Source organism: Tritonibacter scottomollicae (assembly GCF_032924845.1).
In the GTDB taxonomy this organism is placed as follows: Bacteria; Pseudomonadota; Alphaproteobacteria; order Rhodobacterales; family Rhodobacteraceae; genus Epibacterium; species Epibacterium scottomollicae.
Genome location: NZ_CP136704.1, coordinates 2900968 through 2982500, shown reverse-complemented (window position 1 = coordinate 2982500; position 81533 = coordinate 2900968). Strand labels below are relative to the sequence as shown.

Below are 81533 nucleotides of genomic sequence, written 5' to 3'. Positions count from 1 at the left end.
TTGCGAAGGTAGTTTGCCCTTATCGGATTGGGCGGGCTGCTAAGTAGTCCCTGGAAATAGCCCTCCATCAGACCGTACCCTAAACCGACACAGGTGGACTGGTAGAGAATACCAAGGCGCTTGAGAGAACGATGTTGAAGGAACTCGGCAAAATACCTCCGTAAGTTCGCGAGAAGGAGGCCCGGGTCCTACGCAAGTGGAATCCGGGGGCACAAACCAGGGGGTGGCGACTGTTTATTAAAAACACAGGGCTCTGCGAAGTCGCAAGACGACGTATAGGGTCTGACGCCTGCCCGGTGCCTGAAGGTTAAAAGGAGGGGTGAGAGCTCCGAATTGAAGCCCAGGTAAACGGCGGCCGTAACTATAACGGTCCTAAGGTAGCGAAATTCCTTGTCGGGTAAGTTCCGACCTGCACGAATGGCGTAACGACTTCCCCGCTGTCTCCAACATCGACTCAGCGAAATTGAATTGCCTGTCAAGATGCAGGCTTCCCGCGGTTAGACGGAAAGACCCCGTGCACCTTTACTACAGCTTCGCACTGGCATCAGGATTGTGATGTGCAGGATAGGTGGTAGGCATTGAAGCAGGAACGCTAGTTCCTGTGGAGCCATCCTTGAGATACCACCCTTCGCACTCTTGATGTCTAACCGCGGTCCATTATCTGGATCCGGGACCCTGCGTGGCGGGTAGTTTGACTGGGGCGGTCGCCTCCTAAAGCGTAACGGAGGCGCGCGAAGGTTGGCTCAGAGCGGTCGGAAATCGCTCGTTGAGTGCAATGGCAAAAGCCAGCCTGACTGCGAGACTGACAAGTCGAGCAGAGACGAAAGTCGGCCATAGTGATCCGGTGGTCCCGAGTGGAAGGGCCATCGCTCAACGGATAAAAGGTACGCCGGGGATAACAGGCTGATACTGCCCAAGAGTCCATATCGACGGCAGTGTTTGGCACCTCGATGTCGGCTCATCTCATCCTGGGGCTGGAGCAGGTCCCAAGGGTACGGCTGTTCGCCGTTTAAAGAGGTACGTGAGCTGGGTTTAGAACGTCGTGAGACAGTTCGGTCCCTATCTGCCGTGGGTGTAGGATACTTGAGAGGAGTTGCCCCTAGTACGAGAGGACCGGGGTGAACGAACCACTGGTGGACCAGTTATCGTGCCAACGGTAGTGCTGGGTAGCTATGTTCGGAAAGGATAACCGCTGAAGGCATCTAAGCGGGAAGCCCCCCTCAAAACAAGGTATCCCTGAGGGCCGTGGAAGACCACCACGTCAATAGGCCGGAGATGTAAGTGCAGCAATGCATTCAGTTGACCGGTACTAATCGCCCGATTGGCTTGATCTGATCCAGTAAAAGACAGCCACACCAAAAACGCATACACAAAACTTGGACAACTCGTTGACCTCCTAAAAACAAGGTCAAAACGTTGATTTGCTAGACAAAAAAAGTCTAGCGGGGTTCTTATTCGGTTTGGTGGCCAAAGCACAAGCGAAACACCCGGTCCCTTCCCGAACCCGGAAGTTAAGCGCTGTTGCGCCGATGGTACTGCATCTTAAGGTGTGGGAGAGTAGGGCACCGCCAAACCTAATAAGAACCCCAATACTCTCAAAACGAAAACAAAAAAAACAAACACCGCGGGATGGAGCAGCCAGGTAGCTCGTCAGGCTCATAACCTGAAGGTCGTAGGTTCAAATCCTACTCCCGCAACCATCGTTCCCGACGAAGCCCTCGCAAAACGCGGGGGCTTCGTTGCATCCAGTCCCCCAAACGCAGAATACTCGCAAGTTCCCCAATAAGTTCAATGGTATGGCCATTGCGTGCTGCCGTGTCCGGCTACCGCCGGATCGGCGTCCTGTAGCAGCGCAAGGGCATGAGCATGAACCACAAGAAGCTCTACCGGATCTACCACCAGGAAGGGCTGTCCGTGAAAAGGCGAGGCGGTCGCAAGTGAGCGCGTGGCACAAGGAACCCGATGGTCAACCAGACACCGCAGTAAGCGCGCCGGATGCTTAAGAAACTTGAGGGCGTCGCGCCCGGCCCGCTTGCGCCGGACGAGAACCCGAATTCCCTAACCCAACCTGCAGACCTTCGTTATGACTGACTGAGCGGCAGGAGGTAGGTCACTGCTAGACATGCCTCCGGCAGATCTTCCCTTTGGGCGCAGGCAGATCATCCTCAACAAACCAGAAAGGGTCCAACGGAAGACCATAGACACCCAGAGCTTGCTTCACCGAAAAACCGCCGCATAATCACACCAACCAGATGAGCCAGGTCCGCTCTTAGCTCAGGCTGCCATCTGTCACATAATTCCCGAAGATGGGCAGTGTCGAATGACAGATTTTGATTGGACAGAACGCTTCGAGGGCACGGCCGCTCTACCTGTTGATGTGCGAAGGCGATTGAATGCAACAGCGCGCATTCTCAAGTTCTCACGCGGCGATCAAGTCTTTGGGCCCATGAGCGTGCCTGACGGTTTGTTCTTTCTGTACGAAGGCCGTATCCGCGTATCACAGAGTTCGGAGAACGGGCGCGAGATCGTATTGTACCGTGTGGATGCCGGCGAGAGCTGCGTTCTGACGACCGCCTGTATGCTGGCTGAAGAGGCTTATAATGCCGAAGGCGTTGCTGAAACTGATGTAACCGCCATCCTGTTGCCCAAGACTGCCTTTGATCGCCTTGCGGCGGAAGAAGACGCGTTTCGCAACTTTGTGTTCGCGGCCTATTCGCGCCGTTTGATCGACCTGCTACGCGTGGTGGATGACGTTGCCTTTGGCCGGATCGACGTGCGTCTGGCTGAGCGACTTTTGACGCTTGGCCAAGGCCGGAAAGAGGTTCATGCGACTCATCAGGATTTGGCGAGCGAGCTAGGAACCGCGCGTGAAGTAATTTCACGTGTGCTGCATGATTTTCAAAAACGTGACCTGATCGCGCAATCTCGCGGCGTGATAAGCTTGTCAGACAAGATGGGTCTCGCCACGATCGCGCAAAGTGCATGACGCGGTTACAGGGTCGTCGACTTGCGTGACAATGTCACTGAAGGGGCGCTGATAAAGTCATATGTGTTTATCAGTTTTTCACCTGAGGAGACGATCATGTCCACCAACGTCGGCACCTTCGACCGCATTCTACGCGCCATACTTGGCGTCGCGCTCCTATATCTCGCCTTTTTTAGCGGTTTGCCCGCCTTCGACGCTGGCCTGTCGAAAATAGCGGCCGCTGGTGTTGGCGGTGTCATGCTGATTGTCGCAGCGCTACGCATGTGTCCGCTTTATAGCATCTTCGGTCTTAGAACCTGCAGGGTGTGCTAATGGAGACGGCATTCGCACCCTTCGCCTCATTTGGCGGTGGCCTCGTGATTGGTCTTGGCGCGGTATTCTTGATGCTTGGGTTGGGGCGGATCCTTGGGGCAACTGGGATCATGTCCGGTCTGGTTCTACCGCAAAACCGCAGCGAGGCTGCGTGGCGGGGCGCTCTGGTCGTCGGCATGATCGCGGCTCCCGGAGTGATCTTCCTTGTGAGCGGCAGCATGCCTCAGGTCGATGTGCCCGTCAGCCCGGCCATGATCGCCATCGGCGGCGTCATTGTCGGACTTGGGGCAAGTCTCGGGTCGGGATGTACGTCTGGCCATGGCGTCTGTGGGCTTTCGCGGCTGTCCATCAGGTCGCTTGTCGCGGTCCCGACCTTTATGGCTACGGCCGCCATCACCGTTTTCATCATTCGCCACGTGTTTGGAGGTTGACCCGTGAAAGTGATATTTGCTGGCCTGACGGGTCTTGTCTTTGGCATCGGAATCGCAGTTTCGGGCATGATGAATCCGGCCAAAGTTCTGAATTTCTTTGATGTCGCCGGGCGATGGGACGCAAGCCTTGCCTTCGTGATGGGCGGCGCTTTGATTGTGACCGCATTGGGCTACCGTCTGGTTTGGCGGCGCTCAAAGCCAGTGTTCGACGACCAATTTCAGGTACCGGGCAGTACTCGGATTGATCGTAAGCTTCTCGGCGGTTCTGCTTTGTTCGGCATCGGATGGGGGATCGCTGGCTTTTGTCCGGGTGCGGCGCTGCCTGCCCTGGGAACGGGGCGCTGGGAAGTGGTGTTGTTTGTCGTTGCAGTGATCGTGGGTCTTGTCCTCAGGCGTGTTTTGGACAACCTGTGGCCTGCTCGTGTCCCGCAATGAGATGTCGTATCTATATCCGAGCGGTCGACAGTGCGATGATGCACCTAGGCCGCAATCAATGACCGCGTTTGCAAGCAAGGAGACCCAATATGACCTATCCTGTGAACATGGAAGTCAAACCTGACGTTCAGGCCTTCTTCGATGCAGCAACAAATACAATCAGCTATATCGTCAAAGATCCGGCATCCAATTCCTGCGCGATTGTCGATAGTGTCATGGACATCGATTATGCTGCGGGCCGGATCACCTTCGATCACGCGGATGAATTGATCCGTCAGATTGAAGCCCGAGGCCTCAAGCTCGAATGGATTATCGAGACGCATGTACACGCGGATCATTTGAGCGCGGCGCCCTACATCCAGGACAAACTGGGAGGGAAGATCGGAGTTGGCGAAAAAATTACTGTCGTGCAGGATGTGTTTGGAAAAGTGTTCAATGAAGACACAGCATTCCAGCGTGATGGTAGTCAATTTGATGCCCTGTTTAAGGATGGCGACACCTACATGATCGGCCACATGCAGGCCTTCGCCATGTACACGCCGGGTCACACACCCGCCTGTATGGTGCATGTCATGGGCAACGCCACCTTCGTGGGAGATACTTTGTTCATGCCCGACGGAGGCTCGGCCCGTTGTGATTTCCCCGGCGGTTCTGCTGAAGAACTCTATGAGAGCATTATGAAAGTGCTCGCTCTGCCGGATGATATGCGCCTGTTCATGTGTCATGACTACGGTCCCAACGGACGCGATATTCAGTGGGAAACCACGGTGGCCGAAGAAAAGGCTCACAATATCCATGTCGGCGGCGACAAGACGAAGGACGACTTCGTGAAGTTCCGCACCGAACGTGACGCGCAGCTGGCGATGCCCAAACTGATCATTCCGTCGCTGCAGGTGAACATGCGCGCGGGCGAGGTGCCGACGGACAAGGACGGGAACCCGATGCTCAAAGTGCCGGTGAATGGTCTGTAAGTGCAGCACAGGTCATGGACGTCAGCACTGCCTCAGCAGGAAGGACCGTCAGTGCGCCTGTCATGCGCGCAGGCATGAACGATATCGGCGCGGTTGGCGCTGACGTGACGGAGGCCGCCCGACGTATTCCGGCTGATAACAAGACACTCACCGACAGACTGTTCCCCGTTTCCCTTGGAAAATCTGATGCGCGATGCGGCTGGCATCTGGGTGGCGGCGGTTTCGTCTCAGCCTTTTCCCGCAAGAATGGATGGATCGGCAAACTGCGCATTTGGTGTAGGTTATGCCCCTTATTGAATTGACTCTCTGATGATCTCTTTTTCACGCTATCTGCCGATCCTCTCCTGGGGGCGGCACTATGACCGCAGTGCGTTGTCCAACGACATGGTCGCCGCAGTGATCGTCACGATCATGCTGATCCCACAATCTTTGGCCTATGCGCTGCTGGCTGGCCTCCCGCCCGAGGCAGGGATCTACGCATCAATTGCGCCGATTATGCTCTATGCCATCTTTGGGACCTCGCGCGCATTGGCCGTGGGGCCGGTCGCGGTGGTGTCCTTGCTGACGGCGTCTGCAATTGGGCAAGTGGCAGAGGCAGGGACAGCTGGCTACGCCATTGCGGCGCTTACACTCGCGGGGGTGTCGGGGGTGTTTCTTCTACTCTTGGGTGTCTTCCGCTTGGGGTTTCTGGCCAATTTTCTGAGCCACCCGGTGATCGCGGGCTTTATCACCGCCTCGGGTATCCTGATCGCGACCAGCCAGCTGAAACACATCCTCGGTGTCAGCGCCCATGGGCATACATTGCCGGAAATGCTTGGATCACTCTTGGCTCATCTCGATCAAATCAACTGGATCACAGTCGTGATCGGGACAAGCGCGACGGGGTTCTTGTTCTGGGTCCGGGGCAATTTGAAACCTTTGCTGAAAGGGCTGGGGGCCGGACCGTTGCTGACGGACCTCGTGGCCAAGTCGGGCCCGGTCGCAGCAGTGGTGGCGACAACGCTTGCAGTCTGGGCATTCGGGCTGGATCAGGCAGGGGTGAGCGTTGTGGGTAGCGTGCCGCAAAGCCTGCCTCCCCTGACGTTGCCCGGCCTGTCCCCGGATCTGATAAGTGCGCTCTTGGTGCCTGCAATCCTGATTTCTGTAATCGGTTTCGTCGAGAGTATTTCCGTTGCACAAACACTGGCCGCCAAGAAGCGTCAGCGGGTCGATCCGGATCAGGAGCTGATCGGGCTGGGCGCGGCTAATCTGGGTGCAGCCTTCACGGGGGGCTTTCCGGTCACGGGAGGTTTTTCACGGTCCATCGTGAATTTTGATGCAGGGGCCGAGACACCAGCCGCGGGTATCTACACCGCCATCGGTCTTGCAATCGCATCCTTCGCGTTGACACCTTTGGTCTTTTATCTGCCGCAAGCGACCCTTGCGGCGACGATCATCGTCGCGGTGCTGTCGCTTGTGGACTTTTCGATCCTGAAAAAGACATGGGGCTATGCGCGGGCTGACTTCACGGCCGTTGTCTCCACCATTTTGCTCACTCTTGGCATGGGGGTGGAAGTGGGCGTCGCCAGCGGCGTGGCGATTTCGATCCTGCTGCATCTCTACAAGACGTCACGACCTCATGTGGCCGAGGTCGGGCTTGTCCCCGGCACCCAGCATTTCCGCAACGTGAAACGGCATGCCGTTGAAACCAGCCCCCATGTATTGAGCTTGCGGGTGGATGAAAGCCTCTACTTCGTGAACGCGCGCTTTTTGGAAACACTCGTGCAGTCTCGCGTCACAACCGGATGCGACATTAAGGATGTTGTTCTGATGTTTTCCGCAGTCAATGAAGTGGACTTTTCCGCGCTGGAGAGCCTCGAAGCCATCAACTTGCGGCTGATCGACATGGGGGTTGGGCTACACTTGTCAGAGGTTAAGGGGCCGGTGATGGACCGCCTGCAAAGAACGCATTTTATTGATGAGTTGAACGGTGATGTGTTTCTCTCACAATTTGATGCATGGACTCATTTGATGAGCGCGAAGCCTACCGCAAGGTAGCTGGTGCTTGAGTCGCCTGACTTCTGGTTCTGACCGAAGCGACGAATTGTAGACCTGCTGAGCATTGGCCCAGCGAAAGTCAGACCACCAGTCCTTGGCGCTTGAGGCTTTCAAGTTCTTCGGAAATCGCGTGGGCGAAGGCTTCACCGACCGCACTTAGGGGGCGGTCGCGCGGTACGAATTGCGCAATGTCCCAAGTGATTTCGGGAATGAGTCGATGCGCAGTGACCTTGTCGGGATCAATCAACCTTATGGCGACAGGATCGACAATGGCGACTCCGACGCCACGCTCAACGAGCCGCACGACGCCGTGCAGTGTGCGCAGTTCGGCAGCAATCGTGCGGCGGACGTCGATGGTGTCCATCATGTTGTCTACGCGTTGCCGCAACGGGCTGTCGGGGGAAAGATCGATAAACCATTCCTTGCGCAGGCGCGGCAGGGGAATTTCGTCTTCCTGTCCCAAGGGGTGGCCCTTCGGCATGATGCAGCGCGCGGTGCACCGGCCCAACGGTCTTGCGTCGCCGCCAAAGGCGTCGGCATTCAGGGTGATGCCGAAGGCAAGATCACAGCGCTGTTCAGAGATCATCCGCAACAGTTCTGCCATGCCGACATCAACGATCTGCACTGTTGCATGTGGATGCGTTGCACGGAATCGCCGCAACGCATCAAGCAGGAATGTATCGCAGAAGACCGGTTGAGCGGCGATCACCAGGTGGCCAACTTGTCCGTTGGCGATGGCAACCGCTTCTTGTTCCAGGTCGCGCAATCCCGCCAGATGGCGCATCACGGATTGGTGGAAACGGAACGCCTCCGGAGTAGGGGTCAACCGGTTCCGTTTACGCAAGAAAAGCGAAAAACCAGTTTTGTCTTCAAGGCCTGAAAGCAGCCGGCTGATCATCGGCTGGCTTGTGTCCATATGCTCAGCCGCGAGCTTCACGCCGCCAAGGCGCATATAGGCGTCGAAGGCCTCCAACTCGCGTGTCTTGTACATGGCAACTCCTCAGTATGCATTTTGTGCAACTTATAACTGCCCATTGTCAATACACGCATACTGTGGATGGTGTCGCTGATCCAACAGTTCCGGGCTTCCCGGACCAGACGTGAGGTTACAATGAAGAAACTAATCGGATCGATCGCCCTAGCCGTGATCGCAGCAACTGGCCCCGCAGCGGCCCAGACCTACCCCGAACAGGCCGTGACGCTGGTGGTGCCTTACGGCCCCGGTGGCGCCTCAGACCTCGCCGGTCGCGCATTGGCAGAGACGGCACCGTCCGCGCTCGGTCAACCCGTGACAGTGATGAACCGGCCCGGCGCAGGGGGCATGAATGGCGCGCGGTCTGTCGCACAGGCTGATGCAGACGGCTACACGCTGTTGCTGGCGCGTGTTGGCATGGCGCTCTCGCCTGCTGTGACACCGCAGTCTGCCGTGGCTTGGGACGCCTACACGTTCCTCGGCATGCTGGAAGCAACACCCATGATCCTCGCCGTGCGTGCGGATGCTCCCTACGAGGATGTTGAGGGGCTGGTCGCAGCAATCAAGGACAGCCAGGGCGGCATGACCTATGCGGCGTCGGGCGCAACAGCGATCGATGGCTTTACCACGCAGGCGCTGCTGGCCGACAATGATCTTGACCCGCTGACGGCGGCGACACTGGTGCCCTACAAAGGGGGCGGCGCGTTGGCGACGGCGCTGCTGGGCGGTCACGTTGATTTCGTCGCGATGGCGGCGGGTTCACTGATGCCACATATCGAAAGCGGCGACCTGAAGGCGCTTATGGTTTTTGCGCCCAAGCGCATGGACAAGCTGCCCGACGTCGCAACCGCACAGGAGCTGGGCTACGAGAACGCGGGCCAGATCACGGGCTGGAGCGCGCTTTATGGTCCCAAGGATTTGCCGGAAGACGTCATTGCAAAATGGGACACGGTTCTCGGTGATGTGGCCACCAACGAACAATGGCTCGAGCTGGCCAAACGTCGTGGCTCCATCTCGACAGTCGGTGATGTCGACATGACCGATTATGCCAAGACGCAATACGAGCTGTTCAACGGGCTCGCGCAGGATTTCGGCTACCTGCCCAACTAAGGGCACGCCCTCTGGGCCGCTCGACAACACGCAGGCGCGGTCCCGATGGGGTCGCGCCGCTTTCCTCGCAAGAGGACTTCTTCTCCAGGAGCATCGCTATGACTAAGCCCGTTCTGCGGGGGCTGATAATTGCAGCTTTCTTCGCGCTTACCGCCTTCGTTCTGGTTCCCGTATTCGTCCCCCGTCCCGCGTTTATTCCGGGCTTTGCGCCACCGCCGGACATGTGGCCGCGTACCGTATCAACGATCGGAATCGGACTTGGCCTGCTGGCGCTGTTCCTTGCCTTCACTCGGCCAACCACAGCCGAGGAGCGGATCGAGACCGATGGCAGCAGTCAATTGCAGATGGTCCTTCGGTTTCTCGGGCTGGTCGTGGTCTTCGGTCTCTTTCTGGGGCTGCTTCCGCACCTCGGCTTTCTCCTCGCAACCATGCTGTTGACGCTGACCGTGGTTCTGCTGACGGGGGAGCGACAACATCGGTTGTGGATCGTACTGCTGTCCTTTGTTGCACCGGTCCTGCTGCTTCTGTTCTTCAACTATTCGCTCGGCACGCAGTTCCCCAAGGGCGTACTGACGAAGCCCTTCGGCTTCTGATCGGAGATCCTCATGCTCAACGATATCCTCTTGGCGCTCTATGCGGTCGCCACCGTCCAGAACCTTCTGATCATGATTGCCGGCATCTGGGGCGGCGTGATTGTCGGCGCGATCCCCGGCATGACCGGCACCATGGCGGTGACATTGGCGTTGCCCTTCACCTTCTACATGGATCCGGTGCCCTCGATCCTGCTGCTCGTCGCTCTCTACAAGGGCTCGACCTATGGCGGCTCGGTCTCCGCGATCCTGATCAAGACACCGGGCACGGCCTCTGCTGCCTGTACCGCGCTGGACGGGTATCCGCTGGCACAACAGGGCAAGGCAGGCAAGGCGCTGAATATGGCGCTTTATTCCTCGGTGACAGGCGATTTCATTTCGAACCTATCATTGATCTTCTTTGCGGCACCGCTGGCGGTCCTCGCCCTGCGCATCGGCCCGCCTGAGTTCTTCATGCTGATGCTGTTTGCCCTGACAACGGTTGCGGGCGTTTCCGGCAATTCACTTCTGCTCGGGCTGGTTTCGGCGGCGCTGGGCCTGTTGTTGGCGACGGTCGGAGAGGACATGTACGGGTCGTTCCGTTTTGCCTTCACCCCGGACATGCAGGCAGGCCTGTCGATCGCGCCGGTTCTGATCGGTCTCTTTGCGCTGCCGGAGCTGATAAAGCTCGTCGTGATGCGGGCGGCCAAAAAAGAAGAGGCGGCAACACTGGGTGCGCAGCATGTGACGCGCGAAGAATTCATGGGCTCGTTGCGCAGTATCCTCAAGGGGTCGGTGATCGGCTCATTCCTGGGCGCTATTCCCGGCATCGGCCCTTCGTCTGCGGCATTCTTTTCCTACGGCGAGGCGCAGCGCAGTTCAAAGAATGGCGCCAACTTCGGCAAGGGAGAGCTTGAGGGTATCGCGGCGTCGGAATCTGCCAATAACGGTGCCTGTGGTGCCACGATGATCCCGCTGCTGGCGCTTGGTGTTCCGGGCGATGTGATCACCGGGGTGATGCTGGGAGCCTTCATGATCCAGGGCCTGACGCCTGGGCCGCTGTTGTTCCAGACCAATATCCACGAAGTTTACATGCTGCTGATCGGTATGCTGGTGTCGTCGGTGTTGCTGTTCTTTGCAGGCAAGGCGACCATGCGCATGTTCGCCAAGGTATCTTATATTCCGCAGACGCTGCTGACACCGCTGGTGCTGCTGCTGTGTATCTTCGGCATCTACTCGATCGCGTCGAGTACCTTCGATGTGGCTGTGCTGCTGGTCATGGGGCTGGTTGGATTTGGAATGTTCCTGTTGAACATTCCGGCCGCGCCCTTCCTGATCGCCTTCATTCTCGGCCCGATGCTGGAAGAGAACCTGCGCCGCGCATTGGCAATCTCTCGCGGGGACCCGGCGGTGCTGCTGTCCTCCCCCATCACCTGGATCTTTGCCGTGCTGATCGTGTTCGCACTCAGCTTCACGCTGCGCCGTGAGATCCGGAAATCAAAGACAGAAAGACAAGTTTCACAATGACACACCAGAGCGAGCGCACCTTCGCCGAGGGCCTGAAGGACCGCGCGGCCCAACATCTCTCCGACCTGATCGCCTTTGACACGGTATCCCGCAACGGCAACCGGCCCTTGATTGATCATATGGCCGCGTATCTCGGCGAGCTGGGTGCCCGCATTACCATTCTTCCAGATGAGACCGGCGCCAAGGCGAACCTCATTGCGGGCTTCGGGCCTGAGGCTGTTGCGGGTGTTGTGTGGTCTGGCCACACGGATGTGGTGCCCGCGGATGAGCCAGAGTGGATCAGCAACCCCTTTGTGGCCGAAGTGCGTGACGGCAAGCTTTATGGCCGTGGGGCCTGCGACATGAAGGGCTTTGCCGCCTGTGCGCTGGCGGTTGCGCCCGATCTGGCGGCGGCAAAACTGAGCCGCCCCGTCTACTTGTGTTTTTCCTACGATGAGGAAGTGGGCTGCCTCGGTGCGCCTGCGATCGCACAGCATCTGGCGGCGCTGCCAGTGCCGCCGGAGTTCGCCATCATCGGCGAACCCTCAATGATGAAGCTGGTGACGGGGCAGAAGGGCAAGATCGCCATGCGGGCGCAGGTGACGGGCACCTCGGGGCATTCGTCCTTTGCGCCAGAGCATGTGAACGCCATCGAATACGCCGCGCAGGCGATTGCAAAGATTTCGGAACGGGGGCAGCGCTACGAGGTCGAGGGGCCGTTTGACGCAGATTTCACCGTGCCGCATGCGACGATGCTGGCGACCATGATCGAAGGCGGCGTGGCGACAAATGTCACCCCTGAGAGCTGCGGTTTCACCTTCGAGCTTCGGTCGATTTCCGAGATGGATCCTGACGCGGATATGGCCGAGCTGCTGGCGGAGATCGAGTCCGACGTCGGCGCTCCGATGGCCGAGAAAGTTGCAGGCACCGGAATCACCTTCGAACGGATCTTCGCCTATCCCGCAATGGGGGAGGCTCGAAACACGGCCGGCTTCACCCGCTACGCGCATCTGCTGCCAGAGTGGGGCGGCAAGGTTTCCTACGGGTCAGAAGGCGGTGTGTTTGAGCAGATTGGGGGTATTCCGTCAGTGATCGTCGGGCCGGGATCCATTGCACAGGCACATAGGCCCAATGAGTATGTCGAGCTGGATCAGCTGGGCCTCTGTGTCGATTTTCTGCGGGACATCATCGGATATCTGGCAGAGCAGCCCGCTGCAGCCAGCGCCTGACCACTAAAGCCGGAACCGCTCGAAGGGGCGGTTCCGGGTCTATATTTTGGCCGTGCTGGATCAGTTTGGCCGACCTGTTGCGGGGCATGCCCGCACCCTGCGACAGGTCAGCGTCGTTCAGAAGATGGCCGACGGCAGCCAGGTGGCGAGACCGGGCAGCATCCAGACCAAGATGACCCCCACCGCCTGCAAGAAGATGAACGGTATGACACCCTGATAAATGTGTCGTGTGGTGACCTCTGCCGGGGCGGCACCGCGCAGATAGAACAGCGAGAAGCCGAATGGCGGCGTCAGAAAGCTGGTCTGCAGGTTGATCGCAATCAATATCCCGAGCCAGATCGGGTCGTGGCCCATGACGATAAGCGAGGGCGTGACCAGCGGCAGGACGATCACCGAGATCTCAACAAAGTCCAGGAAGAACCCAAGCACAAAGATGAACAGCATGCTGAAGATCAATGCGCCAGTTGGTCCGCCAGGCATGTTCTCCAGAATATGTGCCACGCGTTCCTCGCCACCCAGCCCGATGAACACCAGCGAGAACACACCCGCTGCAAGCATCGTGGCAAAGATCATCGCGGTCATCGTCGTGGTCGAGGTGACGGCCTCGTGCAGGATGCGTTTGCGCAGGCCGCTGCGCAGCGCAAAAAGTACCGCCACGGCCCCGCCTACGGTGAGGAGCGCATAGAACGCGCCGGCCGCAAGATCGAAGCCATCCAGATCATTGCGTTGCAAACGGACGGGGTGCAGACCTGACAGAATGCCGAGCAGGATCAGTGCGAAGGCGCCGATGGCAATGATGCGGGCAGGGGCTCCGGCCCGCAGTCCCGCCATGAGAAGCGCGCCGATGGCTCCCACAGACGCAGCCTCTGTCGGGGTTGCGATGCCGCCGAGAATGGCACCCAGCACAGCGACGATCAGCAGCACCGGCGGCACAACCGCGCCGATCACTTCTTGGCGAGTCGGGCGTGTCATGCCGGACAGCGCGGCGGGCATGTCCTGCGGTCGCAGCAGGCCGCGCACCACGATATACACGAGATACAGAACTACCAGAACAAGCCCGGGCACCAGTGCGGCAGCAAAGAACTGGCCGACGGACAACGCCTCGACTGAGAACTTGCCCTGTTCGTATTGGGCTTGCTGGTAGGCGTTTGACATCACGTCCGCCAGAATGATCAGTAGCGTCGATGGTGGAATGATCTGCCCCAAGGTGCCCGCCGTACAGACGATACCGGCCGCAACACGTGGATCATACCCCGAGCGCAACATGGTCGGCAGGGCGATCATGCCCATCGCCACCACAGTTGCTCCGACGATCCCGGTCGAGGCTGCCAGCAGCGCGCCAACCAGAACCACCGAAATCCCCAGACCTCCGTTCAGTCGGCCAAAGAGACGCCCCATGGTGTCGAGGAGTTCCTCGGCGATGCGGCTTTTTTCAAGTATCGCGCCCATCAGGACGAACAGTGGAATGGCAATCAGGACTTCGTTGCTGAGAACCCCAAAGGCGCGTTGACTGAGCGCGCCCATCAGGGAGATGTCCATCACGCCCAGCATCCAACCCAGATAGGCAAAGAGCACGGCCACCCCTGCGATAGAAAAGGCGACCGGGAAGCCCAGCAGGATTGTCGCCATCAAGGCGGCGAACATGATCAGGTCGAGATAGGCGGTCATTGGTGCTGTTCCTCGGCAAACAGGCGGATCAGAAGGGCGATGGATTGCAGCATCACAAGGATGCAGAACGCCGGGATCAGGGATTTCAGAAGGAACACGGCCTCAATTCCGCCGACCGCGATCGGGCCTTCGAGAATGGCCCAGGAATTCCGAACAGACGGCCAGGACCAGAAAAGCAGCGCCGCCATTGACGGCAGCAGCAGGAAGAGATGACCGAAGATGTCGATCCGCCTTTTGACGCGTTCGGTGGCGGCGGCGTAGAACACATCGACGCGGACGTGTTTGTCCACCAGAAGCGTGTAGCCAGCTGCAAGCATGAACAGGGTTGCGTGCATATAGAGCACGCTTTCCTGCGCGGCGATGGAGTTTACGCCAAAAACATACCGCCCGACGACGATGCCAAACTGGACAAGCACCATCACCAACGCCAACCACCGTATCACCGCCGCTATCGCGCGGTTGATACCGTCCAGCGTATCCGCAATCCCTAGCATCCTGCCTCTCCCCCAATAGAATACCGGCGCCCGTATCTCAGGGCGCCGGCTGTCATTTCAAACGATCAATAGCCCATCACGGCGGCGCGTGCGTTCATCTGACCGTTGTCCGCATAGCTCATGTAGCCGCCCACGAGATCGCGATAGGAGACAAAGCTCTCGGTGATCCGGCGCACCAGCTCGTCGTCGTCTTCGCGCAGCTCGGTGATGACCTCGGCGGCGGCGGTGCCCATGGCTGTGATCACGTCCTCGGGGAACATTTTCACCTGCACGCCTTCTTCATCCACCATCTTCTTCAGCGCCATGGCGTGTTTGGTGGTGTATTCGGTCCAGACCGGATTGTAGAGGCTCTCGCACGCCAGCGCGACCACCTGCTGCAGATCTTCGGGCAGGGCGGCATATGCGTCGGCGTTGACGCCGCATTCCTCGGCAGAGGACGGCTCGCCCACGCCGGGCCAGTAGTAGTTCTTGGCCACCTGGTAGTATCCCAGCGCGCTATCGGTCCAGGGACCAATGAATTCGCCCGCGTCCAGAGCACCCGTCTGCAGCCCCTGGAACATCGCCGGGCCACTGGTGGCTTCGGCGGCCATGCCAAGTTTGGAGGCCACTTCGGAGGCAAGACCGGTGGTGCGGAACTTGAGACCCTTCAGGTCTTCGGCAGAGTTGATCTCGTTCTTGAACCAGCCGCCCCACTGCGGACCGGAGTTGCCACACAGGAAGGGTTTGATCCCGAAACGACCATACATCTCATCGTACAGGGCCTGACCGCCGCCATGATAGAGCCAGCCGAACTGCTCGTCTGCACGCAGGCCGAAGGGCTGCGAGCCAAACAGCAGGATGCCCTTGGATTTGGATCCCCAATAGGCCGGTACCGCATGATACAGCTCGGCGGTGCCTTCGGAGACGGCATCAAACACACCGCGACCTGGGACCAGTTCACCTGCGGCGAACAGCTTCACCTCAAGGCGACCACCGGAGAGAGTTGTGATCCGGTCTGCCAGCATCTGCGCCGCAACACCGGGGCCGGGCAGGTTCTTCGGCCAGGCGGTGACCAATTTCCATTGCATCTTGCCCTGTGCGAGTGCCGGGCTTGCCAGCGCCGTGGCCGCGGTGCCGAGGGCACCCGCTTTCAGAAACTTACGTCGTTGCATGTCGTTCATCCTCCGTCTGTCGGTGCAGTTATGTTGGCCATGACCTCGATGGCGTGGCCTCAATTATGTTTTGTAGGCGCTTTACATTAATATGTGTGTACATATGCATGTCAATCACGGTTTGTGCGGATCTGGCCAGACGGGACCTGCATGACCAAACATTCATCGTTGATTGCGACCAGCGCGGCGCGCGCTGGGATCTGTTGCAAAGGTTTTGAAGCAGACTTTGAGAGCTGTAGCGAGGGTTGAGCACGCGCATTCGCATGGGCTGTCGCGCACCATTGGTCAGGAGCGCGCCATAGCGACTGCACGCTGCGCGCGCTATGAAACCGACTGTCAGTATGGTGTCCGCATCAGCATTTCTGCCTTAGCGGGTATTGCTCTGCTTCAAGAACGTATCGAGAGCGGTTGATACCTGCAGGTGGGCGGCATCGCTGCGCGCACCTTCGCGCAGGGCCGCCCGCAGATAAACGCCATCGATCAGGGCGGCGAGAGTATCGGCGATGTCGTCTGCTTGTGGACTCAGTTTGCGCAGGTCGAACAACAAGTTGCTGCGCAACCGGCGCTGGTAGACCTGCATCAGGTGCGCGGCGTCAGGCTTTGATTGCGCCAGCGCATAAAAGCTCAGCCAAGCAGAGGTTTTGCGGGGATCAAAGACATGCGGGGCAAAATTGGCACGAATGACCCCCTCAAGCCGGTCGCGCGGCGTGCTGGCGTCGCGCAGTTCGGCCCGGACCTTGGTCGAGAATTCGGACAGGATGTGACGCATAGCGGCAATAAGCATCTGCTCCTTGCTGCCAAAATAGTGATGCGCAAGACCGCTGCTCATGCCTGCCCGGCGCGCGATCTGCGCCACGGTCACGTCAAGAGATCTTGTTTCGCCGATCTCGTCGATCACGGCAGACACCAGCGCGGCGCGGCGCTTGGGCTCCATCCCCACTTTGGGCATAGCACTCTCCTGTCATGCGTTGTGCAGGCAATGGCAAGCGGAGGGGCAGAGGTCAATATGTTTCGGGTGTCTCGCCTTGCGCACTGGGGCGGTCAGGAGGGGCTGCCCCGCGCGGCTGGAGGCGCAGGGCGCTGAACTCAGGACAGGCGGTTGCCCTGTGCGTCGAAGAAGTAGGATTTCCCGTCGGCGATCCCAAGACGCAGGTGCTGTCCTGCATTGATCGCATGCTGGCCGAACAGGCGCACGGTGATCTGGTGGCCGTGGCAATCCGCGATCACATTGGTATCACCCCCAAGCTGCTCGACATGTTTGGTCGTGACGTCCAGCGGGCCGGCGTCGTCCAGAGCCAGATCTTCGGGACGCACACCAAGCGTGTTGGGGCTGCCATCCTCCAGTAGGTTCGCGGGCAGGAAGTTCATTGCCGGAGAGCCGAGGAACCCTGCGACGAACTGGTTTGTCGGGTTATTGTATAGCTCCATCGGTGAGCCGATCTGCTCAACCCGCCCGTCGCGCAGCACCACGATCTTGTCAGCCAGGGTCATCGCTTCGGTCTGGTCGTGGGTCACATAGACCATGGTGGCACCAAGCTGGTCGTGCAGGTTGGCGATCTCCAGTCGCGTGTTCATGCGCAGGGCGGCGTCAAGGTTGGAAAGAGGTTCGTCAAACAGGAACAGTTTCGGGTGACGAACAATGGCGCGACCGATGGCCACCCGCTGGCGCTGACCGCCGGAGAGTTCGGAGGGGAAACGGTTAAGGTAATCCCCGAGGCTCAGCATGCGGCTGGCCTCTGCGACGCGCTCTTCGATGGTTTCCTTGCTTTCCTTGGCCTGTTTCAGGGCCAACGCCATGTTGTTGCGCACATTGAGATGCGGATAGAGGGCGTAGGACTGGAACACCATCGCGATGCCGCGTTTCGACGGTGGCGTCTGGTTGACCACATCGCCTGCGATGCAGACCTCGCCGGAGGTGACGTCCTCCAGCCCGGCGATGGTGCGCAGGAGCGTGGACTTGCCACAGCCTGAGGGTCCGACAAAAACGACGAATTCGCCTTCTTCGACTTCGATATTGATGTCCTTGAGGACATGCACGTTGCCAAAGGATTTGTTTACATTGGTCAGGGTCAGCGCGGTCATGGCGTTACCTCTTTCAGTTTGACAGGGGTCCCACTGCGGACGCTTTCATCAGCCGCGAGGCAGATTGCCAACGACTGAACGGCGTCCCGCGCATGGCGGGAAAGGTCTAGGTCTTCACGGATGGCGCGCAGGATATGGGCCTGTTCTGCGTCACAGAGCTCCTGATGGCCCGGTTCATCCGGCAGATCGATCAGCTGGTCGCCCTCGGGTCGGTGAACCAATAGGCCACCAACCTTGGTGTGGCCGTCCACATCGGCGGATTTGGATTTATCTGCACCCGTGATGGAGACCGAGCCCTTGGGGGAAATCACGTCTTTGACGAAGAAAGCGGTTTCCGACATCATCGGGCCCCAGCCTGCCTCGTACCAGCCGACAGAGCCGTCGTCGAAGGTGACCTGAAACTGGCCGTAGTTATACATGTCCGGGGCGATTTCCTCCGACAGGCGCAGGCCCATGGCGTTCACCTGAACGGGCTTGGCATCAGTGATCTGGCACCAGACATCCACGTAGTGCACGCCGCAATCCACGATGGGTGATGTGGTCTGCATCAGCGCTTTGTGGGTTTCCCACTCCGCGCCGCTGCTTTGCTGGTTGAGGTTCATGCGGAACACGTATGGGCCACCAAGCGCGCGGGCCTCCTGGATCAGGCGCACCCAGGAGGGGTGGTGGCGCAGGATATAGCCCACGACCAGTTTGCGCCCCGTCGTCTCGGCGGTGGTGACCACACGGCGGGCGTCCTCCACTGTCGTGGCGAGAGGTTTTTCGACAAACACATGCGCGCCTGCCTCCATCGCGGCCACGGCATAGTCGGCGTGGCTGTCGGAGTAGGTGGCGACGACCACGAGGTCCGGCTTGGTTTCCTCCAGTGCCACATGGAAGTCGGTGAAGACCGGGTAACCTTGAAGGTCGGGGTGATCCACCTGACCTGAGCGGTTGACGAGGCCGACGATCTCGGCGCCGTCCTGCTTGTGATGGGCGAGGGCATGGGAGAGCCCCATGTTGCCAAGGCCAGCGATTAGAACGCGGGTCATGATACGGCTCCCGAGCTATGTAGAAGAACCGCCAGGTCCGCTTGCGGATCGGGCAGCCCCTGATCGGGGACTATGCCCCCACCCAAGGCCGGGGACTGCCCTATGTTTTTGTGAACAAAGCCAATCATTTCACCGCCCCCGACGTGATGCCGCGAATGAGCTGGCGCGAGAAGATCACATAGAGCACCAGCACCGGCAGGATTGCCATCGACAGCGCCGACAGAACCGCATTCCAGTCGGTCACGAACTGGCCGATGAAGACCTGGCTGCCCAGTGTCAGGGTCTTGGTTTCCTCAGCGGGCGCGAGGATCAGGGGGAACCAGAGATCGTTCCAGATCGGGATCATGTTGAATACCGCCACGGTGGCCATCGCAGGGCGCACCAGCGGCAGCACCAGCTTGAAGAAGATCGTGTATTCGCTGAGCCCGTCGATGCGACCGGCGCTCTTCAGGTCATCGCTGACCTGCCGCATGAACTCCGACAGAATGAAGACCGCCAGCGGGAGACCTTGCGCAGTATAAACAAGGATCAGCGCCCAGAGCGTGTTCACCAGACCGGTGGACACCATCATGTCCAGGATCGCCACGGTACCGATGCGGATCGGGATCATGATCCCGAGCGCCAGATAGAGCCCCATGATCATATTGCCACGAAAGCGATACTCACTGAGCGCGAAGGCCGCCATTGCGCCAAACAGCAGGATCAGCGTCAGCGAGCCGACGGTGACGATGAAGGAGTTCTGAAAGTAGAGGAAAAAATCCCCCTGCTTCAGCACCGTCTGATAGCCCACCAGTGAGAAGCTTTCCGCATCCGGCAGCGCCAGTGGCTCGCGAAAGATCTTTTTGCGGGTCTTGAAGCTGTTGATCAGGATTACGAAGACCGGAAACAACGCAATCAGCGTATAGAGGATCAGCACGCCATGCATGGCCACTGTGCTGATCGGGTTGGAACGTGCAGAGTTCATCGTCGTCTCCCGTTAGAGCTGGTAGCGGCGCATCCGGCTCTGGATGCCGAAAAGATAAAGACAGACGCCCACGAGGATGATCGCGAACATCGCGCCGGCGATGGCAGACCCCATATGCGGGTCGCCCAATTGCAGCTGGAAGCCAAAGAACGTCCGATACATGAAGGTGCCGAGGATATCGGTAGAGAAATCCGGCCCCGCCAGCGCACCTTGCGCGGCGTAGATCAGGTCGAAGGCGTTGAAGTTGGCTACAAAAGTCAGGATCGAGATGATCCCGATCGAGGGCAGGATCAGCGGCAACTTGATCTTCCAGAAGGCAGCGATGCCGGTGACGCCGTCAATCTCGCCAGCCTCAAGCATTTCCTCGGGGATCGACAGGAGCGCGGCGTAGATCAGCATCATCGGGATGCCGACGAACTGCCAGACGGAGACCATTGCCAATGTGGTAAGCGCATATTCTTCCTTGCCCAGCCACGGCGCAAACAGCGACTTCAGCCCCACCGCATCCAGCATCGACGGCGCGATGCCCCAGATCGGCGACAGGATCAGTTTCCAGGCAAAACCCACGATCACAAAGCTGAGGATCGTCGGAATGAAGATCGCCGAGCGGTAGAGCGCGGCAAAGCGTAGGCGCGGGTGGCTCAGCAGGGCAGCGAGCGCGATCCCGATCGGATTCTGTACCAGCATGTGGATCAGGAAGAACCAGAAGTTGTTCGCCAATGCGTTCCAGAATTGCTCCGACCAGGTCGGATCAAAGAACAGGGTGCGGAAATTCTCCAGCCCGACATACACGCGCTCCTGATCGACCTTTTGGAACAGGGCGAGGCGCAGCGTATTGAACAGGGGGAAGATCATTACCGAGGTGTAGATCAGCACGGCAGGGGCCAGAAAGACGGCGATATGCCAGCGGATGCGGGGCTTTTGCATGGGAAACTCCGGTCCAGTTCCCGGACGCGCGGGACGGCGCGTCCGGGGGTGTTGCAACAGCGGTTATACTGTCGTTTCTAAGGCTTACTGTTGCGGTGCGTACCAGCTCTCGAGACCGGACTGCAGCTCTTCACCCAGTGCTTCAGGTGTCTTGGTGCCTTTGATCGCGGCCGCAGATGCGCCCCAGGTCTCGTTTTCGAGGTTCGGGGTGCCGCGCGACAGGATCTGGTAGGTGGAACGGATCGTGCTGTCGCACTCATCGCGCCAGCTGACGAATTCCTTGGCCAGCGGGTCTTCCAGATCGACTGGTGCGTTGGAAAGCGGGAAGAAGCCCGGCAGAGCGTTGCCGAAGATATCGGCAAATTCCGGTGACGCGACCCATGTCAGGAAGGTTTTGGCGGCTTCGGGGTGCTCGGTGGAGGCGTTCATGCCGATGCCGATGTCGGTGTGATCCGAGATGTAGCAGCTGTCGCCAGCGGCTTTGACCGGAGCCTTGAAGGCGCCCATTTCGAAATCAGCCTGCGCGTTGAAGCCGGAGATTTCCCAGCTGCCTGCCGGATAGATCGCGGCGCGACCGAGGGTGAACAGGTTCTGGCTGTCGGGGTAGGTCTGTGCCTCGAACCCGTCCCCCAGGTAATCCGCCCATTTGGCGAGCGTTTCGAAGGGGGCAACCCACTGCTCGTCGGTCAGTTTCTGCTCGCCCTCGATCAGCGCTTTGCGGCCTTCTTCACCGTTCCAGTAGTTCGGGCCGATGTTGTTATAGCCCATGGTGGCGGCTTCCCACTGGTCGTTTGTGCCCATCGCCATCGGAATATAGGTGCCATCTTCCTTGATCGTCTCAAGAGCGGCAAAGAATTCTTCCTCGGTGGTCGGAACCTCAAGGCCAAGCTCTTCGAAGGCTTCTTTGTTGTAGATGAAGCCGTGGATCACGGAGGCCATCGGCACGCAGAAGCTCGCGGAGCCATCGTCGGTCTGCCATGCGGATTTCGCCACGTCGGAGAAGTTGTCCATGGCGTCCATGTCATCCAGCGCTGCGAGATGGTCGGCCTCATAGAGCGCCAGCGAGGCATCAAACGGGCGGCAGGTGATCAGATCGCCAGCGGAGCCTGCATCCAGTTTGGAGTTCAGAACGGCGTTGTACTCTGTCGGCGCGCTGGGCGTGAAGTTGATCTTGATGCCGGGGTGTGCGGCCTCAAACGCGGGAATGATCTTGTCCTGCCACAGGGTCAGGTCATCATTCCGCCAGCTCTCGACGGTCAGAGTGACGTCTTCGGCCAGTGCGGATGTGGCGACGAGGGCGGTGCCCGCCAATGCGGCCAACATAAACTTACTTTTCATGAGTCTTCCTCCTATTGGAATGATTTTATTGTTTTTCTTATGTGTTGAGCGACAGCAGCGCGGGGCGCAGCTTGCCACCTGTGGTCTCCAGACGCGCAGTGGCGTCCGCGAGGTCAGTTGCGCCCGCCGCGATCAGGATGGCGCATTTGACGTTGCCTCCGGCGGCCTCAATGGCGGCGGTGGCGATATCTTCGGTAACATCTGAGATCTGCATGACGATCTGTCGGGCACGGGCCCGCAGTTTGATGTTGTCGGCCCGCAGGTTGACCATCATGCCATCGTGAACATGGCCAAGTTCGATGGCCATCAGCGTCGAGAGCGTGTTGAGCGCGATCTTCTGTGCTGTCCCGGCCCCCATTCGGGTCGATCCGGACACCACTTCAGCTGGGGTCGGCAAAAGCACAGCGTGATCCGCGAGTTTCAGCAGGTCTGTATCGGGGTTGTTCGCGATCCCGATCACCGTTGCGCCGCAACGTCTGGCCAGTTTCGCTCCTGCAACCGTGTAAGGCGTGGTGCCGCTTGCCGAGACGCCGATGTAGACATCGTTTGAGCTAAGCCCATCCAGGGCGCGCTCCAGCTCGGCTGTTTCATCCTCGGTGCCGCCAGGCATCTCCACTCCGGTCGGCATGCCGCCGGCCATGTGAATGCGCAGCTGTGATGCGGGGATCGAGAAGGTTCCGCCCAGTTCGAGTGCGTCTGCAGCAGCCATAAGGCCGGAAGAGCCAGCGGCAGCATAATGCAAGGTGCCGCCGGTTCGGATGGTCCCGGCCATGGCAAGGGCGCCGCCGCAGAGTGCAGCCGTCGCGTGGCGCGGAGGGCGCGCGGCGTCGTGCTGAGTTTGCGCCAATATTTCGGCGATCTCGCTCAGTGGGCGAGCGTCCAGCCCCCCGGCTTTGTCGTGCAGTTGTTCCGTGGCAGCGGTCGACACGTGATTCCCTCCAAGTTTGAATCAACAATACCCATTTGATACCTTTTGTCTACCATTGTGTGATATGGCTGGTGTTTCTTCGGAAAAATTACCGGTTTTGCCGATATTTGCGGAATTTCTCACGGGGTTGGTCCTGTTTTTGTCTTTCAAAATCTCGGTTGGTATCGTAATGGTATCTTCATGACGGATGCATTGAAAACCTCTGTAATGGCTCTGGATGGCGGCGGCACGCGATGTCGTTTGGCGCTTTCCGGTGTGGCGGGCGTGACCGCTGTTGAGACCGGGTCGGCGAATATCTCGACCGACTTGGATGGGGCGGTGCAGCAAGTGACTGATGGTCTGGCGCGGCTCTCTGAGGTGACCGGCCATGCTGTTGAGGTGTTGGTGACCTGCCCAATTTACATCGGGATTGCGGGGGTTACCGGGCCGGTGATCGCAGATCGGTTCGCGGCGGCTTTGCCGTTTCATCGCGCGCGGGTGACGGATGACCGCCCCACTGCCCTCAATGGGGCGTTGGGCGGTAGCGACGGCCTGATCGCGCATTGTGGCACCGGGTCGTTCTTTGCGGCGCAGCTTGAGGGGCAAAGCCGATTCGCAGGAGGTTGGGGAGCGATCCTCGGAGATCCGGCGTCGGCCCAATGGGTCGGTCGGCGTGCGCTATCCTGTACGTTGGAAGAAGTTGACCTACTGCGCGAGGCCTCCGGTCTTGGGGCGCATTTGCTGAACCGCTTCGGGGGCTCGGCTGAAATCGTGGCCTTTGCGGCCTCTGCGACACCCGCTGACTTTGGCCGGGTCGCACCGGATGTGACCGAATTCGCCGCCACGGGGGATCCGCTTGCGGTGGATATCCTGAATGCAGCGGGCCGTGAGCTTTCCAGTACGTTGCACAAGATGGGCTGGGTCGCCGGGCTTCCGCTTTGTCTGACAGGCGGGATTGCACCGCAGTTCCTGCCCTATCTGCCCCCGGCCATGCAGGAGGCCTGCATCAGCCCGAAGGGCACGCCACTCGATGGGGCGATCATTCTGGCGCATGAGTTCGCACAGGAGGTGCGGGATGACGATCACTGAATTTCTGAAGCCGGACAGTTGGTTCGATCAGGGGGCTGGTCCGCGCTATGTGCAGTTGCGCCGCCGTCTTGAGGAAGCCATCCATTCTGGCGTGTTGCCGCCCAACAGCTCGCTGCCGCCAGAGCGTGAGATTGCCGACATCACAGATCTGTCTCGGGTCACCGTGCGCAAGGCGATGCACGAATTGGTGCAGCAAGGCGCAATCGAGCAGCGACAGGGCTCCGGTTCTTTCGTGCGGGAAAGCACGGCGCGCGTTGAGCAATCGCTTTCGCATTTGACCTCCTTTACCGAGGACATGCAGCAGCGCGGGCTTGAGACCACGTCCAAATGGCTGGAGCGCGGAGTGTTCTTGCCGACCGAGGAGGAGATCTCGGTGTTGAGCCTCGGCGATGATGAGTCCGTGGCGCGCATCTATCGTCTGCGCGAGGCCGGCGGTCAGCCGATGGCGTTGGAGCGTGCGGCACTGCCCCTCAGTATTCTACCGAACCCTCTGGAGGTCACGACCTCGCTCTATGCAACGTTGGATCAGATCGGACATCGTCCGGTGCGCGCGATCCAGAAGATCTCTGCCATCAACCTCGAATCAACCGAGGCGGAGTTGCTCAATGTTGCCGAAGGCACTGCGGGTCTGCGCATCCAGCGTCTGTCGTTTCTCGAAGACGGGCGTGTCGCGGAATTGACCCGATCCCTCTACCGTGGCGACGCCTACGACTTCGTTGCGGAACTGCAGCTTTCCGGCTGAGCTGAGTGCCGAATGGACCAGCTGCCCCTTCTAAATGATCTGCCCAAGTGAAAGGTTTTATACCATGAACGCTCCTCAAACGCAGATGCGACGCGAAATCAATGAAATTCCCGATGCTGTCGAGCGGCTGCTGACCGACGGCGCCCAGGCGGTCACCGCCACGGCTGCCGAAGTGCGGGATTTGGCACCAAGCTACCTGCTGTCAGTGGCCCGCGGCTCCTCTGACCACGCCAGCACCTATCTGAAATACGCCAGTGAGTTGCTGCTGGGCTTGCCAATGGCCTCGGTGGGGCCGTCGGTGAAGTCGATTTACGGCGTGGACCTCAACTGCAAGGGCGCGCTCAGCATTTCTGTGTCGCAATCGGGGAAAAGCCCGGACATCGTGCAGCTGACCTCGGCGTTCCGCGACAAGGGCGCCTATACGGTGGCAATTACCAATGACGGTGCCTCCCCTCTGGCGAAAGCTTCTGCCGCTGTGTTGCCGATCCACGCGGGCCCGGAACTGAGCGTCGCGGCGACCAAGACATTTGTGACCTCGCTGGTCGCCGGTCTTTGGCTGCTGGCAGAGGTCAAGCAGGACGCGGCGTTGCTCGATGCGATCCGCAAGCTGCCGGGGCATCTGGCGAAGGCAAAGGATTGCGACTGGAGTGCCGCGGTCGAGGCCATTGATGGCCAGTCGCTGTATACGCTGGGGCGCGGACCCAGCTGGGCGGTTTCGAACGAGGCAGCGCTGAAGTTCAAGGAAACCTGTCAAATCCATGCCGAGAGCTATTCAGCGGCTGAGGTGCTGCACGGGCCAGTGTCGATCGTGGGCGAGAATTTCCCGGTGGTTGCCTTTGCCGCAGCAGACGCAGCCGAGGACAGTGTTGGCGACATGGTGCAGGCCCTGGTTGAAAAGGGCGCGCGGGTTTTTGCGACCACCGACAAGGCGAAGGGGGCCGAAGTGCTGCCGCATGTGCGGACGGACCACTGGATCACCGATCCGATCTCCTCCATCGTATCGTTCTATGGAATGGTGGAAACCGTGGCCACGCGCCGGGGTGTGAACCCAGATGCGCCGCGCCACCTGAACAAGGTCACGGAAACCGTATGATGCAGCCGCTGATCACCTTTCTGGGCGGACCCATTTTCGACGGCGAAGCTCTTCGAGACGGGTATGCTGCCCAGTTTCGCGACGGCCAGTTGTCCGCTCTGGTTCCGGTTGCAGAGCTGACCGAGCGGGGCGAGGAGGTTGCCCTCGGCGGGGATATCTTGTCGCCGGGATACGTCGATCTGCAGGTGAATGGTGGCGGTGGCGTGATGTTGAACGATGCGCCCAGCGTGGACACGATCAATCGGATTTGCGCTGCACATCGCAGCCTCGGAGCAACCACGATCCTGCCCACGTTGATCACGGATTCGGCTGAGAAAACGCGCAAGACCCTGCAGGCGGGTATCGCCGCGCATGACGCTGGCATACGTGGGTTTGGTGGCTTGCATCTGGAGGGGCCGCATCTTTCCGTCGCCCGAAAGGGCGCTCATGATCCGGGGTTCATCCGGCCCATGGAGGACGCGGATCTTGCCGTGATCTGCGAAGCTGCGGAGCAATTGCCAAAGCTGAAGGTCACGATCGCTGCTGAGAATGTAAAACCGGAGCAGGTCGAGCGTATGGTAGGGGCCGGCGTGCTGGTCTCGCTTGGTCATACAGATGCGGCGTTCGAGACCTGTGTGCGGTATGTGCATGCGGGTGCGCGCTGTGCCACGCATCTGTTCAACGCCATGAGTCAGCTCGGCAATCGCGCGCCGGGGCTCGTGGGGGCCGTGCTCGATACAGCTGAGCTGTCAGCGGGCGTGATTGCGGATGGCATACATGTCCATCCCGCCAGCCTGCGTGCCGCCTGGATTGCCAAGCGCTGCGGATCGGGGCGCATCTTTCTGGTGTCTGATGCAATGGCGGTTGCGGGAACCGACGCGACAGAATTCCACTTGGAAGGGCGCAGGATTACCCGCCGCGATGGGCGGTTGTGTCTGCCGGACGGCACGCTTGCGGGTGCGGACCTTGATCTGACGACGGCGTTGCGCATCCTGACAACACAATGTGGTGTCCCGCTTGCGGAGGCGCTTGCCGCCGCGACGACCATCCCGGCGGCGTTGATCGGACAAGGTGTGGGCACCTCCGCCGAATCCGCGCCCGCTTATTTGCTGAAGGACATGATCCGTATAACCTCAGATCTCGACTCGGCTTCCCCTGTCCTGGCGTAGCTGCTGAGCACGGCAGACTGCCTGACGCAGCGGAGCAATGCGGTGTTTAGGCACAAGGTTAAGGCATGCGTTTTGCTCGTGCCCTGATCTTGATCGGCGGCGTACGGTTTTGACTAAGATCTTGAAGACAATATCGAATTGAAAGGATTCGGCGCCGGGATAGGTGTCACGCATGGCGCCATATGCGCCATAGGCTGACCTAAGGTCATGGTATCTGTCGCCTGTCGGGCGTGTTTCTGCGTCGCGTTTGCGCTAATGTAGAGGCGAACGGCTGCCACGGAGATCCATCATGAAGCTGACCGTGAACGGGACCGAACATGAGGTCGATGTCGAACCCGAGATGCCCCTGTTGTGGGTGCTGCGGGATGAGTTGAACATCAAAGGTCCAAAATATGGCTGCGGCATCGCTCAATGCGGGGCCTGCACGGTGCATGTGGACGGGATGGCGGTGCGCTCCTGTCAGTTGCCGGTTGGAGATCTTGAGGGCGACGTCACCACCATTGAAGGGCTGGGCACGCCCGAGAGCCTGCATGCGGTGCAGGCTGCATGGGTCGCGCATCAGGTGGCGCAGTGCGGTTACTGCCAATCGGGCCAGATCATGCAGGCGGCAGCTTTGCTCGACCTGAACCCCGAGCCTTCGGATGCAGAGATTGATGCGGTGATGTCGGGGAACCTCTGCCGCTGTGGCACCTATCCCCGTATCCGGGCCGCGATCCATGACGCTGCGCAGAAATTGAGCGAGGCCTGAGCCATGAGCCGTGCTGGAAAAATTGCCCGCCGTACATTCCTGATTGGGTCCGCCGCCATTGCCGGGGGCGTGGCCTTTGGCGTTTATATGGCGAAAAAGCCGATCCCCAATCCACTGCTTGATGATCTGAAGGACGGTGAGGCGGCGATCACGCCATTTGTGAAGATCGACGCAGAAGGCATCACCCTGATTACGCCGCGCGCGGACAAGGGGCAGGGGGCCTATTCCATCCAAGCCTATCTGATCGCCGAGGAGTTGGACATCGACCCGGCCACCGCGATGATTACGCCGGGGATGCCGGGGCAGGCCTATTACAACGCCTCTGTACTGAGCGAGGGCGTGCCGTTTCCGGCCTATCAGGATGGGTTTGTGGCCGAGACCCTGCGCGATTTCATGTCGGTCCCGGCCAAGCTGTTCTCCATCCAGATGACCGGCGGGTCGTCCACTGTGCCGGATGGGTTTGACCGGATGCGCCTAGCGGGGGCGACGGCCCGCGAAACCCTGAAAGAGGCGGCGGCCCGTCGGGTTGGCGTGGCGCGTGGGGATCTGCGGACCGAGAATGGCGCGGTGATCCTGCCGGATGGCACTTCCATCGCCTATACGGATTTGGCGGCAGAGGCGGTAGAGATTGACCCGGTCACGGATGTGACCCTGCGCCCTGCCTCTGCGTGGCGCTATCTGGGCAAGCCCGATCTGCCGCGTCTGGATATGCTGCGCAAATGCACCGGCACTGAGGTCTACGGCATCGACATGGAATTTCAGGACATGTTGCATGCCACCGTGCGTGCCAACCCTGCCGTTGGCACCGCGGGCGCGCGTTTTGATGCCTCGGCGGCTGAGGCGATGCGCGGGGTGGAGAAAATCCTGCCGGTAAGCAACGGTGTCGGTGTGATTGCCAACAACACCTGGCGTACGTTTCAGGCGGCAGAGGCGCTACAGATCGAGTGGAGCGCGCCGGACTATCCCGGCACTTCGGACGGGATATTTGCCGCGCTTGAACAGGCACTGGGCGATCCCGACAGCTATGACCACCGCCAGCGCGATGAGGGCGATGTGGACGTCGCGTTGGAGGCGGGCGATGTCATCGAGGCGCGCTATCGCATTCCCTATCTCGCCCATGCGCCGATGGAGCCGATGAACGCGGTGGTTCGGGTGCTGGACGGGCAGGTGGAAATCTGGACCGGAACCCAGATCCCGCTGTTCATCCGCGACCGCGCCGCCACCATTGCGGGCGTCGCGCCGGAGGCCGTGAAAGTCTATGTGCTGCCCATGGGGGGCAGCTTTGGTCATCGGCTGGAGATGACCCATGTGGAGCAGGCGGTGGAGCTGGCACTGGCGGTGCCGGGGCGGCATCTGAAACTCACGTGGAGCCGTGAAGAAGACATGAGCCACGACTACCCGCGCCCGGCCTCGGTTGCCGCAGGGCGCGGTAAGGTCGCAGATGGCAAGGTGGTGGCCTTTGATCTTTCGGTCAGTCAATCGGCCATGGCGCCGGAGTGGTTTGGCCGTCTGAGCGGGATGAGTCTGCCGGGCCCCGATGCGACCATCACCACCGGGTCGTGGGATCAGCCGTTTGATATTCCCGACTACCGTGTCACCGGCTATCGCGCGCCAAGCATGGTGCCGGTGTCGTCCTGGCGTTCGGTCGGCGCGTCAGGCAACGGGTTTTATCACGATTGCTTCCTTGATGAGCTGATCCATGCCGCCGGGGCTGATCCGCTGGCTGAGCGCATCCGCCTGTGTCTGCATGAGCCTGCGCGCAAGGTGCTGGAGGCCGTGGGCGAGATGTCGGGCTGGGATGGTCCCTCAATCGCTGAGGGGCGCGGACGTGGCGTTGGATTCTGCATGTCCTTTGGGGTGCCCTGCGCACAAGTCATCGAGGTCACGCAGACGGAGGCGGGCATTCGCATCGATCAGGTCTATGTAGCGGTGGATGTGGGCGAGGTGCTTGATCCCACAAACCTGGAGGCGCAGGTCTTTGGCGGGGTGATCTTTGGGCTGGGGCACGCGATGAACTGCGCGCTGACCTATGAGGGTCATGCCCCGCTTGAGACCAATTATCACGCCTATGAGGGGATGCGGCTCTATCAGGCCCCTCAGATTGAGGTGCGCGCGCTGAGCAACGGCAGCCGTATCCGGGGGGTGGGCGAGCCGGGTGTGCCGCCTGCGGCCCCGGCGCTGGCCAATGCGATCTTTGCCGCCACCGGGCAACGCATCCGCGAATTGCCGCTGAGCAAACATATCGATTTCGTCTGAGGAGGGCCGAGACATGCAAAAGAGCGTTGTCATCCTTGCCGCGGTTTCTATCGCGGGCGCAGCCCTTGCCGAAGGTGCGCTGACCCTGCCGGAAGAGGGCAGCATCAGTCGCGCAGACGGGAAGGCGGCGTTTGAACGCATCTATGAGGTGGTGACCCATCCCAGATGCGCCAATTGCCACGTGGGCGAGGACAATATCCCGATGTGGTCCGGGCCAAGCTACGGTGAGGCGCGCCCGCATGGGATGCATATCAACGCCGGTGAAAGCCGTATCGGAGCGGAGTTCCTGCCCTGTCAGACCTGCCATGTGACCTCGGATGATTTTGACACCGCACCACACGCCGCGCCGCGCTTTGGTATTGCGTGGCAGCTGGCACCGGTGGAGTTCGAATGGTTCGGCAAATCGCGCGCCGAGATCTGTGCGCAGCTCAAGGACCCTGAGCGCAACGGCGGACGTGACTGGCGCGGCTTGGTGGAGCATCTGGAACATGACGCCAGCCTCAACGGGCCGGTGGCCTGGGGCTGGTCGCCCGGTGGAGACCGAGACCCCGCGCCCCGCACGCTGGAAGAGCATGTCGAGGATATGGCGCTTTGGGGCGCAGCAGGTCAGCCCTGCCCAACAGACTGACGCCACGTGCACCCAGTAGATACCTCTGAAATGTCTGACGCGAATCTCTCCCGGCGGCGCTGCGACAGCGAGCGCTTTCTCCGATCTGCCAAGTCATTTCTGCCTCAGGTGCCACTCAGTGGCGCGCGAATTGCAGGGCATGGGCTGCGTGGCTTTCGCTTGTCAAACTTGCCCTGTCGGTCGGGGATATCGCGGGCGCGGATGACCCGACGACAGGGCGAAGGCGTGCCTTTCCGCCTTGACGGCTCCCAGATCGGCATTGAGAGAATATATTTTATCCAATCCGCCTGCACAGGCTTGTCAAAGCTCAGGTGTTCGCCAAAACTGCGCCGCATGGGTCTGATGGTTTGCGAGCTGTTCAGATCGAAAAGCAAATGAAAAAAAGACTAGGGGAGGTCTTATGAAGACCACAACAGTACTGACACTCACATCGCTTCTCTTGGCGACGGCAGCGCCGCTGAGCGCCGAAACCCTGCGCTGGGCGCGCTCCGGCGATGCGCTGACGCTTGACCCGCACGCCCAGAACGAAGGCCCGACGCACACCATTCGCCACCAGATGTACGAACCGCTGATCATCCGCGACGTGACCGGCGCGTTTGAACCGGCGCTGGCGACCGAATGGGCGCCCAAGGAAGGCGATCCAAACGTTTGGGTGTTCAAGCTGCGCGAAGGCGTCACCTTCCATGACGGCGCTGATTTCACCGCCGAGGATGTGGTGTTCTCCTTCAATCGCGCCAAGCAGGAAAACTCCGACATGAAGGAGCTGATCGGCTCCATCACCGAAGTGCGCGCGGTCGATGATTTGACCGTTGAGATCGTCACCGATGGTCCGAACCCGATCCTGCCGTCCAACCTCACCAACCTGTTCATCATGGACAAGGGCTGGACCGAGGCCAACAACACCGTGAACGTGCAGGACTTTGAGGGCGGCGAGATCACCTATGCCACCACCAACGCCAACGGCACCGGCCCCTATGTGCTGGAAAGCCGCGAGCCGGACGTCAAAACGGTGATGACGCTGAACGAAGACTACTGGGGCATTGGCCAGTTCCCGCTGGAAGTGACCGAGATCGTCTATACTCCGATTCAGAACGCCGCGACCCGCGTTGCCGCAATGCTGTCCGGCGAAGTTGATTTCCTGCAGGACATGCCGGTTCAGGATCTGGACCGCGTCAGCAACGCCGATGGCCTGATGGTGCGTCAAGCGCCGCAGAACCGGGTGATCTTCTTCGGTCTCAACATGGGCGCCGATGACATCGAGGCCGACAATGTCGACGGTAAGAACCCGCTGGCGGACGTGCGCGTGCGCAAGGCGATGTCGATGGCAATCAACCGCGATGCGATCCAGAAGGTCGTGATGCGGGGTCAGTCCCAGCCTGCGGGCATGATTGCACCGCCCTTCGTGAACGGCTGGACCGAAGAGATGGACGCGGAATCCACCACCGACATCGAAGGCGCCAAGGCGCTGATGGCGGAAGCGGGCTACGCTGATGGCTTCTCGATCCGTCTGGACTGCCCCAATGATCGCTATGTCAACGACGAGCCGATCTGCCAGGCCGCCGTGGGCATGCTGGGTCAGATCGGCATCACGGTGAACCTCGATGCCAAGCCCAAGGCGCAGCACTTCCCGCTGATCACCGACGGCAAGACCGACTTCTATATGCTCGGTTGGGGTGTGCCGACCTATGACTCCGAGTATGTCTTCAACTTCCTCGTGCATGGTCGTGAAGGCGACATCGGCACCTGGAATGGCACCGGCTACGACAATGACGAGCTGGACGCGAAGATCAAATCGCTGGCTTCCAACACCGATCTGGACGCGCGCAACCAGGACATCGCCGATATCTGGCGGGTGGTTCAGGATGAGCAGCTCTACATCCCGATCCACCACCAGGTGCTGAACTGGGGTATGTCCGAGAAGGTCGATATCGCGGTCGATCCCGAAGATCAGCCGAAGGTCAAATACTTCAAGATGAACTGATCTTCATCGCAGGGCGCCGGAATGTGGCGCGCTGCTGACTTGCCAAGGTCGCCGGGGCGCAGCACGCACTCCGGCGACACGCGCATTGACGGGAAAGGATCCACGATGTTCCGCTTTTTCACCGCGGCTGCCTGTGCGGCGGCTCTTGTTCCTGCCGCCCTCGTGCCCGCCGCTCAGGCCGAGGAATTCTCTTGGGCGGTGACCACCGACCCACAGACAATGGACCCGCATGCGGTCAATTCCACGCCAGTTCTGGGCTTTCTAAACAATGTCTACGAAGGCCTCGTGCGGCGCGGCAAGGATATGAGTATCGAACCTGCGCTGGCCACCAGCTGGGAGCCGGTCGGCACGGGCGACGGCTGGCGGTTTCACCTGCGCGAAGGTGTGACATTCCAGGATGGCAGCGCATTCACTGCTGAGGATGTGATCTTCTCCTATCAGCGCGCATCAAGCCCCGAGGCGGATACCGCCAGTTGGTTCGCGCCTGTTTCGGAAATGTTGCAGGTGGACGACTACACCGTTGATGTCCTGACCCATTCGCCTAACCCGATCTTTCCCGACAGTATCGCCAACTGGATGATCATGGACAGCGGCTGGGCCGAGACCAATGCCGCCGCCCGCCCCGACAAGGAGAGCGGCAACCACGCCACGCTTCACACCAATGGCACCGGAGCGTTTCGCATGACCACGCGTGAACCCGGCCTGCGCACGGTGCTGGAACCGTTCGAGGGCTGGTGGGGCGAGGCAGAGCATAACATTACCCGCGCCGAGATGACGCCGATCCAGAACCCGGCCACCGCGCTGGCGGCGCTGTTGTCCGGCGATGTGGATATGATCAACCCTGTGCCCATTCAGGACGTTCAGCGCCTGCAGGGCAACCCGGATGTGAAGGTGGTGCAGGGCATCGAGGCGCGGGTGATCATGCTGGGGTTCCCACATGAGGCCGACGCGCTGAAGTTCTCGGCCGAGACCGAAGGCAACCCTTTCGCGGATGTCCGCGTGCGCAAGGCCGTGGCCCATGCCATCAACGTGCCGGCAATCCTGCGCACCATCATGCGTGGCAATGCCGAACCGGTGAACCAACTGGTGAGTGGCGCCATGCGGGGCTATTCCGACGCACTGGAGGATGCGCCCGCATATGATCCTGAGGCCGCCAAGGCTCTGCTGTCCGAGGCAGGATACCCCGATGGCTTTTCTTTCGGTTTCAAATGTCCCAACAACCGTTACCTCAATGACGAGGCCGTCTGTCAGGCCGTTACCGCAATGCTGGCGCAGGTGGGGCTGACCGCGACGCTGGATGCGATGCCGGTGCAGAACTACTGGCCGGAGCTGCGGGCCGATAATTACGACATGTATCTTCTTGGCTGGTCGCCGGGCACCTTTGATGCGGAACATCCGATCCGCTTCCTCGCCGCCACTCCGAATGAGGAGAAGAAGCTGGGGTCGTGGAACTTTGGCGGCTATTCCAACGCGCGCGTCGATGAGCTGCTCCCGCAGATCCAGTCCGAAATTGACGAGCCGACCCGTCAGGGCATGCTCGATGAGGTCGCACAGACCTTGCAGGACGAGGCCGCTTATGTGCCGCTCTATGTACAACCGCTGGTCTGGGGCACCGGCAGCAACGTCACCCTGACCCAAAGGCCGGATAACTTCTTTATCCTGCGCTGGGTCTCCGTTAACTAACGCCGCTCAATCAGGCAGACGGGGGCCGCGGCCCCCATCATCCACCCACAGGAGAGCACAGATATGCTCGCTTACATCATCCGGCGCGTGGCCCAATCCGCGCTGGTCCTTCTTATCGTCGGGCTTGTGGCCTTTGCGATGTTCCGCTTTGTCGGGGATCCGATCGACAACATGCTGGGGCAGGAGCGCACGGCAGATGATATCGAACGGCTGCGCGAGCAGCTGGGCCTCGATCAGCCTTTCGTGGTGCAATACTACCGCTTCCTAGAGAACGCAGTTCAGGGCAATTTTGGCGTCAGCTACCGTCAAGGTCGCCCGGTGATCGACATCCTGATGGAACGCGCGCCAGCAACGCTGGAACTTGCGGCGGTCTCAGGCATTCTCGCGGTATTGTTCGGCATCGCGCTGGGGGTCTTCACCGCGATCCGACGAAAGGGCATCGCGGCAAATATCATCATGTCGGTGTCGCTGATCGGGGTCTCGCTGCCGACCTTCCTGATCGGCATTCTGCTGATCTACCTGTTCTCGGTCGAGTTGGGCTGGCTGCCCAGTTTCGGACGGGGCGAAGTGGTGGATCTCGGCGCATGGACCACCGGGTTCCTGACCGCAAGCGGGCTCAAGGCGCTGATCCTGCCTTCGATCACGCTGGGGCTTTATCAGATGACGCTGATCATGCGGCTGGTGCGCTCCGAGATGCTGGAAGTGCTGCGGCAGGATTACATCCGCTTTGCCCGCGCGCGGGGCCTGCGCAACCGGGCGGTCCATTTTCGTCACGCACTGAAGAACACCATGGTGCCGGTGATCACCGTGATCGGCCTGCAGGTCGGCGCGATCATCGCATTCGCCATCATCACCGAGACGGTGTTCCAGTGGCCCGGTGTTGGCCTGCTGTTCATCAACGCGATCCAGTTCGTCGATATCCCTGTCATGGCGGCCTATCTGATGCTGATCTCCGTCATGTTCGTGGGCATCAACCTGATCGTCGATATCCTCTATTTCTTCATCGATCCGCGACTGCGCGTTGATCGCAAGGGAGGCCACTAATGTCCGAGACAACCATCCCGCCGCAAAAGTCGCGTCTGCGCACCGCGCTCGACAGCGATCTGTTCTATACCTTCACCCATTCTCCCGTGGCGGTGGTCTCCACCGTGGTGGTGCTGGTCATGGTGCTGGCATCGCTTTTCGCGCCGCTGATCGCGCCGACCAACCCGTTTGATCCGGCCTCCTTGAACCTGATGAACGGGTTCACGCCGCCGCTGGCCCCCAATGACTTCACCGGCGAGACCTTCTTGCTGGGCACCGATGATCAGGGACGGGACGTGTTCTCCACCATCCTCTACGGCATGCGGATCTCGCTGTTCGTGGGCGTGGCGGCTGTCCTGTTCGCCATGGTGCTTGGCATCACGCTGGGCCTGCTGTCCGGCTACCTCGGGGGCTGGGTCGAGACGATCATCATGCGGGTCGCGGACGTGCAGCTGACCTTTCCGTCGATCCTGGTGGCAATGCTGATCTTTGGCGTCGCCAAGGGCATCACCCCGGTAGAGTACCGCGATCAGATGGCAATCTGGGTGCTGATCCTTGCGATCGGCCTGTCGGACTGGGTGCAGTTTGCCCGCGTGGTACGCGGCGCGACCCTTGTCGAGAAGAACAAGGAATACGTCGAGGCAGCACGCCTGATCGGACGACGCTCGGGTGCGATCATGCTGCGGCATATCCTGCCCAACGTGCTGTCGCCTGTCTTGGTCATCGCGACGATCTCGCTGGCGCTGGCGATCATTGCCGAGGCGACACTGTCGTTCCTCGGGGTGGGCGCACCACCGACCCAGCCGTCTCTTGGTACGCTCATTCGCATCGGGCAGGGGTTCCTGTTCTCCGGCGAGTGGTGGATCCTTCTTTTCCCCGCGATCACGCTTCTGGCGCTGGCGCTCAGCGTCAACCTGCTGGGCGACTGGCTGCGTGACGCCCTGAATCCGAGGCTTCGCTAATGGCCGAACCAGTTCTGTCCATCCGCAATCTGTCTGTGGAAATCCCAACCCGCCACGGCATCCTGAAACCGGTCGATGGGGTCACCTATGACATCGCCGCAGGCGAGATCCTCGGCATCGTCGGCGAAAGTGGTGCCGGCAAGTCGATGGCGGGCAATGCCGTCATCGGCCTGCTCAGCCCGCCAGCGCATGTGTCGGCCGGTGAAATCTGGCTCAACGGCAAACGCATCGACAACCTGAAGGGCGACGCCATGCGGCGTCTGCGCGGCAAGGAAATCGGCATGGTCTTTCAGGACCCGCTGACCTCGCTCAATCCGCTTTTGCGGATTGGCGACCAGCTGGTGGAGACCATGCTGACCCACCTGCCGATCAACAAGTCCGAGGCCGAGAAGCGCGCCGTGGCCGCCCTCGAAGAAGTCGGCATTCCCGGCGCCGCCAAACGTGTGAACAGCTACCCGCATGAGTTCTCGGGCGGTATGCGTCAACGGGTTGTCATCGCGCTGGCGCTTTGTGCAGAGCCGTCGCTGGTGATCGCCGATGAGCCGACAACCGCGCTTGATGTGTCCGTACAGGCGCAGATCATCGCGCTGCTCAAACGGCTCTGCCGCGAGCGTGGCACCGCTGTGATGCTGATCACCCACGACATGGGCGTGATTGCCGAGGCCGCCGACCGTGTGGCGGTCATGTATGCCGGGCGGCTGGCCGAGCTTGGCCCGGTGCGCGATGTGATCACCGCGCCGGAGCACCCTTATACCCATGGGTTGATGGCCTCGACGCCGCTGGCGTCGCGCGGGAAGTCTCGCCTGCACCAGATCCCCGGCGCCATGCCGCGTCTCGATGCGGTGCCCGATGGCTGTGCTTTCAATCCGCGCTGCCCGCGCGTGGCCGACAAATGCCGCCAGGCCCCCGCCCCCACGGTGGACGGCAATGCCGCCGCCTGCTGGTTCCCGCTCCAACATGAGGAGGCCTCCTGATGGCGCTTGTCTCCGTCAAGAACCTGAGCCGTGTTTTCGACGTCTCCAAACCCTGGCTGAATCGGGTAATCGAACGCGAACCCAAGGCCTTTCTGACCGCTGTGTCAGAGGTGGAATTCGAGGTCGAGCCGCAAACCACCTATGCGCTCGTTGGCGAATCCGGGTCTGGCAAATCCACCATTGGCCGGATGCTGGTCGGGTTGCTCAACCCTTCTGAGGGCAATGTGGAGATCGAAGGCGTTGATCTGGCGAACGAGAAAGACGCCGCCAAGGTCGATGCGATCCGCTCTGACATCCAGATGATCTTTCAGGATCCCTACGCCTCGCTCAACCCGCGCTGGCGGGTGCGTGACATCATCGTCGAACCCGTGGCGGCGCGTGGTGGTAAGACCGATGGGCTGGCCGAACGCCTGCTGGAACAGGTGGGTCTCTCGGTAAAGGACGCGGGCAAGTTCCCGCATGAGTTCTCTGGCGGGCAGCGGCAGCGGATCTGTATTGCCCGCGCGCTGGCCTCCGAGCCGCGGCTGATCGTCTGTGACGAGCCCACCTCGGCGCTGGATGTGTCGGTGCAGTCGCAGGTGCTGAACCTGATGAGCGACCTCAAGGACAACTTTGGCCTGACTTATGTGCTGATCACCCACGACCTGACGGTGGTGCAGCATATGGCGGACCGGATCGGGGTGCTCTACCTCGGTCGACTGGTTGAGGAGGGCGCACCGGATGAGCTGTTTGAACGCCCGAAACATCCCTATACGCAGATGCTGCTGGAGGCGGCGCCGCGTATGGATGGGTTTGGCCGCGAGGTGGCTCCGCCCGAGGGTGAAATCCCCGATCCGATCAACCCACCGCCCGGCTGCGCCTTTCACCCGCGCTGCCCGCTGGCGGGTGACATCTGTCGACAAGAACGCCCCGAGATGCGCAGGATCGGGACAACCCGAGTCGCCTGTCACATGGCGGAGGGCTGACACAGACAACAGGAGCGCAGTGCCATGGCAGACCAGACATTCGGTATCATCGGAGGGACGGGCATGCTGGGCAGTGCGATCCTGCGTGCGGTTGTGCAGGCGCAGACGGTCGCGGAGGAGCGGATCTGGGTGGCGTCGCGGTCCGGGCAGCTTGACGGGTTCTCCGATCATCCGGGGCTGAGCATCACCACGGACACGACAGCCCTGATTGCGGCCTCGGACGTGGTGCTGTTGTGCGTGCCACCTGCGGCGATGGGCACACTGTCGCTGGACCTCAGAGACAAACTGGTGATCTCCGTCATGGCGGGGATCACGATCAACCGGATTTCCGAATTGACCGGGGCGACGCGGGTCATTCGCGCCATGAGCAGCCCGGCGGCGGCAGAGCGGCTTGCCTATTCGCCCTGGGTTGCGACAGAGGCCACGTCGGATGCGGATCGCGCCTTTGCCACGGCACTGTTTGAGGCCTGCGGCAGCACGGACCGGATCACGCAGGAGGCGCATCTGGACGTTTTCACCGCGATGACCGGGCCGGTGCCGGGTTTTGTCGCCTATTTTGCCGAAGTGATGGCGGATTATGCCCTGGCCAAGGGCCTGCCGCCCGAGGTCGCCGACAAGGCGGTGCGGCAGTTGTTCCTCGGTTCCGGGCAGATGATGGCGACAGGCGATGCCCGCCCCACCGATCATGTGCAGGAAATGATCGACTACGCAGGCACCACGGCTGCGGGGCTGGAGGTGCTGCGTGGATCAGACATTGGCGCAGAGCTAGAAAAAGGGCTGGACGCCGCCGTCGCCCGCTGCCGTACCATTGGCTAGCCCGACGTATGGCGCGCCATGAACGCTGCGATTTCCGCCTGTGTCGGGGGCTGGCCTGAAAACATCTCCACGTAATGCGGTACGCGGTTCACGCGCGCGACAGGGTCCTCTTCGACCTCCATCGAGAGATAGCCCACCTGCGTGTAGATGACCGTAAGGCTTCTGACGTCGGCCTGTTCCCTGCTGTAGCCAAAGCGCAGGAACATGTCGTGCACGGCGGCGATGCGGGCATTATCCGCCGCATCAAGCCGCCCCGCCAGTGTGGCGTCGTTGCGCGCCCAGTTGCGGATCGCCAGATCGAGGCGGGCATCAAACAGGGTCGGGTTGAGCCAGCAGTCCATCAGGTTGAACAGGGCTGTGTTGATGGTCTTCGCCGGGGCCTCGCAGCGGGCCTGTATCTGGCCAGTATTGCGGGCTTCCCATGTCTCAACCATGGCGTCATGCAGTGCGCCGAGATCCTTGAAATACCAGTAAAACCCCGTGCGCGTTTGATCCACGGCGCGGGCCAGCGGCATGATTTTCACCGCGTCGATCCCACTTGAGACCAAGAGATCAAGCGCGGCATCGAGCCAGAGGTCGCGCGAGCCACGCGGGCGAGGGGAGGTGGGTTTGGACATGAGCGCACTCTAAAACAATTGACACATGTGTCAATCTGGATGCAGGCTGTCTTTACACTTGTGTCAAGTCACCTGAGTCCACGAGGCAGCGCCATGTCACACGATCCGCTTTTGCAGCCCTTTCAGCTGAAGCATCTGACCCTTCGCAACCGTATCATGACCACCAGTCATGAACCGGCCTACCCGGAGGATGGCATGCCCAAGGCGCGCTATCGCGCCTATCATGCGGAGCGCGCAAAGGCCGGAGTAGCACTGGCGATGACGGCGGGGTCTGCAGCGGTTTCCAAGGACAGCCCGCCGGTGTTCAACAACATCCTCGCCTACAAGGACGAGGTGGTGCCGTGGATCACCGACCTGACGGAAGGCTGCCATGAACACGGCTGCGCAGTGATGATCCAGCTGACGCATCTGGGCCGACGCACGGGGTGGAACAAAGGGGATTGGCTGCCGTCGGTGTCCTCGTCACGGCACCGCGAACCGGCGCACCGGGCCTTTCCCAAGCTTGTCGAGGACTGGGACATCGAGCGCATCATTACGGATTTCGCCGATGCCGCCGAACGCATGAAGGCCGGGGGCATGGATGGGATCGAGTTGCAGGCCTATGGCCATCTGATCGATCAGTTCTGGTCACCGCTGACCAATGATCTGAGCGGCCCTTATGGGGCGGATACTTTGGAGAACCGTTTGCGGTTCCCGATGGATGTGCTCTCGGCCATTCGCAAGCGGGTGGGGGACGCGTTCATTGTGGGTATGCGGTTCACAGCGGATGAGGTGCAAAAGGGCGGCATCACCACAGAGGAAGGGCTGGACATCACCCGTATCCTGAGCGCGACGGGGCAGGTGGATTTCCTCAATGTGATCCGGGGGCGCATCCATACCGATCCGGCGATGACCGATGTGATCCCGGTACAAGGTATGAAATCCGCGCCGCATCTGGATTTTACAGGCCGGGTCAAACAGGAAACGGACCTGCCGGTGTTTCACGCAGCGCGCATCCCGGATGTCGCCACCGCGCGCCACGCGGTGCAGGCGGGGCTGTTGGATATGGTGGGGATGACGCGGGCACACATGGCCGACCCGCATGTGGTGAAAAAAATCCGCGAGGGGCGCGAGGACGACATCCGCCCTTGTGTGGGGGCCACCTATTGTCTGGACCGGATCTATCAGGCGGGCGATGCGCTGTGCATCCACAACGCCGCAACCGGACGCGAGCTGACGATGCCGCACGAGATTACACCTGCCGAGGCATCAAAGAAAGTCGTGATCGTGGGTGCAGGCCCTGCGGGTTTGGAGGCTGCGCGGGTGGCCTCTGAGCGCGGTCATAAGGTCGTGGTCTTTGAGGCGCAGCCCGATCCCGGCGGCCAGATCCGTCTGACCGCGCAATCTCCGCGCCGCCGCGAGATGATCTCCATCATCGACTGGCGCATGGCGCAATGTGCGGCGCGGGACGTCCAATTCCACTTTAATACCTGGGCTGAGGAAGAGGATGTGCTGGCGGAAAAACCGGATGTGATTATCATCGCCACCGGAGGCCTGCCCAATCTGGAACTGTTTGAGACAGGACATGAGGCCGCGCATGTGGTCAGCGCTTGGGATCTGATCGCGGGGGACGTGAAACCGGCGGGCCGCGTGCTGATCTACGACGAAAGCGGCGACCACCCCGGATTGCAGGCCGCAGAAGTGGCGGCTGCGGCGGGGGCTCAGGTCGAAGTCATGACCCCTGATCGGACCTTTGCGCCTGACATCATGGCGATGAATCTGGTGCCTTACATGCGTGCGCTGCAGGACAAGGATGTGACGTTCACTGTCACCCGCCGCCTGCTGGATGTGCAGCGTCAGGGCAACGAGTTGCGGGCCACCATCGGCACGGACTACAGCGATCACAGCACGGAGCAGAGCTACGATCAGGTGGTGGTGAACTACGGCACATTGCCCAATGACGATCTGTATCACGCGTTGCGCCCCCACAGCCGCAATGGCGGCGCGGTGGACCAGGACGCGCTGATCGCCGGGGGGCCACAGCAGCTGGAGCGTCACCCGGATGGCAGCTTCCAGCTGTTCCGCATCGGCGACGCAGTTTCTGCCCGCAACACACATGCGGCGATCTATGACGCCCTCCGTTTGGTGAAAGACCTCTGACGGACGCACGAAGGTTGGGTTCCACACATCTGACAGATATGTCGTGAACGCTTTTTAGGCTGCCGTTTCGCCCGCGCGGAGATTTCGCGCGCGGTGTGCGTCGGGGAACCGGAACTCCCAAAGGTCTCGGTCTGACGATTCTATTTGCGCGGATGAAACGGGAAAACCCCTGCGTCGGTATCGTGTCGCCGCTTCATAAAGATGAGTCGGTCAACCAATTGATGTGCCTATTTCTCTGAAAACTAGGCGAAACATTTGCGCCAATTTGTGCCGAATGACTTCGCGATCAGAAGGGCAAGCCGCATCAGAGCTGTCGGCAGCCTGCATCCAGCGGGGCGCTCTGTGAACTCAATGCCGAAGGCGCTCAACAGGCGCGAGGCGATTCTGGTAATTCTAAGAGTGCTTTGTCAGTTTTAATCAACTTGAGGAGGCGTGGCCCCGGCCTTGAAAGGCGTCATGGCGCACACGGAAACCCGACGATTTGCGGCTGCGAAGGCCTCAATTTGACTCGCATTTTATAAATATACACGGACATTTTAGCTCTTCATTAGCATCCTCACGGCAAAAGTTGGCTTGCATCTTATTGAGTTGGTTGTGGTGGCCGAAGCGCCCCGCACGTTCAGAAAGACGAGAGAGAAACCCCATAACGGGGCAAGGGAATATATCGGGGCCAAAGTGCTCCTTGCTCAAAGGAACTCATGCTATGTCCAGCATTTTGACAAACAATGGTGCTATGGTCGCCCTGCAGACGCTGCAGTCTGTGAACATGAACCTCACCGAAACTCAGAACGGAATTTCCACCGGTAAGGAAATCGGTACCGCAAAAGATAACGCTGCGGTTTGGGCGATTTCCAAGACCATGGAATCGGATATCGCCAGCTTCGAAGCGATCGAGGAAGGTCTGGCGATGGGTGATGCGACGGTTGCCGTTGCCTCTGCCGGTGCGGAACAGATCGTTGAGAAGCTGGTCGAGATCAAAGAGCTGATCGTGTCGGCTCAGGCGGAAAACGTCAGCCACGACAAGATCCAGACAGACATTGACTCCAAAGTTGACCAGATCGAGTCGATTATTTCCGCAGCTCAGTTCAACGGTGCAAACCTGCTGGCTGACACCATTGACGGCACCGCAACCGAAATGGGTATTCTGGCATCGCTAGACCGTGTGGGTGCTGGCGGGACCGTGACATCCGTGGATATCACGATTGCTGCGCAAGGCTTTGAGGCCAGCTTGAACCTCGGCACAAGCCTGACAACCATCACCGATACCGCCACTGCGGCGTCCGCGCTGACCGAAATCGAAGACTACCTGCAAACCGCAATTTCCGGTGCGGCTGAGCTGGGGGCGGCATCCGCGCGAATCGCCGATCAGCAGCTTTTCGTCACTGACCTGGTGGATTCGATGACGCTTGGTGTTTCCACGATGACGGACACCAATATGGAGGAAGCCTCGGCCCGACTTTCGGCGCTACAGACCCAGCAGGAACTGGCAGTTCAGTCGCTCGGCATTGCCAACCAGGCGCCGCAGGCCCTGTTGCAGCTGTTCCAGTAACAGCCTGAACCCTACTGAATATCGCAAAACAGGGGCGCAATTTGCGCCCCTGTTGTTCGTTTTGACCGTCGCACTTGAGATCGTGCTCCGACCGTCTCTGGCATAGGTCAGATCAGCCCAGTGGTTTGTAGGCTGTGACGTCAATTTCGATCTTCGCATCGACCATCAGTTGCGAACGGACAGTCGAGCGGGACGGGGCACCATTCGGAAAATAGCTGGCATAGACGCGGTTGAACGTCCAGAAATCGCGCGGATCATCCAGCCAGACGTTGACCTTGGCCACGTCGTCCAAGGTGCAACCTGCCTTTGCCAATACCGCAATTACATTTTCCATGGTGCGTTTGGTCTGTGCCTCGATGCCGCCGGGTTCGATTTCGCCGCTTTCTTTCATGGCAACCTGGCCGGAAATGAACACGAAATCACCTGCGCGGGTTGCTGGGGAAAACGGCAGGTTCTGTCCGCCTGCGCCGGTGCGCTCTGCGCCGATACGTTCGATGGTCATGGGATATCTCCTGATAGTTGGAAAGGTTAACTTTGCCACGCAGCGTTCAGCGCGCTGCGTGTGTGGGAAACGGTTGGAATGGGAGCTACTGCGCCGTAACCAGTTGTCGAAATCGCCGCCGCCATATTCGCGTGTTCCGCAGCTGCAAACGGGTCTTGCGTGTCCAGCAGGTTTGCCAAGAATGCGCCGTTGAAACAGTCTCCGGCCCCGGTGGCGTCCTTGGCGTCGACGCGATGCCCGGGAAGGGTACGCATGTCGCCGTCGACAGAGATCAGCACCCCGTCTGCGCCCAGTGTCAGCGCCACGATGCGGGGGCCGAGGTCGTGATAAAACCTGACAATCTCCTCCGGGGGCTGCAGCCCGGTCAGTTGTCGCGCATCATCCAGACCGGGAAGTGCGATGTCACAGGCGGCCATCACGCTGTGGGTCACCTCCCGTGCAACCTCTAGCGGCCAAAGCGCAACGCGCAGGTTGGGGTCAAAGGCGAACACGCCACCTGCAGTCCGGGTGGCCTCGGCGGCTGCAACGACCGCAGCCCGCATGCTGTCAGAGACTGCGAGGCTGATACCGGAGGCGTAAAACATCGGGCAGGACTGCAAGGCATCCCGAGGCAAGTCATCAGGTGCAAGGTGGCTCGCGGCTGAACCTGTGCGGCGGTAGGTGAAATGGTGGCCATCCGTGTCATGGGTCACAAAATAGACGCCGGTTTCCTCGCCTTGCGCCTCGGTAACATTGGCGGTTGAGACGCCTTCGTCGGTCCAGAGGCCGCATAGTGCCGCGCCGAAGGGATCAGTGCCGACACGTGTGATCAGCCCTGCATTGGCCCCGTGCCGTGCCGCAGAGATCGCCACGTTGGACACATCACCGCCAAACCCCATGGCGAACTGACCCTCGGGTGTTTGATTGAACTCGACCAGCGGTTCGCCGAGGCAGAGGATCTGCGCCGCGCTCACCAGACCTGCCCTCTTGCAGCAACGGGTTCTGGACCCAAGATCTTGTCTCCGCGCAGCAACGTGACATGCTCGAGCATGTTGGCGACGACGCAGGCATGGTTTGGCACGATCCGCAGCTGGTCGCCGACAGAAAGCCCGGTGGGGGCATCGCTGACGATGCGGCCATGCTCCTCGCTCAGCTGGTCGATTGTCAGATCTGGGTGCCCAAGCACATGACCAAAACCGTCCAGCCCGAGGAGGTCCGAGGTCAGTACCTTTGATCCCGCGTCGATCACCGCGCGGGTTTCAGTCGGCGTCGACACCACCGTGGCCAGCACCGTCAGCGCACAATCGGACCATTGGCATGTGCCACGTGTCACCAAGGAGCGGTCGTTATAGATATAGGTTCCGATCCGGTATTCAGTTGCCATCGGCATTTCATGCGCGCGCCACATATCGGGGGAACCGCCAGAGGAAATCACATCTACGGTCAGGTCCGTGGTCTCGATCAGGTCCTTGGCTTCCGCGAGCCATGTTGTCACGGCAGTTGCGGCGCCCGCAGGCGGGTAGGTCATCAGCCCGGCAAACTGCAGGCCTGGCAAATCCTTGATCGCTTGCGCCAATGCCGCCGCCGCCGCCGGGGTGGCCACACCACACCGATCCGCGCCGGTATTGCATTCCACCAACACTGGCAGGGGCGTTGCCGCATCCGCAAAACCGTCACTCAGTCCCTGCGCCACGGTTATGTTGTCCGCGACGACCGACAGACGAACGCGATCTGACAGGGCGCGCAGTCGCGCGACTTTTTCACGACCAAGGATGTTGTACGTCAGCAGGACATCGTGAATATCGCCATTTGCAACCATGGCTTCTGCTTCGGTGATCTTCTGGCAGGTGATGCCGATCGCACCTTGCTGCACCTGAAACTTTGCCAGACGCGGCAGTTTGTGCGTTTTGATATGGGGGCGAAGTTGCAGTCCGTGGCTGTCGCAATAGCTCTGGAACGCGCGGACATTGGCCTCGGCAATATCCAGATCGACCAGAACGGCGGGGGTGTCCAGGGGCAGGTTCATCAGGCGCGCTCCTCTGCATGTGGGGCATCGACACGCGGCCAGAGCGCACGGGTCAGGTGCGTGTAGTCCGTATGGACCGGATTGTTTGGATAAGGGCCATCAACGGCCGCGTAGAGGATCTCTCCAGCGACCGGCGCAAAGGCCCCGTGAAAGTGGTTGGTGGATTTCACGATCACGATGCGCTTTTTCGCAATGTCGATGCCGAGATTGGTGAAGAGATCCGGCGAAAACGTCTGGCTGCGATTGGTGTTCAGCACGATGTCCAGATCCCCGATACGGATCACGGCGCAGTCACCGAGGGGAACCACCGAGGTGCCGAAGCTTTGTACCGCGTCGCGTTGCAGCCGCGTGACGGTGACCTTGGCATCAATCGGCGCGCCCGCGTGGGCGGAGGTCTTGCCGCCAAACCGCAAGTCCAATTCTGCGCCCTCACCAGCGGCAAAACACAGGCGCACCGCCATCGGATCCCAGATGGTCCCCAACGCCACACCGCCAAGGTTCTGGTTCAGGGCTTCCTGCAGCAGGATCGTGGAGTCGCCAGCGACCCCGCCGCCGGGATTGTCCCAGACATCCGCCACCACCACGGGCATCCTGTCACTCGCATCCGCACGCCGAAGCGCCTCGGCGGGGGGCAGAAAGTCCGGTTTAGTGCGGCCACGAAATCCAAAAAGCTCCATACCCAGATCACGTGCAAGCTGATCGCCGCGTGCTGCGTCATTATCAGTAATGACAACAACTTTTGCGCCCAGGTCAGGACTGTCGCCGGCCATGAAGCCATGGATGACAGAGCCCGACAGGATGTCGCCCCGCTCTTCCAAGCTCATGATCTTGTCCACAAAACCGCGCATCGGCTGGATGCTGGTGGGCAGAACATCCATCATGCGCACGTCGAAAACAGAGATCCGCGGCGCGATCTCACCCCGTACAGCGCGCAGGGTCAGGTCGACGCAGGCCTCGCCCGCCTCTACAAAATCGGTGTGGGGGAATTCTTTGAATACGGTAATGATATCGGCGTTCTCGACGCGTTTCGCGCTCAGGTGGCTGTGCGGATCAAAGCTCACGCCGATCTTGGCATCCGGTCCCGCCAATGCGCGGGCGGACGCGATCAGTTCGCCTTCGCAATCGACGCAGCCGTCCGCGATCATAGCGCCATGCAGGCCCAATACCACCGCATCGACGGGCAGGGCGGCCTTCAACTGGCTCAGGACCTCATCGCGAAGATGCTCCCAGGTTGCCGCGCTCACCATCCCGCCGGGTTCCGCCCATGTGGCGGTGCCCTCGATCAGGGTGAAACCTTCGTCCTTCGCCCGCCGCCGCAAGGCCGGAAATACCGCCGAACACAGTGTCGGGGTGTCTGGGTGTTCTCCCGGCGGCGCGTAAAAGCTCTGCGCAAAATCAGAGAAATCGGTGCGCAGCGGCGAGAAGGTGTTAGTTTCGGTGGCAAGAGAAGCGCAGAAAACGCGCATGGGGCATATCCTTGAAATTTGGGTTCCGGGGCGCGCGTCAATACTCGCGCCCCGGACGGGGACCGTTAGTCGAGGTAAGAGGCGTCGTTGGCCTTCCCGACTTCGGATTTGAAGAGCGTCAGCAACTCGCCCGCCTTGGCGTCGAGGTTCTCCGCCACATGGGCCTCAAACGCGGGCTGAGTGGCACCGGCCATCGCGGCGCGTTGGTCTGCGGACAGGGCGGTCACTTCGATCTTGTCCATCAGACCTGCCAGACCGCGATCCGAGGCCTCGATGATGCGCGACAGACCGCGGCTGGCGGTGACGCAGCTTTCGGCGGCGGCGTGCAGGGTGTTCTGCTCCGCTTCGGTCAGACCCTCGTAGAAGGCCTTGTTGACCATGAAGGTGTAGGGCGAGAACAGGTGATTGGTCAGCGTCATGTGCTTTTGCACCTCGGCGAAATTCGCAAAGGAGATGATCGGCACCGGGTTCATTTGACCGTCGATCACGCCGGTCTGCAGACCGGAATAAACCTCACCCCAGCTGAGCGGATAGGCCTCGGCCCCCAGCGCCTGCACGATTTTCTGATGGCTCGGCAAGGTCATGGTGCGGATGCGGATGCCGTCGAAATCCTCAAGGTTTGCGATCTGACGCTGCGAGTTGGTGACGGCAAAGAAGCCTCCGGTGTCGGGAAAGCCCAGCACCACAACGTCACCCAGCGCATCTTCGATGTCGGCCGCCAATGTTTCGCCGAACTCGCCGTCAAAGACGGAATAGGTGGAGGCGTTGTTGGCGAAGGCAAACGGCAGGTTCAGCACGTCGATGCGCGGGTAATAGCTGGCCAGCGCGCCGGTGGAGGTCAGAGTCGCCTGGATCACGCCATCCCGCACCTGCTGCACATGTTCTGCGGCAGTGCCAAGCTGGTTGGAGCCAAAGACCTCGACCGTGACGCTGCCATTGGTGTCGGCGGTCACGATGTTCTGGAACACGGCCGTACAGGCATGGGCCGGGTTTTCAAACGGATCGGTCTTGTTGTCATGTCCAAAGCGGATGGTGCCACCCGCCATCGCGGAGCTTGCGGTCAGGGCGGCCAGTGCGCCGATGGCAGCCGTTTTCAATGCTGTGTTCATTTGATTTTCCTCACTGTTGGATTGGTTTTTTTTGGTGGTTGGGCCCCCCGATCAGGGGGCAAATCCGAGCGCACGCGGCAGCAGCAAGGCCGCGTCCTCCCAGAATGCGAATAGGAAAAGGATGATCACTTCGGCGATCAGGAACGGGGCGAGCTTCACTGAAATGCGCTCCAGCTTCTCGCCGGTCACCGAGGACAGAACGAAGAGGCAAGCCCCTACGGGTGGCGTCATCAATGAGATGTTGAGTGCCAGTACAAAGATGATGCCCGCGTGGATGGGCTCCAGTCCGATCTGTTCGGTGAGCGGCACGAGGACCGGGCCGAGGATGATCAGGATCGCGGTGATATCCATCACCATGCCGACCACCAGCAGAATGCAGATGATGATGGCGATGATGGCATAGGGGTTGTCCGACAGCCCCAGCACGGTGCTGGCGATGGCCTGCGGGATACGCTCAAAGCTCATCCACCAGCCTAGGATGCCGGCAAAGGCGATGATGACAAAGATCACGCCAGTGATACGCGCAGTGCGCACCAGCATCGCATAGAGTTCGCGGAAGGTCAGTGTGCGATAGACGAAGAAGCCGATGAACAGCGCATAGGCCACGGCGATGGAGGCAGCCTCGGTCGGGGTGACGATGCCGCCAAGGATGCCGCCGAGGATGATGATTGGCATCAAAAGCGCGGTGATCGATGACAGGAAGGTCTGCCAGATTTCGCCCAATGTGGCGCCGCGTTCGGCTTTGGGCAGGTTCTCGCGTTTGCCGCCGATGGCGATTACGCTCATGCAGACGGCGCAAATCACCAGGCCGGGCAGCAGCCCTGCCGCGAACAATCCGCCGATCGAGACCCCCATCAGCGAGCCGTAGACCACCATCAGCCCCGAAGGAGGAATCGTCGGCCCGATGATCGACCCGGCCGCGGTGACCGCGCAGGCGTAGTCGCGTTTGTAGCCCTGCTTCACCATCGCGGGCACCAGCGTGCGGCCAAAGGCGGCGGCATCGGCGGTGGCAGATCCAGTGAGCCCGGCGAAGAACACCGAGGCCAGCATGTTTGTGTGCGCCAGCCCGCCCCTGAAGCGGCCCACCAGCACCTCTGCCAGTTTCACCAACCGTCCGGTGATGCCCGTGCTGTTCATGATCTCGCCCGCCAGAATGAAGAACGGCATGGCGAGGAAGGGAAAAATATTGAGCCCGTTGAAGATCTTGCTGGGACCAATGGCGAGGAACGTGGTGCCGCCGCCCATGGTGAAAATCCCGATGACGCCCGCAAGGCCAATGGCAAAGCCGATCGGCATGCCAACGGCGAGGAGCAGGACAAAACAGAGGCCGACGATCATGCGCCTGCTCCTTCTTCAGAGGGGGTGTCGGGCAGGTCGAGCTGGCGGCCCATATCGCGGACCATCACCAGCACCACTTGCACGCAGGCCAAAGCTGCGGCGGTCGGGATCGCCGCGTAGAAAGGTTGCAGCGTCGCGCCGAGGATCATCGCCTGACGTTTGGCGCCGCTTTCGGCGAAGCCGATGCCGAACCACAGTACGTAGAAGAACAGCGTAAATGTCATCAGGTCGATCCCGATCAGCATGGCGCGGCGCAGTGGGGCAGGCAGGTTCAAGAGCACCGCCGTCAGGCCGATGTGTTCGCGCCGTGCGATGCCCGAGGACACCGCCAGCATCGCGGCCCAGATCATCAGGTAACGGGCCAGCACCTCGGGCCAGGGCAGTTGCCAGTGAAAGAAGTAGCGATCCACGACGCCGATCCAGACGTCGAGCACCAGCGCCACCATCAGCGCAGCAAGGATGACTTCGGTTCCCCGATTGAGCTGTCGGCTGATCCGATCTGCGATATCCCCAAGCATGAGCGCCTCCCTGCATTTTGTAATTAAGGTACATATTCACGGTTCCGTCGTCGTTCGGTCAAGTTATTTCTGTTACCAAAGTACAAATATCGAAGATTTCAGGAAAAAGCCGGCGTATGTTTGACGTCAAAATGTATCTTAGGTACAGAATCACGGAGAGGTCTTCAGGAGTTACAGATGCCGACAGTCGAATCCAGCCCGGCGCAGGGCGCTGTGGACCTGATCTCCAACCTGCGACAGTTGCACGGTCAATTTGCAGCCAGGGAGCAGAAGGTCGCGGATTTCGTCGCGGCGCATCTTGAGGATATTTCGAGCATGACCATCGCGGAGCTGGCGGGGGCCTGCGGTGTCAGCACCCCAACCGTTGTGCGGTTTTGCCGAACGATGGGCTGTGACGGGTTCCGCGACTTCAAATTGCGCTTGGCGCAGAACTTAGCGGTCAGCCTGCAATATCTCGCGCCCAGCCAGAGGGACGCGCAGGAGGGGAGCGTCAACGCCGTCGATCAGGTGCTGGGCGCTCTCTATGCGACCGTGAATGTCATGCGCCAACAGCTCGATCCAGAGCGCCTCGACGCGGCGGTGCAGGCCGTGGCGACCGCCGGGCAGATCGTTGTGGCTGGCGTGGGTGGCGGCTCCACAATGGTGGCGCAGGAAGCGGCCAGCCGGCTGTTTCGGTTGGGCATCCCGGCTGTTGCGGTGTCCGATAGCTATCTGTTGCAGATGCGTGCGGCGACGTTGGGCAAGGGCGATGTGTTGCTGCTTGTGTCCACCAGTGGCGAGGCCGGCGAGATCGTCAGTGCGGCTGGTGTCGCGGGCGGCTATGGCGCCACTGTCATCGCGATCACCCGCCCCGACAGCCGTCTGGCGCAGGAGGCCACCGTCGTGATCGAAGCCGACCTGCCCGAGGATCCGGACATCCTGAAACCGACCGCCTCGCGTTATGCGCATCTGGTGATCGTCGATGCGCTGGCGATGTCGGTGGCGCAGCTCCGAAACGAGGCCACGACGGAAAACCTGCGCCGCATCCGCGCCTCGCTCACCGCGTATCACGGGCGCACCGGACCACAGCCGCTGGGCGACTAAAGGCCCAGCGGGATTCTTCGCTCAGCCCCGCTGGGCAATCAGGGCGCGGAACTCCTCGAGGCGTGTCTCCAGCTCGGCGAAGCGGGTCTTCAGATCCTCGTCTGCCGTCTCACGTGCGTCCAGCGCGAGCACAAAGCTCGCTGTTTTCAACACGTCGCGCCAGCGGGGATTGTCAGGCAGGGTCTCGATCAGCAGATATTTGTCCAGTGTCCGCGTCTGCAGCGAGGTCTTGTCGAGGTTGACGCGCCAGATGCCACTGGTCTCGGCAAAGTCGATCTTGCCCTTGCCGGTTGCCGCACTCCAGATCTCGAGCGAGTCTGACATCAACTCCACGATCATGTCCCGGTAGGTATCACCGGGTGCAGTGGCGGCATCCGCTTGGGTCTCATCGGAAATCAGGGAGGGCAGCGATGTGTCGACCACATCCCGCAGCGAATGCACGAATTGCGCGCGGGGACTGTCCGACTGGCTGAACAGGACGGCCCGCCCGCCACCGGCTTCGGGCAGCATCGCAAACAGGCTGATCTGATGGGGCTGTCCACGCAGGCTGAGTGTCATATGGATCGGCTCATCCTCAACCTCGGTCTGTTCCAGCGGCGCAAGGATCTCCGGTGGCAGTACCTCGTGCAGGCGGCTGCGGTTCACAGTCACGCGCCGGTCTAGGACCTGCTGTGCCGCCTCGTTGGCATAGGTCACAACGCCGCGCGCATTGATGCACATCAGCCCGTCCTCCAGCGTGTCGAGCAGCTGGGTCATACGGCGCTGGGACAGGCGCAGAGCGTCTTCGATCTGGATGCGGCGTTCGATCTCCTCTTTCAGTTCGCGGTTTTCCACGGCACGGCTGCGCGCGTGGCTGGCCTCCAGTAAAGTCCGGATCCGGCTCAGCAGCTCGTCCTTGACGAAAGGCTTCACCACATAGTCGTTCGCCCCCGCCTCGAACCCGGCCAGCATGTCGCTGGTGCGCCCGCGTGCGGTCAGCAGGATGATCGGTAGCTCGTGCAGCCCATGCCGCCGCCGCAGGTTGCGTGCCACATCCAGGCCGCTCAACCCTGCCATCATCACGTCCAGCACGATGAGGTCAGGGCGGGATTGTGCAACGCTCCGCAGGGCATCCGACCCGTTGCTGGCCGTGGTGACGCGATAGCCCTGTGGGTGCAGGACGTTCTGCAAGACCTGCAAATTGATCGGTTCGTCATCCACAGCCAGGATCACCGGTGCGCCCTCATTCGTGACAGGGGCGGCTCTGTCTGGATCGGAACTGAACTCTAGCGGCGGCGCAATCGCCGTTGGCGCCCAATCCTCGGACACCGAGGCGGCGGGTAGATCGGAAATCGGCAGTATTGCCCGAAACACCGCCCCTTCGCCCGGTGTGCTGGCCACCTCGATACTGCCGGACATGAGCGCCGCGAGGTGGCGGGCGATCGTCAGGCCCAGTCCGGTTCCGGTGGCCTGCCCGGACCCATCCGGCGTGAGCTGTTCGAGCGGGTGAAAGATCCGCTCCATACTGTCGGAGGCGATGCCGGGGCCGTGGTCGCGAATTGCAACGGCGAGCTGACCATCGTCGCGCGGTGTCGCGGTAATCTCGACAGTGCTGCCACCCCCATATTTTACGGCGTTGGACAACAGGTTGAACAGGATCTGTTCAAATCGCACCGGGTCGGCGGTGACGGCGGGCAGATCTGAGGGCAGATCCAGATGAAACTTTGCAGGGTCTATCTGGAAGGTGGGTTGCAACAGATGCAGCACATTGCGCAGCGCGTGCGACACGTCCACCGGCTGCATATCGAGCCGCATACGACCCTCGCGGATGCGGTAGATGTCCAACAGATCGTCTACCAGTCGCGACAGCCTGCGCGCGCTGAAGGTGATCAGGCGCAGCTGGCTTGCCTGCGCGGGCAGCATGTCGCCCATGGCCCCGCCTTCGAGCGTTTCCAGTATGCCGATGATGCCGTTCAGCGGTGTCCGCAGCTCATGAGAGGTATTGGCCAGAAACCGGTCCTTCATCCTGTCGGCCTCTTCCAGCTTGGCGTTCTTTTCGCCGATCTGACGCAGGTTTTCCTGCAGTTCTGCGTTCTTGTCGCGGATCATGTCCAACTGATCGCGCAGGGCGCGGCGCATCTGGTTCACGGCACGGGAGAGGCGGGCGTATTCAACCGGGTGATCATATTCCGGCAGCGCTTCGTTCAGGCTGCCGGTGGCCACGGCGCTGGCAGCTTCGGACATGCGCCGCACGGGCCGGGTCAGGGCGTTGGAAAACAACAGCGACAATATCCCCAGCCCAGTAACGGCCACCGTCCCGATCAGCAGCAGTGCATTTCGCAGGCGGCTGCTGGTCTCAAACGCCGCATCCTTGTCCGCTTCGGCGATCAACGTCCAGGTCGGAAATGGCGCTTCCAGCACGCGCCAAGCCGACAGGGAGGGGGTTCCTGACAGGCCGGCGTCCAGCACCGTGACCCCATCGGCCCCCGTCATCGCCTCGGGCACCACGATCGGCGCGCCCGGCGCCGGGGTGCCGCTGGAGGCGATGACGGTTCCGCCGGTAGAGATGACTGTCAGCGCGGTTGTGCTCTTGGTCATCAGACTTTGCAGGCTGTTGGGCGGCATCCGCAGGATCATTGCCCCCTTATGGCGACCATGCAGGCGCACAGGAACGGCCAGATAGGCCGAAAGCTCGCCTGTCATTCCGTCGCGCGCGTAATCCTGAAACACCGGGTCAAAACCGGCCTGGCTCACTGCGCGGCTGTAGGCTTGTCCCAGGCCTGCCATCTCCGGATCGAGGAGGCGTCCCAGATAACGGTCCTTCTCTACGGAATAGACCACCTGGCCATTGCGATCTGCGAGGTAGAGATTGTCGAATTCCGCTTCGTTCAGAAAATCCAGAAACCCTGCATGAAACCGGCGGTGCGTGTTGGAATATTCCAGCGCCTCGCGCAGCAACCGATCCTCGCTTCCGACGCCAGAGGGCGGCGGGGCAGGGCCATCAATTCCGAATATGTTGCGCAGTTGACGCCCGGCATCCTCCGGCGTGTCTGCAAGCTGTCGCAGCGCATGACTGAAGCCATAGAACTCCCCCACCGAGTAGCGCACGTTGGCCGATTGCGCGAGGTTCTCTGCCTGCCTGACCGCATATGTCATGTACTGCGTGATCTCGCTTGCCTTGGCGTCGCGTACAAAGGCCACCTTCTGAAACGTCTCGGTGGCGATCGTCTGGTTCACCAGACGGTAGAACACCAGCCCGCCAAGCGTCAGCGGCAGGACTGAAGCCAGCAGGAACGTCAACAACAGGCGGGCGCGGATTCCCTGAAGAGGCACGATGACTCCGGTTTTTCTGGTTTTGTCTGCGGGCGATCCTGCGATTTGCTTCTGCTCGAAGCAAGGGCACGGAGTGAGTGTGGCGCAGAGTGGCGCAGTTCTTGGTATCCCATAGCATATTGATAGACATGAACTATTTTAGATTGCGTAGAGACCGGCCGCCCTCTTTTGACGAAATTTCCGATTTTTCGGGTACCATTGAGGCGGCCGCGTGGACTTCATTGTGGGACGTCCCAAGCGCTCGGGAGGAGACTGGGCGCTTTGATGTGTTCCGGTCGCCAGAGGGCGGACGTTGACGGGATGACACGAGGCGGGGCAAACCCGCCACCACAGGGAGAAATTGATAATGAAATTTACAGCTACCGCCGGGCTTCTGGCCTCGGTTGCGCTTTGGACAACAGCCGTTCAGGCGGAAGAAACCGTCGTCAGCGCGCTGCCCGAACAGGTCACCGCCTGGGTGAAGAACTTCAACCCGTTCAACCAGACAACTGCCGCGCCGTCCGTCATGCATTTCATGTACGAGCCGCTGATCATTTTCAACGCATTGGATGGCGGCAAGCCGATCTATCGTCTGGCGACCGCCTTTGAGTATTCCGATGACCTCAGCACCATCACCGTGACCCTGCGCGAAGGCGTGGAATGGTCCGATGGCGAGGCTTTCTCCGCAGATGACGTGGTCAACTCGTTTGAATTGGCGCTGAACAATGTTGCGCTCGATAGCGTGGGGATGTCGAATATGCTCTCCAGCGTGGAGAAAATCGACGACCAAACCGTGCAGTTCAACCTGTCCACCCCCTCCAGTCAGGCCATGTATCAGATCGTTCGCGTGCCGATCGTCCCCGAGCATATCTGGAGCGACATCGCGGATCCGGTGACCTTCACCAACCCCGATCCTGTCGGGTCCGGCCCACTGACTGAAATCCGCCGCTTTACGCCGCAGGAATATATCCAGTGCCGCAACGACAACTACTGGGATGCCGAGAGCCTCAAAGTCGACTGCATGCGGTTCCCGCAAATTGCCAACAACGATCAGGCGCTGGCCGCTGCGGCCAATGGCGAGCTGGACTGGATGGGGTCTTTCTTGCCGGATATCGAGAATACCTTTGTCGCCAAGGATCCGGAGCATCATAGATACTGGCTGCCCGGTGGCTCTCTGGTGGCCTTCTACATGAACTTCGAAGCTCCTGATGCCGGTGACAGTGCGGCGTTCAACAACGTCGATTTCCGCCGTGCCGTGTCGATGTCCTTTGATCGCGAGGCCATGGTGGAAATTGCGGGTTACGGCTACCCCACGATCAACCAATACCCGTCTGGTCTTGGCCGGGCCTTCCACTCCTGGAACAATCCCGAGGTCGAAGATAAGTTCGGTGGCTTCACCCAATATGACGTTGAAGGCGCGCGCGCCCTTTTGGCCGAGGCTGGCTTTGAGGACATCGACGGCGACGGGTTCGTCGAAACCCCCGCGGGCGAGCAGATCGACATCGAGGTGATCGTGCCCAATGGCTGGACCGACTGGGTCAACAGCAGCCAGATCGCGGTCGAAGGTCTGAATGCGGCAGGGATCAAGGCAAATGTCTCGACACCCGAGTCTGCGATCTGGACCGAAAAGCTGATCAAGGGCGACTATGACATGGCGATCAATTCCGTCCGTGTCGGTGCGACGCCGTTCAACCAGTATCTCGACTCCCTGCACGAGATTAACCAGGCAAAATCACGCTTCGCGGCCTCGCGCTATTATAATGAGGAGCTGAGCGATTTGTTGGATGCGTTCACCCAGACCAGCGATACCGAAAAGCAGATGGCGATCATGGCGGACGTACAGAAGATCGTCGGTGAAGAGATGCCGCTGGCCTATGTCTTCAACAATCCGCGTTGGTATCAGTACAACACCAAGCGCTTTACCGGTTTCTTCAGTGCCGAAAACCCGGTGGCAAACCCGGTGGCCCACAAGACCAACCCGGCCCGACTGATGCACCTGCTGGCGCTGCGTCCGGTGGAATAATTCCTCCCCGAACTTGGGACCGCTCCCCGAGCGGGCGGTCCCCTTTTTGTGCCGATCTCCCCCTTTCGACAGATGGTTTGACCTGATGCGTTTTCTTTTGAAGCGGCTCGGCTTTTATGCCGTTGCCTTTTTGGTGGCCGCGACCTTCAACTTCATGATCCCCCGGATGTTGCCCGGCAATCCGGCGGACATCATGCTGGCTAACTCCGGCGGCATGATTGCACCCGAGGCCCGTGAAGCGCTGATGGCCACCTTCGGCTTCATCGACGCGCCGCTTCACGAACAGTACTTTTCCTATCTCGGGTCGATCTTCACCTGGGACTTTGGTCTGTCGATCAAGTTCTATCCAATGCCCGTCACCGACGTGCTGATGCAGGCACTGCCCTGGACGCTGCTCCTGACCGGCGCGGCGCTGCTGATTTCCTTCTCCGTCGGGACCTTGCTGGGCATTCTGGCGGCTTGGCGGCGTGGGCAGCTTACGGATGCGATCGCCTCGCCCACGGCGCTGGCGCTGCAATCGGTGCCCTCGGTGGTGGTGGCGCTCTGCGGGCTTTACTTCCTGTCGGTCCGCAACCGCGTGTTTCCGACCTCCTATGCGTTTGACCCCAAACTGGACCCTGCCTTCAGCTGGGAGTTCTTCTCCTCCGTCGCCTATCATGGCTTCCTGCCGGTGGTGACGCTGAGCGTGGTCTTGGTCGGGGGCTACCTGATCACCATGCGCAACAACATGATCGGCCAGCTGGGCGAAGACTACCTCGCCATGGCCGAAGCCAAGGGGCTGAGCGACGCCCGCGTGCGCTATGCCTATGCGGCGCGCAACGCGCTGCTGCCCTCGGTCACCGCGCTGGCGCTGAGCTTTGGCGCGCTGTTCGGCGGTTCGCTGATCACAGAGGTTGTGTTCAACTACCCGGGCGTCGGCAACCTCCTGTACCTCGGCATCGTCGGGCGTGATTTCCCGCTGATCCAGGGCCAACTCCTCATCATGACACTTGCCATGCTGCTCGCGAATCTCGCGGTCGACCTGGCCTATGTCTTCCTTGATCCCAGACTGAAGAGGGCCTGATGCAAGATCTCCTTCGTACCTTTCTGCGCAACCGCAAGGCGGCCATCGGTCTGACCATTGTGCTGGCTTATGTGCTGATCGCACTGGTTGCCCCGCTGATCGCGCCCTTTGATCCCATCGCCCGCGTCGGGCGGCCGCATCAGGCGCCCTCGGCGGAGCATTGGCTGGGCACCACCCGCATGGGCCGCGATGTGTTCAGCCAGTTGATCTGGGGCACGCGCACCTCGCTCATGGTGGGGATTGTCGCGGGTCTGATCGTGACTGCCATCGGCACTTTCATCGGTATCACCGCCGCCTACTTCGGTGGTCTGGTGGATGACGTGCTCAACTTCTTCACCAATGTGGTGCTGGTGCTGCCGCAATTGCCACTTCTGCTGGTGCTTGCCGCCTTCCTCGGGCAGGTCGGGCCCTGGGCGATTGCACTCATCATCGGCCTCACGTCCTGGGCCTGGGGCGCACGGGTCACCCGCGCGCAGGCGATGTCCCTGAAGACCCGCGACTTCATCCAGGCCTCTGCAATGATCGGCGAGCCCACATGGCGGATGATCCTGGTTGAGATGCTGCCAAACCTTCTGTCGATCATCGGCTTCAACTTCATCGGCTCTGTCATTTTCACCATCATCACCGAGGCGACGCTCGAATTCCTCGGCCTTGGCAGCCCCTTGGCACTGTCCTGGGGCACCATGCTCTACAATGCGCAGACCGCTTCGGCGATCATGGTCGGCGGCTGGTGGGAGGTTCTGGCCCCCTGCGGTGCCATCGTTCTGATTGGCATCGGCCTGTCGCTGATGAACTTCGGCGTGGACGAGATCGCAAACCCGCGCATGCGTACCCTTGGCAACGTCGCCAAGGCGCTGCGGATCGAAAAACGCCTGTTGCGCCAGCGGATGCAGGAGGCAAACCAATGAGTGATCTGTTAACAGTCGACGGGCTGCGGGTGGATTACCTGACCGCTGGTGAGCCCTTTACCGCTGTGCGCGATATCTCCTTCGAGATCCGCCAGAACGAAATCCTGGGCCTTGCAGGCGAGTCCGGCTGCGGCAAAAGCACGGTGGCCTACGCGCTGATGCGCCTGCACAAGCCGCCCGCGCTGGTGCGCAAGGGGCATATCCGGTTCGAGGGGCGCGACGTGTTGTCCTTTACCGATACGCAGCTGCGGGCCTGGCGTTGGTCAGAAGTTTCCATGGTGTTTCAAAGCGCGATGAATTCCCTAAGCCCGGTGATGACGATCTTCCGTCAGTTCTATGACATGCTCAGGGCGCATGGGCCGATCACCAAGGCAGATGCGATGGATCGCACCGCTGAAATGCTGGAGATGGTCGGCATCCCCGCTGATCGCATGCATGCCCATCCGCATCAGCTCTCTGGCGGGATGCGGCAGCGGGTGGCCTTGGCGCTGGCGCTGACTTTGCAGCCTAAGCTGATCATCATGGACGAGCCGACAACCGCGCTCGACGTGGTGGTGCAGCGCGAAATCCTGCAGGAGGTACTGCGGCTCAAGGATAAACTCGGCTTTTCCGTCCTGTTCATCACCCACGACATCGCGCTGATGGCGCAGATCTCCAATCGGATCGGCATCATGCGCGCGGGTGACATTGTGGAAATCGGAACCGCTGCGCAAATCGTCACGAACCCCAGTCATGACTATACCCGCAGCCTGTGGGACGCGATGCCGCTCCTCGCAAAGCGCCCGGAAGGAGTCGCCCATGCTGTCTGATACCCCAATTCTGAGCCTCGATGCGCTCAGCAAGACTTTCACCCTGCGCCCGGTCTTTGGTCGTGCAACCGAAGTAAAGGCGCTGCGCAATGTCTCGCTTGACCTAATGCCGGGCCGCGCACTGGCACTGGTGGGGGAAAGCGGGTCGGGCAAGAGCACCGTGGGCCGGACGATCGTGGGCCACCATACACCGACCTCGGGACGTATTCTGTTCGAGGGACAGGATATCGCGGAGCTGACCGCGCGCGCCGATCAGATGCGCTATCGTCAGGCGGTGCAGATGGTGTTTCAGGACCCGTTCTCGGCGCTTAACCCCGCGCATACCATTCGCCATCATCTGCTGCGCGCCCTGTCTCTGCATCAGCCCGAAGCTGATCCCGAAACCGCCCTGCGCATGATCCTCGAGGATGTGGAACTGGACCCGGTCTCGACGCCGTCGAAGTTCCCGCATGAGCTTTCGGGCGGGCAGCGCCAGCGGGTGAATTTCGCCCGCGCATTGGCGGTCAAGGCACGCCTGATCGTGGCGGATGAGCCGACCTCAATGCTCGATGTGTCGATCCGTAAGTCCATCCTCGGGCTGATGCAGCGGCTGAAGGATGATCGAGGGCTTTCGATCCTCTACATCACGCATGATATCGCCACGGCAGAGTATCTGGCCGAGGACACGGCGGTGATGTTTCGCGGTCAGGTGGTCGAGAAAGGTCCAACCGCGCAGGTCGTTGGTGCGCCCCAGCACGACTATACCAAGCTCCTGCGCGCGGCTGTTCCCGATCCGACACTGCGGCTCACGGGCAGTGATGCGGGATTTGCATCCTTGGCGCGGCGGGTGCGCGAAGAAAGCGCCCATCCGGTCCGTGCCTTGCGGGAAATCACTCCCGGCCACGTCATAGCAGAACACGCGGAGGTCGCTCATGCCTGATATGCTGGTGCCGCTTTATCGGTTGCCCCCTGTCCCAGGCCTGCCCGAAGGCATAGCAATTCGCCCCGCGCTGCCGTTTGAATCGCATATCCTGCTGGAGTTCGTGGCGCGTCACTTCAGCCCCAAATGGGTGGATGAATGCACGGTCGCATTGGCGGCGCGCCCCGCGCGGGTCCTGATCGCGACCGAAGGCAAACGCCTCTTGGGTTTTGCCTGCTATGACGTCACCTGCCGCGGTTTCTTTGGCCCCACCGGCGTTGACCCGGAGGCCCGTGGCAAGGGCCTTGGAAAGGCGCTCCTTCTGGCTGCACTGCACCGCCTTCGTGACGACGGATTTGCCTATGGCATCATCGGGCAGGCCGGGCCGGTCGAGTTTTATCAACAGGTCTGCGGCGCGGTGGCGATCCCGGCCTCTGATGAGGGCGTATTCGCGCGCGCCCTTGTCTAAAATCCTCTGACACATACAATCAACAGGATCATCCCAAATGCATTTCCACCTCGACAGCCTGTGGCACGCCGAAGAGGGCGCGATGGAGTTCGCGCTGACCAATTGTGGCGACACTCCGGTTGCAAATCCGCGCCTTGTCTACGCCACCCTGACGCGCTGCCTGCGCCCCTCGCGCTGCACGGGTGCGCGACTGATACGGCGGCAGGCGAACTTTCACGAATACGCCTCTGACGAGGGCTTTGTCCTGCAGCCGGGTGAGACATGGCGGTTCACCGAGTTCAACCTTACCCGCCCGGCGTTGCATTCCAATGAGGGACCGAAATCTGGCGGTGTCCTGCTGGAGGACGGAACCCTTGTCCCGGCTTTCGCGGGTGACCTGCAGGCCTCAGCGGCGGTTGCAGATACAAATGCATCACAGAATGCGGCTCTCACTTGTGGAATTCTGCCTGAACCTCAACAGGTTTCCATCGCTGAGTGGTGCGCCACGGCGCCCGTGCATCTGGTTCTTCAGTCCGATGATATCGCAGTGATGCAGTCGGTGTCACAGGTGGCGGAGCTGACCCGGCGCCTGCATCCACTGGCCCCCGTACCGTTCGTGCTGATCGCCAAGGACGACGTCCCGAAGCTGAGTGTTGAGGCGGACCAGACGCTGGGCGAGGACGCCTACCGGATCGCGTGGCAAGACGGAAAAACTACCCTGCATCATGGCGCAGGGCAGGGGCTGTTTTACGGCCTGATTACGCTGGCGCAGGTGCTGACCAATGCCCATGCGGAGCCTGCGCGTTATGGTGTTCCCCGCAGTGGTAAGATCGAGGATGCCCCCCGCCACGGATGGCGCGGCGCGCATCTGGATGTCTCGCGCCAGTTCTACCCGCTCGATCAGGTGCTGCGCTACGTGGACATTCTGGCGTGGCACAAGATGAACCGCTTCCACTGGCATCTGACCGATGACGAAGGCTGGCGGCTGGAGATCAAGGCCTACCCGCAACTCACCGAGACCGCCGCACATACCGGGATGGACCTGCCGGTGCTGCCGCAGCTTGGCCCCGACATGACCGGGCAGGGTGGGTACTACACACAGGACGAGGCGCGACAGGTGGTGAAACATGCGGCCCGCTTCGGCGTCGAGGTCATGCCGGAAATCGACGTGCCGGGTCACTGCGCCTCTGTACTGGGCGCCTTGCCGGACCTCGTCGATCAAGAAGAACCCGAGAGCTACTGGTCGGTGCAGGGCTTTGGCAACAACGCGCTGAACCCGGCCATTGAGGGATCGTATGTTTTCGCCGAGACCGTGCTGGCCGAGGTTTGCGAAATCTTCCCGTTTGAGGTCGTGCATGTGGGCGGTGACGAGGTGGCTGAGGGCGCATGGATGCAATCGCCCAAGGCACAAGCCATGATGCGCGAAACCGGCTTGAAGGACACTCCTGAACTGCAAGCCTATTTCCTGCGCCACATTCAGAACTTCCTCATCGGTCTTGGTCGCAAGCTTGGCGGGTGGGAAGAGGTCGCCCATGGCGGTGGTCTCGATCCAGAGCACAGTCTGCTGTTTGCCTGGACCACGATCGAGAAAACCGCTGAGCTGGCGAAAGACGGCTATGACGTGGTCAGCACGCCGGGACAGGCCTATTACCTCGATATGGCGCTGTCGGATGCTTGGTATGCGCCGGGGGCCAGCTGGGCCGGGTTCACCCCGCTCGACAAGACCTATTCGTTTGAGGCCGACAATGGGGATGCGGCTCTAAATGGGCGTTTGAAGGGTGTTCAGGCTTGCGTCTGGAGCGAACACCTGACCACGATGGCACGCCGCAACCACATGATCTTCCCACGTCTCAGCGCCATTGCCGAGGCCGGGTGGAGCGCAGCGGAAAACAAGGACTATGACAGGTTCACAGCGCTCGCGGGTCTGATGCCGCGCCTCTGAGCCACCAAACAGATCAGCGGCCTCGGGTATACTCCGGGGCCGCTTCTATCCCAGCCTTGGAAAGACCGACGTGTTCTTCACCGTGCTGTAGACAAAGCTGGTGTCAATCGAGGCAATACCACCGATCGGGTGGATGCGGTTGCGGATGAAATCCTCGTAGGCGTCCAGATCTGCCACCACCACCCGCAGTTGGTAATCCGTGGCCCCTGTCAGGATGTGACACTCCAGAACCTCGTCGATCATATGAACGCGGCGCTCAAAATTCTTCACGTCCTCCTCATTGTGGCGTTCCAGCTTGACGCGGACAAACACCGTGATCGGCAGCCCATAGGCCCGCGCGTCCACATCGGCGCTATACCCCCGGATCACACCGGCGGCCTCAAGGTTCCTGACCCGGCGCAGGCAGGGCGAGGGTGAGAGGCTCACTGCCTCAGCCAGGTCCTGATTGGTCATCCGACCATTGGCTTGAAGCACGCGGATAATCTGGCGATCTTTTGAGTCCATTTTGCTGTCCATTGGCAGAATCTGCTAACATGATCGGTGATGTTGGTATCTTTTGCAATCTAACGCCTCACGCGGGGGCGCATCATGGCGGACAAATGAGGAAGGAGACCCCCACATGTCCGACACCAAAGGCTTTGCCACCCGCGCCATTCACCACGCGTATGACCCGATGCAAAACGAGGGCGCGCTGACGCCGCCGATGCACCTCACCTCGACCTTCGTGTTTGAAAACGCTGAAGCCGGGGGCGAAATGTTCGCGGGCGAACGTGAAGGGCATGTCTACAGCCGCATCTCAAACCCGACCTGCGCCCTGCTGGAACAGCGCATTGCAACGCTCGAAGGGGCAGAGGCCGGTCTGGCGCTGGCAAGTGGCATGGGAGCTGTGACGGCGATCCTCTGGACGCTTTTGAGCCCCGGTGACGAGGTCATCGTCGACAAGACGCTCTATGGCTGCACCTTTGCCTATATGCGCCATGGTCTGTCGAAATGGGGTGTCACCGTCACCCATGTGGACATGACCGACGCGGACGCCCTGCGCGCCGCCGTCAGCGACAAGACCCGCGTGGTCTATTTTGAGACGCCCGCCAACCCCAATATGCGGCTGGTGGACATCAAACAGGCTGCCGAGATTGCCCATAGCGTCGATGCGCAGGTGGTGGTCGACAACACCTATGCCACGCCCTACCTGACCCGTCCGATCAAGCTGGGCGCGGATCTGGTGCTGCATTCGGCGACCAAATACCTCGGCGGGCATGGCGATGTGGTTGCGGGTCTGGTCGCAGGCCGCGCCGAGCAGATCGCCGAAATCCGTCTGGTCGGCATGAAGGACATGACCGGCGCGGTGATGGCGCCGTTCAACGCGATGCTGGTCATGCGCGGCATGAAAACGCTGGCGTTGCGGATGGACCGTCACTGTGCCTCTGCCCAAACTGTCGCAGAATGGCTGGAAGCGCAGCCAGGAGTGGCCAAGGTGCATTTCCCCGGTCTCAAGAGCTTTGAGCAGCACGCGATCGCCAAGGATCAGATGGCAAAACCGGGTGGCATGATCGCCTTTGAACTTGAGGGTGGCATGGAAGCGGGCATCAGCCTGATGAACCGGCTGGAGATGATCCAGCGCGCGGTGTCGCTGGGCGATGCAGAGACGCTGATCCAGCATCCGGCCTCGATGACGCACTCCACCTATACGCCCGAAGAACGCGCCGAGCATGGCATCAGCGACGGTTTGGTACGCTTGTCAGTGGGGCTGGAAGAGGTCGCGGATATCCTCGACGACCTTCATCAGGCGCTGTCGCCCGAGATGCGGCAAGCGGCAGAGTAAGGGGGCGAGATGTTCGACCAGATCCAACACCTGAAAACGGTGGAACAGCGGCTGTTGTGGCTGTCCCACTGGATGGTCCACAACGCCAATCATCTGCGGCCCAAGGAAGACGGCATCAAGATCGGCGGCCATCAGGCGTCCTCGGCGTCGATGGTGTCGATCATGACCGCGCTTTATTTCTCTGCACTCCGGCCCGAGGACCGGGTGGCGGTGAAACCGCATGCCTCGCCCATTTTCCACGCCATGCAGTATCTGATGGGCAATCAAACCCGCGAGAAGATGGAGAATTTCCGCGGCTTTGGTGGCGTGCAGAGCTACCCGAGCCGCACCAAGGACATCGACGACGTGGATTTCTCCACCGGCTCTGTAGGCCTTGGGGTGGGGATCACCGCGCTTGCGTCCATGGTGCAGGATTTTATCACGGCCAAGGACTGGGGGGCGGATGTGCCTCTGGGCCGGATGGTTGCTCTGGTGGGCGATGCCGAACTGGATGAGGGCAACATCTACGAGGTGTTGCAGGAAGGCTGGAAGAACGACCTGCGCAACACCTGGTGGATCATCGATTACAACCGCCAGAGCCTTGATGGCATCGTGCGCGAAGGGCTGTTTGGTCGGGTTGAGAAGATATTCGAGGCCTTTGGCTGGGATGTGGTGCGGGTGAAATACGGCGCCTTGCAACGGGCCGCCTTTGAAGAACCCGGCGGCGCGGCCCTGCGCGACTGGATCGACGCCTGCCCCAATGTGGAATATTCCGCGCTGACCTATATGGGCGGGGCCAATTGGCGCAAACGGCTGATGGAAGATCTGGGCGATCAGGGCGCTGTCTCGGCGCTGATCGACAAGCGCAGCGACGCGGAACTGGCGGCGTTGATGGAGAACCTCGGCGGCAATTGCGTGGAGACCATGGCGGACACATTCGCGGCCATCGACCATGACCGCCCGACCTGTTTCCTTGCGTATACGATCAAGGGCTGGGGCACACCGATTGCGGGCCACAAGGACAACCACGGCGGTCTCATGACCAAGGCGCAGATGGGTGAGTGGCAGACCCATATGGGCGTGGCCGAGGGGCAGGAGTGGGAGCCCATGGCAACCGTTTCAGATGCCGCGGGCTTTCAGGCCTACCTCGATCAGGTGCCGTTTTTTGCCAAGGGAGTGCGGCGCTACTCGGACGCGCGGCTTTCGGTGCCTGCGGTGGCTGTGGACAGCAGCCGCGAGATTTCAACGCAGATGGCCTTTGGTAAGATCCTCGACGATCTGGCGCGGGGCGACAGCGATCTGGCGGCGCGGATCATGACCACCTCGCCGGATGTGACCGGCACCACGGGGCTTGGGCCATGGGTCAATCGGCGCAAGCTCTTTGCGCGAGAGGCACAGAAGGATGCGTTTATCGAGCATCGCATTCCTTCGACCGCCAAGTGGAACTTTGACCCGCAAGGCCAGCATGTCGAACTTGGCATCGCCGAGATGAACCTGTTCCTGCTTCTGGGCGCGGCGGGCCTGTCGCATAGCCTCTGGGGCAAGCGGGTGCTCCCGATCGGGACAGTCTATGATCCCTTCGTTCACCGGGGTTTGGACGCGCTGAACTACGCCTGCTATCAGGATGCGCGGTTCATGATTGTTGGCACACCGTCCGGGGTGACGCTGGCGCCAGAAGGCGGCGCGCACCAATCTGTCGGCACGCCCCTTACGGGCATGGCGCAGGACGGGTTGGCGAGCTTTGAGCCCGCCTTTGCGGATGAGCTTGCGGTGATCATGGAATGGGCCTTTGACTACATGCAGCGCGATGGCGACGGCGACCCGGACGAACGCACTTGGCTGCGGGATGAGACCGGCGGGTCGGTCTATCTGCGGCTGACCACCAAACCGCTCGAACAGCCGGGGCAGCGCATCGATGACGCCTTCCGTCAGGGCGCGATTGACGGCGCCTATTGGCTGCGCAAGCCGGGACCGAATTGCTCGGTGGTGATCGCCTATCAGGGCGCGGTTGCGGATGAGGCGATCGCAGCGGCGGGTCTGGTTGGTGAGCATCGCCGTGATGTTGCAGTGCTTGCGGTCACATCGGCGGATCGTCTTAACGCGGGCTGGACGGCGGCGCAGCGTGAACGGGCGCGCGGCAACTCAAAGGCCGTGTCGCATGTGGAGCATCTACTCGGGGACCTCCCGGGCCATTGCACGTTGATCACCGCGATTGATGGCCATCCCGCGACATTGTCGTGGCTGGGATCGGTTGCCGGGCACCGGGTGGTGTCGCATGGCGTCGAACACTTCGGCCAGACGGGTACCATCGGCGATCTCTACCGCCACTTTGGCCTCGACCGCCACAGTCTGGCGCGCTCGGTGGGTGAGTTGACGGTGGGCGCGCGCCGCATTCCCGGTGGTCAGGCGGGCTGAGGTGCGGCCTACTGCAAGACGGCGCTGCTCCATTCGCGCAGGAATGCGATTTTCTTGAACGCGTCCAGATAGACCAAAAGCCCAGGCCCCATGCGGATACGACGCAGGGCCTGGGTGTCGTCGCTCCAGGAGTCCGTTTCCAGGACTGAAAACGCACCGGGCGCCGCCTGCCATCCGCGTGAAATCAGGTGGTCAATCATCAGCCCCGCCAACTCGGGCGATTTGCTGTCGCGCGGAATGAAGGCCGTGCGCAAGGCGACGACGGTGTAGTCCTGCGGCAGCAGCACAATCACATCATCCGTGTTGCTCTTCTCGCGCGCATAGCTGCCCAAGACATTGTAAACCATCGCCAATTCGCCCGAGGCGACATCGTCGATCATCTGACTGGAGCAACAGTAGAGGCGTACGCCGACCGATCCCATCACCTCGCTCAGGCGCCAATAGGTTTCCGAGGTCCGCGCATCCTGCGTGGCATAGAGATAGCCAAGGCCAGAGGTGCGGATGTCATAGGTGCCGACCTTGTTTTGAAATCTCTCGGGATTGTCGCGGATCAATGCGATCAGGTCCTGACGGTTTTCAGGTAGTGGCAAACCAGCCAGTGCTTTGCGTGACAGCACCACCGCTGCAGGTTCCTGCGTGAAGGCAAAGAGGTGTTCGCGCCAGCGTGCCCACGCGGGCAACCGCTCCGTGGTCGGAGAGCTGTAGCGCTGCGCCTCGCCATCGTTCACCAACTTGGTCTGAAGGTCTGTGGCGATGGAGATCGCCAGATCCATGTCGACGCCTTCCTCGTCGAGCGCTTTCATCATCTCGCCGGAACTGGCCACGGTGTATTCAATCCGAACGTCAGGAAGGTCGTGCAGGAAGTCCCGCAAGGTCGGCTCAAAAAACTCGGCATCACCCGTAGAAATGACACGCAGCACGCGGCGGGCATCGGCAGGGCCGACACTAATGTGGTTCTCGACTTCAAATGCATGGGCCGGGGGCACGAGTGCGAGAAAGATCAGGCCAATGGAAAAGACAAGCTTGCGCATGCGCCACCTTTATCGCTGTGGTTGGTCAGGAAAAGGCGTCCGCCATGGGCGCGGGCGACCTCGTTTGCGATGGTCAGACCGAGACCCGATCCGACCACTGCGTCCGTATTGCCGCCGCGCACAAAGCGCCGCGTGAGGCGGCCCATGTCGGCCTTGGGAAAACCTGCGCCCTCGTCGCGGACCGTAATTTCGCCTTCGTCTGCTTTGAGACGCACAACAACATGCACGCAGCTGTCTGGCGGAGAGTATTTGATGGCGTTGTCGAGCAGGTTCAACAGGGCGCTCTGCATCAGGATGGGGTCACCTTTGACCGTCATTGCGGTGTTCGGCACATGGATTTCCAGATCTATGTCGCGCAGTTCCGCCATCGGGCGCAGCCGGGACACGGCATCCTGCGCCAATCGGGTGAGTTCAATATCTTCAAGCTCCAGATGGTCAGATCGAAAGGATACCATGGCGTGATCCAGCAGCTGCCCGGCGGCGCGGCTGCTTTCGTCGATGGCGCGGATCATCTCGCGCACGGCCTGGCGATTCTCCGGCTTGTCGACGCGACGCAGGGTGATCTCGGCCTGAGTGCGCACTGTGGTCAGGGGGGTGCGTACCCGATGCGCCGCCTCAGCGATCAGATCTTCAGAGCGCGAAAGCGATGTTTTGAGGCGGCTCATGAAGCCATTGAGCGCGCCTACGAGGGATTCCATTTCCGCCGGAACCGGCGCTGAGACGGGCCGCAGATCGGAAAGCCCCCTTCGCGAAACAGAACCTGCCAGCTGGCGTAGCGGCTGGATCGCGGATTGTGCTGCAAGAATGCCAAATACCGCTGCAATAACAAAAAAACCGATGCCAAACCCGGCCACTGTCTGTGAAATCCCGGCCAGTTGCTGACGCAACCCGTAGCGTGTTTGCGCGACCGTCACTTCGACAAAATCCGGCGTGCCGCTGACCGACAGGCGCCGGGTGGCGGTGGCCATGCGGATTTCCTCGCCATCATAGCGCGCGGTCTGGAACCGCGGCGCGATACCGCTGCTTGCAACGGGTTTGGGCAGGTCAGGATAGCCGGTGAGGAAGGCGCCATTGCGGGTGATGGCATAAAATACGCGATCTTCGCTGATATTGCCGAGCATCGAGAAGGCGAAATAGGGAATGTCCACGGTCAGATCGCCATTGCGGACCGATGCAGAATCAAGAATGGCCGTCATCGAGGCGGAGAGGATCTCGTCCTGACTTTGCCCGGCGAGGTCGCGGGCGTAGTTCTGCACGACCAGAAACATCAGGCTCGCCAGCAGCGCTGCGCCGGTCAGCAACTGGATAATCAGGCGTCGCCGAATGGAGCCGCGCAGCAGGATTCGCGTGTTCATGATGTGCTCAACCGATAGCCGAGCCCCCGCACGGTGACGATCTGCGTCTGTGCGCCCTCAAGGTGTTTGCGCAGGCGCCCGACGTAGACTTCAATTGCGTTTTCAGAAGCGTCTACATCGTAGGAAAACAGCCGATCCACCAGTTTTGACTTCGAAAAGACCTGATCCGGTGCACCGATGAAGATCTCGAACAGGCGCAACTCCCGATTGCGAAGTCGGATTTTTTGACCATCAACGGTCAGCGTGCAGGCCAGCGGATCAAAAACCACATCTCCAAAACTCTGAATGTTGCTTGCCCCGCCGCTGCGCCGCCGGAGAACGGCCCGACAGCGGGCCTCCAACTCGGAAAAATCGAAGGGTTTGACGATATAGTCATCGGCGCCCAGGTCCAGAACGCTGACCCGGTCAGAGACCTCCGAGCGTGCCGTCAGAACGATCACCGGCGTGTCGCGCTGGGCGGCGCGATGAGATTGCAGGAATTGTCGCCCATCCCCATCGGGCAGCATGATGTCGAGAAGAATCAAGTCGTACTCGGTTGTTGCGATGAAATCATCGGCCGTACCAAGGTCCGCTGCCCGATCCACAACATGACCGTCAAGCGTCAGTCGATCCAGCACCGCGTTTGCAAGCTGATCGTTATCTTCAACGAGTAAGTACCGCATGGGGGTGAAACATCTGCTCCGTGTCAGGTTTGTGTCAGCTTGGGCCGGGATACCATTCTTCATGAGCGCGCTATTGCGTGTTTGTCAAATGGGAGGAACATTATGACATCTTTTGCGCTGGGCCGTCGCGCCCTGATGGCTGCTGCTGCGGCAGCCCTGACATTCGGGACTCCGGCGAGTGCCGAGCAAGTTCTCGACAAAGTCCATTTCCTGATCCCCGGCGGCGCCGGTGGCGGTTGGGATGGCACCGCGCGCGGCACTGGTGAGGCCCTGACCAAAGGCGGCCTTGTTGGCACCGCATCCTATGAAAACATGTCTGGCGGCGGCGGCGGAAAGGCGATCGGCTATATGATCGAGAACGCCGAGAGCCTGGATGACACGCTGATGGTGAATTCCACACCCATCGTGATCCGCTCGCTGACGGGTGTGTTCCCGCACAACTTCCGTGATCTGACCCTGGTTGCCGGCACGATCGGGGACTATGCGGCGATGGTTGTGGCCAAGGACAGCCCGATCAACAATATGGAAGAGTTCCTTGAAGCCTACCGCGAAGATCCACGCGGCACGGCTGTGGGTGGTGGCTCCGTTCCAGGCGGCATGGACCACCTGGTAGCGGCCATGGTGATGCAATCGGCGGGCGAAGATCCGACTGCGCTGAAATACATTCCCTATGACGCGGGCGGAAAGGCAATGGCTGCGCTGCTGTCTGGCGAGATCAAGGCGCTGTCCACTGGTTTCTCCGAAGCCATCGCTTTGGCCGACGCGGGCGAAGTCAAGATCCTCGGTGTGACCGCAGACGAACGCGTGCCCGCCTATGACACGGCGCCGACCATGAGCGAGCAGGGCCTCGACACCACCTTTGTGAACTGGCGCGGCTTCTTCGGCGCACCAGGTCTGTCAGAGGATAAAGTGGCCGCCTATCAGGACGCGCTGGCCAAGATGTATGACACCGATGCGTGGGAAGATGTTCGCGCTCGAAATGGCTGGGTCAACATCCACAATTCCGGTGATGACTTCCGCAGCTTCCTTGAAGGTCAGGAAAAGACCATCGGCGATCTGATGAAGCAGCTGGGCTTCCTCTAAGCGCGCGACACACACGATCCGGTCCGGCACCACAGTCAGGTGCCGGACCCTTTCCCATACCCCCCACTCAACACAGGAGGAGATCATGGCGCTCGACCGTTGGATCGCGTTGATCATTCTCGGCATCGCCCTGGCCTATGGCTATGCGGCTTTTTTCACCATGGATCAGCTTTTGCCGCCGTTTATGCAGCGAAACCCGATCTGGCCGAGCACATTCCCGAAGGTTCTGGCAGTTCTGTCGATCCTGACGTCTCTGGTTATCCTCTTGGGGCTTGAAAAACCCAGTGGCGAGGCGAAGACACCCGACATCGATTATCGGCGCCTCGGGGACTACAACATCGGCCAGGCTGCACTGCTGCTGGGGTTGATGGTGGCCTATGCGCTGCTGCTGCGTCCGGCGGGGTTCCTGCTGTCCACTGCAGGGTTCCTGACCGTCGGTGCGATGATCCTCGGCGAGCGCAAGCTGTGGATCCTGATCCCCGTCGCCGCCCTCGCTACCGGCATTGTCTGGTATCTTGTTGAGGGCGTGCTCGGCATCTTCTTGCGGCCCTTGCCGTTTTTTCTCGGATAATCGGAGGCTCAGATGCTCGAAGGTTTGATGATCGGCCTCTCTACGGCCTTCTCAGTTACAAATATCCTGATGGTGATCGGCGGTTGTCTGATCGGGACGTTCATCGGGATGCTGCCGGGGCTTGGCCCCATGTCCATCATCGCGATCATGATCCCGGTCGCGATTACGCTGGGTGACCCCTCTGCCGCGCTGATCCTGTTGGCTGGGGTGTACTACGGTGCGATCTTCGGGGGATCGACCTCATCGATATTGCTCAACGCGCCGGGGGTCGCGGGCACCGTGGCCTCCAGTTTCGACGGCTACCCGATGGCGCGCGCCGGCATGGCCGGCAAGGCGCTGACCATCGCGGCGATCTCGTCCTTCATGGGGGGCACTGTCGGTGCGATCCTCTTGATGGTCTTTGCGCCGATGCTGTCGACGGTGGCGTTGCTGTTCCACTCGGCCGAGTATTTCGCACTGATGGTCGTGGGGCTCTCGGCGATCGCGGCCTTTGCCGGCACTGGCAATGTGGCCAAGGCGCTGATGATGACGCTTCTGGGCCTGATGATGGCCACGGTAGGTGAAGGCGCGCTGTTCAACATGCCGCGTTTCACGATGGGTCTGATGGATCTGCAATCCGGCCTCAGCTTCATTACGCTCGCGATGGCGATGTTTGCCCTGCCCGAAGCAATCTTTCTGGTGATGAACCCGGGCCGTTCGGCTCAGGGTGGTGAGAACGGTGGCAAGATCACCGGCCTGCGCATCACCGGACAAGAGGCGCGTAAGATTGCGCCGGTGATCGGACGTCAGTCCATTCAGGGGTTCTTTATCGGTGTTCTGCCGGGAGCGGGCGCAACCATTGCATCGTTCCTCGGCTATGCGGTGGAGCGCAACATCGCCACGGAAGAAGAGCAAAAAGAGTTCGGCAAAGGCTCTATCAAGGGACTTGCCGCACCCGAGACCGCCAATAACGCCGCCTGTACTGGGTCGTTTGTGCCACTCTTGACGCTGGGTATTCCGGGGTCCGGCACCACTGCGATCCTGCTGGGCGCATTGATCGCGCTCAACGTCACACCGGGTCCGCGCCTGATGATCGACAGCCCGCATATCTTCTGGGCGGTTATCATCTCTATGTATATCGGCAACCTTGTGCTGCTGGTGCTGAACCTGCCGCTTATTCCCTATATCGCCAAGGTTCTGTCGATCCCGCGCAACTATCTGATCCCGTTCATTTTGTTTTTCACCCTGATGGGGTCGTATATCGGACAGAACAACGCGACTGAGCTGTTGATCCTCGTGGGCTTTGGCATCTGTGCGACGGTGCTGCGCTTTGCGGACTATCCGCTGGCACCGCTGCTCATCGGCTTCATCCTTGGCCGGATGCTGGAAGACAACTTCGCCCGTTCGATGCAACTGTATGACGGGATTTCCTTCATCCTTGACCGTCCGATGACGCTGGGCCTGCTGGTGCTGGCTGCACTGTTGGTGATCGTGCCAAGCTACCGTGCCCGCCGCGCCCGTGCCCGTGCTGCCGGGGTGGCCGATGGGGATTAAACCGCTCTCCGGGGTCCGGGTCCTCGACCTGACCAATGTGCTTGCGGGGCCGTATTGCTGTTATCAGCTGGCCCTGCTGGGGGCGGAGGTCATCAAGGTTGAGCGCCCGGGCAGCGGGGATTTGGCCCGACAACTCGGGGCGGATCCGGAGCGGAATAAGTCCCTGATGGGGGTGAGCTTTCTGGCGCAGAACGCGCAGAAGAAATCTGTCACCCTCGACATGAAACACGAACAGGGCAAGGCGCTGCTAAAACGCCTTGTTCGCACATCTGATGTTTTGGTTGAAAACTTCCGCCCCGGCGTGATGGACCGCCTTGGCCTCGGGTATGAGGTGCTGAGGGCGGAAAACCCCAGCCTCATCTACTGCGCCATCAGCGGCTTTGGGCAGGACGGCCCGTGGAAGGACAACCCCGCCTATGATCAGATCGTGCAGGGTATCAGCGGCGTGATGTCGATCACCGGCGATGGCGATAGCGCGCCGTTGCGCGTGGGCTACCCGCTGGCAGATACCGTGGGCGGCATGACCGCAGCCTTTGCAATCTCGGCGGCACTGAATGATCCGGAGCGCGGCGCGTTTCTGGATATTTCCATGACCGAGGCGGTGATTTCCACCATGGGATGGGTGGTCTCCAACCACCTGATCGCGGGGCAGACCCCGGGCGCGTATGGCAATGAGAACACCACATCCGCGCCCTCGGGCACCTTTGCCTGCGCGGATGGGCCGATCAATGTGGCCGCCAACCGGGATGAACAATGGCACTCCATGGCGCAGCATCTGGGGCGCGACGATTTGCTGGCGCATCCGGACTATGCCACCCGAGAGGATCGCAAACGCAACCGTCACATGCTGCGGGCAGAGCTGGAAAGCGTCCTTCGGACCCGGCCCGCTGCGGAGTGGGTGGCGGAACTGAATGCGCTTGGCGTGCCATCGGGGCCGGTGCTGACGGTGCCGCAAATCCTGGATGAGCCGCAGATCAAAGATCGCGGTCTCATCGCGGAGGTCGAGGCCGCAGGCGCGCCGCTGGCGCTGGCAGGCGCGCCGGTGCGGTTTGGCACCCATCGACCGGTTCCGGATCAAGCGCCCCCTGCCTTGGGCGCAGATAATGACAGCATCTGGCAGGACATCGGCGTGAGCGCGGATGAGATCGAAACCCTGAGGCGGGAGCGCGTGATATGAGCGATGTGAGTGACTGGTGGCGCACGTCCATCATCGACATGGAGCCGGGCCGTATAGACCTGCGCGGAACTCCCGTGCAGGATCTGATCGGCAACGTCAGCTTTGCCGAGATGATCTGGCTGATGGTACGGGGCGACCGGCCGACACCCGCGCAGGCGCATCTGTTCGAGGCAGCCTTGGTCTCGGCTGTGGATCACGGCCCACAGGCCCCGTCGATCGCGGCGGCGCGTATGGCGGTGACATGCGGCTTGCCCTTGAACAACGCGTTGGCCACGGCGGTCAATATGCTGGGCGATGTGCATGGCGGGGCGGGAGAGCAGGCGGTGGAGTTGTATCACCACGTCGACGCCCACGCGGGGGATCTGGCCACGGCGCTGGACGATTGGCGTGCGGAACATGGCAAGATTATCCCCGGTTTTGGTCACCGGTTCCACAAACCCACCGATCCGCGTGCGCCGCGCCTGATGGCATTGGTTGCCGAGGCGGCGGAAGCAGATGCCGTTTCGGGCCGTTTTCAGCACATCGGACAAGCGATCAAGGCGCAGATATCGGCTGAAAAAGGCATTGCCCTGCCGATGAATATCGACGGCGCCACCGCCGTGATCTATGCAGAACTGGGCTTTGCTCCGCCCTTGGCGCGAGGGCTGTTCTGTCTGTCCCGGTCGGTGGGCATTCTCTCCCATGCCTGGGAGCAACAACAACAAGGCGGGCGGAACAAGGGACCAACGCCACCGAAATACAGATGGACATATGACGGCTCGTGACGCATTTGGCCTGGCCGCCGCGCTTGTTGTGGCGATGCTGGGCACCCTGATATTTGAAATCATCGGCTTCCCATCCGCCCCATTGACCGGATCAGCGGCCGCTGTCTCTATAGCCGCGCTTTTTGGGTTGCCGATTTTTATGCCGGTCTGGCTGCGGACCACCGCCTTTGTGCTGCTGGGCATAAACATCGGCAGCAGCGTGACCCGTGAAATGCTGGCCACCGCGCTGGCCTGGCCGGTGACCATCGCCATCCTCGCTGTGAGCCTGTTTGTCTCTATGCAAATCTGCCGGTTCGGATTGCGGCGTTGGATGGGGTTCAGCCCGCGGGATGCGATATTGGCTGCGGCGCCGGGACATCTGAGCTATGTGCTGGCGTTGTCGCTGAGCGATAATGGGCAGACCTCGCGTATCGCCATCGTTCAAAGCATCCGGGTGCTGTTCCTGACGCTCTGTGTTCCGGTGCTCGTCGCGTCTGTCTTTGGCGCGACCGGGGTGGAGTTGATGCCGGATCACGTGCTGAGCCTGTGGCAACTGGCGCTTTTGGTAGGGGTGACCCTGGGGGTCGGGGTCCTGTTCAGCTGGCTGAAAGTGCCAGCGGCCTATCTCCTCGCCGGGATCCTGTGCAGCGCTTTGGGTCACATCTTTGCAGTGACGCCGGGCCGTCCTCCGGAGGAAGCGACCTTTGTCGCATTTCTGGTCATGGGAACGCTGATCGGGTCGCGTTTCGTCGGGCAGAAGATGTCGCAGTTGCGGCTGGATCTGCTGGCTGGGCTCTGGGTGACGGGCACCAATGTGCTGATCACGCTGGTGGCGATCGCGGTCAGCATGCAGATCATGGGCATGTCACCGGCTCTGCTGATCGTGGCATTTGCGCCCGGTGGGGTGGAGGCAATGGCGGCGATCGCTGTGACGCTTGGCCTCGACCCGGCCTTTGTCGCAGCCCATCACGTCATGCGCCTTATGATCCTGACGATATTGATGCCATTGATGCTGAGCAGCGTGAAACGCGCCTAGGCACAAAAACACCCCGGTGCGTATTGGCACCGGGGTGTTCGGGGCGAGACTTCAAGGATTATTGCGCCTCTTGCGCTTCCGTCTCAATCTCATTGCCAAGGTTGGAGACGTCGCGCCCCAGACCTTCGGTGGTTTCACAGGCTGCCAAGCCGATCACGGCAACCATGGAAAGACAGATCATTCGCATCGTATTTCTCCGTTATTTCAGTTTTTCGGCCACATGAGTCGCGAAGGCGTCAACCATCGCGGTATAAAACACATCGCTGCCCACATTCAGCGTCGTCACATCAGTGCCCTCGGGATAGTAGATGTTGGCCTGCTCAGCAGTTACGGTCAGGGTGTAGCGTTGGTCATACTGGCTGCCGGGCAGGTCGACGGAGACGTCGCCCTCCAGCACCGAGTTTGCGATCCCCATCTCGGTTTCAAAGCTGGAGGCCAGAGCGACGGTATCGACGTCGATGTCGATTTCAGCAGCATCTTCCATTTCTTCTTCGGCGATCTGATTCACCAGTTTTGCGGCCAGCGCCGTTTCAAGATCGGCTTCCAGATCGGTCCAGACGGCCACTGCCTCGGAGTTGTCCAATGCGCTGACGTCTGCGTTTACGTCGATTTCCTGAACCATCGTCGCTGCGCCCGCGGCGGTGGCCATGGCCGTTACGAGGGCGGTGGTGCGGATCAGATGTGTCATCTTCTAGCTCCTTGAAATCACTTATCTCTGTCCCGGTGGGATCTGACATGACAACGAGCTGTCGCGCAGAATGTTCCTGATTTTTTTCTGCGAAGGGAGCGCTGAAAGTGTTTCGGTGGCTTCTCGCCCAATGGATGGAACGTATATGTTGCGCGGGAACATAGCTGCGTCGAAGGCGTTTTATTCGAAGCTGACCTACTAATAGAAACGGACCCTATGACACAGACCGCTCACCCAGTCGAAGACGTATTGGACAAGACCGATGAATTGCTGAGTGAGGGCAAGGACTGTCTGACGGTCTCCGAATTGATGGATGAGCTGGGGGTCAAATCAATCGCGGCGGTGCTGGTGGCGCCCTCTCTTGCGCTGGTGTCACCGCTAAGCGGCATTCCCCTGTTTTCCTCAGCCTGCGGGATGACCATCGCGTTGATCTCTGGCCAGATGCTCATGGGGCGCAATCACCTGTGGCTGCCCTCGTTCCTGTCAAAGCGTTCGCTTTCGGCTAAGAATACCCAGAAGGCGACCGGAGCCTTGCGCAAGGTGGCTGCTTGGATGGACCGCCGGTTCAAGAAACGACTGCAGTGGCTTTTGACACCGCCTTTTCTGCGGATCATTCAGTTCGTCTGCCTGCTTTGCGGCCTGATCATGCCTTTCTTGGAGATCCTGCCATTCACATCCTCGATCTTGGGAGGGGTCGTTGCGCTGCTCGCGGTCGCTATGCTGACCGGTGACGGGCTGATTGCACTGGCGACCGTGCTTCTGCTGATGCTTGGCTTGGGCGGGCTGGCGTCTCAGTTCATGTGATAGGCGGCCGCTCGACTGGTCTCGCCCTTGCGCCTGGCTTAGGACGGATAGGCAATTCACCTAGACCGCGTATAAAACGGCCGGACCCATCAGGGCCCGGCTGGAATTTTCATCGCTTACGCTCGTGAGAGCTATCAGGGTCAGCGCTGATATTCAGGCAGCGCCTGCATCTGCTCTCTGGTCATCATCGTGTAAACTCGTACGCGGCCTTCCTCAGTTTCGACAGTCAGATCATCAAGCTCCAGTTTGACGGGCTTGGCACCAATGCCGAGAAAACCACCGACATCGACGACAACCGCGTTGATGTCACCCTCACTGCCCATCACGATGTCAGCGATCTCGCCGATCATCTCATCATTGGCGTCAAAGGTTGTGGCCCCGGTCAGCGCGTCGGCACTCATTGGTGCATTCGTGTTGGACGGGGTCGCCGTTGTGGATGCCTCTGCGCTTTCGGTCTGGTTAGTGTCTTCGCCGCCCAGGCTCGAGGTGTCGCCGCCCGTGCCAGACATTTCATAGGCGGGAGCTGTTTTCAGCGCTTCTGCCGGTGCGTTCAACACCAAGAAGTAGCCGTCTGCGCCGCCATCGGAATTACCGTTTCGCACAAATTGCAGCGCATCCATATCGACGGCGATCTGGTTCTCGCCAATGCCGAGGAAGCCACCAATGTCGACCAGAATAGCCTCTGCGGTGCCGTCACGGCTCAGGATGACATCGTTGACTTCGCCAATATCAGCCCAGCCATCCTGCACGCCGTCCATGACATCCTTCAGAGCATCGTTTTCGGTCTGATAGATACGCTTTCCGACGAAAGATGAGGCATGGAATTCGGCCGGGCCTGCTTCGCTGCGAAACATGTCGCTGGTCTCGGCAGCCACAGCAGGCAAACCCATCGTGAGAACAAGGGACGTGGATATAAGAAGGTTTTTCATGACCTTAGCTCCTATGTCGTGACTTCATATGCGTGCTCGTGCTTCAGTCAGACAACGTGGCGATGCGAGCATGGTTCCGAGGCGCTCGGTATTTTGTGCGCCATGGGCGAGAACTGGCGCACATCTGTTTGCAACCGGGAAAACGGCAGGGAGCTGAACGAAAAAAAAGGCCGCCCCGATGCGGGACGGCCGGCAAGATGTTTCGCGGCGCGTGCCGGGATCAGCCTTCGTCGTAGACCCCAGACAATGCCCGATCTTCCGCCTCGAAGGGGAGTGTCTCGAACGTGATGCTCACCTCATAGCTGTCTTCACCTTCGGTAATCTGAGGGCTGCACTCCAGCTGCCGGGCGAACCCGCGGATCAGTTGGCTGCCGAGGCCGGTGCTTTCATCCTCAAATTCAGTGCTGTCGTCCGATATGGAATTCGTGATCGTCAGACACACTTGCAGGTCATCCAGTACCTCGAGCGACACTTTCACCCAGCGCTCGCCCTTCTTGTCGACGCCCAGGTACTTCAACGCATTGGTTGCAGCTTCGACGGTGAGCAGGGACAGTGGCACTGCCTGATCCGGATACAGCACGACAGAGTCGAGCGAAATATCGATCTTGGGCACCGGTGCGCTGGTCGGGGCCAACTCGGTCAGCGGCTTGACCACATCCCGCAGCAGATCACTGGCTTGGACCCGGCCCAGCTCGGATGCCTGGTAGAGCGTCTGGTGCACAGTTGCCATGCTGGTCACGCGGCGATTGACAGTCTGCAGCGCGGCGGCGGTCGTCTTGTTCGCAGTGCGTCGGATCTGCATGGAGATAATCGAGGAAATGAGCTGCAGGTTGTTCTTCACCCGATGATGAAGCTCTTTCAGCAGCACATCCTTGTCGTGCATTGCGTCAAAGAGCTGGGCCTCGTCGTGCAGCAATTTCTCCGCGACCTGAGTGAACTGGTTTTCAATCACTTCCAATTCATGTGGCATGTAGGTGCCGTCTGGTTTTTCCGGCAATACGCGGGCGCGTGCGAACTGACGCATCTGCAGGCCAATCAGCCGCAGATACCGGACGACCTGACGGTCCAGTGCGATATAGATCAGGAATAGACTGACCAGCCACATCAGCATCGGAAACAGCGCAGGCGTCAGCAGCAGGCTTTTCAGGACGCCGGTTTCTGACGGTGTGTGTTTTCCGTCCGGGTCCCAACTTCCAATCACGTAAAACCCATCGCTCAGCACCGGGACAATGGAGAAAAGCCGGGTCTGACCTGCGGCATTCTCTGTTTCGATGTGTCGGGGGTTGAGCGCGATAAGTTCCTTGATGCTCATGCCGGCAGGCAACCGCTCCAAGGCAGTTTCCCGCGCCCCTGAAGCGCTGAGGATTTCTCCTTCGGCGCTCAACGTGACGAGATCGATTGGGCGTTCCCCCAACTTGGCCTGGAACTGCTTGTCTATGCGGTCGTGCGGAACGTGAATGATCTGATTGCCGATGAAGACATCACTGTCGTCAAACACAGGTTCCGAGACGATCAGGACGGAGCTACCGGCGACAGGACCAAAGGAATTTACCCGCACCTCGCGCTCGGGGCGGCGCATCCAGTCCGGGAAATTCGGATTGGCCGAGTAATCAATGGTGAGATTGCTGGACGCGCAGCTCATAACGCCGTCTCTCGGCAGGAAACCGGCAAAGCTGTAGCGGTCTTCAGTTGCGTCGATGAACCGCCCCATCAGCGACTTGCACCGTTCGACATCAGTCGCCAAATCCGGCACAGACAGCGCGAGCGTTTCCGCGGCAGCGAAAGCGGATTTGATGATCTCGCGCTCTTCCTGCGCGAACTCCGCCGTAAGGGCCTGCAGGCTCAGATTATTGGATTCTGCGACCTCTTGTTGCAGGCGCACGGTCTGGTCTACCGCGATCAGGCCGAGGGGCACCATCGCACCAGAAAGCAATACGGCGAGGCGAACAGACAGCCCGCGCGCCCAAGCGAAGGGCCTGGATGCGTCGTTTGTATCATGGGGGAGAGAGTCGTTTTTGGGGTCACCCCGGCCACGCATGATGGCCAGGGAGGGGAAGTTCATTCTGTTCACGCGGCGGTTCCACCACTTGCTGCGACAACGGCGTGGGTGGCTGCATCTGTCAACTCCATGCGATCATCAGAGTTCATCTGCATCTTGAGAGTGAGTGCCTCGCGCCCACGGTTAAGGCGGCTCTTGACGGTGCCGACCTTTACGCCGCAGACGTCGGCCGCCTCTTCGTAGGAATATTGCAGCACGCCGATCAGCGTCAGGATCTCGCGCTGCTCGACCGGCAGTTCGCCAAGGGCGCGGCGGAACTCTGCAAGCTGCAAGCGTCCATCATGTGCCGGTTTGACCGAGATGCTCTCGGTAATCGCCCCGCTGGAATCTTCGACCTCGCGCACCGCTTTGCGGCGGTTCGAATAAAAGGTGTTGCGCAGGATGGTAAACAGCCAGGCCCGCATGTTGGTGCCTTCCTGGAACTTTTCCAGGTTTGTCCATGCTTTCAACACGGTGTCCTGTACCAAGTCATCGGCAGCAGCGTCATTTCGGGTCAAACTCATGGCGAAGGCGCGCAGCACCTTCATATGGCTGGTCAGTTCAGCCTTGGCATCCTGTCGGTCCATTATTCGGCCTCCTCCTGCGAGTGGGAGGGCATGCCAGCTGCCTGACCCGCCCCATTCGCAACCGGGATCTTGTCCAGACGATCAAGCAGCTCCATCAGATGCGGCGGTAAATCCGCGTTTGCATCCTCGACAAAAACCTTCTT

The 81533-nt window shown here is 60.6% G+C and carries 74 protein-coding genes, 1 tRNA gene, 2 rRNA genes and 1 pseudogene (2 of these 78 only partly in view); 48 read left to right on the top strand and 30 right to left on the bottom strand.

Annotated elements, in window-relative coordinates; translation table 11 throughout:
* The 11 genes and pseudogenes from R1T40_RS14885 to R1T40_RS14835 form a co-directional block, all read left to right on the top strand.
* A 23S ribosomal RNA gene (locus R1T40_RS14885) occupies positions 1-1334 on the top strand (it extends 1501 nt beyond the left edge of the window).
* 125 nt (positions 1335-1459) lie between these two features.
* Positions 1460-1574 (top strand): 5S ribosomal RNA (rrf, locus tag R1T40_RS14880).
* A gap of 49 nt (positions 1575-1623) precedes the next feature.
* A tRNA-Met gene (locus R1T40_RS14875) sits at positions 1624-1700 on the top strand.
* A gap of 121 nt (positions 1701-1821) precedes the next feature.
* Positions 1822-1938: pseudogene (locus R1T40_RS14870) on the top strand (IS3 family transposase); the annotation flags it as partial.
* A 382-nt stretch (positions 1939-2320) separates the two neighbouring features.
* The gene (locus R1T40_RS14865) at positions 2321-2986 is read left to right on the top strand and encodes a Crp/Fnr family transcriptional regulator (protein WP_317384676.1); all 666 of its coding nucleotides are present in this window, start codon (positions 2321-2323) and stop codon (positions 2984-2986) included.
* 96 nt (positions 2987-3082) lie between these two features.
* Complete coding sequence (locus R1T40_RS14860; protein ID WP_317384675.1) at positions 3083-3298, top strand: YgaP family membrane protein; 216 nt, start codon at positions 3083-3085, stop codon at positions 3296-3298.
* A complete protein-coding gene (locus tag R1T40_RS14855) occupies positions 3298-3729 on the top strand; it encodes a YeeE/YedE family protein (protein ID WP_317384674.1) in 432 nt (143 codons plus the stop codon). Before R1T40_RS14860 ends, R1T40_RS14855 begins: the two co-directional genes overlap by 1 nt.
* 3 nt (positions 3730-3732) lie before the next feature.
* A complete protein-coding gene (locus R1T40_RS14850) occupies positions 3733-4164 on the top strand; it encodes a DUF6691 family protein (protein WP_317384673.1) in 432 nt (143 codons plus the stop codon).
* An 89-nt stretch (positions 4165-4253) separates the two neighbouring features.
* Positions 4254-5135, top strand: a complete 882-nt coding sequence (locus R1T40_RS14845) for an MBL fold metallo-hydrolase (protein ID WP_106164870.1) — start codon at positions 4254-4256, stop codon at positions 5133-5135.
* A gap of 74 nt (positions 5136-5209) precedes the next feature.
* A complete protein-coding gene (locus R1T40_RS14840) occupies positions 5210-5437 on the top strand; it encodes a hypothetical protein (protein WP_317384672.1) in 228 nt (75 codons plus the stop codon).
* A gap of 7 nt (positions 5438-5444) precedes the next feature.
* Positions 5445-7172, top strand: a complete 1728-nt coding sequence (locus R1T40_RS14835; RefSeq protein ID WP_317384671.1) for a SulP family inorganic anion transporter — start codon at positions 5445-5447, stop codon at positions 7170-7172.
* A gap of 79 nt (positions 7173-7251) precedes the next feature.
* On the opposite strand, the gene R1T40_RS14830 is transcribed toward R1T40_RS14835, so the two are convergent.
* Positions 7252-8163 carry a LysR family transcriptional regulator gene (locus R1T40_RS14830; protein ID WP_317384670.1) on the bottom strand — a complete coding sequence of 304 codons (912 nt, stop codon included), beginning with the start codon at positions 8161-8163 and terminating at the stop codon, positions 7252-7254.
* 120 nt (positions 8164-8283) lie between these two features.
* Between R1T40_RS14830 and R1T40_RS14825 the strand changes: the two genes are divergently transcribed.
* From R1T40_RS14825 to argE, 4 genes are all read left to right on the top strand, one after another.
* The gene (locus R1T40_RS14825; protein WP_317384669.1) at positions 8284-9255 is read left to right on the top strand and encodes a Bug family tripartite tricarboxylate transporter substrate binding protein; all 972 of its coding nucleotides are present in this window, start codon (positions 8284-8286) and stop codon (positions 9253-9255) included.
* A gap of 98 nt (positions 9256-9353) precedes the next feature.
* Positions 9354-9848 carry a tripartite tricarboxylate transporter TctB family protein gene (locus R1T40_RS14820; RefSeq protein WP_317384668.1) on the top strand — a complete coding sequence of 165 codons (495 nt, stop codon included), beginning with the start codon at positions 9354-9356 and terminating at the stop codon, positions 9846-9848.
* A gap of 12 nt (positions 9849-9860) precedes the next feature.
* Positions 9861-11351 (top strand): tripartite tricarboxylate transporter permease, encoded by a 1491-nt coding sequence (locus R1T40_RS14815; protein WP_317384667.1) that lies wholly within the window; start codon positions 9861-9863, stop codon positions 11349-11351.
* Positions 11348-12559: an acetylornithine deacetylase gene (argE, locus tag R1T40_RS14810; protein WP_317384666.1), complete on the top strand. Its 1212-nt coding sequence runs from the start codon at positions 11348-11350 to the stop codon at positions 12557-12559. Before R1T40_RS14815 ends, argE begins: the two co-directional genes overlap by 4 nt.
* Before the next feature lie 117 nt (positions 12560-12676).
* Here the strand turns inward: argE and R1T40_RS14805 are convergent, their stop codons facing one another.
* The 10 genes from R1T40_RS14805 to R1T40_RS14760 form a co-directional block, all read right to left on the bottom strand.
* Positions 12677-14227 carry a TRAP transporter large permease gene (locus R1T40_RS14805; protein ID WP_317384665.1) on the bottom strand — a complete coding sequence of 517 codons (1551 nt, stop codon included), beginning with the start codon at positions 14225-14227 and terminating at the stop codon, positions 12677-12679.
* Positions 14224-14721, bottom strand: a complete 498-nt coding sequence (locus R1T40_RS14800) for a TRAP transporter small permease subunit (RefSeq protein ID WP_317384664.1) — start codon at positions 14719-14721, stop codon at positions 14224-14226. The genes R1T40_RS14805 and R1T40_RS14800 overlap by 4 nt, the downstream gene beginning before the upstream one ends.
* 65 nt (positions 14722-14786) lie before the next feature.
* Positions 14787-15872: a TRAP transporter substrate-binding protein gene (locus tag R1T40_RS14795; protein WP_106164972.1), complete on the bottom strand. Its 1086-nt coding sequence runs from the start codon at positions 15870-15872 to the stop codon at positions 14787-14789.
* A 367-nt stretch (positions 15873-16239) separates the two neighbouring features.
* A complete protein-coding gene (betI, locus tag R1T40_RS14790) occupies positions 16240-16821 on the bottom strand; it encodes a choline-binding transcriptional repressor BetI (protein WP_106164879.1) in 582 nt (193 codons plus the stop codon).
* A gap of 137 nt (positions 16822-16958) precedes the next feature.
* The gene (locus tag R1T40_RS14785; RefSeq protein ID WP_317384663.1) at positions 16959-17954 is read right to left on the bottom strand and encodes an ABC transporter ATP-binding protein; all 996 of its coding nucleotides are present in this window, start codon (positions 17952-17954) and stop codon (positions 16959-16961) included.
* Positions 17951-18985, bottom strand: coding sequence for a Gfo/Idh/MocA family protein (locus R1T40_RS14780; protein WP_106164881.1), 1035 nt, complete (start codon positions 18983-18985; stop codon positions 17951-17953). Before R1T40_RS14780 ends, R1T40_RS14785 begins: the two co-directional genes overlap by 4 nt.
* A gap of 124 nt (positions 18986-19109) precedes the next feature.
* The gene (locus R1T40_RS14775) at positions 19110-19949 is read right to left on the bottom strand and encodes a carbohydrate ABC transporter permease (protein WP_106164882.1); all 840 of its coding nucleotides are present in this window, start codon (positions 19947-19949) and stop codon (positions 19110-19112) included.
* Between the two features lie 12 nt (positions 19950-19961).
* Entirely contained in the window at positions 19962-20876 is a 915-nt protein-coding gene (locus R1T40_RS14770) for a carbohydrate ABC transporter permease (RefSeq protein WP_317384662.1), read from the bottom strand.
* A gap of 84 nt (positions 20877-20960) precedes the next feature.
* On the bottom strand, positions 20961-22214 hold the full coding sequence (locus tag R1T40_RS14765; protein WP_317384661.1) for an ABC transporter substrate-binding protein: 1254 nt from the start codon (positions 22212-22214) through the stop codon (positions 20961-20963).
* Positions 22215-22251: 37 nt separating this feature from the next.
* Entirely contained in the window at positions 22252-23142 is an 891-nt protein-coding gene (locus tag R1T40_RS14760; RefSeq protein ID WP_317384660.1) for an N-acetylmuramic acid 6-phosphate etherase, read from the bottom strand.
* A gap of 180 nt (positions 23143-23322) precedes the next feature.
* On the opposite strand from R1T40_RS14760, the gene R1T40_RS14755 reads away from it, so the two are divergent.
* From R1T40_RS14755 to R1T40_RS14690, 14 genes are all read left to right on the top strand, one after another.
* Positions 23323-24210, top strand: coding sequence for a BadF/BadG/BcrA/BcrD ATPase family protein (locus R1T40_RS14755; RefSeq protein ID WP_317384659.1), 888 nt, complete (start codon positions 23323-23325; stop codon positions 24208-24210).
* Positions 24197-24952: a GntR family transcriptional regulator gene (locus tag R1T40_RS14750; protein WP_106164887.1), complete on the top strand. Its 756-nt coding sequence runs from the start codon at positions 24197-24199 to the stop codon at positions 24950-24952. Before R1T40_RS14755 ends, R1T40_RS14750 begins: the two co-directional genes overlap by 14 nt.
* A gap of 64 nt (positions 24953-25016) precedes the next feature.
* Entirely contained in the window at positions 25017-26045 is a 1029-nt protein-coding gene (locus tag R1T40_RS14745; RefSeq protein WP_317384658.1) for an SIS domain-containing protein, read from the top strand.
* The gene (gene nagA / locus R1T40_RS14740) at positions 26042-27193 is read left to right on the top strand and encodes an N-acetylglucosamine-6-phosphate deacetylase (RefSeq protein WP_317384657.1); all 1152 of its coding nucleotides are present in this window, start codon (positions 26042-26044) and stop codon (positions 27191-27193) included. The genes R1T40_RS14745 and nagA overlap by 4 nt, the downstream gene beginning before the upstream one ends.
* A 289-nt stretch (positions 27194-27482) precedes the next feature.
* The gene (locus R1T40_RS14735) at positions 27483-27941 is read left to right on the top strand and encodes a (2Fe-2S)-binding protein (RefSeq protein ID WP_317384656.1); all 459 of its coding nucleotides are present in this window, start codon (positions 27483-27485) and stop codon (positions 27939-27941) included.
* 3 nt (positions 27942-27944) lie between these two features.
* Positions 27945-30197 carry a xanthine dehydrogenase family protein molybdopterin-binding subunit gene (locus R1T40_RS14730; RefSeq protein ID WP_317384655.1) on the top strand — a complete coding sequence of 751 codons (2253 nt, stop codon included), beginning with the start codon at positions 27945-27947 and terminating at the stop codon, positions 30195-30197.
* 13 nt (positions 30198-30210) lie between these two features.
* A complete protein-coding gene (locus R1T40_RS14725) occupies positions 30211-30825 on the top strand; it encodes a hypothetical protein (RefSeq protein WP_317384654.1) in 615 nt (204 codons plus the stop codon).
* Between the two features lie 400 nt (positions 30826-31225).
* The gene (locus tag R1T40_RS14720) at positions 31226-32806 is read left to right on the top strand and encodes an ABC transporter substrate-binding protein (RefSeq protein WP_317384653.1); all 1581 of its coding nucleotides are present in this window, start codon (positions 31226-31228) and stop codon (positions 32804-32806) included.
* A gap of 105 nt (positions 32807-32911) precedes the next feature.
* The gene (locus tag R1T40_RS14715; protein ID WP_317384652.1) at positions 32912-34489 is read left to right on the top strand and encodes an ABC transporter substrate-binding protein; all 1578 of its coding nucleotides are present in this window, start codon (positions 32912-32914) and stop codon (positions 34487-34489) included.
* Between the two features lie 63 nt (positions 34490-34552).
* Positions 34553-35533: an ABC transporter permease gene (locus R1T40_RS14710; protein WP_106164894.1), complete on the top strand. Its 981-nt coding sequence runs from the start codon at positions 34553-34555 to the stop codon at positions 35531-35533.
* Positions 35533-36474 (top strand): ABC transporter permease, encoded by a 942-nt coding sequence (locus R1T40_RS14705; RefSeq protein WP_317384651.1) that lies wholly within the window; start codon positions 35533-35535, stop codon positions 36472-36474. Before R1T40_RS14710 ends, R1T40_RS14705 begins: the two co-directional genes overlap by 1 nt.
* Positions 36474-37448: an ABC transporter ATP-binding protein gene (locus tag R1T40_RS14700; RefSeq protein ID WP_317384650.1), complete on the top strand. Its 975-nt coding sequence runs from the start codon at positions 36474-36476 to the stop codon at positions 37446-37448. Before R1T40_RS14705 ends, R1T40_RS14700 begins: the two co-directional genes overlap by 1 nt.
* A complete protein-coding gene (locus tag R1T40_RS14695; protein ID WP_317384649.1) occupies positions 37448-38413 on the top strand; it encodes an ABC transporter ATP-binding protein in 966 nt (321 codons plus the stop codon). The genes R1T40_RS14700 and R1T40_RS14695 overlap by 1 nt, the downstream gene beginning before the upstream one ends.
* A 24-nt stretch (positions 38414-38437) precedes the next feature.
* Positions 38438-39229 (top strand): pyrroline-5-carboxylate reductase family protein, encoded by a 792-nt coding sequence (locus R1T40_RS14690; RefSeq protein WP_317384648.1) that lies wholly within the window; start codon positions 38438-38440, stop codon positions 39227-39229.
* Here R1T40_RS14690 and R1T40_RS14685 read toward each other — a convergent pair.
* Complete coding sequence (locus R1T40_RS14685) at positions 39226-39846, bottom strand: TetR/AcrR family transcriptional regulator (RefSeq protein WP_317384647.1); 621 nt, start codon at positions 39844-39846, stop codon at positions 39226-39228. The genes R1T40_RS14690 and R1T40_RS14685 overlap by 4 nt on opposite strands.
* A 93-nt stretch (positions 39847-39939) precedes the next feature.
* Between R1T40_RS14685 and R1T40_RS14680 the strand changes: the two genes are divergently transcribed.
* Both R1T40_RS14680 and R1T40_RS14675 read left to right on the top strand, forming a co-directional pair.
* Positions 39940-41985: an NADH:flavin oxidoreductase gene (locus tag R1T40_RS14680; RefSeq protein ID WP_317384646.1), complete on the top strand. Its 2046-nt coding sequence runs from the start codon at positions 39940-39942 to the stop codon at positions 41983-41985.
* Between the two features lie 703 nt (positions 41986-42688).
* Positions 42689-43534, top strand: coding sequence for a flagellin N-terminal helical domain-containing protein (locus tag R1T40_RS14675; protein WP_106164901.1), 846 nt, complete (start codon positions 42689-42691; stop codon positions 43532-43534).
* A 112-nt stretch (positions 43535-43646) separates the two neighbouring features.
* On the opposite strand, the gene R1T40_RS14670 is transcribed toward R1T40_RS14675, so the two are convergent.
* From R1T40_RS14670 to R1T40_RS14640, 7 genes are all read right to left on the bottom strand, one after another.
* On the bottom strand, positions 43647-44036 hold the full coding sequence (locus R1T40_RS14670; protein WP_106164902.1) for a RidA family protein: 390 nt from the start codon (positions 44034-44036) through the stop codon (positions 43647-43649).
* Between the two features lie 26 nt (positions 44037-44062).
* Positions 44063-44989 (bottom strand): sugar kinase, encoded by a 927-nt coding sequence (locus R1T40_RS14665; RefSeq protein ID WP_317384645.1) that lies wholly within the window; start codon positions 44987-44989, stop codon positions 44063-44065.
* A complete protein-coding gene (locus tag R1T40_RS14660) occupies positions 44986-46041 on the bottom strand; it encodes a D-TA family PLP-dependent enzyme (RefSeq protein WP_317384644.1) in 1056 nt (351 codons plus the stop codon). The genes R1T40_RS14665 and R1T40_RS14660 overlap by 4 nt, the downstream gene beginning before the upstream one ends.
* Positions 46041-47507 carry a M81 family metallopeptidase gene (locus tag R1T40_RS14655; RefSeq protein ID WP_317384643.1) on the bottom strand — a complete coding sequence of 489 codons (1467 nt, stop codon included), beginning with the start codon at positions 47505-47507 and terminating at the stop codon, positions 46041-46043. The genes R1T40_RS14660 and R1T40_RS14655 overlap by 1 nt, the downstream gene beginning before the upstream one ends.
* A gap of 65 nt (positions 47508-47572) precedes the next feature.
* Positions 47573-48616 (bottom strand): TRAP transporter substrate-binding protein, encoded by a 1044-nt coding sequence (locus R1T40_RS14650; protein ID WP_317384642.1) that lies wholly within the window; start codon positions 48614-48616, stop codon positions 47573-47575.
* A gap of 51 nt (positions 48617-48667) precedes the next feature.
* Positions 48668-49954 (bottom strand): TRAP transporter large permease, encoded by a 1287-nt coding sequence (locus tag R1T40_RS14645; RefSeq protein WP_317384641.1) that lies wholly within the window; start codon positions 49952-49954, stop codon positions 48668-48670.
* Positions 49951-50472 (bottom strand): TRAP transporter small permease, encoded by a 522-nt coding sequence (locus tag R1T40_RS14640; RefSeq protein WP_317384640.1) that lies wholly within the window; start codon positions 50470-50472, stop codon positions 49951-49953. Before R1T40_RS14640 ends, R1T40_RS14645 begins: the two co-directional genes overlap by 4 nt.
* Before the next feature lie 177 nt (positions 50473-50649).
* On the opposite strand from R1T40_RS14640, the gene R1T40_RS14635 reads away from it, so the two are divergent.
* Entirely contained in the window at positions 50650-51555 is a 906-nt protein-coding gene (locus tag R1T40_RS14635) for a MurR/RpiR family transcriptional regulator (RefSeq protein ID WP_317384639.1), read from the top strand.
* A 21-nt stretch (positions 51556-51576) separates the two neighbouring features.
* On the opposite strand, the gene R1T40_RS14630 is transcribed toward R1T40_RS14635, so the two are convergent.
* Positions 51577-54867 (bottom strand): hybrid sensor histidine kinase/response regulator, encoded by a 3291-nt coding sequence (locus tag R1T40_RS14630; RefSeq protein ID WP_317384638.1) that lies wholly within the window; start codon positions 54865-54867, stop codon positions 51577-51579.
* Positions 54868-55213: 346 nt separating this feature from the next.
* Here R1T40_RS14630 and R1T40_RS14625 point away from each other — a divergent pair, with 346 nt between their 5' ends.
* The 7 genes from R1T40_RS14625 (at position 55214) to R1T40_RS14595 (ending at position 62937) form a co-directional block, all read left to right on the top strand.
* Complete coding sequence (locus R1T40_RS14625) at positions 55214-56869, top strand: ABC transporter substrate-binding protein (RefSeq protein WP_317384637.1); 1656 nt, start codon at positions 55214-55216, stop codon at positions 56867-56869.
* 85 nt (positions 56870-56954) lie between these two features.
* Complete coding sequence (locus tag R1T40_RS14620; protein ID WP_317384636.1) at positions 56955-57932, top strand: ABC transporter permease; 978 nt, start codon at positions 56955-56957, stop codon at positions 57930-57932.
* On the top strand, positions 57932-58840 hold the full coding sequence (locus tag R1T40_RS14615) for an ABC transporter permease (RefSeq protein ID WP_317384635.1): 909 nt from the start codon (positions 57932-57934) through the stop codon (positions 58838-58840). The genes R1T40_RS14620 and R1T40_RS14615 overlap by 1 nt, the downstream gene beginning before the upstream one ends.
* Entirely contained in the window at positions 58837-59649 is an 813-nt protein-coding gene (locus R1T40_RS14610; RefSeq protein WP_317384634.1) for an ABC transporter ATP-binding protein, read from the top strand. Before R1T40_RS14615 ends, R1T40_RS14610 begins: the two co-directional genes overlap by 4 nt.
* Entirely contained in the window at positions 59639-60568 is a 930-nt protein-coding gene (locus R1T40_RS14605) for an ABC transporter ATP-binding protein (RefSeq protein ID WP_317384633.1), read from the top strand. Before R1T40_RS14610 ends, R1T40_RS14605 begins: the two co-directional genes overlap by 11 nt.
* Positions 60561-61016 carry a GNAT family N-acetyltransferase gene (locus tag R1T40_RS14600; RefSeq protein WP_317384632.1) on the top strand — a complete coding sequence of 152 codons (456 nt, stop codon included), beginning with the start codon at positions 60561-60563 and terminating at the stop codon, positions 61014-61016. The genes R1T40_RS14605 and R1T40_RS14600 overlap by 8 nt, the downstream gene beginning before the upstream one ends.
* A gap of 37 nt (positions 61017-61053) precedes the next feature.
* The gene (locus R1T40_RS14595; RefSeq protein ID WP_317384631.1) at positions 61054-62937 is read left to right on the top strand and encodes a beta-N-acetylhexosaminidase; all 1884 of its coding nucleotides are present in this window, start codon (positions 61054-61056) and stop codon (positions 62935-62937) included.
* A gap of 45 nt (positions 62938-62982) precedes the next feature.
* Here the strand turns inward: R1T40_RS14595 and R1T40_RS14590 are convergent, their stop codons facing one another.
* The gene (locus R1T40_RS14590; RefSeq protein WP_106164974.1) at positions 62983-63441 is read right to left on the bottom strand and encodes an Lrp/AsnC family transcriptional regulator; all 459 of its coding nucleotides are present in this window, start codon (positions 63439-63441) and stop codon (positions 62983-62985) included.
* 115 nt (positions 63442-63556) lie between these two features.
* Between R1T40_RS14590 and R1T40_RS14585 the strand changes: the two genes are divergently transcribed.
* On the top strand, positions 63557-64759 hold the full coding sequence (locus R1T40_RS14585) for a methionine gamma-lyase (RefSeq protein ID WP_317384630.1): 1203 nt from the start codon (positions 63557-63559) through the stop codon (positions 64757-64759).
* A 9-nt stretch (positions 64760-64768) separates the two neighbouring features.
* On the top strand, positions 64769-67153 hold the full coding sequence (locus R1T40_RS14580; RefSeq protein WP_317384629.1) for a transketolase: 2385 nt from the start codon (positions 64769-64771) through the stop codon (positions 67151-67153).
* An 8-nt stretch (positions 67154-67161) separates the two neighbouring features.
* Here R1T40_RS14580 and R1T40_RS14575 read toward each other — a convergent pair whose 3' ends face one another.
* Genes R1T40_RS14575 through R1T40_RS14565 form a run of 3 tightly spaced genes read right to left on the bottom strand, consistent with a single transcriptional unit; the run spans position 67162 to position 70201 of the window.
* Positions 67162-68184, bottom strand: coding sequence for an ABC transporter substrate-binding protein (locus tag R1T40_RS14575; RefSeq protein WP_317384628.1), 1023 nt, complete (start codon positions 68182-68184; stop codon positions 67162-67164).
* On the bottom strand, positions 68154-69539 hold the full coding sequence (locus R1T40_RS14570; RefSeq protein WP_317384627.1) for a sensor histidine kinase: 1386 nt from the start codon (positions 69537-69539) through the stop codon (positions 68154-68156). Before R1T40_RS14570 ends, R1T40_RS14575 begins: the two co-directional genes overlap by 31 nt.
* Complete coding sequence (locus R1T40_RS14565; protein ID WP_106164922.1) at positions 69536-70201, bottom strand: response regulator transcription factor; 666 nt, start codon at positions 70199-70201, stop codon at positions 69536-69538. Before R1T40_RS14565 ends, R1T40_RS14570 begins: the two co-directional genes overlap by 4 nt.
* A gap of 102 nt (positions 70202-70303) precedes the next feature.
* Between R1T40_RS14565 and R1T40_RS14560 the strand changes: the two genes are divergently transcribed.
* The 6 genes from R1T40_RS14560 to R1T40_RS14535 all read left to right on the top strand — a co-directional run bounded on the left by R1T40_RS14560 (position 70304) and on the right by R1T40_RS14535 (position 76344).
* Positions 70304-71284 (top strand): tripartite tricarboxylate transporter substrate binding protein, encoded by a 981-nt coding sequence (locus R1T40_RS14560; protein WP_106164923.1) that lies wholly within the window; start codon positions 70304-70306, stop codon positions 71282-71284.
* An 85-nt stretch (positions 71285-71369) separates the two neighbouring features.
* On the top strand, positions 71370-71855 hold the full coding sequence (locus tag R1T40_RS14555) for a tripartite tricarboxylate transporter TctB family protein (RefSeq protein WP_317384626.1): 486 nt from the start codon (positions 71370-71372) through the stop codon (positions 71853-71855).
* A gap of 12 nt (positions 71856-71867) precedes the next feature.
* Positions 71868-73388 (top strand): tripartite tricarboxylate transporter permease, encoded by a 1521-nt coding sequence (locus R1T40_RS14550; protein WP_106164925.1) that lies wholly within the window; start codon positions 71868-71870, stop codon positions 73386-73388.
* A complete protein-coding gene (locus R1T40_RS14545) occupies positions 73378-74565 on the top strand; it encodes a CaiB/BaiF CoA transferase family protein (protein WP_317384625.1) in 1188 nt (395 codons plus the stop codon). The genes R1T40_RS14550 and R1T40_RS14545 overlap by 11 nt, the downstream gene beginning before the upstream one ends.
* Complete coding sequence (locus tag R1T40_RS14540; RefSeq protein ID WP_317384624.1) at positions 74562-75329, top strand: citryl-CoA lyase; 768 nt, start codon at positions 74562-74564, stop codon at positions 75327-75329. Before R1T40_RS14545 ends, R1T40_RS14540 begins: the two co-directional genes overlap by 4 nt.
* Complete coding sequence (locus R1T40_RS14535) at positions 75316-76344, top strand: AbrB family transcriptional regulator (protein ID WP_317384623.1); 1029 nt, start codon at positions 75316-75318, stop codon at positions 76342-76344. Before R1T40_RS14540 ends, R1T40_RS14535 begins: the two co-directional genes overlap by 14 nt.
* 58 nt (positions 76345-76402) lie before the next feature.
* Here R1T40_RS14535 and R1T40_RS14530 read toward each other — a convergent pair whose 3' ends face one another.
* Positions 76403-76531, bottom strand: a complete 129-nt coding sequence (locus R1T40_RS14530) for an entericidin (protein WP_317384622.1) — start codon at positions 76529-76531, stop codon at positions 76403-76405.
* A gap of 12 nt (positions 76532-76543) precedes the next feature.
* A complete protein-coding gene (locus R1T40_RS14525; protein ID WP_317384621.1) occupies positions 76544-77032 on the bottom strand; it encodes a hypothetical protein in 489 nt (162 codons plus the stop codon).
* 216 nt (positions 77033-77248) lie between these two features.
* On the opposite strand from R1T40_RS14525, the gene R1T40_RS14520 reads away from it, so the two are divergent.
* Entirely contained in the window at positions 77249-77836 is a 588-nt protein-coding gene (locus R1T40_RS14520) for an exopolysaccharide biosynthesis protein (protein ID WP_317384620.1), read from the top strand.
* Positions 77837-77976: 140 nt separating this feature from the next.
* On the opposite strand, the gene R1T40_RS14515 is transcribed toward R1T40_RS14520, so the two are convergent.
* The 4 genes from R1T40_RS14515 to R1T40_RS14500 form a co-directional block, all read right to left on the bottom strand.
* Positions 77977-78765 carry a PRC-barrel domain-containing protein gene (locus tag R1T40_RS14515; RefSeq protein WP_317384619.1) on the bottom strand — a complete coding sequence of 263 codons (789 nt, stop codon included), beginning with the start codon at positions 78763-78765 and terminating at the stop codon, positions 77977-77979.
* A gap of 220 nt (positions 78766-78985) precedes the next feature.
* Positions 78986-80683 carry a sensor histidine kinase gene (locus R1T40_RS14510; RefSeq protein WP_317384618.1) on the bottom strand — a complete coding sequence of 566 codons (1698 nt, stop codon included), beginning with the start codon at positions 80681-80683 and terminating at the stop codon, positions 78986-78988.
* Between the two features lie 149 nt (positions 80684-80832).
* Positions 80833-81390 (bottom strand): RNA polymerase sigma factor, encoded by a 558-nt coding sequence (locus R1T40_RS14505; protein ID WP_106164933.1) that lies wholly within the window; start codon positions 81388-81390, stop codon positions 80833-80835.
* Positions 81390-81533, bottom strand: the 3' portion of a protein-coding gene (locus R1T40_RS14500) for a hypothetical protein (RefSeq protein WP_317384617.1). It continues 54 nt past the right edge of the window; only the last 144 of its 198 coding nucleotides appear in the window; its start codon lies off the right edge, out of view — the gene reads right to left on this strand; it ends in the stop codon at positions 81390-81392. The genes R1T40_RS14505 and R1T40_RS14500 overlap by 1 nt, the downstream gene beginning before the upstream one ends.

Excerpts from the sequence above, each read along its gene's own strand:
- R1T40_RS14845 (WP_106164870.1), top strand. The coding sequence starts at position 4,254 with ATGACCTATCCTGTGAACATGGAAGTCAAACCTGACGTTCAGGCCTTC.
- R1T40_RS14640 (WP_317384640.1), bottom strand. The coding sequence starts at position 50,472 with ATGCTTGGGGATATCGCAGATCGGATCAGCCGACAGCTCAATCGGGGA.
- R1T40_RS14800 (WP_317384664.1), bottom strand. The coding sequence starts at position 14,721 with ATGCTAGGGATTGCGGATACGCTGGACGGTATCAACCGCGCGATAGCG.
- nagA (WP_317384657.1), top strand. The coding sequence starts at position 26,042 with ATGATGCAGCCGCTGATCACCTTTCTGGGCGGACCCATTTTCGACGGC.
- R1T40_RS14725 (WP_317384654.1), top strand. The coding sequence starts at position 30,211 with ATGCAAAAGAGCGTTGTCATCCTTGCCGCGGTTTCTATCGCGGGCGCA.
- R1T40_RS14605 (WP_317384633.1), top strand. The coding sequence starts at position 59,639 with ATGCTGTCTGATACCCCAATTCTGAGCCTCGATGCGCTCAGCAAGACT.
- R1T40_RS14535 (WP_317384623.1), top strand. The coding sequence starts at position 75,316 with ATGACGGCTCGTGACGCATTTGGCCTGGCCGCCGCGCTTGTTGTGGCG.
- R1T40_RS14865 (WP_317384676.1), top strand. The coding sequence starts at position 2,321 with ATGACAGATTTTGATTGGACAGAACGCTTCGAGGGCACGGCCGCTCTA.
- R1T40_RS14540 (WP_317384624.1), top strand. The coding sequence starts at position 74,562 with ATGAGCGATGTGAGTGACTGGTGGCGCACGTCCATCATCGACATGGAG.
- R1T40_RS14565 (WP_106164922.1), bottom strand. The coding sequence starts at position 70,201 with ATGCGGTACTTACTCGTTGAAGATAACGATCAGCTTGCAAACGCGGTG.
- R1T40_RS14820 (WP_317384668.1), top strand. The coding sequence starts at position 9,354 with ATGACTAAGCCCGTTCTGCGGGGGCTGATAATTGCAGCTTTCTTCGCG.
- R1T40_RS14625 (WP_317384637.1), top strand. The coding sequence starts at position 55,214 with ATGAAATTTACAGCTACCGCCGGGCTTCTGGCCTCGGTTGCGCTTTGG.
- R1T40_RS14690 (WP_317384648.1), top strand. The coding sequence starts at position 38,438 with ATGGCAGACCAGACATTCGGTATCATCGGAGGGACGGGCATGCTGGGC.
- R1T40_RS14550 (WP_106164925.1), top strand. The coding sequence starts at position 71,868 with ATGCTCGAAGGTTTGATGATCGGCCTCTCTACGGCCTTCTCAGTTACA.
- R1T40_RS14570 (WP_317384627.1), bottom strand. The coding sequence starts at position 69,539 with ATGAACACGCGAATCCTGCTGCGCGGCTCCATTCGGCGACGCCTGATT.
- R1T40_RS14515 (WP_317384619.1), bottom strand. The coding sequence starts at position 78,765 with ATGAAAAACCTTCTTATATCCACGTCCCTTGTTCTCACGATGGGTTTG.
- R1T40_RS14750 (WP_106164887.1), top strand. The coding sequence starts at position 24,197 with ATGACGATCACTGAATTTCTGAAGCCGGACAGTTGGTTCGATCAGGGG.
- R1T40_RS14555 (WP_317384626.1), top strand. The coding sequence starts at position 71,370 with ATGGCGCTCGACCGTTGGATCGCGTTGATCATTCTCGGCATCGCCCTG.
- R1T40_RS14615 (WP_317384635.1), top strand. The coding sequence starts at position 57,932 with ATGCAAGATCTCCTTCGTACCTTTCTGCGCAACCGCAAGGCGGCCATC.
- R1T40_RS14830 (WP_317384670.1), bottom strand. The coding sequence starts at position 8,163 with ATGTACAAGACACGCGAGTTGGAGGCCTTCGACGCCTATATGCGCCTT.
- R1T40_RS14720 (WP_317384653.1), top strand. The coding sequence starts at position 31,226 with ATGAAGACCACAACAGTACTGACACTCACATCGCTTCTCTTGGCGACG.
- R1T40_RS14680 (WP_317384646.1), top strand. The coding sequence starts at position 39,940 with ATGTCACACGATCCGCTTTTGCAGCCCTTTCAGCTGAAGCATCTGACC.
- R1T40_RS14855 (WP_317384674.1), top strand. The coding sequence starts at position 3,298 with ATGGAGACGGCATTCGCACCCTTCGCCTCATTTGGCGGTGGCCTCGTG.
- R1T40_RS14585 (WP_317384630.1), top strand. The coding sequence starts at position 63,557 with ATGTCCGACACCAAAGGCTTTGCCACCCGCGCCATTCACCACGCGTAT.
- R1T40_RS14755 (WP_317384659.1), top strand. The coding sequence starts at position 23,323 with ATGACGGATGCATTGAAAACCTCTGTAATGGCTCTGGATGGCGGCGGC.
- R1T40_RS14610 (WP_317384634.1), top strand. The coding sequence starts at position 58,837 with ATGAGTGATCTGTTAACAGTCGACGGGCTGCGGGTGGATTACCTGACC.
- R1T40_RS14590 (WP_106164974.1), bottom strand. The coding sequence starts at position 63,441 with ATGGACTCAAAAGATCGCCAGATTATCCGCGTGCTTCAAGCCAATGGT.
- R1T40_RS14635 (WP_317384639.1), top strand. The coding sequence starts at position 50,650 with ATGCCGACAGTCGAATCCAGCCCGGCGCAGGGCGCTGTGGACCTGATC.
- R1T40_RS14695 (WP_317384649.1), top strand. The coding sequence starts at position 37,448 with ATGGCGCTTGTCTCCGTCAAGAACCTGAGCCGTGTTTTCGACGTCTCC.
- R1T40_RS14650 (WP_317384642.1), bottom strand. The coding sequence starts at position 48,616 with ATGAACACAGCATTGAAAACGGCTGCCATCGGCGCACTGGCCGCCCTG.
- R1T40_RS14520 (WP_317384620.1), top strand. The coding sequence starts at position 77,249 with ATGACACAGACCGCTCACCCAGTCGAAGACGTATTGGACAAGACCGAT.
- argE (WP_317384666.1), top strand. The coding sequence starts at position 11,348 with ATGACACACCAGAGCGAGCGCACCTTCGCCGAGGGCCTGAAGGACCGC.
- R1T40_RS14770 (WP_317384662.1), bottom strand. The coding sequence starts at position 20,876 with ATGCAAAAGCCCCGCATCCGCTGGCATATCGCCGTCTTTCTGGCCCCT.
- R1T40_RS14685 (WP_317384647.1), bottom strand. The coding sequence starts at position 39,846 with ATGTCCAAACCCACCTCCCCTCGCCCGCGTGGCTCGCGCGACCTCTGG.
- R1T40_RS14785 (WP_317384663.1), bottom strand. The coding sequence starts at position 17,954 with ATGACCGCGCTGACCCTGACCAATGTAAACAAATCCTTTGGCAACGTG.
- R1T40_RS14815 (WP_317384667.1), top strand. The coding sequence starts at position 9,861 with ATGCTCAACGATATCCTCTTGGCGCTCTATGCGGTCGCCACCGTCCAG.
- R1T40_RS14620 (WP_317384636.1), top strand. The coding sequence starts at position 56,955 with ATGCGTTTTCTTTTGAAGCGGCTCGGCTTTTATGCCGTTGCCTTTTTG.
- R1T40_RS14710 (WP_106164894.1), top strand. The coding sequence starts at position 34,553 with ATGCTCGCTTACATCATCCGGCGCGTGGCCCAATCCGCGCTGGTCCTT.
- R1T40_RS14840 (WP_317384672.1), top strand. The coding sequence starts at position 5,210 with ATGAACGATATCGGCGCGGTTGGCGCTGACGTGACGGAGGCCGCCCGA.
- betI (WP_106164879.1), bottom strand. The coding sequence starts at position 16,821 with ATGCCCAAAGTGGGGATGGAGCCCAAGCGCCGCGCCGCGCTGGTGTCT.
- R1T40_RS14735 (WP_317384656.1), top strand. The coding sequence starts at position 27,483 with ATGAAGCTGACCGTGAACGGGACCGAACATGAGGTCGATGTCGAACCC.
- R1T40_RS14705 (WP_317384651.1), top strand. The coding sequence starts at position 35,533 with ATGTCCGAGACAACCATCCCGCCGCAAAAGTCGCGTCTGCGCACCGCG.
- R1T40_RS14510 (WP_317384618.1), bottom strand. The coding sequence starts at position 80,683 with ATGGTGCCCCTCGGCCTGATCGCGGTAGACCAGACCGTGCGCCTGCAA.
- R1T40_RS14700 (WP_317384650.1), top strand. The coding sequence starts at position 36,474 with ATGGCCGAACCAGTTCTGTCCATCCGCAATCTGTCTGTGGAAATCCCA.
- R1T40_RS14530 (WP_317384622.1), bottom strand. The coding sequence starts at position 76,531 with ATGCGAATGATCTGTCTTTCCATGGTTGCCGTGATCGGCTTGGCAGCC.
- R1T40_RS14545 (WP_317384625.1), top strand. The coding sequence starts at position 73,378 with ATGGGGATTAAACCGCTCTCCGGGGTCCGGGTCCTCGACCTGACCAAT.
- R1T40_RS14600 (WP_317384632.1), top strand. The coding sequence starts at position 60,561 with ATGCCTGATATGCTGGTGCCGCTTTATCGGTTGCCCCCTGTCCCAGGC.
- R1T40_RS14675 (WP_106164901.1), top strand. The coding sequence starts at position 42,689 with ATGTCCAGCATTTTGACAAACAATGGTGCTATGGTCGCCCTGCAGACG.
- R1T40_RS14575 (WP_317384628.1), bottom strand. The coding sequence starts at position 68,184 with ATGCGCAAGCTTGTCTTTTCCATTGGCCTGATCTTTCTCGCACTCGTG.
- R1T40_RS14505 (WP_106164933.1), bottom strand. The coding sequence starts at position 81,390 with ATGGACCGACAGGATGCCAAGGCTGAACTGACCAGCCATATGAAGGTG.
- R1T40_RS14730 (WP_317384655.1), top strand. The coding sequence starts at position 27,945 with ATGAGCCGTGCTGGAAAAATTGCCCGCCGTACATTCCTGATTGGGTCC.
- R1T40_RS14715 (WP_317384652.1), top strand. The coding sequence starts at position 32,912 with ATGTTCCGCTTTTTCACCGCGGCTGCCTGTGCGGCGGCTCTTGTTCCT.
- R1T40_RS14835 (WP_317384671.1), top strand. The coding sequence starts at position 5,445 with ATGATCTCTTTTTCACGCTATCTGCCGATCCTCTCCTGGGGGCGGCAC.
- R1T40_RS14780 (WP_106164881.1), bottom strand. The coding sequence starts at position 18,985 with ATGACCCGCGTTCTAATCGCTGGCCTTGGCAACATGGGGCTCTCCCAT.
- R1T40_RS14825 (WP_317384669.1), top strand. The coding sequence starts at position 8,284 with ATGAAGAAACTAATCGGATCGATCGCCCTAGCCGTGATCGCAGCAACT.
- R1T40_RS14580 (WP_317384629.1), top strand. The coding sequence starts at position 64,769 with ATGTTCGACCAGATCCAACACCTGAAAACGGTGGAACAGCGGCTGTTG.
- R1T40_RS14660 (WP_317384644.1), bottom strand. The coding sequence starts at position 46,041 with ATGAACCTGCCCCTGGACACCCCCGCCGTTCTGGTCGATCTGGATATT.
- R1T40_RS14805 (WP_317384665.1), bottom strand. The coding sequence starts at position 14,227 with ATGACCGCCTATCTCGACCTGATCATGTTCGCCGCCTTGATGGCGACA.
- R1T40_RS14595 (WP_317384631.1), top strand. The coding sequence starts at position 61,054 with ATGCATTTCCACCTCGACAGCCTGTGGCACGCCGAAGAGGGCGCGATG.
- R1T40_RS14645 (WP_317384641.1), bottom strand. The coding sequence starts at position 49,954 with ATGATCGTCGGCCTCTGTTTTGTCCTGCTCCTCGCCGTTGGCATGCCG.
- R1T40_RS14670 (WP_106164902.1), bottom strand. The coding sequence starts at position 44,036 with ATGACCATCGAACGTATCGGCGCAGAGCGCACCGGCGCAGGCGGACAG.
- R1T40_RS14765 (WP_317384661.1), bottom strand. The coding sequence starts at position 22,214 with ATGAAAAGTAAGTTTATGTTGGCCGCATTGGCGGGCACCGCCCTCGTC.
- R1T40_RS14860 (WP_317384675.1), top strand. The coding sequence starts at position 3,083 with ATGTCCACCAACGTCGGCACCTTCGACCGCATTCTACGCGCCATACTT.
- R1T40_RS14795 (WP_106164972.1), bottom strand. The coding sequence starts at position 15,872 with ATGCAACGACGTAAGTTTCTGAAAGCGGGTGCCCTCGGCACCGCGGCC.
- R1T40_RS14655 (WP_317384643.1), bottom strand. The coding sequence starts at position 47,507 with ATGCGCGTTTTCTGCGCTTCTCTTGCCACCGAAACTAACACCTTCTCG.
- R1T40_RS14775 (WP_106164882.1), bottom strand. The coding sequence starts at position 19,949 with ATGAACTCTGCACGTTCCAACCCGATCAGCACAGTGGCCATGCATGGC.
- R1T40_RS14525 (WP_317384621.1), bottom strand. The coding sequence starts at position 77,032 with ATGACACATCTGATCCGCACCACCGCCCTCGTAACGGCCATGGCCACC.
- R1T40_RS14745 (WP_317384658.1), top strand. The coding sequence starts at position 25,017 with ATGAACGCTCCTCAAACGCAGATGCGACGCGAAATCAATGAAATTCCC.
- R1T40_RS14560 (WP_106164923.1), top strand. The coding sequence starts at position 70,304 with ATGACATCTTTTGCGCTGGGCCGTCGCGCCCTGATGGCTGCTGCTGCG.